The sequence below is a fragment of the Gimesia alba genome (assembly GCF_007744675.1).
GTDB lineage: Bacteria > Planctomycetota > Planctomycetia > Planctomycetales > Planctomycetaceae > Gimesia > Gimesia alba.
Genome location: NZ_CP036269.1, coordinates 7,173,945 through 7,289,287, shown reverse-complemented (window position 1 = coordinate 7,289,287; position 115,343 = coordinate 7,173,945). Strand labels below are relative to the sequence as shown.

Sequence of the window (115,343 nt, the reverse complement as noted above, 5' to 3'; positions counted from 1 at the left end):
ATCAGAACATCGGCAAGCTGATCGGTTGGCTCAAAGCGAATCAGCAGTTTGACAACACGTTGATCCTGTTTCTGTCGGACAACGGCGCGTGTGCCGAGGGTCCTGCACTCGGCCGGGGGCGTTTTATGAATCCGAAAAATCGCGATCAAGAGCACAGCAACAGTTACGGAAAAGCATGGGCCAATGCATCGAACACGCCGTTCCGTCTATTCAAGCATTATGCTCATGAAGGGGGAACCTCAACGCCGTTCCTGATGCACTGGCCGGCGCAAATTCAGCCGCGCAAAGAATGGTACACGGAACCGGCGCAGCTCATCGACATCATGCCGACGCTTGTGGATGTGTCAGGCGCGAAATATCCCAAAACCTATGCCGGTAACAAGATCCACTCTTTAGACGGCGTCTCTCTGCGGCCGGCAATGCAGGGAAAGAGTCTGAATCGTGCCGCGCCCCTGTTCATCGAACATGAAAACAACGCCTTCGTGCGCGCTGGCAACTGGAAACTAGTGGGCCGCGGTGTTTCCCCGGCAAAAGGATTACAGCCACAAAAGTGGGAACTTTACAATGTGAAACAGGACCGCACGGAGTTGAACAATCTCGCAGAGAAAAAACTGAAGATGGTTTCGGACTTGTCAGCCCAATGGCAGGCGTGGGCCAAACGGGTGGGCGTGTATCCTAAGTAATGGCTTTTTTAAACATGGGGTGGTCCCGGATGTAATCCGGGATTGCTGAAAGCAACAGGATGTGGGTAGTAGATGCGCTGGATGGTCTGTTTGTGACCGATGACTGAGAGAGCATTTCGTTCCTCGAACTGTCGGTTTCCTGCTCGCTGCGCTCGGCCCGAATTTTATTCGAGCCCACCCCGGTTCCCTTTTAATTGATTTGAGTAGAGCCAGTTCAATCCTGTGCTTTCATCGGTCGAGGAAATTTTTCTTCCAGCAGTTTGACCGCGGCTTGAAAGGCTTTTTTGTCGGTGGGCTGGTCGGCGATGTTTGTGTTCTCTTCGGGATCGATGGTGTGATCGTAGAGCTCGCGTGCTGCAACCTCACCCGTTTTAAAGTCACGCCATTCCGTATAGCGATAGCGGGGTGTGCGGACAGAAACGCCCATGAACTCGGGGCTCATTTTGTAATAGGCGGGTCGCGGGTGCTGCGTGTAGGCGGCCGGTTTCACCGTTTTAGTGGGATCGTTCAAAATGGGGACCAGGCTCTTACCTTCCAGCTTCGCGGGGGAAGGTAACTCACACAGCTCTACCAGCGTCGGATACATGTCGATCAGTTCGACTAGCGCAGCGGATGTCTTACCCGCCTGTTTCATGTTGGGCATTGAAATCATCAATGGGACGTGCGCGTCGTTTTCAAAATTGGATGTCTTACACCACAGACCATGCTCGCCCAGGTGAAACCCGTGATCGGACCAGAAGACAATGATCGTGTTGTCCCGTAAACTCTGGCGATCCAGTTCTGCGAGCACTTTGCCGATCTGGGCATCGAGATAACTGATGCCCGCCAGATAGCCGGTGCGGAGCTCGATGATTTCCTCTTGCGTCAGTTTCCCCTTCGCGCTGCGCAGCAGTTCCTGACCGTTATGTAGCGCGACAGCCGGCACATTTTTCGGGGGTTCTGGATTCGCGGCGACGGAAATCGGACTATCGTCATACAGATCCCAATACTTTTTCGGTGGGTTAAAAGGCAGATGCGGCTTCCAGAAGCCGACCGCTAAGAAGAACGGTTCCTGTTTCTGTTTCACATCTTTAAGTGCTTGAACCGCCAGATCGGCAATCCGTCCGTCGAAGTATGCCGAGTCGGGAACGTCACGGCACTCGGTTCTCGACATCTTCGAGAAATTCACAGGTAGTTCACGATTATTGTTCAAAACCGGCTTGTCGCTGCCATGCGTGGCGTAATGCATCACCGCGGGCACGCTCCACGAGGTCGGGTCTCCCTGGATGTTCTGACGCCAGTTATGGAAAATTTTGCCAATGTTCTGAGTGAAGTAGCCTTGCTGCTTGAACAGTTGAGGCAGGGTGACGATGCCTGGTTTCACTTCGCGAAAGTGTGTGGGCAGATCCCAGATCTTAAGACTGTCCGGGCGACGGCCCGTCATCAGTGAAGCCCGCGACGGATTGCACAGAGCCTGTTGGCAGTACGCTTTCTTGAAGAGAACGCCTTGTGCTGCCAGTTGATCCAGGTGCGGCGTCTTCACCAGCGGATGACCGTAACAGGCCAGATCGCACCGCAGGTCATCGGCGGCGATGAACAGCACGTTGGGCTTTTCAGCTGCGACAGCCTCGAAGCAAAGGGCAGGGCAGACTGTTTCGAGTAAAACGAGCAGCAACAATAAGAAACATCTGCCAGAGTGTTGCATGAGACAAGACTTTCTATAAGCAATGATTGCAGGAAGAGTTAGCGTTTCTTTCATTCTGAAGACTCGCGGGCGTCGTTGCAACAGCAGAGATGTCTGGCAGGCAGGTCCTTGCCGGATTTTCAAAAAAATGATTGACAGTAAAATTTAATTGTATTACTGTGTTGATACAGTTTGTTGTGAGGACATATGATGCAAATTCAATTATCAGAAGCGGATGGCACGCCTTATTACCTGCAGGTAGCGAACCAGGTCAAGTTCCTGGTAGCGTCCGGGCGGCTGGAGCCGCATGAGCAACTCCCCTCGGTGCGCGGTCTCGCGCAGCAGTTGACGATCACGCCCAATACGGTGGCTCGTGCGTACCGCGAGCTGGAAGCCGAAGGAGTGGTGATCTCGAAACGCGGCGCCGGCGTTTTTATCTCGAATGGCGTGTCCCCCTTGTCGAATAAAGAGAAACGCCGCATTCTGAATGAGCGGATGGATGCACTGCTGACCGAATCGCGTCAGTTAGGCGTGGATGAAGAAACCCTGTTGAAGTTACTACGTCAGCGAAGCCAGAAGTTTGATTTATATAAAGAGGTCGAAAAATGAGCGAGCATGTGATTGAGATCAGTGATTTAAGTCGTCGCTTCGGGAAAAAACAGGCGTTGGACAACGTCAGTCTCTCCGTGCCGGAGGGGGCTGTATTTGGTCTGGTCGGTGAAAACGGAGCCGGCAAGACAACGTTACTCAAACACGTGCTCGGTTTCCTCAAGCCACAGCAGGGGACGGTGCGTGTGTTTGGCCTCGACCCGGTCGCCGATCCGCCGGGTGTCCTGGGGCGGATTGGCCATCTTTCCGAAACACGTGATCTGCCGACGTGGATGACGATTCGCGAACTGTTTGAATTCACGCGTGCCTTTTATCCCAAGTGGGATCCCGTCTACGCGGAAGAACTGCGGATGATGTTTGAACTCTCCCTCAATCAAAAAGTGCCGACCTTATCGCGGGGGCAGCTGGCACGGGCCGGACTGTTGTTGGCGCTGGCACATCGTCCGCCGCTTTTGGTATTGGATGAACCCTCTTCAGGCCTGGACCCGGTCGTCCGCAAAGACATTCTCGATGCCATCATTCGCACTGTAGTTGATGAGGGCCGCACGGTCCTGTTTTCTTCACATCTGTTAGACGAAGTGCAGCGCGTCTCCGACCGGGTTGCGATCCTCGATCAGGGCAAAATTTTGCTGACGAGCCCGCTGGATGAAGTGCTGGTTTCGCATTATCAGTTGACGGTCAGTTTCCAGGAACCGCAGCCGTTCTTTCCTGAACTGGCGGGGGCACTCACTTGGTCCGGCTCGGGCCGGGAATGGAAAATCATCTGTAACGGCCAGAAGCAGGAGCTAGAAGTTGCCTTGCAAGAACTGAAGGCGGAAATTCTGGAACAGAACTCTCCGACGCTGGAAGAAATATTTGTTGCCCGCATGAAGTCGGCCGCGCGATCGTCTTTTGAGGAATAAGTCCCATGGAAAATTCTTTCTTTATAGTGACAAAAGTGTTTGGAAAACGCGTCTGGTGGCAAGCGTTGCTGGCGGTCGGTTTTCTGATATTGCTGCCGCTCTCTGCTCGTGACGGCTTGAACTTCAATGGGAACCTGTTTTACGAAGGCGAGGGTAATCCATTCGATTATTTCTTTTCCTTTGTCAGTTTTTCCTGGTTGTTGTTTATTGGGATCTGCATCCATGCGTTCCGGGACTGTCGGAAGTTTATTTTTGCACTCCCACTTTCTTCGGCATCCATGGCCAGTTGGCTGATGCTGATCTCGGCAGGGTTTGTCGTGTTTTTAAGCCTGTTAACCAATGGGCTGTACCGGGTTCTCTTTTTTGATCAGAATTGGCTGAGCGAGTATTGGCCTGTGCTGGGCCCCACCTTATTTGTGACAACCCTGGTCATTGTCGGGCATAGTCTCTATTGGAATTTTCAGTCACAGAGTTTCTTAAAATTACTGTTTTCGGCCGCGGTGGTCATCGGACTGGGTTGGTGGTTTGCATCCCGCTTTTTTCCCAATGGAATCCAGAACCCGATCGTTCCCTGGTGCCGGGTCACACTGTCAGAATATGCGACGATGCTGGCTGTAAGTCTGGGGGCCTGGTGGCTGGGAGTCGCTTCCTTTAAACGTGTCCGTTGTGGGGATGCAAAACCGAGTCGGCCGTGGGAGCAGATCTCGCTCTGGTTTAATGGTTCCATCAATGGGGCACAGGCAGCGGATGCTCCTGTTTGTCTGTCAAGAACTGACTCGCTGGGTCAGCTGCACTGGCGTCAATCCTGTTCCGGGGCAGTCAGAATGGTGGGAATCGCGCTCGTCATTTTGCTGAGTGTCACTATTCTTGTCAGTCTGACGCAAAGTGGCCCTGATCTGCAATTATTTCATGAAACCACATCACTGGCGTTGCTTTTGTTTTCGATCATCAGTGCGACCTTGCTCGGGATATTTCTGGGTGAAGGTCTAGTGAATAAGGAAAAAAGAGAACTGATACCCGCTCTGGCGAACGCACCTTTCTCTGATCAGGTTTTAGCTTCTGCGTTACTGTGGAATTTGATGAAGTCGATCGGGGTACTGTTCGCCTTCCTGTTACTCAGTCTGGCATTGGGATATCTGGCTGCTGAGTTTATTTTCAAGCATGATGTTATTCTATGGAATGAGGGGCTACCAGTTCTTCAGAGTGTGGGCTTTAAAGTACTAGTCGCGCTCGCCGTCTATTGGTGTATTGCAGCAAACCTGGTTTCCCTTTTGTGGACCGGTCGGAACTGGTTCATGATTTCGGTCTTTGCGTGCATCACAGTTCTCTCCTTTATCGGCACGCCCCTTTATATATTTGTGGTCCCACGAGATTGGCAACCGCAGGTCGGACAAATGATTCTCTCATTTTTAACGTTGCTGGTCATCAGTGGCAGCGTGACTGCATTTGTGATGGCACTCCGCAAGAACTTGATCCGTTTTAGAACGGTTGTGGGATCTGCTTTGTTTGTTGTGGTGACCACACTGTTGTTCTGGAATGTCTGGAATTCACACCCCCAGGTTCTCAGAGTATTCTGCTCCTCGTTGTTCCTGCTGCTTGTGATACCGTTTGCGACGATTCCGCTGGCGGTGTCGTGGAACCGGCATCGATAAATGATAAAAGGTCTGTCTGATGTCATCTGCCTTCTATGTGACGACTAAGCAATTTCTAAAACGCATCTGGCTCGGGGCGTTACTGGTGATCAGTGCGCTGGTGCTGGCGCCGTTGGCCTTTCGTGCATTGATGTCGCTGAAAGAACTGGGAACGTATGGGGTATCGGTCCAGCCTTTCGATTACCATTTCGCGTTTCTGGGGCTGTCCTGGGTCTTCTTTATTGCACTTTGCGGCTACGCATTACAAGGCTGTGAATCAGTCGTGTTCAGGCTGCCTGTATCTTCAACGGCGATTGTCAGTGGTTTGATTTTGCTCACTGTGGGCACGGTGGTGTTGCTCAATCTGATTACCAATGGTCTCTATCGGATACTGTTTTTCGATCAACGCTGGCTCACTGAGTACTGGCCTTTGCTGGGGCCATTGCTGTTTTTGGTGACATTGATGCTGGTGGGGCATTCCCTTTACTGGAGTCGGTTTAGTCTCAGTTTTACCTACTGCGCCGTCTGGGGCAGTCTGATTGTTGGTCTGTTCTGGTGGTTTCTCTCTCGGTATTTTCCGAATGGGTTTCAGGCAGACATCGTTCCCTGGAGCCATGTCTCGCTCTCTGATTTTATGACCATGTCCACGGTCGGTATAGCAGCCTGGTATCAGGGGACCCGCGCGTTTGGCAAAGTCCGTTCCGGCACTGCAGTCCCCAGTCCAGAGTGGCAAAAAACGATTGCCTGGGGACGCGCCTGGTTATCTGGAGGGATTGCCGATCGTATATCGCTTCCGCTAACACAGCGGGCATCGTTGGCAGAGTTACATTGGCGCGATTCCTGCCGCCGACCCGTGATGGTTGGTGGATTGTACTTTGGAATGACGGCGGTTCTGCTGAGTTTTATCTTCTTTAAGCTGTCGTATACGCCGGGTGGCCAACAAAGTCCTTTCTGGGCTTACATGCAGAGCATCGGAACGATCATCAGTACGATGATCGTGATTTCGGCGCTGTTTGTCGGCTTTTTGCTGGGGGAGGGAATTAATAACGCGGGGCGAACGGAACTCAAGCGGTATTTGAGTATTGCCCCCTTATCGGATCACGGGTTCTCTTTGCTGCTGATTCGGAATGTAGTGAAGTCGGCCAGCCTGGTTTATTTTTGGTTACTGCTGAGTTGCCTGCTTTGTCATCTTACGATGATATTGTATTTTGGCGCTGAAAGTTCCGTCATGTCAGCGAGTATCTGGGAGGGCTATGTTCGTTGTCTGTCGATGCAGTTCTGGCCGTTTCTGTTTTTCTCGTCGACGATTTTCTGGGGCATCGTCGCTACCATGGTCTCGGTGTTCTGGACAGGACGTACCTGGTTTTATCTGGCGATCATTGCAGCCTTCGGCGGGCTGTGTGTCTCGTTTATCTTAATTAGCTCGCTCATTCGCACAGAATTCATCACTCCCTTACTTTATGGCTGCTTGTTGGCGATTTCCGTTTTCATTCTGGCAGGAACCTGTGCCGCTTTTGGAATCGCGTTCAGGAAAAAACTGATCACGGCGTCCTCCATTGGGGGAGCGGTATTCTTCTGTCTGATCGCTGGTTGGTTTGCCAGTTCCCTGTCGGCTGATAATTATGATACGTTGTTTATGAGAATTATCGAATCGAATTTTTTCTTTCGGGAAGTGGGTATCACCGGCATGCGTTATTTTGTGTTTGTGCTCCTGACGCTGCTTATCACCCCCTTCGCGACGATACCCCTGGCGGTGTCGTGGAATCGACATCGTTAAAACTAAAGAGGAATGAAGCCATGACAGATGGTCTGTTACGGGTCACGAAATATTCTTTGAGTACACACTGGCGAAGTGTGTTTGTTCTCACGGCAGTGCTGGTGTTACCGTCATTGGGGTTACGACTTCTGGCATTTTTACGTGAAATGTCGTCTGATCCGCAGTTCATGTTCACTCCCCAATTCCTGTTTTGGGGATTTCATTTCGCCTTTCTGTTCCTCATTGGGGGCGGGATTCTCCTGTTCTGTCTGAATGAATTGCTACACAAACAGAAATTGATGCTTCGGATGCCTGTTGCGACTGCGCAATTCGTCAGCGGCCTGATTCTATCTACGCTGGTCATCTTGCTTATGGTCAGTCTTGTGTCAAACGGAGTTTATCGTCTGTTACTGTTTGACGCAGACGGGTTCAGACAGTTTTGGCCTGTCACTGGGCCGACGCTATTCCTCGTGACTCTGATTGTGGTGGCCCATTGTATTTACTGGAACCTACAGAGACCGGGATTTGCCCGTTTGCTGTTCTGGTTCAGCTTTGTTATCGGAATGTGTTATTGGCTCCAGTCCCGTTACTATCCCGATGGTTTTAATGGATACGCGGCTCCCTGGTCTACAGTGACCTGGCCTGAATTTTTCACGATGTTGACTGTGTCTGTGACAGCCTGGATCGGAGCGATTCGTTCGTGTGCCCTGGTTCGTGGAGGTGTAGCGGTCCCGAGTCAGATGTGGGAGCGTGTCTGGAAAGAGGTTGGCAGATTGGGGCATGTGAACTGGGCGTCAGGTTTCAGGAAGCCCGATTCCGTATCCAGTGCCTTTGCCCGGCTATACTGGCGCGACTGCTGCAGCAGCGTCATGCTCTACTGGGTTTTGCTGGGAAGTGGCTTGTTAGTGATCAGTTTTTTTTCGGGTACAGGTTCCTGGGACTTGGGTGCGATTGTATTTCTCTTTTTGTTTTTTCCCAGTTTCTTCATGTCTCTGATGCTGGGGAGCTCGCTTCAATCCAGCCATCAGATGAAGGGGTATCTGGCAGTCGTTCCTCTTTCAGATCGAGATATCGCATCCATTCTGGTTCGTGCCATCCTGAAGCTGGTTGTGATCTCAGTGACATCCGTGTTGCTTTTTGGACTGGCAGGTGGTTCTCTCGTTTCTCTGTTGTTGCAGGGGTTCGAGACGACCAGAGATTCCGGGCTGTGGACGATCATGGACGAGTGGAGATTCGGGTTGATTTCCCTTGGCTCTCTTCTGCTGCTGTCATTCTGGGCCATGATTTCCAATATGACCGTCCTGCTCTGGATTCCGCGGCGGGCATGTTACTTCATCTTATTCCTTCTTCCCGGAGTGATTGGTTTTTTTATCGCGATTCATGAGAATGTCAATCTGTTTTCTTCCGTCATTGGCGATCTGATTTTTCTAACGATTAGTGTGTTGATCTGGTCTGCTACGTTATTGGCTTATGTGCGGGCGTACCGAACTGAATTGATCCATGCTCGAGCACTCTGGCTGGCGGCTCTGTTTTGTCTGGTCGCACCTGCCCTGTATTGGAATTTCTGGGGGACGAACGAATTGCCTTTCAGAGTGATCTTGTCTTCCTTACTCGTACTCGCAGTCACCCCCTTCGCGACGATACCGCTGGCGGTGTCGTGGAACCGGCATCGTTAATAGTTCAAGGTACTCGAATGTCATCTGCCTTTGTCATGACAACTCGACTCATCTGGAAGCGTGCCTGGCTTGGGGCACTGCTGACGGGGCTGGCCCTCGTGATGGGACCGGTGGTCTTGCCAGCCTTGCTGCACCTATTGCCGGGAGCTGTGAATGAAAACCTCGCACAACTGTTTCGCAGTCAGCTGCTGATCCTGGGCCTGTCTTGGGTGGCCTTTGGTTTTTTGTGTATCAACGCGGCTTATCAAAGCCCGCTGCAACTCACGCGGGGGCTGCCTGTCTCGTCCACCCGTATCGCCAGTTGGGTGATGTGGTCCACGGTGGTGATGGTGGTGGTACCCGCACTGTTGATCAACGGTCTGGTCCGGCTGCTGGTGATGGGCGCCAACTGGCCGGACCGCGACTGCTCTGTGCTGGGGCCGACTCTGTTTATCACAGCATTCATTATGGTCGCCTGGTCGGCTTACTGGAGTCTGCAGGCGAAGGGTTTCTGGCGGCTGCTGTTCTGGGCCAGCGCGGCAGGGGCACTCGTGGCCTGGCTGGTCTCCCGCTATTATCCCGAGGGAAAGCTGGTTCCCTGGAAGGTGGTGACACTGACGGAATGGATCACCGTACTGACGGTGTGTGGGGTAGCCTGGCTGGCAGGGATCCGTGGCTATGCCCGCATTCGTTGCGGTGTCGCAGTAACGAGCCGTCCCTGGTCCCGAATCGAGAACTGGTTGAACGGTGACCGAGGGCAACAGAGCGAGCAAAGTATTCCCGTTGTCGGTTCCCGGGTACAGGCCTTCACCCGGCTGCACTGGCAGGATGGTTGTTCTCCAGTGACTTTGCTGGCGGTGATCTTTGGTGGGCTGACACTAATCTTAAATCTGTATGGTTACCTCTATAAGGCGATCTACGGCTATGTGAACCCACTGATTGGCTCTAATCAGCCATTGGCCACATTTGGAGTCTTTCTGCTCTCATCTTTCGCCATGTTGCTTTTTCTGGGGCAATCACTGTTACTCCGGGATTTCTCCTCGATGAAGGGATATCTCGCGCAACTACCGGTTTCCAATCAAGAGTTATCTCATGCCCTGGTTGTTAATTTATTCAAATCACTTGGACTGCTGCTGTTCTGGGTAGTTATTTTCGGTTTCGGTGTAAGTTACCTGACGATTGTTTGCTATCAGGGATTGGAAGGCTTCTATCGAGACTGGAATTGGTTTTTGAAAGAGAAGTTTTTTCTGGTGCTACTGTTCTCCCTGTTGATGGTCTGGATGCTGATATCCAACGGACTGTCACTGATCTGGACCGGGCATACGAAATTCATGGGGTATGTCTTCGGTGTTGTAATGGTGTTGTTTTATCCCACATTGATTCTGTCGATCGGACCATTGAGAAATCAACGGCCCGATTTATCACTTGTCTGGATACTATTGGTCATTGGTGTGGTCTGTATCGTGACCATGTTGGCTTTCCAGAATGCTCACCGTCTCGGACTGATATCACTCAGGAGCATCTGGCTGGCGACCATCTTCTATCTGGTCATCACCATCGTCTTCTGGAACGTCTGGAAAACGAATCTGTTGATTGACCGCGTTTTGTTTTCATCCTTAATGATCTTCACCGTGCTCCCCTTCGCGACGATCCCCTTGGCGGTCTCGTGGAACCGGCATCGATAATTGTTCAAGGTGCAACCCATGTCATCAGACTTTGTCATGACAACTCGACTGATCTGGAAGCGTGCCTGGCCGCTGGCGCTGGGTGGGGTTGCGGCCTTTGTGCTGTTTCCTTATGTGGTTTTGAAAGTGAAAGCATATACGGAAGGAGCCGGGGGGCGGATTAACGCCGACATCTTCGAGTTTGGCTTCCTCTTTGGCTATTATATGCTCATGTCCAGCATCGTTTTTCTGGGCATCTCTGTGTCCATGACGACAGGCTTTCAGAAGTATTTCCTCAGGCTGCCCATCCCCTCTCGTACGATCGCCAGCGGGATGATGTTCACGGCGGTGACGCTGTTTTTCTCGATGCAGTTGCTGACGAATGGATTCTACCGTCTACTGTACTTCGATCAGAACTGGCTGACGGATTACTGGCCGCTCACGGGAACGCTGTTGTTTCTCGTGACGCTCACACTGGTCGGGTATGCTGTTTTCTGGTTGATGCAGGCACCCAGTCTGACGCGACTGTGTGCCTCGGTCGACTTTATTGGCGGGATGCTGCTCTGGTTTCTTTACCGGTTCTATCCCGACGGTTTCGGCGGAATTATGGTTCCCTGGACCCGGGTGACGCCGGTGGAAGGGGCGGCCATGCTCGGCGTCTCGCTAGGCGCCTGGTACCTGGGAACCGGTGCCTTCGCACAGATCCGTTCGGGCACGGCAGTTCCCGGTCCCGCCTGGGAATTGATGAAACAATGGTGGAACAGACTGGCAGTGGGGGCGCGCTCTGACAGAGAGACCGATCCCAGTTCGCAAACCGCGATCGCCACACTGAAGCAGGTGCACTGGCGGAACTCCTGTCGCAGTGGCGTGCTCATCGGATTTGGTCTGGCGGGGGTGGCATTCTGCTGCAACCTGGCTGCCTTTTTCATCTGGTCGAAACCCGGTGCCAATCCGAGACCTGTTTACATCCTGCCTGTATCGTTTCTGACCTACCTGTTCCTGCAGTTTGCAGTTGTCGTTTTGTTGCTCAAGCAGGCATTCTCAGTTGCACCCCAGCCGAAACAGCAGATGAAGGACTATTGGGCTACCCTCCCTCTCACAGATCGGGAGCTTGCAGCAGCGTTGATGCAGAACATCCTCAAGGCGGGGATGCTGGTGCTGCTGGCGATGATTCCCATCGGCGCGGGAGGGAGTTATCTCCTGTATGCCCTGATCCAGGGGTTGGGAGTGATCAGTTCAGACTGGCAGTGGTTTGTCAAACATGAACTGGTTGCGGCTGGGATCGGTGTAGTCGTCATAACGATATTGTCTTACTGGTCCATCATGCTGAATGGCATTTCACTCTGCTGGTGCCCCCGCCGAAGCGTTAGCTTGTGGGTTTCCGTCTCGCTTGTTGTTTTGCTGATTATTTCCGTTTCCGTGAGTGAACTGCTGCCTGTCTTACGGACGCCAGTGGTTCTGCTGGATGCTTGCCTGATCCTGGGGGGAACAGTTCTCGCTTTTTGGCACGCGTATCGCTCTGCTCTGATCAGCGGGAAGACGATCTGGCGGGTGACCCTGTTTTCTCTGCTGGTCTGCATCGCCTTCTGGAATTTCTCGAGACCAGACTTTTTTTTCATGTATTGCTGTCTGGTATTCGCCGTGCTTCCCTTTGCGACGATCCCCCTGATGATCTCCTGGAACCGGCATCGATGACCCGAGTCATGAAAAATTTGAACCAAACGAACGTTGTTTTATAACAGAAAGAAGTGAGGTGTTGTGATGACAACCGCCTTGTATGTGACGACAAAAGATTTTTGCAAACGTGCCTGGATTGGTGCGCTGCTGGCAGTGGGGACGCTGGTGATGGCGCCGTTGTTGTTTTTGGTGATCACGCGGCTGCAGGGTTTGAACCTGGATTATATGGAGCATGACCTGACCGGTTATCATTTTGCTTACCTCGGGCTTTCCTGGATCGCGTTTCTCGGCGTATCTTTGCATGCACTCTCTGGCTCTGAAAAAATCTGTCGGGCTCTGCCGGTCTCTTCGCGGGCGATCGCCAGTTGGCTGATGTTCTCGATGGTCGGACTGGTGGTAGTTCTGCAACTGTTGACTAACGGCGTCTATCGGATGTTGTTCTTTGACGAACACTGGCTGGCAGATTACTGGCCGTTATTGGGGCCGTTGCTCTTCATTGTGACTTTGATTCTGGTCGGTCATTGGTTTTATTGGAGCCTGCACGCGCCCAGTTTTACGCGCTTGTTTCTGGGAGCGGCACTGGTTCTTGGTATGTTTTTCTGGTTTCTCTCCCGCTATTACCCGAATGGCTTTCACTCAGAGGAAGTGCCCTGGAGCCGCGTCACGCTGGGAGAATTTGTGTTGATGCAATTCGTGAGCATCGCGGCCTGGTATCAGGGAACCCGGGCCTTTGCCCAGGTCCGCGCCGGCACTGCGGTTCCCAGTCCGGCCTGGGAGCAGGTGGAAGTCTGGTGGAAAGGGTTACTGAGCGGCGCAATTCCAGAAAAGCAGCCCGAACCACTCTCGCGGCGATCGGCTCTGACCAAACTGCATTGGCGTGATTCCTGCCGCCGCGCTGTCATACTTGGAGGGTTCCTGTTTGGAGGCATAGTACTGGTAATCACTCTCGGCATTGGGTCTCAGTTGAATTCGGATCAAACCAGTGTTCGCGAAATCGCCGAAGGATATTGGGCCATCACAATGATGGCCAGTTTCGTCGCGTCGATTCTTGTCGCCTTTTTGTTAGGGGATGGAATCTGCAATAAGGGACGCACCGAAATGAAGTGTTTTCTGGCAATCGCGCCCCTTCCCGATCAGGATCTGAATACGTTGCTGTTTCGGAATATGGTGAAATCTTCTGTTTTGACTCTCGCGATGATTTTTAGCGCGCTGTTTCTCAGTCTGGGGATCACCACACTCCTGTGGGGGCCAGAGGTTTTGAATTTCATGTGGGAGGGATTATTTGGGGGTTCCCAGTATTTATTACGTTTTCTGTTGATTGGGATCGGCTTCTGGGTGCTTGCTGCAAATGCCGTTTCGGTGTTCTGGACAGGTCGCACCTGGTTTATCAACACCGTTGTTGGCGTTGGTTTTGGTGGTTTCATTTTATATGTGGTCACCTTCAATCTGCTGGGCGCATTCTTTCGAGGTTCCTGGGTGGCCGCAGCCATCGTGAGCATGATGTTGCTGGCAGTCTATTCACTGATTGTCGGAGGCACATTTACAGCGTATCTCATTGCCTGGCGCAAGGCGTTCATTTCCTGGAAGAAGGCGGTGATGGCGCTGCTGATCTGGTGCAGCCTGGGTGCTATCTTTTCAGTAACGCTATTGAACGAGGCGGCGCGATCTGGCCTGGAGCCTCGGTGGAGTATGTTCTGGATCTATTCCGCGATCAGTGCCTTCGTTCTGGTGCCGTTCGCCACGATTCCGCTGGCTCTGAGTTGGAACCGGCATCGCTAGAAAAATGAAAACGAGGAGTGCAGGATGAATTCGGCCTTCTATACAACGACACGACTGTTTCTGAAACGTGCCTGGGCGGGCGCGCTGCTGGCGGTGGGGACGCTGGTCCTGGGACCTTTGCTGTACCGGATCGTATTCGTGTCTCCGCAGCCTGGCGTTAGTGTCGGCAGCCAGGAGTTACTAAGCTTACATATTTTCTATCTGGTTTGCTCGTGGATCTTTTTTCTCGCCGTTGGATTCTATGCGATTCAGGGATCACAAAAAATCTGTATGGGCCTGCCAGTTCGTTCGACCGCGATCGCCACGTGGATGATGCTGGCGACTGTAAGTCTGGTCGTGTTGTTACAGTTAGTCACGAATGGCGCTTACCGGGTCCTCTTTTTTGATCAACACTGGCTCTCCGAGTATTGGCCTCTGCTCGGGCCGTTGCTGTTTCTGATCACGCTGATTCTGGTCAGTCATGCGATTTACTGGGGACTGTATGCCGTCAGTTTTACGCGAGCATTCTGCTGGACCGTTTCCATCGTGGGACTATTCTGGTGGTTCATTTCCCGATATTTTCCGAATGGATTCCGAGCGGACGCGGTTTCCTGGAAACATGTGACACTCGAAGAATTTTTCACGCTGTTCATAGTCAGCATGGCGGCCTGGTATTGGGGAACCCGGGAATTTGCGAACGTCCGTTCCGGGATTGCTGTCCCCAGCACGCACTGGCAAGCGATGCGCCGCTGGTGGGACTCTCTGATGAGTGGTGCCGTTTCCGAACGCAACGCTGTCCCCGCATCAGTCAGGTCTTCATTGTCACGACTGCACTGGCGCGATTCCTGCAAACGAGCGGTCATCGTATATGGAACCTTATTCGGGATCGTGGTTCTGGTAGTCAATCTGGCGCTGAGGCAGGCCTTTGGGTCGACTCTCCATCAATACCTGGACGGTTTTCTGGCCATCACATTAACGTTTAGTGTGATTGCTGCCGTTCTAGCCGGAATCCAGATCGGGGACGGAATCTGCGCGCCCGGTAGAACCGAAATGAAGCAGTTCCTCGCGACGGCACCGCTGCCCGATCACGATTTCTATCAGCCACTGTTATTGAATCTATTCAAATCAATGATTTCTATTTTCCTGATGATCCAGTCAGGTATGCTGTTTTCGATTGTGATGCTCCCCCTTTTGGATGGGCTCGCGATATTCAATGCGGATTTAGCAGACCTTTCAGGCACCATTCTGAAGTATGCAGTTTATTACTTGTTCTGTTTCTGGATTATCAACGCGAATCTGATTTCTATCTTCTGGACCGGCCGCACCTGGTTTATTTACGGCTTGATCGGGGGAAGCCTGGGCCTCTTTGGGTTGTTCATCGCATTTGGCGCTTTCCTGGAACATTATTCTATCCATCGCCTCGGACCTCGTACTTATTCCCCATTCATGTACTTTTTAATTTTTGTATTTCTGTCAGGGGCGCTCCTGTTATTGGGTAGTACGGTGCTCGCCTATATTACTGCCTGCCGAAAAAAACTAATTCGGGTTTCCACCTGCCTGATTGCTTTTGTGTTGTGGGTGATCGGCGTCTCACTGGCGTTCTATTTTCTCAACTCTCCACCGACGCGGCCTGATCATGTCGTTGATCTCTGCGCGATTCTCTTTTTCGTCTCACTCTGTACGCAGTTTCTAACCCCGTTTGCTTCCATTCCGCTGGCTTTGAGATGGAATCGGCATCGCTAAATACATCGCCAGCAAGTAGATACGGTTTGCTGTCTCCGTCGTAAATCGTGTGAAAATCTCGCTTTCAATCCAAATCCGCCGCCATAGTGACTTGCAGTCCTGAGCCCAGCAACTAAAAATAAGCAGTTAAGGCAGATTTTCAGTTTCAGGCCTGTTGTGTGGAAGTACACAATTTGCAGGAATGTGTATTAACATTCACTTCCACAGCGTCTCTGCCAGACGTGGATCGCAATCGGTGTCAATTTAGTGAGGAGAAATGATGGCGCGGGCAACACATCACATGTGGGGAATTGCTCTGACAGCAGGGGTTGTTTTCACATTCGTCATCAGTGCGGGGTCTTTCACAGTTCAGGCAGAGGAGCCGGTGATTAAGGTTCCAGCTGGTTTGCCGCCCATTGAATTTCCTGAAGATAATCCTCCCACTGCCGAAAAAATTGCACTCGGGAAACAGCTGTTCTTTGACAAACGTCTCTCGCGTGATAACACAATTTCCTGTGCCAGCTGTCATGCACCCGATAAGGGTTACAGCAACGCAGACCAGTTTGCGACCGGCTTCAAGGGACAAAAAGGGGGCCGCAATTCACCAACTGTGATTAACGCCGCTTATAACAAGTTTCATTTCTGGGACGGCCGTGCCGGATCACTGGAAGAACAGGCGTTAGGACCGATTGCGAACCCAATCGAGATGAATCTGACGCTCAAGGAAGCCGTCGATCGTATCAATGCCATCCCTGGCTACAAAAAACAGTTCCAGAAAGTATTCGGTTCGGATGCGACCGAAGAGAATATCGCCAAAGCGATTGCCACCTATGAACGCACCGTTTTGTGTGGCGATGCTCCTTATGACAAGTTCAAAGTGGGTGACAAAAAAGCGCTTTCTGAACCGGCACAGCGGGGTATGAAGCTGTTTTTCGGGAAAGCTGTTTGCAGTGCCTGTCATTCGGGGCCGAATTTCACCGACAATGCCTTTCACAATATTGGCGTGGGTATGGATGCAAAAGAGCCTGATGTGGGCCGTAAAGCTATCAGTAAGCTGGGCGGTGATCAGGGAAGTTTCAAAACCCCTTCACTGCGGGATATCGCCCGATCTGGACCTTATATGCACGATGGCAGCATGCAGACTTTGAAAGAAGTCGTAGAACACTATAATAAGGGAGGTATTCCCAACGAGTTTCTCGACGAAGAAATCTACAAGTTGAATTTAACGCCTCAGGAAGTGGATGATCTGGTAACCTTCATGAAAGAAGGCCTGGCCAGTTCGAATTACCCTGAGCATAAAGCACCCAAGTTGCCTGAATAACGTATCGCTGGTTGCTTCGAAAAGCACATCGTACGAAACGAACAAACCAATTGAAAATCCCCTTTTCAAAGGAAGATGAACACCATGCAGTGGAATTTAAACCTGATTTTTAAAGCAAGCGCATGCTGCCTGACGGCACTATGCTTGACTCTGGGAAGTACTGCTCTGATCGCTGATGAGAAAGGCGATAAAAAAGGCGACGAGAAAAAAGAAGCCGCCAAGAAAGAAGAGCCCAAAAAAGAAGCCCCTAAAAAAGAGGCTCCGAAGAAGGAAGAACCCAAGAAAGAAGCAGCCAAGCCTGCTCCTAAAAAAGAAGCACCAAAAAAGGAAGAGCCTAAAAAACCGGCTGTGACTGTGAAAACTCTGGTGACCAACCTGGAAAATCCCAGTGGTCTCGCCATTCAGGATGGCACCGGCCATGTGTTTGTTGCCAGCCGATACGGCGTGTATCGCTACGATGCCAAAGGCAAAACCGTTGATCTGGAAATCGCCGGGTATCCGACAGACGTTTACGGCAAAGGACCTAAATACAACGTTGGTCCTCTGGGTGTCGCTTTTATGAGTAAAGATCAGCTGGTCGTCGGCGATGGTAGCCGTCCCGATGGTGAAGAACTGGTTCGCATTTACAAAGTCGGCGACAAACCCGTTGCGAAATGGGTCAAAGAAGACACCGCCGTTCAGACTCTGGGCCCCATCAAAGCCGGCGACAAAACCGCCAAGGGTGAAGGTAACTTCTATGGCGTCGCCGTCGGTGGCGGAGACATCTTCATCACCTGTAACGGCGATGATACCAAAGGCTGGGTTGCCAAATCGGTGATCAAAGACGGCAAAGCCGGTCCGCTGGAACTGACCATCGCCACTAAGGCAGCCACCAATGTGGATGCACCGGTCGCCATTACGTTCTCTCCCGATGGAAAAGAACTGGTCATCGGCCAGATGGGGGAAATGAATGTCGCCAACGATGCACTATTGACATTCTACGATCCCAAAACAGGCAAGCTCAAAAAGAGCCTGAAAACTGGTCTGAGCGATATCGCCGGCCTGGCTTACAGTCCCAAAACCAAAAAACTGTACGCGACTGATTTCTCCTGGGTGGATACCACCAAGGGGGGACTGTTCGAGTTGAAAATCGATGGCGACAAAGTGACCGCCGAAAAAATCGTATCTCTCGACAAGCCAGCCGCGATTGCATTTGACAAAGAGGGCAATCTGTATTTGACTGCTTTTGGAACTCAGGGGAAAGATCCTGAAAAATCTCCCGGTTCACTGGCGATCATCAAAGCTGGTCTTTAAAACAGACGCTCATGATGCGGGTTGTCTTCATCAAGAAGCGGCCCGCGTCGTTAACATGAAATCATTTTTTCACCAATATTTTGAAGGTAAGTAAAGACTAATGACAGTTAACGTAATGCAGCCCGCTCCCGATTTTGCTTTGCAGGGATATGACCGTACCAGTGATTCATTCAAGGATTACAAACTGGCCGACTTCAAAGGCAAGTGGGTATGCCTGTTTTTCTATCCTCTGGACTTCACGTTTGTTTGCCCCACTGAATTAGTGGCATTCAACGATGCCCTCGGTCAGTTTGAAGAACGCAACTGCGAAGTTCTGACAGCCAGCACCGACAGCAAGTACTCTCACAAAGGCTGGTGCGACGCTGATCCTCAACTGGCTGACCTGAAATATCCCATGTTGGCCGACGGCACTCACAAGCTGTCAAGCGATTACGGCGTTCTCAAAGAAGAACTCGGTATCTCACTGCGTGGTATCTTCCTGATCGATCCGGAAGGCGTCTGCCAGTGGCTGGCGATCCACCCGCTGAGCGTCGGACGTAATGTGGAAGAAGTTCTGCGTGTCCTCGACGCTCTCCAGACAGGCGAAAATGTTCCCTGTAACTGGAAGAAAGGTGAAAAGACTCTCTAAGTCTTTCCCGCTGAATCAGCATTCAAAGCAGGAGTTTCCCGCATGGGGGCTCCTGCTTTTTTGTGCGCGGTCAGATTTTTCATCGTATTGTAGAATTCTAAGTTACTTCTTGTTTCATCTTGGCCTCGGATAGTATGATTTCTCTGTAAACTTTTTTGTTATATTGCCAGGTAGTGTTTCTTAATTCAAACGGTGGCTACCTAAGACGTTAACCGGGGCTAACGCCCTGCGGCTAGTGGCTTTTTCTGCGGTCATAGTCTAGGAAACAAAGGCAATATCGCACCATCGACTACGGTTTGATCTGACATAGCTCACTCTGTCGACCACAGAATCACGCTCAAATCTATTAAATAAACACTACCTGGAGCTGGCATGATCTCACTGCTTCAATCCAAACGAAAAACGACCAGGTTTGAACGAGTGCTATGGATCAGCGTGGGGTTGATCACGTTTCTACCGTTGTCGGCCGTCCTCATGGAAAATCCCTCCGATGTGTTTTCTGACTCCCGGATGGCATATCTTGTTTTCTTCGGCGGGATCGCAACTTCCGGAATACTTTGTAATTGGGGGCCCATAATTCCCTGTACGATTCTAGGAATGGGATTTCTGATGATATTTACCGATCCAATTTCCAGTACGCACCAGGAGGCGGTATTTAAGGAATATATTGTTCCAATGATGGGCGCTATTTCAGGTGCGATTATTGGGCTCATGATTGATTGGAATTTAACCAGTCCATCAACAATCAAACAAAATCCGAATGACATTCCGGAAGATGTTGCCCAACAGTTCAAAGATGAAAGGGTTTCTGAACCAGATTAGCCGCAGGGCGTTGGCCCCGGTTCCTGATGCCATGTAATATTTTGCGGCAAATTATGCGCGCCTATCGCATAGTGTCGGGTGCGGTATCTGGTATCATCCTTTCATCCGGGGCTACCCAGTACCTCAATCGCTTCGGTCAGATATCGCGTGACTTCAAGGCGTGAGAATGTTATTTTAGTGTCTGATTCCCCACCGCTGCGAACTGATTCCATTTGATGATAGTGTCAATCCATTGAGATAAAGGAGAAATCCATTGAAGTGCTCATACCGTTTTTCCGTGTTGTTGTTGCTGGCGATTTGCTGCAGCCCGCTTTTGTGCCGGGCTGTGGAATCGTCTGATGAAAAACTTTCGGTGCTGCTCATTGACGGGCAGAACAATCATAAATGGCAGCAGACAACGCCGCTGCTGAAAAAGATTCTGGAGAACTCCGGCCGCTTTGATGTGGAAGTTTCAACGACGCCGGAAGGGATCCCGCGCAAACCGCGTGTGATCACGGGCAAGCTTTCCAAAGAGGATGCGAAATATCAGGATCAGCAATTGAGACGCTGGGAAGAAACGGTTGCCCGCATCAAACGGGACGCACCTGCACAATGGAAAGCCTGGCGCCCCGACTTTAAACAGTACGATGTCGTCGTCAGTAACTATAATGGTGAAAGCTGGCCCGAAGAAGTAAAGCAGGCGTTCGACAATTATGTCGCATCCGGCGGCAGTTTTGTCGTTGTGCATGCCGCCGACAATTCATTTTCCGATTGGCCCGCATATAACAAAATGATCGCCGTCGGCGGTTGGGGCGGTCGCGATGAGAAATCGGGTCCCATGTTGCGACTGCGTGATGACAAATGGATCAAAGATACGTCCGCCGGTCGAGGGGGAACCCATGGCACGCGAATTCCCGTTGTCGTCAAAGTTCGTCAGCCCGCACATCCCATCGTAAAAGGGCTACCCGTCGAGTGGATGCATCCCGCCGATGAAGTGTACGGTAAGCTCCGGGGACCCGCGGAAAATGTGAGTGTTCTCGCGACCGCGTATTCCGAACCCAGCGAACGCGGCACCGGCGAACACGAGCCGATTATGATGACCATCAATTATGGAAAAGGCCGTGTGTTCCATACGACGCTGGGACACGATACGACGGCTCTGCAGGGGACCGGTTTTCAGATTACGTTGCAACGCGGCACTGAATGGGCGGCGACCGGCAAAGTGACACAGCCGATTCCCAAAGTCAAATGGAACGACAACGAGCCGACAGTCCAGGCGCCTTGAAGCAGGCGCTAAGGTTGTGATGCGGGAATCGTTCTCAGGGTGATTGACTGGAAAGGGCATTCACCACGGTGGACCCCGTGCGGCTGACCTGGGTGCTGGGAACTCGCCCGCCAGTGTTTCCCATTAGCCGCAGGGCGTTAGCCCCGGTTCCTCACGATTGTCAACGAGTCATTCAATTAAGTAATACGATCTGGTTGCATTCCGTATCTGAACATTTCAGCGAAGAAGGTGAGATCAGCTAACTGGTTTCACCTTCTTCTATTTGTTTACGCAGGCGAACGGCTTCGACATGATTTTTCCGCATTCGCAGGTTGATCATTTCCACGGCGACAGAAAATGCCATCGCGAAATAGATGTAGCCTTTGGGAACGTGAATCCCAAAACCCTCCACCATCAGCGTCACGCCGACCATGATCAGAAACGAGAGGGCCAGAATTTTGATCGTGGGATGCTCATCGACAAAATTGCCGATCGGTTTCGCAGCGAACAGCATCACGGCTACCGAGAGCACGATCGCAATCGCCATGATCGAGACATGGTCCGAAAGACCGACGGCGGTGATCACCGAGTCCAGCGAGAAGACAATGTCGAGTACCCCGATCTGTACCAGCACCGAGCCGAAGGTGGCTTGCGCCGCAGACGCTCCCGTTTCTTCGTGTGCAACCCCTTCCAGACTGTTATGAATTTCATGAGTGGCTTTGGCCAGCAGAAACAGTCCGCCGCCAATCAGGATCAGATCGCGGCCGGAAAAATCATATTCCATCAGGGAAAACCAGGGTTCGGTGAGTCCCATCACCCAGGAGATCGAGAACAGTAGAATCAGCCGCGCGATCATCGCCAGGCTCAGCCCCAGTGTCCGGGCCAGATCTCGTTGTTTTTCCGGCAGCCGCCCGACGAGAATGGAAATGAAGATGATGTTGTCGATACCCAGCACAATTTCTAATGACGTCAATGTCGCCAACGCAATCCAGGCCTCAGGGCTGGCCAACCACTCAAACATGTTTACTCCATTCAGCTCAGGTCAATTTCAACGCGTAGCGGATTATACACATCAGCCGGATTCTGAAAAGAAGGGGAACGGCTGCCAGCGTTTTGCGGCTGATTGAATTTCAAATTTTATTTTGGAATTTGTAGAAATTTGTCTATCAAAATTTGTTAGCTTGAGTGATTCGCCTCGTCTGTTGGGGTACAGATTGTCTATTCAAACGCACAGAACGAGTCATTCGAATCAGATCGAACGATTCTTGGTAAGATCCTGTGTGCAGTACAAGTCCTACAAATTGGGCAAATTGAGAGCAGGCAGTGTACATAAACCTCTTTGTTTAAATGGTTTTCGGCACAAAGTTACGTTGTATTTGATCACTATTCTTGTAGTGTACGAAAGATGGACAGTCCGCTGCTTAGATGAGACTTAAAGATACTTGATAGGGCCACACAAACATGTTTCCATTCCAATGGCTTGCTTCTCTGAAGCAGCAGCTCTGCACTCGTTCCTCCCGAAACATTCGAACGCAGCGCACTCTCGGCGACAGAATCTCGCACCATTTACACGGGCTCTGGTATCCAGAAACGCCATCGAAGTACTCGAAGACCGCACGCTGCTGACAGCTTTCACGGTGGTGAATACCAACGATTCCGGCGAAGGCAGTCTGAGAGAGGCCATCGAAGCGGCGAATGCGAACGCCGGCGCGGATACGATCTCGTTTGATGCATCACTCACTGGCCAGACGATTGTGCTCACAGAGGAGTTGTTGATTTCTGACGACCTGACGATCACAGGTCTGGGCGCTGATCAACTGACCCTCGATGGAAATGCCGACAGCCGCATTTTTAATATTGATGATGGCAGTTTGGAGACGACGATCAATGTTGAGATCAGTGGTCTCACGCTGACGAATGGTTCTGAGTATAAAGGTGGTGCAATCTATAATCGTGAGGTTCTTGTAATTTCAGACAGTCTACTCACAGCTAATCAAGCGGAGTATGGGGGCGCAATTTTTAGCACAGCAGCAGGGCTGACAATCTCAAATAGTACGTTTTCAGGGAACAAAGCAAATTCAGGCGGCGGAATTTTCAGCTTAAATAGTCTCTTATCGGTTACGATGAGCACTTTTTCTACAAATTACAGCGACCTTTTGGGGGGAGGTATTTATTCTGAAAGCTCGAAGAGATTTCTCTTGGATGCTTCCACGATCACTGGCAGCACATTTACTGAAAACAGTTCAGTTGGGGGGGGAGGAATCTATATTAACAGTGGTGATTTAATTGTAACTAACAGTGACTTCTTACGTAATGAAGCAAAGTACGGCGGGGGAATTTACATAACCGGTAACTTGAATGATTCAAGAGTACTCATTCAAAATAGTACATTTGGGGAAAACAACGCGCAGGATACCGGAGGTGGTCTCGTTAATAATGGCAGCATCTTAACAATTGAAGGCTCAACATTTTCGGATAATGAAGCTCATGAAAAGTATAAGCCATCACGGCCTGAAATTGAATCTGGCGGAGGAATCTACAATTATTCCGGATCACTGATAGTGACAGATAGCGTCTTCTCTCGAAACAGAACATTCGGAAAGGGGGGGGCAATCTATAGTTCTTCAAGTGATTCACTTCTTGTATCCAACTCCTTGTTCTTTCAAAATTCTGCCAATCACGGCGGTGGAATCTACAATAAATACACATCCATTGATGTATTAGAAAGTACATTTACCGAAAATACTGCGCTATCGAGTGGAGGCGGGATTGATAGCTTTATCGGAACTCTGACAGTTATAGACAGTGTCTTTAACCAAAATAAAGCCACAACTGACGGTGGAGGCATCAATAATCGAGGGGTACTTTTTGTTCTTGGCTCTACGTTCGGTCAAAATACTTCTGGCATATCAGGTGGGGCTATTTCGAACATACCATTGGGTACCGTTACCATAACCAACAGCACACTTTCAGGAAATCAATCGGGGCGATCGGGGGGCGGTCTTTTCTCATCTAGTGAAATTCCATTGACAGTCATCAACTGCACGATCATCTTGAATTCGTCGACTATCAGTGGTGGTGGAATTTCTAGTAGTACGAGATCAGATTTAATCCTTAACAGCATTGTCGCTGGAAATACCGCACATCACGATAATCAATTAGACCTCACCGTAAACGCTAAGGAATACAACAAGCTCTTCCTGCATAACATTATTCGGTATAACATTGAAGGATTGCTCGACCCCATCCTCACAGATAATGGGGGACCAACTCCAACACATGCATTACTGGCTGGCAGTGTAGCCATTAATCGTGGTAATAATGAGGCTGCTCTTTCCGCAGGACTAATCAATGATCAACGTGGGGTTGGTTATTTTCGGATCACGGATGGAAGGGTTGACGTCGGTGCTTATGAATATTTTGACAACATCCTGGTTGTCGATTCAAATTCGGATCTCGACGATGGTGACTATTCCAGCGGTCAATTATCACTGCGCGAAGCAATCAAGATTGCGAATGAGATACCTGAGGTTGATACAATTTCCTTTAGTTCCAGTCTCACCGGTCTGACAATATTCCTGAATAATCAATTGCGCATCACGGATGACCTGACGATTATCGGCCTGGGTTCGGATCAACTCACGATTGATGCGAATCATACTGGTCGCATTTTCGATGTCTACGACGGAACTCATAGCGCAAATCTGTATGTCTCAATCAGTGGTCTGACACTTGCCAATGGAGATGGCACTGTCCTGCCTGATCTGGAAAATACCACGCCGTCAATCGGTTTAGGGGGGAACATCTCCTATAAACGATACAATACCGGTGGCGCGATTTTTAATTATGAACATCTGAGCGTTTCGGATCTGGTCTTCCAGGACAATCAGGCCAGACTGGGGGGCGCTATTTCTTCCCAGTCGGGGGCCGGGGCAACCATGTCGATTGAAAATTCGGTCTTCCTGCGCAACACAGCCAGCGCGGGAGGGGCTATTTACAGTGGGAGTTCGGTCACGGTCACCGGCAGTTCGTTTGTAGAAAATCAGGCGACCGGTGATGGGGGTGCCATCTATGCGTCTTCATTGACCGTGAGTGGCTCCAGTTTCACCGAGAACAGTGCGCAGGGAAGTGGTGGGGCCATTTATCATCCCTACGGAGAACTGCAGGTTTCTGATTCGACTTTCACTGGTAATGTTGCCGCGATAAACGGGGGCGGTATTTATCACTCCTATCGACAAGGCTGGAGCGTTCAAGGAGTCACAATTCCCGATGGCCCACTGGCCGGGCAGCAATTAGCAACCTTTGTTCTCGGGTATCCTGATCCCACCGAAATCGCGAACTGCACGTTTTACGAAAATTCTGCAACCAGGGGAGGCGGCATCTATTCGGTAGAAATGTCTGCTGCCTCTCATCCGCTTGCCGATGTGCCTTTTAGTCCGAGTTATGCAGTCGCAGCGAGTTTGCCAATCAAGTTCGAAAACAGTTTTGATCCCCAAGTCATTCTCAACGACTGTTCCTTTACTGGGAATACAGCAGAATTGGGAGGAGGCATTCTCAATCGCTCAGGGGAAATGCAGATCTTCGACAGCACATTCAGAGAAAACGTTGCTTCCAGCGCAGGCGGGGGGCTGTATAACGTTGGCAGTTTGGTGATTGAGGCAAGTAGTCTGTCTCAGAACTCTGCGAATACAGGAGGCGGAGTTGATAATGTCGGCAACCTTAAGCTGATCGAAAGTCAGTTTGACCAGAATCAAGCGACATCGAATGGTGGTGGCCTTGCCAGTAATTTGGGCTACATCAGAATCAGCGCAACCAATTTCAACGGAAATTCTGCGGGTGAAGATGGTGGAGGCATTTATCTGGTACAGGGAAGTACAGGCATTATTGTAGATAACATGGGGGAAGTTCAATCCGCTCCTGCACCTCTGATTGAGAATAGTTCGTTCGAAAGTAATTCCGCTGAAAACGGGGGCGGCATTTATGTCATACCCAGGATTACAGATATCGGTTTTCAGACGTTAAACATTCTCAATTCAACTTTCCATACTAACTCGGCAACCGAGTCAGGAGGCGGAATCTTTGTCTGGCGGACGCAGCTCAACGTTTCAGGGAGTGAATTTTCAGACAATCAAGCCGTCGATGGAGCGGGTATCAATAATCTGGCAGGTTCTGTTTTTATCGAGGAGAGCACACTTTTTGAGAATATAGCAACTGGTTCAGGTGGCGCCATTGCTACCCTCGGCCACTTGTCCCTTTATAATTCGACTCTGTCTGGAAACCAGGCCGCACTCGCCGGTGGTGGGATCTACCATCGCAACGGTGCAGAGTTTTCACCTGACGGTACTGAAGTGAATCTCTCTCCGATTGATCCTTCGCAGTTCCCTATTGTTGATCCGGGCCTGCAACTTCTTCCGGCTAACCCACCTCAGATACTCGATTTGATATTTGTAGTGAGTCTGAATGGTGTTATAGACACCACGCTACCGATTAATGATAATGACAGCGATGTTCCAGCCGATTCGGTACCACTCTGGCTGTTGAATAGTTCACTTAATGTGGTTAACAGTTCGCTTGTCGGAAACACGGCAGGGACATCAGGGGGAGGGATATCAACACCGGAGCCGGGGTCCCGTTCGACGACGACGGTTAAGAACAGTATTGTGGCTGGCAATGCAGCAGCTGCGGGTTCCCAGATCGCCGGCGAATTCACGGGGCAGACAAATCTCATCCAAGACAGTATTGAGGGTCTGATCGATCCGGTGCTCAGAGACAACGGCGGCCCGACCAAAACACATGCGTTACTGCCCGGAAGTATCGCCATCAACGCGGGTAGTAATGAGATCGTGGAGAACGCCGATCTGATGACCGACCAGCGCGGAGCCGGTTTTGAGCGGATCATTGATGGGGCCGTGGATATCGGTGTGTTCGAACTGCATTCCATGACGCTTGTCGTAGACACGAATTCAGACATTGATGACGGCGATTATTCAAGCGGCCAACTATCGCTGCGGGAAGCAATCCGGCTGTTGAACGAGTTGACCCCGGATGTCGATATCATCACCTTTGACGCCAGCCTTGCCGGTCAAACGATTATTCTCAGCAGTGAGTTGTTGATTTCGGATGATGTGACGATCATCGGTCTTGGTGCCGATCAACTCACCATTAGCGGCAATCACAACAGCCGGATCTTTAATGTCGATGATGGAGACGCGGAGACCACGATTGAGGTTTTCCTCAGTGGCCTCACCTTGATGGAAGGATATGCCGAGAACGGTGGTGCGATTCTGAATCACGAAATTCTGTCGATCACGGACAGTACTATTTCGGCAAGTACGGCGATGACCGATGGCGGGGGCATTTATCATGCTGCCGGCCTGTTGACGATCAACGGCACTCTGTTTGTCGACAACCGGGCTCTCCAGGCTGGAGGGGGACTGTATAATTCCACACAGGACCTGGAAATTTCAGGGAGTACTTTCTTGCGAAATGTTGCGGATCGATCTGGCGGCGGTATCTATACCCTGCAGGGTGTTGCCAGATACGGCATTAAGAAGCCAGAAGTGATTTTTGAATTCCCAAATGGTGTTCAAATAATATCAGCATTTCCTGAATTGGAGTATCAGTATAATCTGGTGACGATTTCTGATACCCGGTTTATTGAAAATTCAGCACGCAATGGCGGGGGATTATACAGCAGTTATACAAGAGGCCCCTCAAGCAATTATTACTCCGGGTGGTGCGGGACGATCATCTACTCTTTACCTCTCTCCGTGATTGAGGGGGCATCAGAAAGTGTAAATACCGAGCGAAGTCAATCGGAGTTCGTGTTGGCCGACAGCGCCCTTATCGGTAACTCTGCCTTCTCGGGTGGTGGCGTTTATCATGGTTCAGGTCTGCTGACAATGAAACGCAATACGATCCATGAAAACACTGCCGCTTATACCGGGGGAGGGATCGCGAATCATGGGGAACTCATTCTGGAAGCGAGTACCCTTTCAGAAAACCGTGCTTATTTAGGTGGAGGCATGTTGTTGAATGATGGAAATGCAACAATCAGTAACAGCACGTTCTCGAATAACTCAGCCCACTATTCAGGGGGCGGGATTTATCAGGTCGAAGGTTCGGGCATAATCATGCCACCTTTGTTGAGTAATATCGACACTTGGCACCCAACTGGAATAGAGGAGACAGACTCCTCGAGTCTGGTCCATGAGCCACAGGATTGGATATCGCATGCTGAAACGATTAGGGTTTTAAATCCAGGGCCCGTATTCGTTCGATTTCTACCTGTCGGCCCCTCGGGAATGATAGTTCAGCCTGCTCCCAGTAAATTGAATCTCATCAACTGTACCATCACCGGGAACTCAGCAGAGCATTCCGGCGGGGGCATCGCTGTACCGGCTCACTCTAATCAAAATGCCACAACGACCATTACCAACAGCATTGTCGCCGGTAATACTGCTGCGACTGACGCCCAGGTCGAGGGTTCCTTTGTCTTTAATTCGAATCTCATTCAGGACAGTATTGAAGGCTTATTAGATCCCGTCCTCCGTGATAACGGCGGGCCTACGAAAACCCATGCCTTACTGGCGGGAAGTGTTGCGATTAACGGCGGCGATAACGCTGCTGCGGAGTCTGCGGGTTTAACGAACGATCAGCGTGGTGATGGCTCGGCACGCATTGTGGATGGCTCGGTCGATATTGGGGCGTTTGAAGTTCAGACTCTCATTGCGCAGATTGATTTGCGCGTTGTGAAATCCAAAACACCGACGTCCGGAAACGGCGAGAGTGCCTCTCTACCCGAAAACATCACCTGGATTGACGAGTGGGGCAATTACTGGGTCGAGATTTGGCTCAGCACTCCTGACACCACCGATCTTGGTATATTGTCAGCCAACCTCAATTTGACCTACAACACGGAGGTGACAACTGCCACGAGTATTGAGTATGGTGCCGCCTTCACGGAGAACCAGTCAGGGACCATCAATGATCAAACGGGAACGATTGAAAACCTGTCCGCCGAAACCAGCCTGGTCGATGTGGGCGACGATCAACGCGTTCTGTTTGCCCGGATCAAATTTGAGTCCACTGCCGACGACGCCGTCGATCTGGACCTATCAGGACAGGGGCTGAAATCACGCAGTTTGGGGCTTTCCATCAGTCAGCCTGAAATTGTATTTGTGGGAGGCGCTCCGAGTGAAGAGGTTCATGGTCCTGTTCCGACGACACAGATCTGGGTAAACCCCTATGATTTGAATGATGATGACACCGTCAATATCAGGGATCTCTTGATTTTTTTCACAACATATCATTCGAGTCCCAGCGAGTCGAATTCGTCCTATTCCTGGATTACAGATCTGAATCGAAATGATCGTGTCGATTTCAGAGATTTTTCTTTGTTAATCAGAAACTATGGCAAGAGTAAAGCCAATCAGTCTCCGGTCAACTATCCTCAGAATTACCGGGATGCCTGGAACCAGTTATTAACGGTTGACAGTTTAAGTGAACCACAACACCACACAAATATAGTGACACAGTCAGCCGCGGAAACAGTGCTGGAGTCAGTCGTCAAACAAGTCAGCCCGCAGTTGACGTCCAGCCAGTCCGAAACGCTGGAGCAGGTCGATATTGAAGTCGTTGATCTCGCCGGCGATACTCTGGGCCGTGCCGCTGCCGGCACGATTTTTATCGACGTCAACGCCGCGGGTCGAGGCTGGTTTGTGGATGCGAGTCCCGCCGATCACAGCGAGTTTGCTTATGACAGCGAACTGACTCTGATCGCCTTACCCGACAGCGCCGCTGCCAACGGTGTCGATCTCTGGTCGGTCATTCTGCATGAGCTCGGCCATCTGCTGGGTTACAATCACGAAACCGACGGCGTGATGCAGGAGACTCTGGCTCCCAGTGTGCGTCGTCTGCCCGGTTGGGCTGAGGAGACCGATTCGTTTTTCAGTAGTCTTTCTGAAGGCTCAGAACTGGTATTATTTTAAGTATTAGACGCCCTGTATGGTTTGGGGGGAGTGTGGGAACATTTATTCACTTTGATTTACCAGCTTCAAGCTAAAAGTCAGATTGCCTTTGGTTCAGACTCTGGTAGTATACAAAGCTCTAAACGACCACTATCCATCCCTGACCTGCCAGATACCCAACCGGAATATTATCAAATGTTTGCATCGCTGTGGCTTTCTTCTCTGAAGCGCCAACTCCGCCCCTGTTTTTTGCGCAGCGCCCGCGCCCGCCGCAATCATCGACACCAGCTTCCGTCAACCCAGGCACTGGTCACCCGTAATGCTGCCGAGAGGTTGGAAGACCGCACACTGCTGACGACGTTTACGGTCGTGAATACAGACGACTCGGGAGCAGGGAGTTTGCGCGACGCCATCGAACAGGCCAACGCAAGTTCCGGTGCCGATACGATTACGTTTGATGCTGGGCTGGCAGGGCAGACGATTGTTGTTTCCACTGAGATGCAGATCACCAACGACCTGACCATCACCGGCCTGGGCGCTGATCAGTTGACGCTGGATGGAAATGGCGACAGTCGGATATTCAATATCGATGATGGTCACAAAACATCCGCAATCGATGTCTTCCTGGAAGGACTGTCGCTGACGAATGGATATTTTCACTCCGAATCGGGGAGTATTTTTGAAGACAAAGGGGGAGCAATCTATAGTTCGGAAAATCTGACTGTGACACATAGCAGCTTCTCCGGGAACACCGCTCGGGAGGGGGGAGCGATTTTTCACTTAGGGGCCATGCTCACGGTCACACAGTCCGATTTTTTTGAGAACGAAGTCACAGCGTCTGGCGGTGCGATTTTCAATGAAGGAGGGCCGATGACCATCATTGAGTGTCATTTTTCTCTGAATCGGGCACTTGGAAATGGTGGAGGCGCCGTTCATCACGAAAGAACGTTTCCCTGGCAGCCTGAAGAAGAATTAGTTGTCATTTCAAACAGCGAATTCACAGGAAATCATGCCAAGTTTCATGGCGGTGCTTTTTTTATGAGAAATGGTGTGGCATCGGTCTCCGGGAGTCAGTTTACGGAGAATACGGCCGATTTTCCGGGAGGGGCCATCTGTAATATCTTTGGAACGCTGAGCGTTGAAGAGAGTACCTTCCTCCGAAATGCGACCGATTTTAGTGGCGGTGCGATCAATAGCAATGGTGATCTGACTGTGAGGGCGTCTACTTTTTCCAGGAACACGGCAAAAGTGAGTGGCGGCGCCATTTATGTTCAGGGGGCAGGCTTTTCAATATTTAACAGTACGATTTCTCGCAACGTGGCTGCCTCGACGGGAGGAGGGATCTTTTTTGCAGGCCACTCTCCATTCCTGGTGATGAACTCTACGATCATTCTGAACGAGTCCAAGCTTTCTGGAGCGGGCCTTTATCAATCTGGCGCTGAAACGGCAAGCATCACAAACACGATTATTGCAGGCAACAGCACCCCCTTTTTTACGAATACTCAAGTAGCAGGAAATTTTGTTGATAATTCCAACATCATCCAGGAGAGTAGCACAGGCTTACTCGATACGGTATTGAGAGACAACGGTGGACCCACTCAGACACATGCATTGCTTGCCGACAGTCCTGCCATCAATGCGGGTGACAATTCAGCCATCCTCAGTGCCGGGATTTTTACTGATCAGCGGGGGCTCGGTTATCCCAGGATCGTTGGGGGAACCGTTGATGTGGGCGCGTTCGAATATCTGGGATCGCACTTACTCGTCGACTCAGCCACGGATACCGATGACGGTGACTATTCCGTCGGGAATCTCTCGTTGAGGGAAGCGATTAAGCTGTCGAATGACTCAGCGACGACCGAGACCATTACGTTCGACGCCAGCCTGTTTGATCAGACGTTGATGCTGTTTAATGAGCTGGTGATTACCGATGACGTGACCATCATCGGACACGGCGCAGAGCATCTGACCCTCAGCGGCGATGGAACCCGCCGACTCTTTCGCATTGATGACGGCGATGCCGAGACTTCGATCAGTGTGGACTTGAGCGAATTCACGCTCACCAATGGTTTCGCCAACGTCACCAGTGGCGGTGCCATTCATAGTCTGGAAACCTTATCCATCTCTGATGTCCTGTTTACAGATAATCAGGCCAGTGTTTTCAGTGGTCCGATTCACGGCGGTAGCTATGGCGGGGCCATTTATAGTGCCGGCGACCTGACGGTGACGAACAGTACGTTTGTCCGCAACAGTGCAGACTGGTATGGGGGCGCCATTTACAGTACCGAGGGTTTGCTGTCGATTACCGGATGCGATTTCACAGAAAATCAAACGTCCTATTCGGGTGGAGCGATCCTGGTTCAAAATGGCGACCTGACTGTTTCTTCCAGTACGTTTACGGAAAACAGCAGTGATACCCTGGGCGGGGGGATTTACATCAAGGACGGGCTTTTAACCGTCAGCGATACGGTCTTTACAGAAAACAGTTCTGGCACCGGTGGTGCGATCTATCATCAGATCTCTTCGTCGTTCTCTCCGGTATTGACGGAATTGAGCATTACCAATTGTACCTTTCAGGGAAATACCGCTGAGTCACGCGGCGGGGCATTGCACTATTTATCGGATGTTCGATTTTATAGTTCATATCATAATGCCTATATCGAAGATTGTCTCTTTACAGAAAACAGTGCCAGTTCGGGAGGGAGCCTCTCTTTCGATGCCGAAAATGTCTTGGTTACTGGGTCCACATTTTTCAAAAACTCGGCAAGCTCTTACGGAGGAGCCGTCTATAGTGATTGCCGAAATTTAACGATCCAAAACAGTCTGTTCGAAAAGAATTCGACCAATAGTTCGGGTGGTGCGCTCTATATCTTCCGTGGTTCCCTGGTTCTTCAAAACAGTACCCTTTCTGGAAATACTGCGTTGGTCGTCGGTGGAGGCATCACGTTTTATCAAACGAGCGGGGCTTGGGAGATCGTTAATTCCACGTTGACCGGAAACGCGGCCGCCAGGGTTGGGGGGGGCATCTATTCGCTGCCCGGCTCGATGGGCACGATCAGCAATACGATTATTGCCGGAAATTCTGCGTCTTCTACTCCGCAAGTTATACCCTGGTTTACCAGAGTCAACAGCATCATTCAGGACAGTATCGAAGGTTTGCTTGATCCTGTGCTCAGAGACAATGGCGGCCTCACAAAAACGCATGCGTTGCTGCCGGGAAGTGCTGCCATCGATGGCGGCGACGATACCGCTCTTGAGAATGTGAATCTCTCCATTATCAATCGGAGAGAAGCTACCGATGACCAGCGCGGCACTGGGTTTGAACGTTTTGTGGGAGAGTCCATTGATATTGGTGCCTTCGAAGTCCAACATCCGTTCGCTCAGGTCGATTTGCGAATCGTCGACTCAAAGACTTCTACACAGATCAATGGAGAAAGCACTTCCCTCCCGGACAACCTGACCTGGATCGATGAATGGAGTGGTTTTTGGCTGGAAATCTGGATCAGCACACCCTCTACGACAGACCTCGGTCTGTTGTCTGCAGCAATGAATTTGAGTTACAACACAGCGATTACGACCGCCACCAGTATCGAATATGGTGCCGCGTTTACCGTGAATCAGACCGGAACGATCAATGATCTGACGGGCACGATTGAAAACCTGTCAGCAGAATCGAATCTGACCGATGCAGGAGACGATCAACGCGTGCTGTTTGCCCGCATCCGGTTTGAATCTACGACTGATGATGGCATCGATCTGGATCTGGCCGGTCAGATCCAGATCTCACAAAGTCCCGAGTTCAAAATTCACAACACGGAGATTCTGCTGACAGGCGGGGTTACCAGTGAAGAGGTCCATGGAGCTTCACCTGATACGCGGGTCTGGGCGAATCCTTATGATCTGGACGATAACGATGCGGTCAACATCCGCGATCTGGTTCTGTTTATCAACGTCTATAATTCAGATCCCCGAGTGTCGAATTCAGACTACTCCTGGTTCGCAGACCTGGATCAAAATAACAGCGTTAATTTCCGCGATCTGGTTTCTTTCATCGGGAACTATGGTAAGAGTAAAGCCCGTCAATCTACGATCAATTATCCTCAAAATTTCCCCAATGCCTGGAACAAACACCTGACTGTTGATCCTGTGCTGTTACCACAGGTGGATGCCAGACCCGTTGATCAGGCAGATGCAGAGTCAGTATTAGATGGTGTGGTTGAGTATCTCGAACCGCAACTGTCGACAGAGGACAATGAAAAACTGGCGCAGGTCAACATTGAAGTTGTTGATCTGGAAGATGGCGTTTTAAGTAATACCGTTCACGGCACAATCTATGTCGACGTCAATGCCGCCGGGTATGGCTGGTTTGTTGATGACACCCCCGGTGATAATAGTGAATTTTATTCTTCTGGTTTGCTTTCATTAACCTCTTTTCCTTTTAGCGACGCTCTCGGGAAGATCGATCTCTGGACCGTCATCATGCACGAACTCGGTCATCTGCTGGGTCATGAACACGAAACCGACGGCGTGATGCAGGATACTCTGGCGCCCAGTGTGCGTCGTCTGCCTGATTGGGCCGATGAGGCTGATTCCTTTTTCAGCGACCTGACAGAGGATACTGATCTCATCGCGTTTTAGAACGAAACTGGTGTTGAGATGATTTTTCTGCGAGATTCGTCGTCGATGTCGCTTGTCACTTGGGCTTCGGTTAGAATGGAGCTTTGACATCACGGCCCCTTGATCAACAGGAATCTGAATCTCATGCAAACCTCAACCGCCGCTCGCTCCGTTCTCCGAAATCTGTTTCCTGAATCACGCCTGTTGTTGTCGGCGATGCTAATGGTTGTCTGCTGTTGCATTTTATCCTCCCCGGTGCATGCAGCCGATGATTCTGCAATTAAGCATTCGTTTCTGGGTGTGGGCAAAGCCAATCGGGCGGTGATTGTCGGCGAGGACGGGAACGTGGAATGGAAATTCGACATGCCGGCCAGTGACGGCTGGGTTTTACCAAATGGCAATGTCCTGCTGGCGTTGTATGGTACTAAAGAATTTCCTAACGGCGGCGTGGTCGAAGTCGACCGGAAAACGAAACAGATTCTGTTCCAGTACAAAGGCCGCCAGAAAGAGATCAGCACCGTGCAATCTTTATCAGATGGTACCTTTCTGGTTGCCGAACTGGGGCCGGAACCGCGTGCGATCATCATCAATCGTAAAGGCAAGATTCTGAAGTCGACTCCCTTGCAGTGCCAGAAACAAAATGCGCATATGCAAACCCGTATGCTGCGTCTGTTGCCTAATGGCAATTATATCGCTCCGCATCTGCTCGACTTTGCTGTGAAAGAATACAAGCCGGATACCGGTGAAGTAGTGCAGGTGATCGCAACCGATGAACGGGGGCGCGAGAAACGGGACTGGCCTTTCACCGCCATTCGTTTAAAAAACGGCAACACATTAATCGCCTGCACGAACGGGAACCGCATCATCGAGACAGACGCCGCTGGCAAGATCGTGTGGAGCGTGACGAATGCAGATCTGGGAGAGCCGCTCTTCCAGGATGCCTGCGGTGCGCAGAGATTGCCGAACGGCAACACCGTGATCGCCAGCTATCGCGCCAAGGGAGATCAGGTAAAGTTATTCGAAGTCACTCCAGAAAAGAAAGTGGTCTGGCGTTACTCGGGGATGAAATCCGGGTTTCACCACTTTCAAATTCTGACCACCAACGGCAAACCAGTCAAAGAAAATACCTGGAAATAACTGCGGACCAGTCGCCGGGGCTAACGCCCTGCGGCTAATGGGTCTTTTCTGCGGTCATTGTTCAGAACGATTCAATTAACGTTACCTGTCGGATGTTCGCGTCAGGGGAACATTCCTCTGAGAGCGCCGGGCTGATTCCACGAACCGGCTTGCACGCGTTCTCGTTCGCAGGTGTAGTTGTGAACTGAGTGCGTCTGTGGTCATTCAGTACGTGGTGGCCGATCTTCAGCTCTGTGAAAACAGTACGATCTGTTAGAATGCGTGGTGGTGTAATGGTTTCGAAAAAATATGCGCAGCGAGAGTGCCAAACCTGGTTCAAGCTGAGCAGCACCGTGTGATGCCAATTGAACGTCTTGTGATCCGCTATGAACCTTCAGGGAGAGTTTCTGAAGTCAATCGATTGCGTAACGAAAACCGGGGGGAGTTTGAGCACTGCTTAAGAATGTTTGTGTCGTTACCAGCAAAAATAAGGGGGTTTTATAGTGCAGAAATCAGTAGAGGATCGGGACAGGCAGTGCTTATCGAGGGGCTGTCTCGCGCGCGCGACGCTAAGTCCGCAAGTATCGGGGGCGGCGAGTCGCAGTCAAGGGGAGTTTGTGCCCCTTTTCAGGGAAATCTGACGGGCATTGATGCGTGTTGTTCACGCGTTGTGGACTGAGAAATGGAGCCGTTTTTGCGCGTGTATCAGGAGAACGTGTGAGATTTTGCCGTTAAAATAGACAAACCGGATACCGGCAAGGTGATGCAGGTGCAGTAATTCGAAGTCACTCCGGACAAGAAAGTGGTCTGGCGTTACTCAGGAATGAAGTCCGGCTTCCATCACTTTCAAATCCTGACGACCGACGGCAAGCCGATCAAAGAGAACACTTGGAAATAACCGACGCGCGGTTTATTTCTTCATGTCAATGCAGACCAGTTGCTGATTACTGCGCACATAGAGTCTGCCATTGGCCAGTGCAGGGGCGGTATAGCACGTCCCTTTAAGGACCCGGGCTTGGGATGCGGGGTGAAAACCATCGGAAGAGACTGGTGCCAAAACCAGTTCTCCGGTTTCAGTAATGATGATCATCTGCCCGTCCGCGATAATCAATTTTCCTTTACCCGGTGAGCGAGAAGACCATTTCTCTTTTCCAGTGTGAAACGCGACACATTTAAAGATGCCGGGGCGATCATGGAACCCAAACAAGTGTCCTTCGAATAAAACAGCGGTCGCGTGATGTGTTGCCAGCTCTTTATTCTGATAGACCTGTGTTGCAGAGTTGCCAGTGAGTTTGACCAGTTGGCTACCAAACCCGTAAGCGGCGGCAGTAAAAACCTGATTGTCGGGGCCCACAACCGGGGATGCGCAATTCACAGCCTGTTGCGGGTGACGCCAGAATTCCTCGCCGGTTTGAGGATCAAGGCTGATGAGATTTTCTGCCGTCAAAACCAGCAGTTGGGAGCGTCTTTCCATGTATGCCACTCGAGGTGTGGTGTGATTCATCTTCTCCCGACACGCGCGCCAGATCAGTTCCCCATTTTGTTTATCAAATGCAAAAGCAGAATTACCCGCGAGAAGAATCAGCTTGTTCTCCAAAATCACTGGCGAACAGGAGAGCCCTTCTTCATGCACAAACTGCTGCATTGCAAACTGGTCGTAAATATTAAAAGACCAGATTTTATTCCCGGTGGCTACTTCAAGACAAAAAATCATACCGGAGGCACCGACAACGTAGACCCGATCGCCGTCAATCCAGGGAGTCGCCCGTGGTCCAAAGCTGCGCCCTTGCGCGAAATCGGCATCGGAATCTACGGTCCAGATTTTGCGACCCGAGTTTGCATCAAAGCAGACAATTATTTCCCGCCCACTTTCACCGAACAAGGTAATGAGACGTCCATCGGCGATACTCAGTCCTGAGAAACCTGTTCCCAGTTTTGCCTGCCAGAGAATGGTCGGCCCTGATTCAGGAAACACGTGTAACAGCCCGGTTTCACGGGAAATGCCGGTTCCGTCCGGACCACGCCAACACGGCCAATTATAGACGGCGTTAGTTGTGGAAATCTCCGTTGCAGGCGTGGCTGTTGTCTCTTCCTTCACGCCGCTGATTGCCCGATCCATTTCCAGTGGCTTTGGTTGAGGAGTATCATCGTTCAACGCGACAACCGAGGAATCAGAGCAGCCCGTCAAGACGGACAGAACTGAAACAGATACAAGCCAGGTGAAAATGCTGACGGATTTCATAGGAGACTCAACGAATGAGGAACGAATTGTGAGAAGCGTTTTTTATGGACGACTCTGCCGGCGCGGCCCAGCATCAGACGCCGGGCTATCGGAGTGGAGTTGAAGATCACCTGCACTCATATCATTTAACTTGGGATCTCGCCCATACGTGCCGCCGGTTTCCTGTGTTGGTAAGCGTACCAGCCGTTGTGTTTTCTCTGGCCGGTTCAGGCAGTACCACCAGTTGTCTGCGAACTGGAACGTATCCGGCGCTGTCCGGGGGCCGATGTTGATGACTTCACCAATTTCGTCTGAACGCAGTACAACGAGATTGTTTGTAAATCGTCCTTTGCGAGAAGGGACGAATGAGTCGTTCTTGTTTTCTTGAAGAATCCGTAAGACCCAGCGGGTTGGGCGATAAATGGTATTGTGATGCACGTGGGCGCCATCCACGCCGACAAAGGCCACGGCGGCCATGGAACCGATGAACGTGCAATCTGCTACAGTAATATCTTTGGCTTCAAATCCAGCGGGCCGAGGGCGAAAATATTCAAGTCCCGTGCTTCCACCAATATTAATGGCGCGGCCGCCGGCATTTTCAAAGCGGCAGTGGCTGACTCTAATATTTCGGCTTCCCCCTTTCATTTGCACGCCGTTACCATAGATTTTGTCACCATCGCGGAACGTGCATTCGGAAACCGTGCCACGTTGACAGCCGACCATGTCAATGCCCGACCCATTTTTGCCCCAACGTTTGACCGTGCAATTCTGAATGAGAAAATCATTCAATCCAGAGAGCTTGATGCCATCATGGTTGCGGTTAGAACCGATGTCTTGAATGGTCAAGCCGCGTAACACAACATGATGGGCGGGGGTTTCTTTCGAGCCGCCATCGTCAATATTCAGGCCATTCGAGCGAGCACCTTTGAGAATGAGGTGTTGTAGTTCTACATACGCTGGATTGATGAGATGCAGGCAGGTATTCCCACCTTCGATGATCGGCCGCTGATCGGGGTCAGCAGCAGAAATGCGAATCGGCAGCTTCGCTGTTCCCTGCAGGTTGTTTAGACTCAGGCCTCCCTGATACTTGCCTGGCGCGAGGAGAATTGTTGTTCCCGGTTTCGCGTTATTGAGGGCACGATGCAATTCCTCTGTGCTACTCACCCGAATTTCTTTTGAGCTGACTGTCGCGGTGTGAGAATCTTTGTCTGGCGGTGCAGCATGCGCAGCTCGAATTGTCGTCGTTACAAACAGGAGTGTTGCGGAGAGACAGAACACAGCCACACTTGAAAGACTCCCTAGATTCATATGGATTTCATTTGTTTGCTGATTGTCTAGCAAGCGAGTCACTCGCGTTTTCAGCCCGTCACTCTGCTCCAGCAGACCGATGGTTACCGGCAGCCTGCTGGGGAGTGCGATGCGGCTGGCCAGTGCTACTAACGCGCGTGCATATTCGAGACGGTTTTCTTGTTGCTGAATGACATGGTTATCACACAAGACTTCTCGTACTGAAGAGAGCTGTGAATTTAAACGGTACAGCAGTGGCTGCCACCAAAATAGAATCGTTACCACACGCTGCAACAAGCCAATCCACTGGTCACGTCGTGCAATATGTGCGAGTTCATGGATCAGCATGGCTCTGAGTTGCATGCTGTTGACGCACTCATCGATTCCAGCAGGCAGCACAACCATCGGTTTGCATAAACCCATTATCAGCGGCGTTGGCACATATGTGGATTCAAAACACTGTGGAGTATTCCGCAAATCAAATTGCCGAGCGAGTTCATTGACGTGTTGTTGTGTTTCTGCTGACACTGATCGTAAGCTAGGACGCAAGCGGAAAACGAGGAAATAACCTCGGACGAAACGGGACACTGCAAGTAGAGTTCCCACAAGCCAGATGGATAGAACAGCAAGAATGAAAAGAGACCACCATTGAGAAAAAGGAGAGTTGGACAAAAACGTGCCAGGTTTCTCCCCAACCCTTGTTGAAACATCGTTTGATTTCCAGGCGGAGTCAGTCTCTATATTCGGTGTTGTCTGAGCAGAGAACCGCAGTTCGGTTGTTTCTGTTTGAGAAGCGACATCAATCGCTGAAATGTCTGCTGGTTCTGCTGAGAAGTTGATTGGCATTGGCATGTCCTTGTTCAACCAACCGACGTTCCACCCCAGTCCGCTGTGCGTCACGACTCCAACGAAAAGTGGAGATAGCAGAATTACTACCAGCGAAGATAAAAGGATCCCGTGTTGAATTACGGAAGATCGAACTACACAAGAGACGATCAGACCGAGGGCGCATGTCAGCGTTGTTGTAATGGCAATGCTCAGCAGGCCGAACAAAAATGAGGGGGCGAGGAACCAGATATCAACGATCATTCCGGGGGGCCTTTCTCTCGTTTTGTTCCGGCGATTTTGCCTGGGATGTGTAGTCTTCAATCAGTCGTTCCAATTGCTGGATCTCATCAGGCTTGAGTCGCTTCGAACCCAATAGACTCATGACGAGTTCGCTGGCTGATCCTCCAAAGAAGTCGTCTACGAAATCACCCGTGAGTAGGGAAGCGGTCTTGTCGCGACTTAACGTTCCAACAAAGCGATTGACTCCTTGTCCCTCTCGCCGTTTTAACCAGCCGCGTTTTTCTAACCGGTCAACTAAATTCAGGATTGTGGTCCGAGACACCTCGCGCGATTCCGAGATTTCCCGCCAGATCTCAGCGACTGTCGCACCTTGTCGCGCATGATTCCAGACCACGTTCATGATTTCAAATTGCGCGGGAGTTAGAGTACCTTCGGGAGCCATGAGCGTCTTTCAATTACAGTGAATGAGGACAAGCAGTCTAGTCTGTTCGTTGTTGAGATTTATAAGACGACGCTCGTCGTCAGCCAGAGTATAAACTGACGACAGATGTTGTCAACAAAAATCTGGACGTCGATGAAAGCAGGCTAGAAGAATGAATCCGCGATATGCTCTTTTCAGCTTTGCGCATAAGAAAACCCCGGATCGGCAAAATTTGCGATTCCGGGGTTAAATAAGTGGCGGGGACAGGATTCGAACCTGCGACCTCGAGGTTATGAGCCTCGCGAGCTACCGGGCTGCTCCACCCCGCGTTATGGGTCCTGTGAGAGGACGATTTAAGAGCAGTTTAAGCTTGAAGTAACATCTTATACAGACGTCACTTATTTGTTTAAAGCCCTAAATACAGTAAGCAAATACTGTTACTGTATCTCGCGATTATAGACACGTCCCCCGCATTCGTCGAGTAACTTTCTCTAAATTCCCTGAATTCGGTCCCAATATCGCCAGATCAGGCGTTAATCTGGGGCTAATCATTCATATTCCCACTTCAGGAACCAAGGATCTTTGGTCTTTTGCTGCCAGGCTTTCAGTTTTTCCTGCATTTTCTTCAGAGTCTCCTGATGCTCCGGCTCAAATGCCAGGTTCTTCGCTTCATACGGATCGACTTTCAAATCATACAGTTCGTGTTTGGGCCGATGCAGATACGAGTAAACCGTTCGCTGGCCGAACATTTTATCACCCCGTTTCAAAACGCCCTGCCAGGTGGGAGACCGATATAAATCGGATGCGAAGGGGTAGGGGAGTTCATGGGCAATGTTGAAAATGTACTTATAGTTGCCGCTGAGAATGACCCGCATCGGATAATACATGGTGATTTCATGGAATGTATGGGATGCGTAACTTTCGTCAAATTCGGGGGCCTGTTCTTTTCCGAGGGCACTTAAGAAGGAACGGCCGTGGAATTTCCAGGGGACTGGTTTGCCTCGTCCTTCAACGCGTTTGCCATTGTTTTCGACTGTTCGCAGGGGAGGCACTGGTTTGGGGGTCACATCACAATAATCCAGGATCGTGGGTGTCAGGTCGGCCCAAGTGACCAGCGCGTCGGTCGTGATGCCCTGTTTTTTCTGGCTCGGATCACGGACGATTAAAGGCAGATTCATGCCTGGCTGATAGAGGTTGGTTTTTGCGCCCGGAAACGGGGGGCCATTATCGCTGAGGAACATGACCAGTGTGTCTTCCCAATGGCCGGTCTCTTTTAAAGTATTAATCAGAGAGACCACGCCCTGATCGAGTCGAGAGATGGCCTGATAGTATTCCGCCAGTTCTTCCTGAACTTCTCGGTGATTGGGAAGCCACGGCGGAACCTGGATCTGTTCCGGTTTGTATTTGATGGGAGTCACGCCGGGATAGTGATCGGGGTCGTCATTGAAATTGGAATAGCCGTCGGGGCCGCCCCCTCGATGGGGGTCGCTGCTGCAGTAATATAGGAAGAAAGGCCGATCGTCGTCTTCGGTAATCCATTCTTTGGCGTTGGCAGCCATGCGGATTGAATTTCGGTTTCCCTGAACTCCTTTATTGCGGTATTCCTGAAACTGATAGACGTATTCGGGAGCCAGATGATATTTTCCAATCGAACAGGTTCGATAGCCGGCTTCTTCCAGAATGATCGGCAGTGATTTCACCGTGGCGTAGGTACTGAAATGGTTGTAACCATGTGCGTGACCATAATGGCCGGTGGCATGGTTATACAGGCCTGTCATAATCACCGAGCGGCTGGCAGAGCAACTGGCGGTGGTGCAATGGGCGCGCGTGAAGCGGGTTCCTGATTCAGCCAGCATATCGATGCCGGGGGTTTTGATGACCTTGTTGCCGTAACAGCCAGCTTGAAAGCCCTGGTCGTCGACAACAATCACCAGAACATTTTTCTGCTTTGCAGCAGCAGACGCTGGTTCGACGGAAACAAACAGCAGCAGGCAGAGCATTCCGTAGAGACATCGATACATGGTGTTGCTTTCTCAATGGAAGTAAAAGGCGGGAATCGGATGAATGAATTACTGTATGTCTTAGAATTGATTCTAATCGCCGCGAGGACCAATCGCAAATCGGCAACTGGGAAAGCGGGGGAGTTTATGCGAAACGTGCGAATTCGGTCAGGACTGGCTTGCGACAGGGGGGATTCCTTTCGATAATTAAGTAATTCTTGATGAGTTCGCTCTTCCTGCCCGAGTCGAGAATCTGGTGGCCAGGGAGCTCCTAATACTGATATCAGAACGAAAGCAATGACTATGAGATCTATGAAACGCGTCGCAACAATGTGTGCTGTGCTGCTGGCTGTTTCCGCCTTGAATTTTGCAGCAGCGGGAGAAGGTAAGTTGAATCAGCCTCCGAAAGGGTATAAGGCTTTGTTCAACGGTAAGGATTTAAGTGGCTGGAAAGGTCTCGTGGGCAACCCCAAGACTCGCGCGAAAATGAGCCCTGAAGAACTGGCGAAAGCACAAAAAAAAGCAGACCAGGAGATGCGCGATCACTGGAACGTCGTTGATGGTGTTCTTGTATTTGATGGCAAAGGAAAAAGTTTGTGTACTGCGAAGGACTACAAAAACTTTGATATGCTGGTAGACTGGAAAATCAAGAAAGACGGAGATAGTGGAATCTATCTGCGTGGATCACCCCAGGTGCAGATCTGGGATCCCGCGGTGAAGGCAGCCAACGGAGTCGGTTCCGGCGGACTGTACAATAATAAGAAGAATCCTGATAAGCCTCTGTTGACAGCAGACAACCCTGTGGGGGAATGGAATACGTTCCGGATTAAAATGGTCGGGGAGAAGGTCAGTGTCTGGTTAAATGGAAAATTGGTCGTCGATAATACGACACTGGAAAACTACTGGGAACGCGATAAACCCATTTATGAAACTGGCCAGATTGAATTACAGAATCACGGGAATACACTCTATTTTCGCAACGTGTTTATTAAAGAGCTGGATTAACTTTGAATAATCTGACTTTGATTGATATGAAAGCGTAGAGAGCCACCTCTCTGCGCTTTCTGTTTTATAAGTGCTGAATTTTTAACGAAACTTCACTTTATGCTCTCCTCTGATGCACCACTGTCTGACCCGACTGCGCTGGCTCGCTTTGGCAAGCTGGAAGTGGTCACGCGGTTGATCGTCGAAGGCTTTATGATGGGGCAGCACAAAAGCCCTTATAAGGGGGCAAGTGTCGAATTCGTAGAGCATCGGCAGTATTATCCCGGCGATGAAATTAGACACATCGACTGGCGAGCCTATGGCAAGACCGGAAAGTATTACGTCAAAGAGTTTGAAGAAGAGACCAATTTACGCTGCTATTTGCTACTCGATTGTTCCGGCAGCATGGCGTACGCGGGTAAGACGCTCAGTAAGTTTGATTACGCTCGTCAGTTAGCGGCGGCGCTGGGATATTTATTGTTGAGCCAGCGTGACGCGGTCGGTCTGATTACGTTTGATAAGGCGCGGCGTGATTTTATTGAACCCTCGGCGAATCCGAAGAACTTTGGTCAGATGCTGGAAATTCTGGAGAATGCCAAGCCGCGGCATGAAACGGCCATCTCCACTGTCTTGAATGAAGTTCAGCCTTTGATCAAACGCCGCAGTCTGGTAGTGTTGATTTCTGATTGTTTTGATGAGCCGGAAGCATTAACGACTACGTTAAAACAGTTACGACATGACCGCCATGAAGTACTTCTGTTTCAAGTGGTGACGCCGGAAGAAGAAGAGTTCCCATTCAGCAAACCGACGCAGTTCCGCAGCCTGGAACGAAGCGGCCATCATCAACTGGTTGATCCCCACCAGCTCAGGGCACGCTATCTGGAGCAGTATCAGGAATTTTGTGATACGTTGTCCCGGCAGTGTGGCTCAGTTAAAGTGGATTATCTCAAGTACCGGACGACTGATCCGTACCACCTGGCGTTGGGGGCCTTTCTGAATCAGCGAACGCGACCCGGACGAAAGTGATTGATTGAAATCATGTCAGGCGAAAAAATTCCTATAAACCGCACGATGGTCGGTGTGATCTCACTTGCCTGCCTGCTCACAGCCGGTTACCTGCATCAGTTCGTGACCGTCGAGCAGTTCGCTCAGAAAGTGGCAGCCACCGGAGCGTTCATGCGCGTCGGGCTGCTGATGTTTGCGTTCTGGCTGGCACTGCCGGGTAAGAATCGGGAGGCAGCCTGGGCCAACGTCTCTCCCTGGTTTTTTGTGGGGTTGATTTTAGCGATATTTGGTGTCGCCTATCGTCCCAAAATTGCGGTGCCCCTGATTATCATCTTTGCCGTGATTGGCTTTGTCCTGCGGCCTCGCAAGAAGAAACGTTCTCCACGACGCTGAAGACAAACAAAGCAATCGAGCCCGCTCTGATTACATCGGGCTTTGAGCACGGCTCACTGGCTGCACTCGGATATTGGTGGGCAGTTTCCGTGGTGCTTCGTCGCTGGTTTGCGTAATCACATCAATCGGCTGCGGTGGTTGCAGACGATTTGGAGCCATTTTGTTCTGGCGTGCTTTCCCATCAATGTAAACACGGGCGGCGACTTTGAGCAGCTGAGGTCGACGAATGGGTAGCACCCCTTTCAGACGACCCGCGATACGTTCGACCCAGCCCGGCTGGCGTTCCATGGCTAACGACATCATGTGCATGAAGATCGAGACTTCTTTGAAATTGCGATCCAGAATTACATTGCTGACGGGGGCCAGAATCTTAGCCGCCATCTCGACTGTCTGAGAAGGAAATGAAACGTACATTGTGACCTGATGCGATACCGAGTCCATTTTTTTATCATCGCCGGAATAATATTCCGTCTGCAGATGCAGCAGTGCTTTGGCAGATATCGGTTTTGCAATCAGCGGGCTTTTATAAACGCCCGAGCAGAGTACGATTGTTTCTTTCGGTGTCTGATGAATGACTTCCAGCGTGCCCAGGGTTCCATCGCCGGCATCCACTTCATAAGAGTAGGGGCCAGTCTGCCACATCTGGAATTCCGAAAGTTTCATCTCTCTCCAGATGCTCACGACGACATCAGGGTGTGCGATGAAAAATGCATAGGCACTGTGGTTCACGTCAAATTGAATCTTCGGCAGTGCCCGAAACATGCTCAGATCTTTCAGTACATGTTCGGCATTCGTACGGTTCGCGGGAGTCATCTGGTCTAAAGGCAGTTGTGCCAGACCGGCTTTCCTTGACGCACGTGTGGAGGATCCTTTTGAGTGTATTGAAATCAGATCTTCTTCGTCAGGAACTCTGATTTGCTTGTCTGCGGGTTTTTGTTGTTGTTGGAATTCTGTCAGCTGCCGATCAGTGTCTTTAAGAAGATATTGATCGGCAGCCGACTTCGTCAGGGCCGGGCTCTGGCCATCGCGCTCATTGATTTGTGCTTGTTGTGCTGATGTTGTGAGAACAGGAATCGTAATGGTGCTTGTGACAGTAATTACCAGGATCGTCAGTCGCTGAGTCAATCGTGTCTTATCCATTTTAATCATGTGAAGACCTGTTTCTTTCCGCTGTCAACTTATGTTGTCTTGGTGATGTACCTGTTCTGACCGTATCTGGTTACTAGGACGAGGGCTCTGAGGCGGAAGGGGCAAGTGCCGGACCTTCCTCCAGAGTAGGCTCTGTTTTCGCTTCGTTCGGAAACGGATCAGGCGGCACAAAAGTCGAAGGTTCGGGAAGAGGGATCAGGTCATCATGAGCTTCACTGTTACTGTTCTGCTCATGCTGGCTGCTGTAGTCGGTAATCGGTGCAGCGCTGATATAGTGTGGACGGCAGTCACTACAACAGTTACACCACCAGCGGTTAAATCGAGATTGACACCAGTCTGGTTTGCCAATGCGCGTCAGGTCCCAGGTGGGACGATAGAAGCGGTCTGCATAGATTTGTGTGTCGCTGACATCATCGATCAGATTATAATAGAGATTGCTGGCCTTAAAGCACTGGCAGCCGGAGCTCACTATTAATGGCTGGATCATGACTATGCAGACAAATGCTGCGCGCATTCGCGGTTTCCTCCCCCATTTGAATGTGACAATCCTTTGTCACAGTAGTTCCAATGCTGACCTGCATCATGCTGGTCACCATCAGTTGTACAATCGCCTGTACCTAAGGATGATCGGCTATCGTTGACGGGAAACTTTATCGATTATTCTGAATGATCCGGTTATCAGGCTGTTCCGGAAACGGAAGTGTTTTTTGACTTGGAAAAGTGAAGAAAACCCTTAATTTACTAAGGAAATCTACTGTCAAGAAGGCCATTGATGACTGTCTAAAATTACTTGCGACACGAAGCAACATTGCGATTTTGTCCTAGTCAATGGATACTGGATCAGCGGATAAAAATATGAACTTTTACCTGAGGGTTTCAAAATGCGCAGTGATTTAAAATACAAGGGAGGGCTTTGCCTGTTGTTGAGTACGCTGCTCATGGCGAATGGGCTGGCAGAGGAAACAGAACGGGGAACGCCTTGGGAAATTCATATCATCGATCAATCTTCCCGAGGCGCTGATGGGGCCAAACTGGCTGATGTCGACGGAGATGGTTTGCAGGACATAGCCACCGGTTGGGAAGAAGGCGGTCGGACTCGCATTTATCACAATCCGGGGCCGGACCACGTCAAACAGCTTTGGCCAGCGATTACTGTTGGGGATACTCCTCAGGTGGAAGATGCTGCCTGGATTGATCTTGACCGTGATGGTCGACTGGAAGTGGTCAGTTGTTGCGAAGGAAAAAGCCAGACGGTGTTTGTGCATTGGCCACCTGCAACCAAGCCGTTTCAAAACGAATGGCGTCAGGAATTCCTGCCAAGCTCCCAGCGCAAAATGATGTGGATGTTTGCAACACCTGCCCAGTTGGATCAGCAACCAGGGATGGAGTTAGTCGCCGCCGGGAAAGGGAAAGGAGCACAAATCGGCTGGTTTCAGCCTGGAGAGAATCCGCGTGAACTTGCGAATTATCAATGGAAGTCTCTCTCTCCGGCTGGTTGGATCATGTCGCTGTTTGCGATTGATATGGACGGCGACGGAGATCAGGATCTGTTAACGACAGACCGCAAAGGAAAGCTACGTGGTTGTCGCTGGCTGGAAAATCCGGGAGATCTCGCTACTTCGACAACATCTCCCTGGAAAAATCATTGGGTGGGCGGCCGAGATCGGGAAGTGATGTTCGCGCACGTGGCGGATCTCGATCAGGATGGCTTACGTGACATTCTGGTGGTGACTCGTATCCCGGATGAATTGCTCTGGTTCCGTCGTCTGGATGCGAGTGGTCTGAAGTGGGAGAAGCAGGTGATCCCCTTTCCGAATAATACCGAGCACGGCAAAGGGGTAGCGGTCGGCGATATCGATTTAGATGGACAGCCCGACGTGGTCTTCAGTTGTGGAAATGCGAACCCACCCAAATCAGGAATGTTCTGGATGAGTTATTCTCAACAGGGATCAAAGGAGACCTGGCAGACGCATGAAATCAGCGGCCCACGCGGAATCAAGTTTGATCGGATTGAGCTGTTGGATCTTGATGCCGACGGTGATCTGGATGTGCTTTCGTGCGAAGAGCGAGATCAGAAAAAAGGATTGGGTGTGTTCTGGTACGAAAATCCGGTGAAATCGAATCGACGTTAAAAGGCAAAGACTTCGCGTTGCACCGTTTCGAATAGACGTCTGAGCCAGACGTAACCCAGTGCACGTTTCCCGCAGTCAATCTGGGGAAGTACCGAGGCACCGGGACGCAGTCCTTTGATCGATTCGTGATCCAGTTTCACCGTAATCTGTACCGTGGGAATGCCATCCTTGTCTGGTTCAGCGGTGGCGGCAATCGTTTCAATCGTGCCCTGATAGGTTTGATCCGGGTCAGTTAACAGGAGAAACGAAACGCTAAGCGGGCCTTTGTTCTGCCGTTGTGCTTCGAGCACATGACCAATTTCGGAATCGGGAACCTGCATTTTCAGGATCCAGGGGCCTTTCAGGTCGGCAACGGTTAATAATCGCTGCCCGCGCTGTACGGGCCGGGCCAGTAATTTCTCCTGTAAATCCCAGGTCAGGACTTCACCGGGAAGTGGGCTTTTGAGAGTCAACGCATCTTGTTGCTGTTTGAGTAAGGCCCGTTGATTGTGCAGACTTTTCAGGCGTTCATTCAGTTCTTCCTGTTCGGCGGTCAGACGGTTGGCCTGTTGTAAGGCGTTCGCATCAGTCGGATTCAGTTCCAGTCGCGCTGCCTGAATGACCGCCAGGCGTTTTTGCGCCGTCTGAATTTCCCCGCGAACACGACTGAATTCCAGTTCCAGATCGGAATCGCGCAAGACAACCAAAGTTGTGCCAGTTTGAACCTGCTCCCCCTGGTGGACGAGAATCTGGTCGACAATGCCATCCGCTGTCGCAAAGATGTTTTGCTGCTCGACTGGTTGCAGTGCACCGGTGCCTTCGATGGTAAAGTCAGCGGGGGTAAAAACCAAAATTACACAGATCAGTGCCAGTGCCAGGCCGGTGGCAATCAGGTTGCGCCACGTCATCTTTTTTTTACGGAGTGGCGAATGTGACCAGTGTTTCAGAATCGGGAAGAAAGGATAGCTTTCGAACTGCAGCGCATTATGCAGGGCGGTTCCCCCGTGTCGCGAAACCGCTATCGCCCGATCCAGCACGGTGTTGCCCGGTGTGACTTCATGAAACTGTTCGATTACGATCGCACCAATTGTGAGTTGCTGCGCGTCTGATCGATTTTGTTGTCGGGATTCGGGAGTGCTGTCTGCTGTTTCAGCGGTAATGTGCTGCAGGGGGAAGATCATCAATGAGCGTGAAGAGGCCAGGTCGAGATAGGCGTGTAATGGCTCGGTAATCTGTGGTGGATATTTTTCCTCTGCTTCCATGATCCAGTAAGGACGATTCAGCGATTGGATGCAGCCGACCAGCGTTTCCAGTCGTTGTACCGATTCAGACCGACGTTCTATGGCGTCAACACCGCTGGCGGCGATCAGGCGGTATGTGGACCCAGTCCGCTGCAGGACTGAAAGCCGATCGCAGTTGATTAAAATTCTGCCTTCATTGGCGATGATATACGCGGTTTGCTCTGAGTCTAAATGTAAATGGACGTGCTCCGAAAAACGTTCGAACTCTTCCCACAGCGATTCGAGTTCCTGCAGTTTCTGTAATTGTTTGTGCTGACAGTAGTCTTGAGAGATTTCACATAAGGCGCTAATGAAACGGAGATAGCCATCCTGGGCAGCAAAGGATTGAGGTGGTTGGTGTACGATTTCCAGAAGGCCCGTGCGTGGGTCTGGATGATGTTCAATAATAGCGACCGGGCACAGGATGAGATTTTCATCCAGCGGATTTTTACCCTGAAGTTGATCGGACAGTCCGGCATGCGCTGTGATCGTTGCCGGACGGTTTTCCTGTAATGCTTCGTTAAGCAGCCGACGATGCTGTTCGATTTCCTTTGAATTGAGTGGCGACTTGGGATTCGTTTCCGGGTTCACACCGGCAGAGTGCAGAATTTCCCAATTTCCGCGCGCATCGGGAATCCACAACGTCCCCCCCAGAGCAGACATACCTCGCACAGCGCGCGAGAGTAACTCCGAGTAAAACGTTTGGCTTGCTATCTCGGTGCGGGAGAGTTGAGCCAGCCCCAGGACCAGCTCTTCAATTTCCTGCCAGAGATTCTCTATGGAGGAGGATTCATCGGTCGTCATGTGATTCAAATGAATGAGGGTTTCAGAAAGACGATTCCTGGATTAACTGGAGCAATATTTCGGTTGAAATCTAATTCTATTGCATCCTATCACAGTAGTGGGAAATGTACGCGGATGGAGTCCCGAAAACAGTCAGGCTTACGAAAGTAATTAGTGTACAACTTTAACTTATTGCGCAGTTTCTCTGATCGAATCTCCGTTCCAAAATACGAATTCGCAAATCAGATCGGTTGAACAGGGTGAGTAAGGTGTTTGGGGTACCCTGGGTGTGCGTACCGGTTGTCCGATTATGCTGAATATTACGATTGTATGGAAAATTCACTTTGGAGGAAGGTGTTCGAATGCCGATGAGTTCAGAGAGTATCTCTCTTTTAGTGTCAATGGTCCAATCTGACCAAGGTTAACTGATGAATTCTTTCATAGCCCGAGTGAAGCTTCTGTTAGCAGCAGTCGTCATGCTGGGCCCAGGGTGCAGCCATTTCCTGGATCAGAATTCGCTGCAAGATGAATTCGTGGAAAACGAAGAAATCTATCAGCGCGCTCTGACGGAGATTGAATATCCGAATGTGGAAGAAGTCGATGAAGGTGATACGATTGGCACACAGGCTCCTGCCATGCTTTCCAGTTCAGCAACGCCCGACTATTGGGACCTGACGCTCGAACAGGCCATGCATCTGGCATTGCAGCATTCAAAAGTTCTGGGTGATGTAGGCGGAGTTTCCTTAAACACGCCAGCTGCCCTGCATACAAAATATGATCCTGCAATTACAGAAGCGGATCCGCGCTATGGTGTCGAAGGTGCTTTAAGTGCCTACGATACGACGCTGTCTGCCAGTACGTTTTTTGAGAAAAATGACAAAGCGTTAAACAACGTCTTCTTCGGCGGGGGAACACGTTTGTTACGACAGGATGCGATGGTGATTCAGGCGCAATTAACGAAACGCGCCATGACCGGGACCGAATTTACGCTACGTGATTACATTGACTACGACGCGAACAATTCTCCTGGTAACCAGTTTCCGCATGCGTATCAGAACAACATCGAAATGGAATTTCGTCATCCCCTGTTACGTGGTGGTGGCATTGATTTTAATCAACTGGCAGGCCCGAGTAACACACCCGGTGTGGTTAACGGGGTGATCATTGCCCGCATTAATACTGATATCAGTCTGGGAGAGTTTGAAATCTCTGTCCGTGATCTGGTGAGTGATGTTGAGAATGCCTACTGGGATCTATACTACGGTTATCGTGATCTGGATGCCAAGATCATGGCCCGCGATTCTGCCTTAGAAACCTGGCGGAGAATTCGTGCGTTATATGAAAACGGGCGGCGTGGCGGAGAAGCTGAGAAAGAAGCACAGGCTCGCGAACAATACTTCCGTTATCAGGCTGAAGTAGAAAACGCCTTGAGTGGCCGGTTGTTAAATGGAACACACACCAACAATGGTAGTCAGGGCGGCACATTCCAAAGTAATCACGGCGTGTATGTCGCTGAACGTCGCTTGCGAATGCTGTTGGGAATTCCCATCAATGATGGTCGATTAATTCGTCCCGCCGACGAACCTTCACTGGCACGGGTTGAATTTGACTGGGAAGAAACCTTGGTCGAAGCGCTGGATCGTCGACCGGAAATTCGCCGTCAACGCTGGCAAATCAAAAAAAGAGAACTGGAACTGCAAGCGAATAAGAACTTCCTGTTGCCCGAACTGGATTTGATTGGCCGATATCGTTGGCGTGGCTTCGGTCGCAATTATCTGGCCGAAGGAAATGACACCGGACGGTTTGATGGTGCCCTGAATAACCTGTTTGATGGCGATTTTCAGGAATGGCAATTGGGGTTAGAACTATCGGTACCTTTGGGAAAACGCCAGGCACACGCAGCCATGCGTCATGCCGAATTACAATTGGCCCGCGATCGCGCCATTCTGCATGAACAGGAACGAACTATCGTACAAAGCTTAAGTAATGCCATCGCCGATGTGGATCGTGCGTATTCCGTTTTGCAAACAACTTTTAATCGTCGTCATGCTGCCAGACAGGAAGTGGCAGCAGTACAGGCGGCTTACGAATCGGATAACGCGACACTGGATCTGCTGCTAGAATCACAACGCCGTCAGGCTGAAGCGGATGGAAGCTATTATCGGTCGTTGGTCGAATACTCGCTGGCCGTCAAGAATGTCCAGTTTGAAAAAGGCTCTTTGCTCGCATACAACAGCATTTATCTGGAAGAGGGGCGTTGGCCTGAGAAAGCGTATGCTGATGCTGCCGAGCGGGAGCGTTTACGAGGACGTGTCCGAACAATGGCTCAGGCGCCGTCCTATACCGGCAACCTGGATCAGGGTGTCTTTCCACAACTGCTTGTTCCAGGCGATATTCCTGCGGAACAGCCGCAACCAACACCCGAACCAATGCCAGAAAATTTTGTCCCTCCGGTGCCTGGCGTGAACAGTGAAGCCGCCGTGCAATCATTTGATGAGAAAATTCAATCGATCGATTTCAATGTGCCACCGGAACCGCAGAATCCGATTCAGAATCTGGAAGGAACACAGAACAGCAACGAGCCCGCGCAGCGATTTGAATCTGAGCTCCCTTTGGCTCCGGGACCGAAACCGAATTTCCAGCCCGACTTGCAGGATGCCTTTTTGGGTGCGGATGTGTCGACTCCGGTCGCCTCTCCTCCTGCAATCCAGCAGGCAGAACAAAATTTTCAGCCTGATATGAGAGCTGATGAACCTCCGAGTTTGAGGACAGCACGCCAGAACCAAGTACTGGAGTTTCCCGTCAGAAGCGGTTCAGGTGCGCAGGACCCATTCGAAGGAGTTAGGAGTACGGGGCCTCGCTGGGAGCCAGTACCCATTCCTGCAACAAAACGGCGGAATTTGAGGGACTTTTCTGATCAGGTACGGCGTTTTCCTTTAAAAGAGACTGACTAGGCCCCCCTTTAGAGGGCTCCTGCTCCCACTGAATCTGGGCGATAACGGCATGGGAGCGGCTGGAAATCCTCGTCAATCCTCAGATTTTCGCTAAAATTACTGTGTCGGTGTTACTTGCCCCGCTTTCAGGATTGATATAACTTAAGAAGTATCAGTATAGTTTAGCCAATTGAATCTTCCGGATTCTGGTGTGAAGCAGCAAGCATCTCGATTGAGATGTTCTTTTTTTCATAGAGACGGTAATAATACACAAGTGTGTCTTGCTGACTGGTTGTTTTCACGCAAGGCACGAAACCTATTTCTTTTTTCCATTACAAGGAGAAACAAGCAATCGAAACAACGCAGAGACTTAATGACCAGATTCGGATCAGTCCGGTACGGGTCATTGATCAAGACGGGGAGCAATTAGGAGTGATTCCTACCGCAGAAGCTTTAAAGTTAGCTATGGAGGCAAACCTCGATCTGGTTGAAGTTGCCTCTGACGCAAAACCCCCGGTCTGTCGGATTATGGACTATGGCAAGCTGAAGTACGAGCGTAAAAAAAAGACCAGCAAAAACACCAAGCAGCATCAGGTCCAACTGAAAGAAATTCGGATGCGTCCGAAAATCGGGAAGCACGACATCGAGTTCAAGTTGAAAAGTGCCCGCAAATTTCTGGAGCAGAAAGACAAGGTTAAATTCAATATCATGTTCCGTGGTCGTGAAAATGCACACCATGAACTTGGTCGAACGATCCTGGGAGACATTCAGGAACAGCTTTCCGAGATCGCTAAAGTGGAACAGGCTCCCACAATGGCCAGCGGTCGAAATATGATTATGGTGCTGGCGCCTCGTTAATCGGCAGCTTCTTTTAACGCGATAAATGGATCAGAAGTGGATCTCGAATAAGAGGATCATCCCCCCTGGTTCGCTTTGCGCGCGGTTCAGGCTGACGAATTGTAGCAGCAATGGAGCCGCTTAAAACGCAACCCAATTTCCACTCCGATCGCTTTCTACAATCGCCTCAATCACTCGCATGTTTCCGATGGCATCGTTTAGCGGTGTCGGAACAGGGGTGTTATTCAGAATGGCCTGTGACATCAGGTCTCCCTGAATCGTATACTGATTGCAGAGTTCCAGTTCGATCTCTTCAATCTCACCATCTGTCTGCAGCCAGATCTTGCAGGGGCGATCGATGGGCGCGTTAAACGGGATTTCGATTTCGATGCGACCCGTGGTTCCATGGATGTGGACACGTTGATAAGGATTGAGCTGAGTCGAACTAGTGAAAGTCGAAGTTCCGTTACCAAAATCGAGTGTGGCAGAAGCCAGGTAATCTGTACCCAGGTTTTTATCGTATTCAGCGATTCCGAAAACACGCTGGGGCTCGGCACCGAAAATAAATCGAGACAATGAAATGGGATAACAGCCAATATCCATTAAACCGCCACCGCCGATGTCACTTTGATTACGAATGTTCTGAGGGTCGTTGTTAAAGTAGGAGAAAAATGACTGGATGGTGCGCAGGGTTCCAATTTTTCCTTCCTGCACCATTTTTTGGGCCAGTTGCCATTGGGGGTGATGGCGGTACATGAAGGCCTCCATGACCTTCAGCTCCGGATGAGCAGCAGCACAGTCGAAAAGCTGTTGACCTTCTGCTGCAGACAATCCAATGGGCTTCTCGCACAGCACATGTTTGCCTGCTTCAATGGCTTTGATCGACCAGGGAACATGCATGTGGTTGGGCAGAGGGTTATAGATCGCATCAATCTCAGGATCTGCCAGTAATTCTTCATAAGAACCGTAGGCATGGGGAATTCCCAATTCTGCAGCAACCTGTTTTGCCCGATCCAGATTGCGTGATGCGATTGCAGTCACATCACAGAAATGGCCTTGTTGCATCGCAGGAATCACCTGCACTGTTCCAATTTTTGCTGTACTCAGAATACCCCAGCGGATTTTGTCGCTCATGTGATGCCTGTTATCGATCGATGGAAGATGGGATTCAAAAAGAAAGCCGGTAGATCAGCGCAAAAGAATCGCCGATTTACCGCGTTCATGTCTTGGGAAGGCATGAACGCCGCGTTGTTTTTTATGATGAGCAGAGTATAGACAAATCGAACCCTGCAATACAGGGTAGACGCGGAATTTAATTGCCGGCTGGCGTCCTGTCGATGTGAAGACAATACGTATCGACTGCTCTCTGGAGATGATTTATTTTTGGGGTTGCGGAGGATCTCCCTCCAGCGTGAAGTCGGCGCTGTCAGCTCCCCCTTCATTAATTGCAATCTCAAGCGTCGATTCAGAATTGTATTTTGTGGGAACAATCTGCTCACGCACATTGACCACTTCGCCCGGATTGTCTTCAGTGGTCTTGCCGGGAACATCCCGCATGGATTTGATTTCGACTTTCTTTTTTCCGACTTCTGTTTCTATGGAATACGTTCCAGCTTGGATTTTGCCTGCATAGGCGTGTCCCTGCCCATCTGCGGGGCGAAAAATGATATCCCCTTCAGGCAGAGGCTCGCCGTTTAGGGTGATTTTTCCGGAAACAGTGATCAGCTTGGGGCCATCGGCGTTTTTTCCACAGCCTGCCAACACAGAGAAGAGGAAAAATGCAATTGCGCAAAAAAAGATATGAGTGGTAGATCGATTCATCGAAGTCTTCTTTCAATCAATGTAAATTCAATTATGAAATAGAGCAGGCGTTGGTTCGCTTAAGCCTGCGATCACGTGTGCCTGATCCAGATATATTGAATCAGGCCACGTCATCTTCAACTCAAGCCGACAGGGATGATTTTCGGCTTGAGTTCCGATAAAGAGTTAATCCGATCGGGAAGGGATCAGAGTTTTGGGTTTACCATTCTCCGAGGACCTCATTGCCGTTTCGGGTACCCAGGTTCTGGAATAGGGTACGATCAATGTTAGAACTGACAAATCGTGTTGAAGCATCAGCCAGTGCAACGTGTACGCCTCCGGTGTGGTAGCTTCTGGCGAAGTTGCGAGGGGAGTTATAGTTGCTTTGACTTGTACACGGGGAATTCGGGAACGTCTGGCTCTTGCAGGAGTAGACTTCATCGGGGAGTGAAGTGTTGGGAGGCTCCAGTGTGGTGAAACCGAATCCACCCCCTTTGCCACCTCCCCAGTATCCTCCTGCGGCACCCCAGCCACCACCGGTCGTGCCGCGAATTAATGTTTCACTGATAAAGAGCGTGTTGGTGGTGCCGTCAACAATATCTCGCATTTTGTGTCGGGAAAGTGAGTAGAAGATCCCTCCAGAATCGGTACCATAGGTGATTGGCTTATTGCCGGCACAGACAACATAACTTCCCTGGAATCCACGTCCACCAGAACGTGTCCCTCCCCCTCCTCCAAAGGCAGGGTGCGATGCTTCTGAGGGGCACATTAAAACGGCAATGGGTTGGTCTTTAATTTCTACGGGTGTGTCCATCACCCACTGCCCCTGCCAGCTCATGTATTTATTGTACATGGGAGCCTGCTCGATAAAGGGCAGGATCTGCTGCATCCAGGTATCGCGTAAGTGGAAAGTGCCTGTTTCCATAACGCCGTAGGGAAACACGCTATGTGTCCCATGGTAATTGTGTAGAGCCAGCGCCACTTGCTTGAAGTTGTTTTTACAGGACGACCGGCGTGCTGCTTCTCGGGCCTGTTGAACTGCCGGCAGTAGCAGTGCAATGAGGATGGCGATGATGGCAATCACCACCAATAATTCGATTAGTGTGAAACCGTGGTTTCTTTGAATAGATTTTGTTTTCATACTCCTGGCCCTTAAATAAAGAAAAGTTAAGACAGAGCAATGTAGATATTGGAAACAATGAAAATCGCCGCCGAAGCACATCAGCGAGCAAAAAGAAATTGTTAGAGGGTATGGATTTATGGAGATCTGAACCTCAGTGTTCAAGACAAATTCGCTCTCAGGGGTAATTAGGATGTACGGGTATTTAAGTCTTTGAAAATAAGTAAATACAAGAATGTAACTATACATATAAATATTAATATTAATTAATCCAGTATAAAATTCCGTGAAAAGGAATAAATGGTGAGATCTCTGGATGGGCTCCGCTAGTTTTGGCAGGAATCACAAGAATGTGTAGCAGTTTTCCTGGTTTACAAGCAAAGGCCATTCTGGGGAGGAATTCGTTTTCAATTTTCAAATCGACGGTGACCACAGATGTCAGAGTGAGATCAGGTGTGATGGAGTCGGTATTTCGGATGAACGTGTCCAGGATCTTACCGGCTGGTTGCGGTAAGGCTTGTGGATCTGCTTGTCTGCGAGTGAGTGAGGTTTTGTCTGCTTAACGCGCCATCAGTAATTGCGCAGCAGTTCTCATGGAGGGAGTTACTTGCATTGGTGAAGCGCGTTTTCACAGTGTTTTGAGGCTGTCCCCATTATTGAGAATATCTATTCGTGTGACTCCCGACTCCAAGAATCTTGTGGCTAGTGCTCTGGGAATGGATTGCTTAGTTTTCTGCTTACTTCTATTCTTGCTACTGATGATGGGGTTTCTTCTCTGGAACTCAGGTGAAAAGTCCGCTTTGACCGTCGATTGCCACATCAATCCCAGAGGCAATTCCTGCTTTTTGGGGGTGGTCTTGCTCGAAAGGTCTTATCAGGTATATCAAAATGGATCGTTTTCAGTTTCCGAAATGGACAAATGCAATTGTTCCAGTGCTGGGTGCGCTGGGCGGGATCGGTATGTTGTACGTAATTGGGATGGTTGCTTATGGGGCCAGTCCTGAAACAACAGACGTCGGCTATCAGCCCGAGCAGCCATTGCCCTTCAGTCATGCATTGCATGCTGGCAAGCTCAAGTTGGATTGTCGCTATTGTCATAACACGGTCGAAGTTGCCGGGCACGCTGCTATTCCCCCGACCTCGACTTGTTTGAATTGTCACAGTGGCGCTGATGCTAACGGCGTTGTAAATACAGTTGCCGTTCATTCTACCAGTACTAAACTGGCTCCCATTCGTGAGAGTCAGGCGACAGGAAAGTCGATGCAGTGGCGGCGTGTGCATGACTTGCCTGATTATGTTTATTTCAATCATAGTGCTCACGTGCGTCGTGGTGTGAGTTGTGTTGCCTGTCATGGTCGAGTCGACAAGATGGAGAAGGTGACTCAGGTGAAACCATTGAGTATGAGCTGGTGTCTGGAATGTCATCGCAATCCTGAGCCAAATCTTCGTCCACCAGAGTTTGTGACAAAGCTTGATTGGGTGCCCGAAGGAGATCCGCACGAAGTGGGTGAAATGGTTCGTGAGGAACTGAATTTGAATCCTTCTACTAATTGTTCTACGTGTCACCGCTAAGGGGTTCGGTTGTGGATAAAAAGTATTGGCGAAGTCTGGGTGAGTTGCATTCCACGCCGGAGTTTGAAGAGATCTTGCATCGTGAGTTTCCAGTCGCTGCGTCCGAATATCCGGAAGGGGTTTCGCGTCGTCGCTGGATGCAGTTAATGGGGGCGTCTGTTGCCTTGGCTAGTGTTTCAGGCTGCCGCTGGGAAGACGAAAAAATTTCTCCCAGTGTTTCACGTCCAGAAGGCATGATTCCCGGCAAGCCGCAAAAATATGCGACACTGATGGAGCTGGGAGGGATGGCCGAGAGTCTGTTGGTCACCTGTTTCGATGGTCGGCCGATCAAGGTAGAAGGGAATCCCGACTCGCCGCAGAGCAAGGGGTCTTCCACTGTTTTTGCTCAATCGGAAACGCTGTCATTGTACGATCCCGACCGGGCTGTCGGTGTCGTTGAACGTAAGGGTGGGACGCGTTACGTTCGGGATTGGCAGACTTTTATTGAATATTCAGATACTGTGCTGGGTCAGGCACAAAAGGACGGCGGCGCCAAGTTGCGTGTGCTGGCTGATGTGAGTTCTTCGGCTGCCAGAAAGCATCTTCAGGAGAAGTTTTCTGCTCTGTATCCGAAGGCTCGCTGGTATGATTACACAGCCAACTCACGTGACAATGTTTACGAAGGTGCCAAAATTGCCTTCGGGGAAGTGGTTCGTCCGCACTTCGATTTAACCAAGGCAAATGTGGTTGTCTGTCTGGATGAGGATCTGCTGTCCGAGCATCCTGCATCGCTTCTGCATACACGTGACTGGGCTTCCCGCCGCGATCCAGCTGCGGGGCCGATGAATCGTCTGTATTCCGTGGAAAGTCGGTTTACGACAACCGGGGCTGCCGCCGATCATCGTTTGCCAACCCGCTCGGTTGATCTTGGTTATTTTCTGACCAAGCTGGAAGAGCAGGTTCAACAGCGTCTGTCAGAAAAGCATGCTGAGGCTGAAGGCGATGATTATGCTGCGAAGGTGTTGGCGGCAATGTCCGAAGATCTAGTCGCCAATCAGGGGTCTGGTTTGATTGCCATCGGTGCCAATCAACCGGCTGAGCTGCACGCCCGCGTGCATAAGTTAAACGAACAGCTGGGTAATGTAGGCGAAGCCATTCGTTATTCTAAGGAGCCACTGGCGCGTGATTTGTCTGCTGTTGAAGCATTGCGAACATTGACGGAAGAAATGCAGTCCGGTGCCGTTGAGACGCTGGTGATTCTGGGGGGTAACCCTGCTTACAATGCTCCCGGCGATATTGACTTCGTTTCCGCACTTGGCAAGGTGCCTAACTCGATGCACCTTGGCGCATATGAAGATGAGACTTCGCTGTTATGTCAATGGCATCTGCCTCAAACACATCCGTTTGAGCAGTGGGGTGACTCTCGTGCTTATGACGGAACATTGTGTGTGGCACAGCCTTTGATTGAACCATTGCACGACGGGAAATCAGAAGTCGAGTTGCTGGCGATTCTCTGTGGCGATAAACACCCGGTCGCATTGGACCTGATCAAAGAAGCCGTCAAAGGCTCACTGGATTCCATGACCGTCAATGCTTCCTGGCGTCGACTCGTTCATGATGGCCTGCTGAAGGGGAGTTCGCTCGAAGCCGTCTCGCCGAAAGTCAAATCTCTGCCTGCTGCGAAAATTGTCGAAGCGGCCAGTGAAGAGATGGAGCTGGTGTTTTATCTCAGTCCCCAACTCTATGACGGCCGATTTGCCAATAGCGGCTGGTTGCAGGAAACGCCTGATAATCTGACAAAAATCACCTGGGATAACGCTGCTTTGATCGCTCCCAAAACAGCTAAAGATCTCGGGGTGGGGTTTGGCTCTGTTGTGAAGCTGATTCTAGACGGCAAGTCGCTCGAGCTGCCTGTATATGTTCTGCCCGGACAGGCACCGAATTCGATCGCGGTTGCTCTGGGGTACGGTCGCACCGCAGCAGGTATGGTCGGGGGTGATGTTGCCCGGGATGTGAAGCCCGTTGGTGAAAACGTGGCAGCGTTACAGTCTAAAGCATCGATGAACTTTGCCGGCGGTCTGAAAGTCGAAAAGACAGGCAAGGAATACGAACTGGCCATTACACAGGACCATCACGCCATTGATGCCGTTGGTGCAAGCGAAGTTCAGGGACGTGTTGGTCAGTTGGTGCGTGAAGGGGATCTCAGCGAATATGAGTCGAATCCTGGTTTCGCGAAAGGTCGTACCCATCATCCGGACCTGGTATCCTTGTGGGACAAAAATAAAGAGGGAAAGCCAAACTATCAAGAGCTGTCCTATGAAGGTCAAGCTTGGGGTATGTCGATCGATTTGACCAAGTGTATTGGCTGTAATGCTTGTATGGTTTCCTGTCAGGCGGAAAATAACGTACCCGTCGTTGGTCGCGAACAGGTGATTAACAGTCGTGAAATGCACTGGTTACGCGTCGATCGTTACTTCACGGGTGACGACGAAAATAATCCGGGTGTTGCCGTGCAGCCGATGTTATGTCAGCAGTGTGAGTTGGCTCCCTGTGAGCAGGTTTGCCCCGTTGCTGCAACCGTGCATACCGATGAAGGTTTGAACGACATGGTGTATAACCGCTGTGTCGGAACCCGGTATTGTGCCAACAACTGTCCTTATAAGGTGCGACGTTTTAACTACTTCAACTTCAATAAAGTTTATGAGCAACCTCGTGGAAAACTGCAGGCTCTGGTACTGAATCCGGAAGTGACCGTCCGTCATCGCGGGGTTATGGAAAAATGTACTTATTGTGTGCAGCGTATTAAAGCGGTCCAGATCGAAGCCAAAAACGACCAGCGTCCGATTGAAGATGGAGAAATTGTAACAGCCTGTCAGCAAGCCTGTTCCGCGAAGGCCATTGAGTTTGGCGATTTGACGAAAGAAAACAGTAAAGTCGCACAGGCCCATGCAAATCCGCGTTCGTATGCTGCTTTGTCGGAGTTGAATATCAAACCTCGAACGGCGTATCTGGCTCGCATTACCAATCCGCATCCTTCACTGGCGAAACCCGCTACGGAAGGGCATGGCCATGGGCATGACGAACAGCACGCAGAAGCGGACACTGAGAAAAAGACAGAGAAGCATTAGTAGAGACAAATTGTGACAGAAGGAATTTCTGTCATGAGACGATAAGAGTGACTAACCAATCCTTTTGAATTTATTGAGCAAAGATATCAAAAGCTATGGCTTCAGTAACAGCAGAGCCTATTGACACAACAATCGAAGTTCCCGGTAAGCGAACTCCGCTCGTGACTGGTGCTCACGACTATGGGACTGTCACCGACGCCGTCTGTCGACTGGCTGAATGTAAGACTCCCAAAGCCTGGTATCTGGCATTAGGCGTTTCCGCCTGCTTGATGGGAATGTTGTTTGGTCTGATTGGGTATTTGATTATTACCGGTGTTGGTGTCTGGGGTAACCGTAGTCCTGTCTTCTGGGGCTGGCCGATTGTGAACTTCGTGTTCTGGGTCGGTATTGGTCACGCTGGTACTTTGATTTCCGCGATTTTATTCCTGTTCCGTCAGGACTGGCGAACCGGGATCAACCGTGCTGCTGAAGCAATGACGATTTTCGCTGTGGTTTGTGCGGGTGTCTTCCCAGGGATTCACATTGGTCGTGTCTGGTTGGCTTACTGGCTCTTCCCCATTCCCAACCAGATGGCAATGTGGCCCAACTTCCGTAGTCCACTGCTGTGGGACGTGTTCGCTGTTTCGACTTATGCAACTGTGTCACTGTTGTTTTGGTATATGGGCATGATTCCTGACCTCGCGACACTCCGCGATCGGGCTACTGGAAAAATTCAGCAGTTTGCCTACGGTCTGTTTTCACTGGGGTGGAATGGGTCTTCGCGGCACTGGCATCGCTATGAGCGAGCTTACCTGTTGTTAGCAGCTCTGGCAGCGCCTTTGGTGCTTAGTGTGCATACAATCGTTAGTTTTGACTTTGCTGTTTCTCAGTTACCAGGTTGGCATACCACAATCTTTCCTCCGTACTTCGTCGCAGGGGCCGTCTTCAGTGGTTTTGCGATGGTGCTGACACTGATGATTCCTGCCAGAAAAATTTGCGGGATTGAGGATTTGTTAACGGATCGCCACTTGGAAAATATGACCAAAGTGATTATTGCCACTGGTACGATGGTGGGTTATGCCTATGCGATGGAGTTTTTCATTGCCTGGTATGGTGGAAACCGCTACGAAACCTTTGCCTTTATTAACCGTGCCTTCGGTCCTTATGCCTGGGCTTACTGGATCATGGTATCGTGTAACGTCATCAGCCCACAGTTGTTCTGGATCAAAAAGATCCGTACGACTCCCTGGATGATTTTTGTTGTGTGTGTGTTTGTGAATATCGGTATGTGGTTTGAGCGTTTTGTGATTACAGTAACCTCCTTGAGCCGGGATTTTCTGCCTTCCAGCTGGGGGTATTTCAAGCCAACCATCGTCGATGTTTTAATGTTAATCGGTAGTTTCGGTCTGTTTATGACTTTGTTCCTGCTCTTCTGCAAGTTCCTGCCGATGGTGGCGATGGCAGAAGTCAAAAGTGTGATGCCTCGACCAGGCGGTCATGGCGATCATTAAAAACGTGTCTGCAGGATAGCGGTCAGGTACAACTTACCTTCTTAGTTTGAATAAAAAGATTATGGCGACCACAATCGAACAACCAGTAAAAACGAAAGCAGAACCTGAATTACTCGGGTTCCTTGCCGAGTTCGATGATCCCAATGCGTTGATCGAAGCATCAAAGAAAGTTCGCGATGCCGGCTACCGCAACTGGGACACGCATACTCCTTTCCCGCTACACGGGATTGATGAAGCAATGGGAATCAAATGGACGATTCTGCCTTGGATCGTCGCCTGCTGTGGACTGATGGGGGGCACGATTGCAATCAGTATGCAATGGTATATGAACGCATACGATTACCCGTTTTTAATTAGTGGCAAACCGCTATTTAGTATTCCCGCCTGTATTCCGATTGTATTCGAACTGTCTGTTTTATTAGCCGCCTTTGGCGCATTTTTCGGGATGCTGGGACTGAACCAGTTGCCCAAACTATATAATCCCATGTTTAAGTCTGAAGCGTTTCGTCGTGTGACCAACGATCGCTTCTTTATTAGTATGGACGCAAAAGACGCGAAATTTTCCGAGATCGATACAGGTGAATTTCTTAAGTCATTAAATCCTACCAATGTGGAAGAATTCTGGTCTGACGTCGAATCTCCCAAACTGCCTAGAAATCTGAAATTGGGTCTGAGCATTGTGGGTGTGTTGATGATCATGCCTCCTGCTCTGGTAGCGTATAAGCGTTCGACAACGACAAATACGCCGCGCGTCCATATCGTTCCCGACATGGACTTCCAGCCAAGTTTGAAAGCACAGAATACGACGAACGTGTTCTCTGATGGCCGCGAAATACGCCCGAATATCAAAGGCACGATTCCCCGTGGGCAATTTAAAGATGACAACATTCCCTTCTACTATGGGTTGAAATATCTCCCTGAAGATCAGGATGTCGTTACAATCGCAGTGCAGGATGAAAAGAAAGCGGATGCAAAACCCGCAGAAGACAAGAAAGCGGATGCTGAAAAAGCACCAGCGACAAAGCCGGCTGCCGCTGATCCTGCCGCTGCAGCAGCAGCTGAAGCGAAAAAGCTGGATGAGCTTCCCTGGGTCACCGAGTTCCCGATGCCGGTAACAGCAAAAATGATGGCTCGCGGAAAAGAACGCTATCGGATTTATTGTTCTGCCTGTCACGGTCTGGGCGGTGAAGGTGATGGGCTTGTCACCTTAAGGGCCATGGATCTGCAGCAGGGAACCTGGGTGAAACCAGCTTCTTATCATACGGAAAACGTGCGAAAGCTACCCGTTGGTCGCCTGTATCACACAATCACGAACGGGGTTCGCAAGATGCCCGCATACGGACCACAGATTCCACCAGAAGATCGCTGGTCGATTGTGTTGTATCTGAAAGCACTGCAGAAGAGTCAACAGATTGATGCAAATACGCTTCCTGAAGATGTAAAGCGAAAACTTCGGGACACCAAGTAATAGAGTTATTTCCATAGGCAACTTGTTAAATTTCATCTCGTTGTAATACAAGAAACGTTATGCAAACTTCACCTGACACAGATAAAAAGATTACCGTTCAAACACTGGCTGAGCTGGGGCCGCTCCCAATGAAGGTGGCACTGGGCTGTGCTGTCCTGCTGCCGGTGGCCTTTTTATTAGGGTGGTTCAGCGAAAACGGGATGACAAAGTTTGCCTTCTCTTATCTGCAGAGCACATTCTTCTTTTTGAGCATCTCGCTGGGCGCGTTGTTCTTTGTAATGATTCAACAACTGACGCGTGCTGGTTGGAGTGTTGTTTTACGCCGTTTATCTGAATTTATTGCGATGGGCGTGATTCCCTTGGCTGTACTGGTACTGCCAATCGTGCTCGTCACATTAGCCGGAAACGATATTTTATATCAATGGGCCAGTGCGAAGAATGTGGCAGAAGACCACCTTCTACAGGCAAAAGCACCCTATCTGAACAGTGGCTTTTTCGCGATTCGTTATTTGATTTATTTCGGTTCCTGGATTTTCCTGGCCCGGTTCTTCCTGAATAAGTCAGTCGCTCAGGATGCAAACGGCGATCCCGAATTGACACTATTAATGGAACGACGTAGTGGACCGGCACTGTTGCTCTTTTCCTTCACCTTAACGTTTGCTGCCTTTGACTTTATCATGTCATTGGACGCACACTGGTTTAGTACGATTTTTGGTGTCTACTATTTTGCCGCTGGTCTGGTGGGCTTCTTCAGCTTTCTGGCGATCAGTTTGGTTTACCTGCGCAGCAAAGGCTTGCTGCAGGAACCGGTTACCGTAGAACATTTACATGATGTGGGCAAACTGTTATTTGCCTTTAACTGCTTCTGGGCTTATATCGCCATTTCACAGTATCTGTTGATCTGGTATTCCAATATTCCTGAAGAAACAGTCTTCTATCTGCACCGCCAGGATCATGGCTGGGGAACGATCTCACTAATTCTGGTGATTGGTCATTTCGCGATTCCATTTGTGTTCTTCATGTCGCGCTGGATGAAGCGGAATCCCAAGACGCTGTTTTTCTGGGCCTTTTATCTGCTGGTCATGAACTGGATCGATATCTTCTGGCTGGTGATGCCGAATGCTAACGTGGGGGGCGTCTCCTTTGGAATGATCCTGGTCGATGTCTGTTGTACGATCGGAGTTGGCGGGATTTATGTCGCTGGTTTACTGAAATTTGCCGGTCAGACGTCCGTCATGCCGGTCAGAGATCCGCGTCTGGAAGAGTCACTGAAGTTTCACAATATTTAATCACAGTTTGATCAAACTCGATCAGCGCCTTTTAATATAAGAGAATAAACTATGTCCGGTCCTAAAGCAGCCTATGATGATCTCGATACGACGATGATCGCTTATGTTGGTTTCGTCGGAACTGTCGTTACCTTTTTTCTGGTCTTCGCGATTGCCGCATTGGATATGTCGTTCGAAAAATCAGAAAACGTAGAGAAGGTGATTCTGGTGCCGGAGAAAAATGCAGAAAGTATTCTGGCTAATCAGGCGGCTGCGTTAACCGAATATCGTTGGATTGACCAAGACAAAAATATTGTAGCTGTGCCCATTGATCGGGCTATGGAAATTGTTGTTCAGGAGGAACAAGCAAAACAGAAACAAGCTAAAACCAAGAACCCATGAAACTTTTTCAGTTCTTTATTCTGACGCTCCTGATCTGGTCATCCAGCATGATGACAGTGCAGGCTCAGCGTATGGAAAAAGCACCAAAAAGTATCGAGTCTTTGGATGTGATTGAGCATCTGGAGAGTGAGTTGCCTTTGGAGTTGGCGTTTCAGGACAGTTCCGGAGAACAGGTCAAGCTGGGAGATTACTTTCAAAAAGATCGCCCTGTGATCCTGTCTCTAAACTATTCAAATTGTCCGATGCTGTGTTCATTACAACTCACAGCATTGGTGAGAGGTTTAAAAGAATTAGAGTGGTCTGCGGGACAGCAATATGAATTTCTGTCGGTGAGTATTGATCCGAAAGAGACTTATCAGCGGGCCAATTTAACAAAGCAGAAATACTTTAAAGAATATAACCGTGCAGGAACGGCCAACGGCTGGCATTTTCTGTGCGGTAAACAGGCGGCAATTACAAAATTAGCAGAGGCAATGGGGGTTCAATACAAGTACGTGGAAGAACGCCAGGAATATGCTCACCCGGCTGTTCTGTTAGTGTGTACTCCCGATGGGAAGATTTCCCGCTACTTATATGGAGTGAATTTTCCGGAACAGACATTGAAACTGGCATTGGTGGAAGCGTCTGAAGGAAAAATTGGAACAACCATTGATCGTTTTTTACTGTTCTGTTTTCACTACGATGCAGACAGTGGTCGGTATGCACCGACCGCGCGGAATATTATGAAAATTGGTGGGTTTGCCACCGTCTTTATCTTAACGGTCGTTTTGATTCCCTATTGGCGGGGACGTAAAGGCCGGCAGGTTATAGAATCGACGGCAAGCCAGACTATGGAAACGACAGAGGGGTCCTGAATCAGGAGTCTTCTAAGAAGCGGATTTGTGTTTTAATCAGATTTGGTTAATACCTTAAATATTTTAACACTCAACAGTTGATTGTGTGAATGCAGATGAAACTATTCATCCCTAATTTATTAGCGAATGGCGAAGCCGGGTTTTGGTTCCCGTCTCAAGGTTCTACGGTGGCAGAGAGCGTTGACTCTGTCTACTTCTTTATCCTGTATGTCTGCACGTTCTTTTTCGTGTTGATTGTCGGTTTAATGGTCCTGTTTATGATCAAATACCGTCATCGCCCAGGTGTGGAAGCAGAAAAAACAGTCACTCATAACCTGACATTGGAATTATCGTGGTCAGTCATTCCGACTCTGCTGACAATCGTCATGTTCTGGATCGGATTTACTTCCTATCTGGATATGCGAACGCCTCCTGCTTCTTCGTATGAAATCGATGTCGTCGCCAAGAAGTGGTCCTGGGCATTCAAATATCCGAATGGCTGGATTGAAAGCGAACTGCATATTCCCAAAGGGGAAGACGTGACTTTGACGATGGCCTCGGACGATGTGATTCACAGCCTGTGGATTCCTGCCTTCCGAACCAAGATGGATGTCGTGCCTGGCCGTTACACACAGGAGTGGTTTAATGCCACCAAAGCGGGAACTTATCCACTGATGTGTGCCGAGTACTGCGGTCAGAAACACTCGGAAATGGTCACTAATGTGGTCGTGCATGAGACTCGTGGTGACTTTGATAAATGGCTGCAGGTGGCGTCCGACATTCATAAAAACAAGACTCCTGTGGAAGCCGGTGAATATTTTTACAAAAGCCGTGGCTGCATTCAGTGCCATTCACTGGATGGGGTACCTAAGAATGGACCATCGTTCAAAGAACTGTTTGGCAAAGAGCGAAAATTCACAGATGGGACATCCACGATTGCAGATGCAAACTATATTCGTCAGTCGATTCTGGAGCCACAATCCAAAATTGTGGATGGTTTCCGACCGATTATGCCGACCTTCAAAGGGCAGTTAACGGATCAGGATATTTCCGCGATCATTGCTTTCATCAAGAGTCAAAAGTAACGAACGTGATTCTGTCACGAGATAAATAAGTGAGAACCTGTTTCTCGATTGTGTTTCCGGATTTTTTAATCCGACCCTATTTGAAATTATTCAGGAGGCTGGAAGATGGCAACAGTAGTTGACTCCTCCAATCCAAAATCGAATTTCCCGATTCAATACCGCGAATTGAATTATTTGAATTGCTCGAAGGGCTGGAAAAGCTGGTTTTTCACCCTCGACCATAAACGCATCGGTATTATGTACCTGATCGGCGTGACCTGTTCCTTTTTCTTAGGCGGAATTTTTGCGGTCCTGCTGAGAACGGAATTGTTATCACCATCAAAAGTCTTGATGGGGCCTGATGCGTACAATCAGATGTTTACCCTGCATGGTGCGATCATGACCTTCCTGGTGATTATTCCCGGGGTCCCGGCGGCGATTGGAAATATTATTCTACCGGTGATGCTGGGGGCCAAGGATGTGGCGTTTCCGCGAATGAACCTGGGTAGTTTTTATCTGTGGATGTTCGGTGCCGCATTCTTCCTGGCAGCGATTGTTTTAGGCGGTCTGGATACCGGTTGGACATTCTATACGCCTTACAGTATTACCACCAGCACGGCTGTGATTACCGCACTGTTGGGGGTCTTTATTCTGGGCTTCAGCTCGATTTTTACCGGGTTGAATTTCATTGTAACCATTCACACCATGCGACCACCGGGGATGACCTGGTTTAAAATGCCTTTGTTCCTGTGGGCACTGTATGCGACCGCTTTAATTCAGATTCTCGCAACTCCCGTTCTGGGGATTACTGGTCTACTGCTGGTTGTTGAGCGGGCATTTCACATTGGGATTTTTGATCCGACATTAGGCGGCGATCCTGTGCTGTTCCAGCACTTCTTCTGGTTCTATTCTCACCCAGCTGTATATGTCATGATTCTGCCGGCAATGGGTGTGATCAGCGAAGTGATTGCCGTTCACAGTCGAAAACACATTTTTGGATACCGCTTCATTGCCTACAGTAGTATTGCGATTGCTGTATTTGGCTTTTTGGTCTGGGGGCACCACATGTTTGTCTCTGGTCAGTCGCGGATGGTGGCAGTGATCTTCAGTGCGATCACTTTCAGTGTGTCGATCCCGTCAGCCATTAAAGTGTTTAACTGGCTGACCACCATGTATAAAGGCTCGATTCGTTTCACAACAGCCATGTGTTATGGTCTGGCCTTCATCTTTATTTTCTCGATCGGTGGATTGACCGGGCTATTCCTGGCGACACTGGCCACTGACGTGCACTTGCACGATACCTATTTTGTGGTGGCTCACTTCCACTATGTGATGATGGGCTCATCTCTGGTCGGTTTGTTTGCAGCCATCCATCACTGGTGGCCTAAAATTTCCGGTAAAATGTTTAACGAGTTCTGGGGAAGGATTGCCTGCCTGGGTGTTTTCCTTGGATTCAATCTGACGTTCTTTCCGCAGTTCATTTTAGGTACCCGCGGTATGCCACGTCGGTATTACACATACCTGCCAGAGTTCCAGGGTCTACATATTATGTCGACCATGGGGGCTTATTTATTAGGATTGAGCTCGGCTCTGATGGCTGGCGTATTGATCTATTCGGTTTATCGCGGCAAGAAGGCGCCTGCTAATCCCTGGGGTGGTGCTTCACTGGAATGGCAATGTTCTTCACCACCACCACATAATAACTTCGATCATCCTCCTTTGGCCGGCGATCCATATGTCATGGAATCGGTTGTCTACAATGAGGAAGTCGGAGGCTTCGTTCCCGTTGAATGTCAGGGGGATAACAAGGAATCTGTGACCGCATCAGGAGATAAAGAAGTTTAATGAATACCGCGGCCACCACGACTACAGACGAACATACCGACGGCCACGATCATGAGCACCATGATCCCCGGCTGGCACATCACTTCGATTCGCACCAGCAACAATTCGATACTGGTAAACTGGGGATCTGGCTGTTCCTGGTAACAGAAGTCCTGTTCTTCAGCGGTTTATTCGGGTTTTATGCCGTCTATCGCTCATTGCACCCCGAAGTCTTTCTGTATGCCAGCCAGTTTTTGGATACGACATTAGGCGCAGCCAATACCGTCGTTCTGCTTTTCAGCAGTTTGACAATGGCGTGGGGTGTGCGTTGTGCTCAATTAGGGCAAACAAAAGGCCTCTTGGTCTGTCTGGTAACGACGCTCGCTTGTGCTGCCATCTTCCTGGGTGTGAAATCATTTGAATATACGGAAAAAGCACACCACGGTTTATTATGGGCCGGTATGTACCACAGCCCGGAACATCACGAGGCTGAAGCCGCAGCACCTGCTGCGGCAGGTGGCGAAGCGTCAGAGCATGCACACGATGAATCGGCAGCCGCACACGATGATCACAGTGATGATTCCTTATTCGAAAAAACCAAACACACTCTCTCTTATATGACAACTGTGTTATGGGCCGTGATAGTACTCTCCGGTGTCGCTTTGGGAGTACTGATCAAGAATCCAAACAAGAAAACACTGTCAACTATCGCTGGTTGTTTTCTGGTATCAGCGCTCGGCATGCAAGTCGGTGCTTATGCCAGTATTGGCTATCACCATCTGGGACATGCAGAAAAGCCAACCGATGAAGAAATTCAGATGGCGGAAACCGTTCCAGCAGAATATGCCAAGCAGAAAGAAAAAGTTCCAGAGCCTGAACTGGCGGGGACCTTCTTCAGTGTTTATTTCTGTATGACTGGCTTACACGCAATTCACATTATTGGCGGGATGATCGCCATCAGTTGGTTGATCGTGCGAACCGTGCATGGTGCTTTCACCACATACTATTTCGGAGCCGTAGATTTTGTCGGTCTGTACTGGCACTTGGTTGACTTGATCTGGATCTATCTGTTCCCGTTGTTATATCTGATCAACTAGCCGGTATAAATTCGACTTCCATCAATTTGCGAGGCCTTTGAGCTTCCAGCAGTTTTAAAATAAAGAGACGAAAGAATTCATCATGTCAGATCATGCTGAAAGTGATGTTCACGCAGAAAACCCACAAAGCTGCCATGTGCATATCGTGCCGGTAAAAGTTCTGATCGGCGTTTTTATCGCTCTGGTTATCCTGACTGTCGTGACTGTTGAAGCCGCGAAATATGATACCGGTGCGCTTGATGTGATTGTCTCAATGGCAATTGCCACAGCAAAAGCATCTCTGGTTGTTTTTATCTTTATGCACCTCTGGTACGATAAACCGTTGAACCGGATTGCCTTCTTTTTCTCAATTGTCTTCGCTGCTTTTTTTCTGTGTATGATTCTTTTGGACTCGCATGCGTACGACGATTATGTGCAGGGGTTCCAACAGGATAAAACGCCAACAGTTGCACCGGCTCCTGCACCGGCAGCAGCTCCTGCTAAGAAATAATGTTGATTCTGATGGCGTGTTCCGCGAAAATAGAATAGTCGGCTTGATTGCCTGATTCGATATTTCTCAGTATATGTTTTTGCGCTTAGTACGTTGGCAGGTTAATATGTCTACCTTCCGGAGCCGCACAATTCGAGATCGACTTGCGATGTTATTTACGTCTCGGGATCGGCTTAGTCAGAGAGATTTTGGTCTGGCGATTTTTCTGTTTACGGTCTCGGTCCTGTTTGTTGGCGGCCTGATTGCCTATGTCATCGTACGCTCAAATCTGGCGAAGACGTATGAGCCAACAGCGCTGGTGATTCCTTCTGCACTCTGGTTAAGTACAGTGCTGCTGGTTTTAGGGAGCTTCTCCATTCATCGGGCTTTATTCTTTGTCCGCCAGGAGAAACAGCAGCAGTTCAGGAATTGCCTGAATCTCACATTTCTTTTGGGTGGCGCATTTTTTGTCATTCAGACACTGGGACTGATTCACGTGCTACGCCAGCATTCCGAAGTGCTGCTTGTGCTGGATCAGGCCAAAAATGTGTATCACTATCCCAGCAGTTATGGTGTGCTGTTCTCCTTTGTGTTGCTACATGCTCTGCACTTTGTCGTTGCCTTCGGGATTTTGGGCTTCGTGATCTACAAAGCGTATCTTTATCAGTACGATCATGAATATCATTGGGGCGTGCATGCCTGTTCGATCGTCTGGCATTTTCTCGGTGTGGTTTGGGTTGGCATGTTATTGCTCTTCTGTTTAGTGGGATAAGTTGTTTCCCAAAACAGTGTTACGCTCCGACGTTTCCCCAGAAGGACTGCGATGCTTTGGCCAATTCTGATCTGGTGGGCGATTCTCTATTTCCTCAGGTTACCGGGATTTATTAAAATGAAGAGCTGAGCTTTTTGCTTTCTGAAAAATCAATTCAGGAAAACTTCCGTTACTTCTTTTGTTTGTTGTGATGCACCACTCTCCCCGTCAATTCGAATCCCAGGCAGAAGAGGTGGAACATCGCTCCAGCCTGTTCCGTATGGTGCTGGAATCTGTGGTTTCGCTGGCAATTGCCGTGATTCTATTCAGGACCTTTCAGGCGGAAGGCTACATGATCTCAACAGGCTCTATGGCGCCTTCTCTATTGGGATATCACAAGCAGGTGAAGTGTCCTCGCTGCGAATTTTCCTTTACCTACGGCGTGGCCTATGATGATTCTGTCTCCGCAAATCGGTTTCAGACGCACGAACATTCCCATGGTGAAGTCCTCCATCAATCCGGGCAGTATGCCACCTGCCCAAACTGTAATACTCACTCCATTGATTTGACGAATGTGCCTCGCAACGAAGGCGACCAGCTCCTGGTTTTTAAACACGCATATTACCTGAAAGGTCCCCAACGATGGGATGTCGCCGTATTTCAGAATCCCATTAAACCGACTCAGGCATATGTAAAACGCGTCGTGGGATTGCCCGGTGAAGCTGTGCAGGTCAAGCAGGGAGACCTGTATATCGATGGTAAGATTCAGCGCAAGGATTTGAAAACACAAAATGCGGTGCGATTGCTTGTCCACGATCATCACTATCAGCCGAAAAATGATGATTTCTTTCAACCGCGTTTTGTTCCAGTTGAAGTGGATGAGGAACGTAGCAGTCATCCATCCTGGGTATCGGAACCTGAGGGATTTTCATTTGATAGCAGCGATAGTGATCCACTGAATTCTGCGGTCTCATTGGAATGGGCGTGGGTCAAGTATCAACATTGGATCAGACAGGGAGGCCATTATCTTACAGTGACGCCGTTAGAAGCGTGGCCTGAAGAGATAGAACAACCGGAACCGGTTCTGGGCCCCGTTCAGTTTGATCCGAAGAAAAAACAATTGAGTTGTCGAGGCGCTATGACATCGGAGGACTGCCATCGATTGCTGGATCGGACCGAAAACGATGACTTTCGTTATGCCGTTGCACTGCTGTATGAGAAATCTCACGTGGCGCCGGTACTCGATCAATATGCTTATAATTCAGGAGTGGAAAATCAGGAATCAATTCCCGTTCATGACTTTCTATTTGAGTGCAATTTGAAAGTTCATTCCGGAGAGGGAGAGTTTGCGATCGAAATGTTCGATGGCCATCATCGATTTCGGAACCTGATCGATTTCAAAGCACGACAGGTGACTCTGTTTGTAGATGATCAGAATAAACCTGTGCGCACCGGACATCTGAGTAAAACGTCGCAACAGAAATCAATGCAGCTTGAGATGTCGATTATGGATCGTCAGGTTTTGTTTGCCATCAATGGTCAATTAATCTATCAGCCGCTGCTATTCAGCGAGACGACAGAGCCACGGGAGCCGATTCGGGAACCCGTTCAATTCGGTGCAAATGGCGGACATTTCGAAGTGACAGAATTGAAACTCTTTCGTGATATTCATTATACGCGCGGGAAAGGCCTGCACGGCGTGGAAGAGCCTTATCGGCTTGATCAACAGAGCTATTTTGTACTGGGGGACAATAGCCCGGTTTCCCTGGATAGTCGGAGCTGGGCGGATGGAAAAGTCGAACGTAAATACTTACTGGGAAAGCCTTTTCTCGTGCATTTACCATCGCGGCAGGGGGAAGTGAAAATCGGCAGCCATGTAGGTCACATACGCATTCCAGATTTCTCCCGGATTCGCTATATTCATTAATGTCAAATTAAAGTATTTGCAGAAGATCTTTCTTTTTTTGAGGAAAGAATTTCATAAACCAACTCCAGCAGCGAATCACCAGAACCGACTGACATTGATCAGCACTGGTTTTCTAGCTGGCTACGAATTATTGGCAGGTTATTTGTAATGACAAAAAAAACAGATAAGTCTAAAAGTAAAAAAGACCTGACTAAACAGGCCGAACCTGCCCAGGCGGAGAAAGAGAAGATTCCGGGAAGGCACAATGAACTGCGTGATACGATCGAGTCGATCATCATCGCACTGGTCTTTGCATTTGTCTTTCGTGCCTATTCCGCCGAAGCCTTTGTGATTCCAACAGGGTCGATGGCGCCTACTTTGTATGGCCGTCATAAAGAATTGAATTGTGCTGAGTGCGGCGTGAAATACGCCGTAGGTGCCAGTGATGAACTGGTGGAAAAAACAGAATATTATATTCCATCCAATAAAGTAACAGGTGCTTATTGCCCGAACTGTCGCTACTACAGTGATCTGCAGGATGCGATGCCATTCACTGGTGATCGGATTATTGTTAATAAGTTCCCCTTTGATTTTGGAGATCCGAATCGCTGGGATGTGATTGTTTTCAAATACCCCGAAGCATCACAAACGAATTACATTAAACGACTGGTTGGTTTGCCCGGCGAAGAGATTCAGATTTCCCGGGGTGACGTGTATGCCCGAAAAAATGAGAAAGATCCGTTTGTCATTCTCCGTAAGGATAACCTGCAGAAACAACTGGCAGTCCAGCAGTTGGTTTACGATGATGACTATCCGCCACGCGAAATCCTTCAGTTTGACTGGCCGGAACGTTGGTCTCCCATGCGTCAGGTTGCTCCGAATGAGACAAAGTTCGAGGGTTTGAAAGAATCAGCCTGGGAAATTGATCAGGAGTCGCGTGCTTATCAGTATCGGGGGAGCGCTGCGACTGCAGATGAGCAAAATCTGGAGTGGTTGCGCTATCAGCATTTCGTTCCCCGTCAGTCGGAATGGACATTGTTACAGGAGAATCCGGAATTATTCAAACAGACGATGGCATCTTCGCCACCGCAACCGCGTTTGATCAGCGATTACACCGCCTACAATAATTACTCGGGCGGCTCGTCATCGGGGGCGTTTATGTATGACGCTGCTTTTTGGGTTGGTGATTTAACACTTAATTTCGATGTCGAGATTCAGTCTGAGGGGGGCGAATTCTTTGTCGAGCTGATGCGGGGCGATCGTCATTATCGAGTTCGCTTTGATCTGAAGACGGGGGTAGCAAAACTCTATTACGTGGAAGACTTTCCCAACCCGGAGCCGGTAGAAACCGAATTGGCATCGATTCAGACGGAAGTCAAAGGCAAAGGTTCCTATTCCCTGATGTTTGCGAATGTGGATCAGAGGCTCTGTCTCTGGGTCAACGGGACGGCCCTTGATCTGGGAAACATGACACAATACCAGCCACCTGTTTCTCCCGCTCCCCGAGAAGGGGATCTGGCTCCTGCCGGCGTTGCAGGTCGGGGGGCTGATTTTGTGATTTCTCATCTATATCTGCAGCGTGATATTTATTACCGCGCGGATGAGTATTATCAGAACCAGGAGTATTCTGGGGATCGGCGGCATTTGTGGGAATTACTATGGGATCCGGCTGCCTGGAGTCGTCAGTACGAAGATCATCGTCAACAGGTTCGATTCGCAAAAATGTCGGATGAGGAATTTTTTGTGCTGGGAGATAACTCTGCTCGCAGTGCTGACAGTCGTTTGTGGGGAAATGACCGTGAAGCCGAACGACGGCATGCAGTGCCCCGGTCTGCGCTGGTCGGAAAAGCATTCATGATTTACTGGCCTCATGGAATTCCGTTTATGAATGATGGCCGTGGTTATTCACCCAATGTGGGGCCTTTAAAGAAGTTTTTCTACCACCAGACTTCACCAGGTCACTATCCCACCAAGGATCCGTATGCCAAACTTTCGGTTCCCTTTTATCCTAATTTTTCCAGGATGAAACGCATTCGATAGCGGCCTGCTCTGCTGGAAAGTGTTGGTAAATCGATCTTAAGCAGATTCAATGTTTTTGCTAGACTGTGTCCAGTTTTACTGTAGCGTTTTCAAGGCCATTTGGACCGAGTATATTAGATTGAATTCGATATGGTAAAATGTGATGCGCTCTAGAATGCGCACAATGAGTCTTAAAGCAAACGGATTCGTCAAGGAGGACGTGTACGATGGCATTGTTGGAATGTGTGGGGCTGGTCAAAGATTATCCCGGGAAACGCGCCGTGGATGGCGTCGATTTTTACGTGGAACGTGGTGAAATCGTAGGCCTTTTGGGGCCCAATGGCGCCGGCAAGACAACCACTTTTCGCATGGCATGTGGTATGATTGCGCCTACCAAGGGACGTGTCTATCTCGAAGGAAAAGATGTTACTTCCTGGCCGATGTATAAACGGGCGCGACAAGGGATGGGCTACCTGCCTCAGGATGAAAGTGTGTTTGTCAAACTTTCGATTGAGCAGAACATCTATGCCATCCTCGAGTTTCTTGACTTGAACCGCCGACAAAGACACGAGACCGTTTATCACTTGCTGGACCAATTTGGCTTGACGGCAAAGCGCAAGCAGATTGCCTCGACACTCTCTGGGGGAGAACGCCGGCGGTTGGAGATAGCCCGTTGCCTGGCCAGTTCTCCGGAACTGATTTTGCTGGATGAACCCTTTACGGGAATTGACCCAGTCACGATTCACGATATCCAGGATATCATTGCTGATTTGCGTGATAGCGGAATTTCAATTTTGCTAACAGACCACCGCGAACGTGAGACGTTAACGATTACTGACCGCAGTTACATCATCAGTGCTGGTCAGGTACTCGTCAGCGGCGATGCAGAGACGGTGCTCAGTGATGAATCGGCTCAGGCATTATACTTTGGTAAGCGGTTTGACAAAGGATCGATTATCGAAGGACGAGAAGCTTTTGGGTCCCGTGCATTTGAACGGGACGCTGCTTAGGATTCGTTTCGATAACGTCCTGGTTGCCATTTGAGAGCTGCTCTTCCGATACACATCGAATCGGTCAGGCGATCCATGCAGATGCCAGCTGCAGGTAATAGAATCAGGGCGCCTTCATTCACAGGGGCATAACCGTTTTCTTCCACAACTTCTTCCAGACGCGCCAGAATTGTGGGAATTGTTGATGAAATGGAGTTACCGTAATTCGGCAGATTATTGAGAAAATCAGCCTGAATTGGAATCTGCCGTGCTGCGGCAATCATGGCTTTTAACAATTTGCCACTTGGTTGATGCGGGGCAATCAAAATCCGGTCCGCAGCATCAGAAAGCTGCTTATAAGATTTGAGGCACGCTTCGAGCATCAGGTCCACGCCATTCAGGAAAACGGATTCGCCATCCATGTGCATGACCAGTTTGTGCTCGGGTTGACCGCGGAAGTCGTACATGTCTCCCTGTTCGGTCCAAAATAGTGGTAAATCTTCTTTGCGGCGTTCGGGGGGAATATATTCGGTCGCTGTTTCAACATGCAGCAGGGAATGCCCCGGGCCTCGCCAGAGCGTTGTGCCGGTGGCACCTGCTGAGACAATCCCACAGAAAGCCTTGTCGGAAGAGTCATGCCAGTGCTCGGGGGTTTCGACAGTGAGCAGAGGGATGTGCACACCCTCTGGCTGATCTTCCAGGAGTTGTGTGGCACGGCTCAGAAGCTCGATGAAGCCGACACATCCATAGTTTAAGGCGATGAACCTTTCCGGCGGGATATCCAGTTTCTCGGCGAGCTGGTCACATAACTGGCGAGCCGACTGGTTATTTGTATGAGAATGACAGAGCAGAATCGCCGGGCATTCAGCCCAGTCAAAGCCAACCGTTAACTGCAGCTTCTCAGCGATGGCAGTCGCGATATCTATGGGTGAGAGATCTAGCTGTAGCAGTCGACGTGTCTCAATCCCGGTAGAACGGCTAATCGCTTTGACGCTTGAGAAGCCCGCAGAGACACCCTGATGAGATAGTGCGTAAACACTTTCATTATCCAATAGCTCAAACAGGTCAGTATGATCCGCCAGATCTACTAACTCCGTCAGTGCAAATCCATTATTCTGCATAAAGTAATCCCAACCTAACTATTGCAGAAAGGGAATCCATAACCCCGCAATCGTCTGAGTATGTGCAACATTTACCTAAAGTGCAATTGAATAGAAATAAATGAGAATAAAATTTTAAGAAGTCAAAAAAAGTGACACGGTCAGATAGTTTGTCGTATCATTAACCGTATTGCAGTGTGTTAAAGTGTTCACAGGTTCCAGGAGAGTAACGCCAATACTGTCATGAGCCCACCCATGATAATGATCGCCGTGAAGAAAAAACGGATCGAACGCTGAATAATCACCTGTGGAATTTCATATCGCGTGGCATTATAGACTAGACTGATCACCGCCAGGAGCGGAATCAGGTAGACTACGGCATTTACCTGGTTCGCTAATAGTAGTGAATTCGACATGCTGCAGGGGCCTTTAATTGATCAATGGGGGGATGAATATGGTGTACTTCAAAGGATTTCAGTTTACTTAAGTTTTTGAATCTGAACTCTGTTTTTTTTGAGAGGCGGCTTGTTCTTCATCACCTCTTCCGTAGGCGGGACCTTCAAAGGCATCCCAGATCACAAGCAGATTTAATAGTCCGGCAATCCAGGTGAAGACGACAGCAAATTCGTACCGTTTTCCAAGTTTTTTATTGATATCATCAAGCTCTCGATTGCTTAATGGCATTTCAAACCAGTTCAAAAAGGGTCTGGGAATCGAACCTTCAATATGCCCTGTGTCTGTTTGCCTCCCATCGAGGTCCCGCACGACGGCACATTCCAGAGCTCGCTCTTTGTCTCCGCCCAGTGGTAGACCAAGGCCTACTGGATCGGAAAGATTCAGAGGGGAGATAGGCTTGTTATCCAGCGTCCCTTCAAACGTTCCGGTAATTGCGGTACCGAAATCACTGGGAACAGTTTTGAGTTTGATATAGCCTTCTAACTGGCCACTGATATTTTTACCATCATCGCCTCGATCCAGAAGGGTGCCTTTGAAGGGTGCTTCCAAAGGCATTTCCATGCGGTAAGGGTGCGATTCAAAATAGTTGGAATCAACGTCATTTCTTGCAAGATTCGAGGGGGAGACCAGTTTGTTATAGCGAGATGTCTGGACTAATGCCGGCAGAGCAGGTAAGCCCACACCGACTTGTGCGAAATAACCGAGTGTCCGTTTCCCCGGCTGCGATTGGTAATAGACGGTTTTCCAGTCGCCGAGTGCCATGCCGCAAAAAAAGGTGCTCAGAATACAGAAGCAGTAGATGGCTGCTTTGAAAGTTCGGCCTTGATAAAGGTGGCCGGCACCGGGAATCAGAAACGCCAAAATCGCGGCGATGACCGGATTTTTCAAGTCAATTTTATTGTGACTGTCAGTCATTTCAGGATCCTCAGGCACTTCCTCGGTAAAGGATGAATCAATGTAATTCGTTTTCCAGTGATGAATCTTAGTCGTAAAGTTACCAAATCAGAAGCGCACTCTTAAGCAACCTGAATCCTGGTAGCAGTTTCACAGGAAATAGTAGTGTATCTCATCAAGAACGAAAGGGCTAGGCCAACCTGAAGTCTATGATATATAAAGAGTTGTGCCCATTGTGCTAACTCAGGGACAGGTTGGGGATCAGCCCGATCTTTCCTCTGGAATTATTGTGCCCCTTCTGCTCGATTTGACCACCAGGGAAGACTGATTCCACCATCGATCGTGGTAGTACCTCCGGTCATATAATCTGCATCAGAACTGGAGAGAAATGCCACAAGCTTGCCAACTTCGTTGGGGCTTCCCAGACGTTTCCAGGGAATATTTTCTGCTCCCGCCTGTAGTTGCTCATCGGTAAAGAATTTTCGCTCTCCTGGAGTATCAATCCAGCCGGGATGCACGGTATTCACACGAATTTTATGTTGTGCAAGTTCGATGGCCGCCGTTCGTGCCATGTGATCAATTGCCGCTTTGGCCATGTTGTAGGCTGCGGATGTGGGAATTGCAATGACGGCGTGGGGAGAACTGATGACAACGATCGAACCACCTTTTCCCTGTTTGGTCATTTGACCGGCTGCCGCACGAACGCCAAAGAAAGCACCCCACATTGTGACATCAATGGTTCTTTTGAAGCCTTCCATATCAGCTTCCAGAATCAGTTCACGGTCGCTGTAGGCAGAATTGGAAACAAACAGATCAAGGCTGCCGAATTCTTCCGCGACTTTCGCAACAGCTGCCTCGACAGATTCCTGGTCAGAAACATCAGCCTGGATTGTGATTGCTTTCACACCAAAGGAGCGTGCTTCTTCTGCTGCTGCTTCTGCTTCTTCAGGATGAGATCGATAGTTGATGGCAACATTCGCCCCTTCTCTTGCCATTTCAATTGCACATCCACGACCAATTCCCCGGGAGGCGCCTGTTACGAGCGCATTTCGCCCTTCCAGCTTCATTGTTTTTACTTCCTTCATTTTTTCGTTGATAGTGTATGCGATTCATGACGAATCAGAACCACTACAGGCTTTGTTCTTGTTATAGCGATCTGATTACCTTTGTGGTAGTCGCAGGGCCGACAGGAAACATCAGATATGTCTGCGGAGAGCGCTTTTCCAGGCTTTGGCGAATCAAACGCACTTGCAGTCCTGATTGAGTTGGTAGCATCTCGATCTGGGAGCGCGTTTCAATCCAGAATCTCGGAAACTGGATGAACCAGAGATAAACTGTAAACAACTGCCGCCTGAAAACAAAGAAAACCGAGGAGCATTCTCTGCTCCTCGGCAAAATCTTCGGAAAGTTCGATTGTTCTCGAATCGATTTGATTCAGACGTTGATTGCTGAATCAGACAGAGAAACTACTGCCGCATCCACAGGACTTGACTGCATTGGGGTTCTCGAACGTAAATCCGCGTTTTTCAAGGCTTTCGTAGAAATCAACGGTCGTCCCATCGAGATAAAGATTGCTCTTTTTATCGACGACGATTTTGACACCATGTTGCTCGGAAATCGTGTCATTGTCTGCGTCAATTTCAGCTTCTTGAACAAAACGGAAATCGTACTCGAATCCACTGCAACCACCCGACAGGATGCCGATTCTTAACACAGAAGCTTCACCATTGCCCCCATCCTCCAGAAATCGCTTGAGCTCTTTGGAAGCATTTTCAGTTATTGTGACAGCCATGGAAAAAAATCTCCGCTTTAAAATGTAGTTAAGTTTCTTAACCTGAAATCAGGTTCATATGGCAAGAATAGACCCAAAATTGAGTTACAACTTCAGGGGAACACGAGCTTATGACGGACTTGGCTCGCTTTTAATATTATAGCAGGCTCTTCCTATTTTCCGAGATAGTTTTTACAGAGTTCTCTCTAAACAGGCCGTTTTTATTAAGTTGTTTAACTGTGGTGCCTTATCGATATTTTCAGGTTTGGAGACGGCAAATTTCAGCTTGAATTTTACAGGGATTTAGAATTTTTATTTTCAAGCAGGCAGTATTAAAAAAGCGAGCCTAAAATGGATTCAATTGTCTTGAATAGGAGCAGGCTGGTGAAAACAGTCTGGATTGGCGAGGATGGCAATTCGATTTGGGGTGCGCTGTTTCACGGTCATGTAAGTCAAACCAGAGTAGTCAGTCCAAATAATGGTGGAGACGCTACAATAAACCTGGGTACAGGTTAGAATGGGATAATATTTTCGATTTCTGTTTTGAACGGCTGAGGCGGGTCTGATGAATGCACCTCGACAATTGATGTTATTAAGCGAAATGGAACCGGGGCAGTTCGCGGACAGTTTTGTGCTGTTGGTTTCTAAAGAGAAAGCCAACACGCGTGATGGGAAACCATATTTTCGCGTTCTGTTCCGTGATCATACCATTACTGCAACCGCGATGATCTGGAGTGATACACCCTGGTTTGAAGATTGCGAGTCTCAGTGGACAGAGGGAGAATTTTATAAAGTCCGAGCTCGCTATGATGAAAATAAATATGGTCCTCAACTGGACATCGATCGCATTCGCGCAGTGATCGACGATGATGCTGCTGATGGATTTGATTCCAGCCTGTATTTTAAACGCTCTCGCTTTTCGAGTGAGGAAATGCTTCAGGAACTGAACGAAATCGCCAGCGAGCAAATCGAAGAAGTACCCTTGCGAAATCTGGTGCTGGATATACTGGAAACGTATGCAGACCAGATCAAAACGATCGCCGCTGCCAGTAAGAATCATCATGCATTTACAGGCGGTTTTCTGGAGCATGTGCTGTCAGTGACCAGGACCGCCGACTATTTAGCGGATAAATATGCGGTCTATTATCAGAACATGCAACCTCCTTTAAATAAATCACTGGTGATTGCAGGAGCCATCTTGCATGACATTGGGAAGCTAACCGAGCTGGAGTACAAACCACATGCCTCCAGTTATACACCGGCGGGACGACTGATTGGCCATATTCTGCTGGGACGGGATCTGGTACGGGAACATGCTCAAAAGTTTGATGATCTCGAACCGGAAACCTTATTGCGACTGGAACATATGATTGTTTCGCATCAGAATTTACCGGAGTGGGGTTCTCCGATTGCGCCGCACACGCCGGAAGCATTACTGGTCCATTATGCGGATGATATTGATGCCAAGTTCCATATGGTGGCGACAACACTGGAAAATATTCTGCCCAGCAACGAAGATGAGTTTTCCAGTCGGGATAATGCCTTACGCAGAAGTATTTTTCTGGGATTGAAATCGTCCGAATGAACTTTTCGTGGTCCCTTTATTACAACCTTTAACCAATTGACGATCTAGAAACACAACGATGAAATTTACCAAGATGCACGGCGCAGGCAATGATTATGTCTACGTCAACTGTTTTGAAGAGACACTGCCTCAAGATATTGCCAGCCTGGCGATTCAGGTCAGTGACCGCCATAAAGGCATCGGCTCGGATGGCCTGATTTTAATTTGCCCTTCGGAAACAGCCGATGCGCAGATGCGTATGTTTAACGCAGACGGCAGCGAATCGGAAATGTGTGGCAATGGAATTCGCTGTGTGGCCAAATATGTTTACGACCATGGGATTGCGCAGCAGGATCATTTGAAGATCGAAACAGGAGCCGGCATTCTGAAGCTGGATCTCGAACTCACCGGTCAGAAAGTCAGTCAGGTGCGTGTGAATATGGGAAAACCAATCTTAACCAGTGCGGAGATTCCCACCTTACTTCCCGGCGATCCTCCTGTGAATGCAGAGCTGGATCTGGGTGAACAGAAGCTGGAGGTGACTTGCGTTTCCATGGGGAACCCGCACTGCATCACGTTTGTCGAAGAAGTCAATGATCATTGGGTGCATGTGGTTGGGCCTCAGGTCGAAGTGCATGCCATGTTCCCCAATCGAGTGAACGCCGAATTCATTGAGGTCATCTCTCCTGCCGAGCTCAAGATGCGTGTCTGGGAGCGGGGTTCGGGGGAAACACAAGCCTGTGGAACGGGCGCTTGTGCCTCTGCGGTCGCTGGTGTATTGACAGGTCGTTCTGAACGAAATGTGCTTATCCACCTGCCAGGTGGCGACTTACGTCTGGAATGGGCTGGCTCGGATGAAGTCTTTATGACAGGACCCGCCGTAGAAGTGTATGAGGGTATCTGGACGGGACCACAGTGATCGGAGAGAATATCGACTGACGGGACATTTTTTTGAAATGGTCTTGCAGTAAAATAATAGAACTGATAAACAACGGCTTCTCTCATTCTCAAAATGAATTTCAATTCCAAACCAACAACCAATTCGACAGACAACGACCTGTTTTCAGCACTGCTTCCTTCCAATCCGGGACATCCCATTGGCTGGAAATTGCAATTGCTGTTAATCAGTTGGAGTCTGTTTCTAATTGCCGGGTTTAGTGTTGCGATTCAAACAAAACCGGATCCACGTGGATTTGGTACCCATCAACGACTTGGTTTTGCACCTTGCGTTATACGAAATCAACTATCCATTCCCTGTCCCAGTTGTGGGATGACAACTTCCTTTTCACATTTTGTTCGAGGTCAGATCCGTCAGTCTGCTCAGGCCAATACCTCTGGTTTGGTCCTGGCAATCGTCTGTCTTGTGATGATTCCCTGGTCCTGGATCAGCGTGTATCGCAAGCGACTCTGGCTGGTCTCCAATCCTGAAGTCTGTCTACTCTGGCTCATGTGTGGTCTGGTCATGATCACGGTGGCAGAGTGGGCACTGCGGTTGACCTTTTAATATTAGAGACACTCCGGTTCATCCGGAAAACATACCAATCCCATCTATCAAATCATTTCCTCACAAAATCTATTATTTCGGTTCATGCCAAGGATGGCAGACAATATGCGAAATGCAATCCACATCCAAGTCGCCCGTTTTTTCAACCAGCACTGTTTTGCAGTGGTGTTGTTAACGCTGGTCTGTTTGAGTGCCAGTGGATGCTCATTGTACGTCATGGCTGGCAAGATGTTTTTTGGTGATCCGCTCATTACCTGTGAATTCACCAAACGCACCAAGGTTGACTTAACTGAGGATAAGAAAAAAGTGCTGGTGATCTGTTCGACGCCGGAATCGATTCGTTCCGATTACCCTTCGTTGAATTATGATTTGTTGGAACAGATTACCTATCGTTTGAAGCGTCAGGATATCGAAGTCATGGACACCGGAGAAGTAGCGACCTGGTTAGATGACAATGGCGGAGTCTGGAACGATGTCGATGAACTGGCTGAAAATTTCGAAGTGGATTATATCATTCATGTCGATATCGACGAGTTCGATTATCGCGAACCCAACAGTCCCAATCTGCTGCGAGGAAAAGCATTCGGAAATGTTTCGGCCTATGAAGTGATGGAAGCAGATGGGATGAGGCGGGCACTGGAAGTCTTTTCCAGTGAATATACGTCAGAGTACCCGAGTCATTTACCGGTTTCTATCGAGCAGGAATCCCCCAAAGTCTTCAGGAAAAAATATCTGGATCGCATCGCCGATCAGATTGGTCGCTTCTTCTACAATTATCATGCAGGTGACGGAATTTAGTTCTTCCGTTTTACATACAGAAGTAGCACCAGAATTTAATTCGGAGTTGTGAAGGATCACACGATGACAATTTTTTCGTTCGGACAATGTGTTCATAAAGGTTTCTTTAATGTCGTCACAAAACTGGCGCTGGTGCTGGTGTTGTGTACTACGATGTCGGGCTGCAATTACTTTATTCTGTTAGGGTATCTGATTGGTGGTCCCCCTTCCATTGAACCGGATTTCGACTCGCAAACTCAGAAATCAATGACGGACAAAGATGTGACGGTTGCGATTGTCTGCTATGCCCCACTGGAGTTGCAGTATAATTTCGATGGCATTCATAACGATCTGGCAAAGTACACGACGTTCCAACTACACCAGCATGGTGTGAAAGTTGTGAACCCGGATCAAATTCGTGCCTGGCTGGATGAAAATCCCGATTGGGACAAGCCGGAAGAAATTGGTGAAGCATTCGACGTAACGTATGTGATTCATGTCGAGTTGCATGAATACAGTTTGTATGAGGAAAACAGTTCCGATCTTTACCGTGGCCGTGCGGAAGGTATGGTGACGGTTTATGAAATGGATGAGAACGGCGAAGGCGAAAAACTTTACAGCAAAGAAATTACTTCGTTCTATCCACTGCGTGCACCCCGTGCGACATCGGAAGTCACGTTCTCCAAATTCAAGAAAGAGTATCTTTCGCGGTTGAGCGATGAAATAGGCCGCCTGTTTTACGAATATTATCGTGGCGACGATTTCACACATTCGATTTAATTATCGCGATTGTTCGAATTGTCTCACGGTTGTTTTCATTCTGGACTCTTGCAAGTCACCTTTCCAGCAGTTACTTTTCAAGTGCAGAAGCAACGAATTGCGTTGCAGAGCGTCAAAACAATTACTGTTGAATTTCAGAGTGCTGACCAAAGATGACTTACAGCAAACAGGAAGCCGTTGAGCGCAGTCAGATTATTTTATCGCATGCGTGGATGGTGCGGACCTTCATTAAGCACAGTGATGAGGTCGAGGATTTTCCGGAGTTGATGCATATCGCGCGTGCCGTGTTTGATACATCGCGGGCATTGGAAACTCGCGTCGATGATCCCGATGCGTATCTGAAAATGCTGCGAAAGAAAATCAGCAAACTACGCAAGGCCACCGATCAATTTGCCCTTGATGCGCCGGAAGCATCGCTGCATATGAATTTTCAGCAGGCCGTGATTTCCATGAAGGCCTGCACGAAAGCGCTGGAAGAATTGCTGGAGCAGGTTGAATAATCGCGGGAGATGGAACATGTCCCGCTGGTTTTATGCTACTCGTCTTTGGTCGCATCCAGGACCGCCAGAAATGCTTTCTGAGGGATTTCGACTTGGCCAAATTGTTTGAGCCGTTTTTTACCCTCTTTCTGTTTTTCCCACAGCTTGCGTTTGCGGGTGATGTCGCCGCCGTAACATTTCGCGGTCACATTTTTGCGCAGTGCTTTGATGGTTTCACGGGCGATGATCTTACCACCAATCGCCGCTTGCACAGGAATTTCAAACTGATGCTTCGAGATCTCTTCTTTCAGACGCTTAACCAGCGCGCGGCCCCGGCGTTCGGACTGCGAACGATGGACGATAGTCGAGAGTGCGTCGACTTTTTCGCCTTTGACGAGGATGTCCATTTTTACCAGATCAGCGGCGCGGAAGCCGATGATGTCGTAGTCCATGGTACCATACCCGCGAGTCGCACTCTTCAGGCGGTCATACATGTCGTACACGATTTCTGCTAATGGCAGTTCATAAATCAGTTGCGCCCGATTCGTACCCAGATACTCGGTGTTCTTGTAGATCCCTCGCCGATCCGCACATAATTGCATCATCGTGCCAATATTTTCTGCCGGCAGAATGAACGTCACCAGAGCAATCGGTTCCCGGAATTCCTCAATGCGGCTGGCATCTGGAACATCCTGTGGATTGTCAATATGCAGGATGTTTCCGTTTCGTTCCAGGATTTCATAGGTTACGTTAGGGGCGGTCTGCAGCAGGTCGATATTGAATTCCTGCTCCAGGCGCTGCTGAATAATTTCCATATGCAGCATGCCTAGAAAACCGCAACGGAAACCAAAACCGAGGGCATCGCTGGTTTCGGGAACAAAGCTGAAGCTGGCATCGTTTAAACTCAGCTTCTGTAACTCATCCCGTAGTTTTTCGAAGTCGGTTGCTTCAATCGGATACATGCCGCAGAACACCATCTGTTGTGGTGTCTGATAACCGGGCAGGGGCGCGGGGGGCAGGTTTTTAGGATTGGCAATCGTATCCCCTACGTGAACCTGATCCAGCTCTTTCGCGCCGCTGACCAGGTAGCCCACCTGGCCTGGTCCGAGGGATTTGGTCGGTTTCATATGCGGGGTGAACTGGCCAATTTCGATGATATCCAGTTTGGCGCCGCCGCGCATCAGGACAACCGATTGCCCCTTTTCTATGGTTCCCTGAATCACACGCACATATGTGACAACGCCGCGGTAGTGGTCGTATTTGCTGTCAAAGACCAGTGCCTGCAACGGAGCGTCGGCTTTTCCTTCTGGGGGGGGAATCCGTTCCACAATCGCATCCAGAGTTTCTTCGATGCCGATTCCGCTTTTGGCGCTCACCATTAAAGCGTCTTCCGGGTCCAGGCCAATCACCGTTTCCACCTCTTCCAGAACTTCATCAATGCGGGTTACCGGCAGGTCAATTTTATTGACGACCGGGATGATCGACAGGTCGGCATTGATGCTGGCGTATGCATTTGCGACGGTCTGTGCCTGCACACCCTGAAATGCGTCGACGAGTAACAGGGCTCCTTCACAGGCTGCCAGACTGCGAGAAACTTCGTAGTGAAAGTCAACGTGTCCGGGGGTATCAATCAGGTTCAGCTCATAGGTTTCGCCTTTGTACTGATGATAGATGACCACCGTCCGTGCTTTGACGGTAATGCCGCGTTCCTGTTCAATTTGCAAGTCGTCCAGAATCTGGTTTTTAAATTCCCGCTCCGTGATGGCGCCGGTTTTGAGCAGTAATTGATCGGCGAGAGTACTCTTTCCATGGTCGATGTGTGCGACGATCGAAAAGTTTCTAATCAAACGGGTCTCTGTTGCCATTGAATGGATCTCATTTTGTTATTTAAGAAAACCAGGGCAAAAGCTGGCCTGGTCTGATAATTATTTTTTCTCGGCTTTGAGGCACGCCAGTCGGGCACAGCCGGCGACGCCGATGTAGCCGGCATCCGAGCCAAGTTCGGCAAAGTCGATAATGGTATTCTCATAAGGGACTTTAAATGCCCGCGTTTTTGCTTCCTGACGAATTCGATTCATAAACCGCTGACCCAGTTCAGAGTCTTTGCCTCCAAACGTCACGGCCCCTCCAAACAAAATTATGTCCGGATCAATGGTATGCATCAGAGTCGTGGTGCCGACTCCCAGACACATGGCAGATTCCATGATCAATTCGTTTGATAACTCGTCCCCTCGTTCTGCTGCCTGGGCGATTAAGAGAGGACTCAGCTTGTTCCCTTCCTGTAACATTTCCTTTAATATCGATGGGCGACCTGCGTCCAAAAGCTCCTGGCAGTGGCGGACCAGTGATTTACCACCCGAATAAGCTTCGAGTGTGCCATACTGCCCTGAATCACACAATCGCCCATTTGTCATTTGGATGACGATGTGACCACATTCACCCCCGTGAGAATGGCGGCCTTCAATAATCATCTCATCTATAATAATACCACATCCAATGCCCGTGCCCAGCGTCCAGAGTACCAGACTATGCGCTTCACGTGCGCCTCCAACCCAATATTCTCCGTAAGCGGCTGCATTCGCGTCATTCTGATAGATCGTCTTTTTTCCCGAATAATGATCACAGACCACCTGGCGGATGGGAAATCCCTTCCAGGTAGGAAGATTGGGAGGGTCTACCAGTTTTCCGCCGGGGATGTCCATGGTACCCGGTGTGGCAATTCCGATGGCTTTTATGTCGTCCATCGTAAAATGACAGTCAGATAAGGCATCGTCAATTGCCTGATAAATATTCTTTAAGCCGGCGTCAACGCCTTTGGCGACTTCTGTCTTTGTCTTGGTGAAAGCCAGTGTCTGCCCCGCGTCATTGACGATGCCAACTTTGACATTCGTACCACCAATATCAACGCCGACAAAATAGGGCCCGGAATCTTTTGTCGGTTTCATGTTGCGAGTTGTTCCTCGTGTTCTTTTCAGTGGGGGTTGGAGATCGAAAATTATCTGACCAAAATCACTCGATGCAATTCCTCGAATTTACCTGCAAACGCAGCGTGATCTCTAATTAGGTGTGTGTTGATCGACGTCAGTTCAGAGGAAGGCCAGGGGCACAGGTCGAAGTATAGCCGAGCAGGCGGGAGCGATGCAATCAAGAACCAGGCAAAACAACCTGTGAATCAGGGCGAGTGGCACTGGTATCACACTATTCAGGCCCAAATAACTTTCCGGAAAATCCGCACTGATGTGGTGAAAATCCTTGGCGCCCTACTTCATTTGAGGCAGGATAAAACGATTCAGGCATTCCGTTTCTCCCAGCCGCTATCGTACAACCCCGAGGCATGAAATGATTATTGACTATCGACTTGTTGCTGTTTTACTGGCCTTTTGTTGTGTCAGCTTCACACCTTCTTTATTGAGTGCCGTAGAGAAGCAGTCTCCTCGTCCGAACATTATTCTCTGCATGACTGACGACCAGGGTTGGGGGGAAACCAGCTTTAATGGGCACCCCATTCTGAAAACGCCGCACCTGGATGATATGGCCGCAAGCGGACTGCGTTTTGATCGCTTTTATGCGGCGGCCCCTGTCTGCTCACCGACGCGAGGCAGTTTTCTGACAGGGCGACATCCAAATCGATTTGCCTGTTTCAGTTGGGGCCATACATTAAGGCCACAGGAAGTGACCGTGGCAGAAGCTGTCAAATCGGTTGGATATACGACTGGCCATTTCGGGAAATGGCATTTGGGATCGGTTCAGGAAAACAGCCCGGTTTCTCCCGGAAACAGCGGCTTTGACGAATGGGTATCGAGCCCTAACTTTTATGAGAATGATCCCTGGATGAGCCACAATGGAGTGGTGGAGCAGTTGAAAGGTGAGAGCTCGCGGGTCACCGTGGATGCTGCTCTCGATTTCATCAAAAAGGCAGATAAGAACGAAAAGCCGTTCCTGGCTGTGATCTGGTTTGGAAATCCGCATACACCCCATGAGGCGGTTCCGGAACTGAAATCCCTCTATTCAAAACAGGATGCCAGCTTTCAAAACTATTTCGGCGAAATCACTGGTGTCGATCGCGCCATGGGGCATTTGCGACAACAGTTGAGAGATCTGGGCATCGCTGAAAACACATTGCTCTGGTTTACCAGCGATAATGGACCTCGTCCTCCCAGGTTCAAAACAGAAGCAGCACGCTCTCAGGCAACCGGTGGTCTGGCAGGTTGGAAAGGCAATCTCTGGGAAGGGGGCATTCGTGTGCCCTCTATCGTTGAGTGGCCGGCTGTCATTAAAAAACCGGAAACAACCAATGTGCCTTGCGGGACGATTGATATTTATCCCACCGTCTTGCAGATTACTGGCGCCAAAGTTTCACATCAGCCTCACCTGGATGGCGTCAGTCTCTTACCGTTGATGGAAGGGCAGAAAATGGCACGTTCCAAGCCAATGGGATTCTGGACCTATCCGACAAAAGGGCACCCAAAACGCAGTACAGACATCTTACTCGATCTCAAAAGTCGGCAGACACCCGGGCAGCCCAACCCTAAAGGACCAGTTCCCGATGCGGACGCCGCCAGTTTGGCAACGCATTATTCGAAAGAGGACCTGCCGGGAGCAGCTGCCTGGATTGACGGTGATTTTAAGCTACTGAAGTCAGTACCCAAAAAAGGAGCACCGAAATTTGCTCTATACCACCTGTCACAAGATAAAGCGGAACAGCAGGACCTGTCCAAAAAAGATCCCGAGCGACTCAAGAAAATGAAAGCGGGATTGCAGGGTTGGCAGGAATCTGTGGTCGACAGTCTGAACGGGAAAGATTACGCCGATTGATCGATTACTTTTGCTGGTCACAAAGCCCTTGGAAATTGAAAACGCGAAAATTCAGACTCGAGCGGATTGTTTGATTGCATTTCGTGCGTTGAGTTTGCAATAATCGAATTTATAAACATTCATTAGGAAATCGAAGGCTGTTTCTGACTATATAAATAACAGGCAGCTTTACCTGCCAGTTTCCCCCATTGCTTACCTGTCACACTTGATTTGAGGAACATTATGAACTCGGGACCTTTAAAACGGCTATTTTGTCAGGCGACACTTTTGCTATTTGTACTGACGGTGGCACTCACCGGCCCCTTGATGGCTTGGGAATCAAAGCAGGAATTGCGGGCAGGGATTATCGGGCTGGATACTTCGCACGCAATTGCCTTCACCAAAATGCTTAATACGGGAAAACCCGAGGGCGATCTGGCTGGCATTCGAGTTGTCGCCGCTTATCCCCAGGGGAGTAAGGATATTGAATCCAGCGTTTCCCGCGTGCCCGGTTATACAAAGCAAGTCAAAGAGATGGGCGTCGAGATTGTCGATTCAATTGACGAGTTGCTGAAAAAAGTCGATGTGGTTTTTCTGGAAACCAACGACGGACGGCCTCACCTCGAGCAGGCCATTCCCGTGTTTCAGGCTGGTAAGCCCGTTTTTATTGACAAGCCGATTGCGGGTTCGCTGACCGATGCCGTCGCGCTCTTCGAGTTGTCACGCAAATACAATACACCGATGTTTTCTTCCTCTTCGTTGCGGTTTTCAAAAGGCGCGCAGCGTTTGAGAAATGGTGAAGAAGGAAAGATTACCAAATGCAGCACGCACAGCCCCTGTTCGCTGGAACCAACACACCCTGATCTGTTCTGGTACGGTATTCATGGCGTCGAAACGTTGTTCACTGTGATGGGGCCAGGCTGTCAGACTGCCAAGCGAACTGTCAGTAATGCCGACCGGGATGAAGTGGTTGGTAAATGGTCGGGTGGTCGAGAAGGACAATTCTCTGGCGTTCGTAAAGGGACTCCCAAAGGTTATGGCGGAACGGCAGTTGGTAAAAATGGTGAAGTAGCCGTGGGAGGATATGATGGTTATAAGCCACTCTTGGTAGAGATCGCGAAGTTCTTCCGTACCGGAAAGGCGCCTGTCAGCGAAGAGGAAACACTGGAAATCTACAGCTTCATGGAAGCCGCCGATGAGAGTAAGCGACAGGGTGGTGCTGAAGTATCTCTGGCCAGTGTGCTCAAGAAAGCAAAGAAAGCAGCTCACGAGAAACTGGCGAAACTCGATCTGGCCGACAGCGGATCTGCTGCCGATGAGAATAAGTTGACCGCTGCCGAGAAAGCCGCTGGCTGGAAACTGCTGTTTAACGGCAAGAATTATCAGGGCTGGAAGTGCAGTAACGGCAAATCAATCGCCGCTCCCATCGAAGATGGTGCTCTGGTGCCTTATAAGTCGGGCGGTTACTTGATTGTCTATGACAAACCGTTTAGCGATTTCGAATTCAAATGTGATGTCAAAATGCCGGAAGAGTGTAACTCTGGGATTTTCTTTCGTGTCGGTGATCTGAAGGATCCGGTTCAGACTGGCTTTGAGGCACAGGTGCTCAGCGGTAAAGGGACCGGCATGCATGATTTTGGTGCCATTTACGATCTGGTGGCTCCTGCAGCTAACCAGGCCAGTGCACCGGGAGAGTGGACGAATATCGAGATTACTTGCAAAGGTCCGCATGTTAGTGTCGCCGTGAATGGCAAGGTGGTTGCCAAGCTCAACGCGGATGAATGGACCGAACCTGGTAAGCGGCTGGATGGTTCTAAGCATAAGTTCAAAGCCGCCGTTAAGGATTTCCCAAGAAAGGGATACATTGGTTTTCAAGACCACGGACACAAAGTCTGGTATAAGAATGTAAAGTTGCTGGAGCTTTAAGCCGAAACTTAAAATAACTCCGAATTACTTAAAGATACCCGCCATCTGAGAGTCTTAATGCTTTCAGGTGGCTTTTTTTATAGATGGAAACAAGGATCGCGAGTCAGGCTGGCTCGCGAATCACGTTCCCGTCTTTTTAATTGTGAGGGAATACTTGCTTGAAGCAGGCAAGTGGTTTTTTTGCGTCAGGAAATTTTGAAATCATGGTGGGATGCGGCAGCGAAACCAGCTTTTCTGAAACAGAATGGAAAATGATTCAATTTGTTCCTTGCTTTCACTACAAAAAGAGGTGGATGTGTGTAAAATAGCCGCGAAATATTGGGCATAAGTGCTCTTGCGCCTATAAAGAAGTCAAAGCACAGCGGGAATGTGTCTGTCGGTTTTGTACAGCATTCAGATGGTTTTTTAAACCACATCAGGCGAGTCAGTAAGTAAAACTCGTTGTTTTCAGGTTCATAATTCAATGATTACAATTAAAAAAGGGCTGGATCTGCCGATTGCAGGCGAGCCTTCTGCTTTGATCGAAAACGGGCCGGAAGTTCGATCGGTTGCTCTGATTGGCCCTGATTATGTCGGCATGAAGCCGACTCTGGCTGTTGAAGTTGGCGATACCGTCAAAAAAGGCCAACTGCTTTTCAGTGATAAAAAGACCGAAGGTGTCATCTATACGGCTCCTGCAGCCGGGAAAGTCACCGAAATCAATCGTGGAGCAAAGCGAGCCTTTCAGTCGATGGTGATTGAGCTGCAGGGAGATGACGAGGAAACATTCACTTCCTATGGCGAAGGGGATCTCTCCAATCTGACACGCGAGCAGGTTCAAGAGAATCTGCTCCAATCCGGCTTGTGGACCAGTTTGCGAACACGCCCTTATAGTCGTGTGCCTGCTCCCGGTTCAGAACCGCATTCCATTTTTGTGACGGCGATCGATACGAATCCCTTAGCACCGCCTCCGGAAGTAGTTCTCAGTGAAGAACCCCGTGCGTTTACTCAAGGGTTGCAGGTATTGCATACTCTGACTTCAGGTAAACTCTTTCTCTGTAAAGCACCGGGAACGAACTTGCCCGGTTGCGATCTGGATTTTGTGTCTGTCGAAGAATTTGGTGGGCCGCATCCTGCTGGTTTGCCTGGGACTCATATTCATTTTCTGGATCCGGTCAGTGAAAAGAAAACAGTCTGGACCATCAATTACCAGGATGTGATTGCCATCGGGAAATTATTTGCGACAGGCAAACTGTGTTCTGAACGCGTCGTTTCCATTGCTGGCCCTGTCGTGAAAAATCCGAAAGTGGTCAGAACGATTATGGGAGCCAGCCTGCTGGATTTGACAGATGGGAATCTGGAAGAAGGCGATGATCGCATCATTTCTGGTTCTGCACTGTCCGGTCGTGCTGCAGAAGGCCCCTTTGCTTATCTCGGCCGCTACGCATTACAGGTGACAGTTCTGAAAGAAGGACATCATCGCGACTTTCTAGGTTGGATGGGACCAGGGTTCGAAAAATTCTCAATCGTTCCGGTGTTTGCCTCTTCCTGGTTGGGCGCAGGGAAAAAGTTTCCTTTCACCACATCTACCGAAGGTAGTAAGCGGGCGATGATTCCGATTGGGACTTACGAAAAAGTCATGCCTCTGGATATTCTGCCAACGTTTTTGTTACGGGCTTTGATTACCGAAGACACCGAGCAGGCAAAAGAACTGGGGTGCCTGGAATTAGATGAAGAAGATTTGTCGTTATGCACCTTTGTCTGCCCAGGAAAATATAACTATGGCTCGTTACTGCGTCATAGTTTGACAAAAATTGAAATTGAAGGTTAATGCGAGTCGTGCCCGGGAAGGGTTAATGCTTGTATAAGAGTGCTGTCTGCGAGTGTGTGATTGTTAGCCTTAAAAAAATATATTGTTGAAAGTCGTTAACCCTTGTTGTCAGTGGAAGCCGATTGGTTTTTGCTGACAAACGATAGAAGTAGTCAAAGTCGGTGGTGGCCTGATTGACTATGTTTCGGGGGTCATCAAACAAGAAAGATAAACCACGAAATGAAGCCGTTACGAAATCTTCTTGATAAGTTACACCCCATGTTTGATAAAGGGGGAAAGTTCGAGAAGCTTTACCCGCTCTATGAAGCACAAGATACGTTTCTCTATACTCCGGGTGAAGTGACACACGAAGCGTCTCATGTGCGTGATTCCATCGATTTAAAACGCATGATGAGTATGGTGATTGTCGCTCTGATCCCGTGTGTTTTCATGGCACTCTACAATACGGGTTATCAGGCTAATGCCGCCATGGGTTCGTTGGGAGTTGAATCAGTGCCCGGTTGGCGCGGTTCCGTGATGGCATCTTTGGGTGTCGCTCCTGATGCCAACAGCATGCTTTCCAACCTGGTGCATGGCGGTCTCTATTTCTTCCCGGTCTACCTTGTGTGTATGGCTGTCGGGGGGATCTGGGAAGCTCTGTTCTGTATCATTCGTCGACATGAAATTAACGAAGGCTTTCTGGTCACCGGGATGCTGTTTCCTTTAACTCTGCCTCCCACGATTCCGCTCTGGCAGGTCGCTTTGGGAATCAGTTTTGGTGTGGTCGTCGGAAAAGAAATCTTCGGGGGAACCGGAAAGAACTTCCTGAACCCCGCTTTGACTGCACGTGCTTTTCTGTATTTTGCTTACCCCGCTCAAATCGTGGGTGATACTGTCTGGACTGCCGTTGACGGCTTCAGTGGTGCGACTTCACTCGGTCAGTTGGCAGTCGCCAACCCGGAAGTCGGCATGAAAGCGATTACCAACCCGATCGCCGATGGTGGTTTAGGGATTTCCTGGATGCAGGCTTTCATGGGACAGATTCAAGGCTCCATGGGGGAAACATCTACCTTCGCCTGTCTGTTGGGCGCTGTCTTCCTGATTTTCGCCGGCATCGGTTCCTGGCGGGTGATGGCCGGCGTACTCGCTGGCTCCATGGGCTTTTCGCTGTTTCTCTGGTTGGCTGGCAGCAATACAAATGCGATGTTCGCTATGCCGCCGCAATGGCATCTGGTTGTGGGGGGACTGGCTTTTGGTCTGGTCTTCATGGCGACCGATCCGGTTTCTGCGGCAATGACTGATACAGGACGATGGATTTACGGAATATTGATTGGTGGAATGACGATCCTGATTCGGGTCATCAATCCGGCGTATCCAGAGGGAATTATGTTGGCCATTCTGTTCGGGAATGTCTTCGCGCCTCTGATTGACTACTACGTTGTTCAAGCAAACATTAAAAGAAGGTTGGCGCGAAATGTCGCGTGATTCAATTGGATTCACATTTATGGTATCGGCCGCCTTGTGTGTGGCCTGCTCAATTCTCGTTTCCGGGGCTGCGGTCGGTTTACGTGGTCGCCAGGAACTGAATAAAGAGAACGAGCGTAAAAAAAACATCCTCTCGGTTGCCGGTTTGATCAAACCTGGTGAGTCTGCTGATGTCAGACAGATTTACGAAGAGCGGGTGAAAGGCATCATTGTCGATCTGAATACGGGAAAGGTCGTCACTGACGATAAAGAGCTGTTCCCAGAACCCGATCAATATGATCAGAAGGCAGCGATCGACAATCCCAAAATGAGCATGGAGATCAAGCCTGAAGATGACATCGCCGGGATCGGACGCCGCGAAAATTATTCGTGGGTCTATCTGATCAACGATGAGAACGGCAAGCTTACCCAATATGTTCTGCCCGTCAGAGGAAAAGGGCTCTGGTCCACGATGTGGGGGTTCATTGCACTGGAAACAGATTTAACGACAGTTGCCGGTTTGACGTTCTATGAACAGGGTGAAACTCCCGGTTTGGGGGGCGAGGTCGATAATCCCAAATGGAAAGCACAGTGGAAAGGCAAAGAAGTCTATAACAAAGAATTCGAGCCTGATATTGAAGTCATCAAAGGATCGGTGAATCCAGAATCTCCTAAAGCGATCCATGAAGTGGATGGACTCTCAGGGGCAACGATTACATCACGCGGCGTCACTCATCTGCTGGATTTCTGGCTGGGTGATTTAGGATTTAGACCTTATCTCGAAAACATTCGAGAAAAGGGGGAAAAGAAATAATGAATTCAAGACAAAAAGAGGTCCTGACCGGGCCGATTTTGAATAACAATCCGATTGCTCTGCAGATTCTTGGAATTTGCTCAGCACTGGCGGTGACTACCAAGATGGAAACCGCACTCGTGATGAGTATCGCGGTGACGCTAGTGACCGCCTGCTCGAATGCTGCGGTCGCTTCGATTCGACTGCAGATTCCCAGCAGTATCCGTATCATTGTGCAAATGACGATTATTGCCTCACTGGTAATTCTGGTCGATCAGTTCCTGAAAGCATTTGCCTTCGGAATCAGTAAACAGCTCTCCGTATTCGTGGGACTGATCATCACGAACTGTATCGTGATGGGCCGGGCGGAAGGCTTCGCCATGAAAAACGAACCTGGAATCAGTTTCCTTGATGGGATTGGTAACGGACTGGGATATAGTGCGATTTTGATGCTGGTCGCTTTCTTCCGTGAACTGTTCGGATCAGGAAGCCTGTTCGGCGTACAACTCTTGAAACTAAGTCGTGACGGTGGCTGGTATGAAGCAAACGGTTTGATGCTATTGCCGCCCAGCGCATTTTTTATCATTGGCTTTGCCATCTGGGCATTGAGATCGTGGAAGACCGATCAACTGGAGGAGGCATAACATGTTTGAACATTATCTGAGCCTGTTTATTAAATGTCTCTTTGTTGAAAACCTGGCGCTGGCTTTCTTCCTGGGAATGTGTACCTTTCTGGCGGTTTCCAAAAATGTGAAAACAGCCTTTGGTTTGGGGATTGCGGTTGTCGTGATTCAAACGATTACCGTTCCCGTGAATAATATCATCTATCAGCACCTGTTGAAAAAAGGAGCGCTGGCCTGGGCCGGTTATCCGAATGTCGATTTGACCTTCGTGGGACTGATCTGTTACATCGGCGTGATTGCGGCGATGGTTCAGATTCTGGAAATGACCCTCGATCGTTATTTCCCCGCACTCTATAACACTCTGGGGATTTTCCTCCCGCTAATTACTGTGAACTGTGCGATCCTTGGGGGAACCCTGTTTATGGTCGAGCGCGATTATAACTTTGCTGAAAGCTGTGTCTTCGGTTTCGGATCCGGGGTCGGTTGGGCTCTGGCAATTGTCGCCTTGGCAGGTGTTCGTGAAAAAATGAAATACAGTGATGTTCCGCCCGGATTACGCGGTCTGGGAATCACCTTTATCACCGTTGGTTTAATGGCGATGGCCTTTATGGCGTTCTCCGGAATTCAACTATAAGACGTTTACATATTACTGGTTTTTTAGAGCGGTCAACGTTTAATCATGATTATAGAAATTCTGTTCGGCGTGTTGATGTTCACGGGCATTGTATTAGCCCTGGTCGCCATCATTCTGATTGCAAAGTCGAAACTGGTTGCCTCTGGTAACGTGACGATCACTGTTAACGAACAGAAAAAGATCGAAGTTCCGGTGGGAGGCAAGTTGCTGGGGGCACTCGCCGAAAATCAGATCTTTGTTTCCTCTGCCTGTGGTGGTGGTGGAACCTGTGCTCAATGTGAAGTAAAGGTTCTGGAAGGGGGCGGAGACATTCTGCCTACCGAACGTTCACACTTTAATAACCGTGAGGTCAAAGAGGGTTGCCGCCTGTCTTGTCAGGTACCCGTTAAAGCAGATATGGATATCGAAGTTCCGCCGGAAGTCTTCGAAACCAAAAAGTGGGTCTGTAAAGTCCGGTCGAATGACAACGTGGCGACGTTCATTAAAGAACTGGTGCTGGAGCTTCCTGAAGGGGAAGATGTTGCCTTTAAGGCCGGTGGTTTCATCCAGATCGAAGCCCCCCCGCATCATCTGAAATACAGCGAATTTGATATTCCCGAAGAGTACAAGGAAGACTGGGATAAGTTCAACTTATGGCGTTTTGAATCGAAAGTTGAAGAAGAAACGATTCGCGCCTACTCGATGGCCAACTATCCGGGTGAAAAAGGAATCATCATGCTGAATGTGCGTGTTGCTTCACCGCCACCCCGTTCGCCTGAAGGGACGCCTCCCGGTAAGATGTCTTCCTACATTTTCAATCTAAAACCGGGAGACGAAGTGACGATCTCCGGTCCTTATGGAGAATTCTTTATCGCCGATACCGATGCAGAAATGATCTACATTGGTGGTGGTGCCGGTATGGCTCCGCTACGATCACATATCTACGAATTGTTTAAAGAACGTAAAACCGACCGGAAAGTTTCTTACTGGTATGGTGCTCGCAGCTTGCGGGAAATGTTCTACGAAGATGAGTTTCGGGCAATTGAAGAACAGTTTCCGAATTTCAAAATGCATATCGCCTTGTCGGACCCGATGCCGGAAGATAACTGGGACGGATTGCAAGGTTTCATCCACCAGGTATTACTGGATGAGTATCTAAGTAAGCATCCAGCGCCCGAAGACTGCGAATATTATATTTGTGGTCCGCCAATGATGCTCTCTGCAGTGCGAAACATGTTAGATGATCTGGGTGTAGAACCTGAGAACATCAGGTACGATGATTTCGGTTAAGCAATACCAGGCTCAGTTGTGTCGAGCAGCAGTCTTATTGCTGCTCGGTTTAACGCTGACTGCGTGTGAATCAAATCCGAGTGCTTCTGTTGCAGACAAGTTTCGTAAACAGCAGATAGAAGGCCCTACGATGGGGACTTCGTATCATATTACGATCTGCACCAGGCCTGATGATGCGATCAAAAAACAAGAACTCCAGCAGGAAGTCGATCGCCTTCTGCAAGAGATCAATCAGCAGATGTCGACGTACATCAAAACGTCGGAGCTCTCACGATTCAATCAGGCCGAGCCAGATCAATGGATCGAAGTATCTCCTGAGGTGGTGACGGTGGTCGATGCCGGTCTCGCTCTCAGTAAGGAGAGTGACGGAGCCTTTGATATGACGGTAGGGCCCTTGGTGAATCTATGGCACTTTGGTCCCGATCCAGGCAAAAAAAGATTACCCGCTGTTGATAAGATAGTAGCGGCTCGGAAGAAGGTGGGTTATCATCACATTGAAGTGCAGCATGAGCCACCTGCGCTGAAGAAGCTGATTCCCGATGTGTATCTGGATTTGTCTGCCATTGCCAAAGGATATGCCGTCGATATGGTGGCGGAGCTGCTTGAGTCTCACTCGATTGAAAACTATCTGGTGGAAATCGGAGGGGAGATGCGGGCACGAGGTCACAATGAGCGAGGGCTGCCCTGGAATGTCGGAATCGAAAAGCCAGTCAGTGAAACGCGGGTTGTCCAAAGAGTCGTGCCGCTTTCCAACCTGTCGATGGCGACATCCGGAAATTACCGCAATTTTTTTGAAGTGGATGGTGTCAGCTATTCGCATACCATTGATCCCCGTACAGGCCAGCCTGTGAAGCATACGCTGGCGTCTGTCACTGTGGTGGGAGAAACTTGCATGAACTGTGACGCGACGGCAACTTGCCTGATGGTATTAGGCCCTGAAGAGGGGTATAATTGGGCGAAGGAGCGGAAGATCGCCGCTTATTTCATTGTGAAAACAGAGAATGGTTTTCAAGAGCGTTATTCCCCACGCTGGCATCAATTATTGGGAGAGGAAAACAAACTATGATGACAACCGTCTTGTTCGCTCTCGGTATTTTTGTCCTCGCTTTTGCAGGAATGGCCGTCGGAGTGATCTTCAGTAATCGCTGTATCAAAGGTTCCTGTGGCGGCCTCTCGAACTTGGAAGGCGTTGATGGCTGCTCACAATGTGGTGGCTGTTCCGTTTCCGAGCAGAAACAAAAAAACGATCAGGTAGCCGCTGCCAATTCCTGTGCTGCTGAAGATGAAGAGTAAATCCACAGAGTTCATTGAATTAGGGAGATCTGTCGTTTCAAAGAAAACGTACAGAGAAAATTTCAATGTTTTTCTTGGTAGTACGAATCAGATGTGAGACAATAAGAGAAATGCCGAATGTTACATCTGAAATTAATTGAGACGAGATGCTCAAATCGATCTCGAGAGGAGGTTGCCATGTCAACAGCGGAAAATAATCAAACTGATCCTGAACCCGTTCATGTTTCAACGGAAGAAGAAGCCAGCGAACAACCCCAGGCTGAACAAAGTAGTCAAAGCGAAACTTCGGGTTCGGGGGCACAGAAATCGATCGATCGATTACGAACGGAATTCGATAAGCTATTAGGCATTGCCGTTGAGCAGGGCGAGCGTGCGTTGGACAAACTGGGCCTGTTTGGGAATGAAGCGGTTTGGATACCACGAGTCGATTTACTGGAACAGGAAGATCAGGTTCAGGTTTATCTTGATTTGCCCGGCGTCACTGCTGAGGAGATTAATATTACCCTGGCCGGAAATATGCTGACGGTAACCGGCACGCGCAGTACCGGAATAACAACCACTGCCGGTCAGACCGTGCGGATGAGTGAGCGACCTTCCGGCGAATTCCGCCGTTCGGTTCCCATGCCGGTCGCCGTCGATCCCGATAAGGTCACCGCATCGGTGCAGAACGGAATTCTGAGTGTTGTGCTGGAAAAATCATCTACAGAGAAGCCACGCCAGATTCCGATTAACAGTGCATCCGGAGCCGGCTTTTCATCCTAGCTGAGTGGAATTCAGCACAGTCAGTCTCAAAGATTTTTGATGACGTGAGCTTCAACGGATTGTCCCGGCGTAAGGTTCATGCTGGGCGCAACAATCAGTTGATCTCCCGCTTTGATTCCCGTTTGGATTTCGGCTTCAAAATCGTTCATTACCCCCGGTTCCACGTCCACCAGAACGGTTTTCTTATTTCTTACGAGAAAGGCCTGCCATTGACCGGAGCCGTTGCGAAACAGTGTTGACCGGGGAACCTTGACGACGTTTTCTTTAATCTCGGTATAGATTTTGACCCGCACACGAAAATCCGTTCCCAGGTTCCGTTTCTGCTTTTGCAACTCTTTCCAGATATTGTTTTCGAAGCCGATAATCACTTTAACTCGTTGCTGTTCGACGCCGAGAGACGAGATTTTGGTGAACCCCTTGGGATAGATGCGTTTGACTTTTCCGTGCACAATCTGGTTTCCAATCGCGGGTCCTTCAATGTCAACAGGCGAACCAATCCGAATATTGCCCACATATTGAGACAGCACATCAACTTCTACTTCGAGGTCTTCCAGTTGGCCGATTTCCAGTAATATTTCGCCGGCCGGCAGCGTCCGTTCATTTTCAAAGTTTCTGGTTAAGATCGTCCCGTCGATTGGGCTGTGCATTATGGCCCGCTTGCGGTCACGCTGCAGTTGGTCAAATTGAGACATCGCCTCTTTCTGTTCTTCCTTTAACACCGCTTCGGAAAGTACTTTTTTCTCTTTGTATTTCAGAATCGAAATTTTCCCGATCTGCATCGCACTCTGAACTGCCTGCAGAGACCGCCAGGTCAAAATGTCTTTCTGGTAATCAATTTCGCTTTGTTTCTTAAACAGATCTGCTTCATTGAGTTCGCTTTCCGAAATTGCATTCCGCTTGGAGAGTTGATACTTGCGATCGAACTCTGAGCGGGCAAACTCCCATTTGGCTTTACTGGCTTCCTGCTGCTTACTGGCGGCTTCCACTGTCAGGTCCATCGATTTTAGAAACTCGTCAAACTGGTCCAGGGAGTTATCTTCCAGACGGTTGTCTGCTTGCTCAATGATTTTTTTTGCAAACTGTTCGACCCGGTACTTGGCTTTGGCGACCTCTGCATCCAGATCGGACGTATCCATCTGAGCCACGACTTGTCCTTTGGTAACTTTCTGATCTTCATTAACAGTGATCGGCAAGATACGGCCATTCAAAGGCATTGCAATGCGATAGATGCGAGGTAGTGTCGTTTTCGCACGTTCTTCCACAAAGGCTTTGACCTCGCCGGTCTCTGCAACCGTCACGTCGACGGGGAGCGACGTGCCCGAGAGGAAGTAGGCGACTCCCAATCCGCAAAACAAGATCACCATGATGATAATGGATTTTCGGGACATGGTTATTCCTTTACATTTAATGCCGTTAGCCAGTCCATCTTCTGGATGGCTTTTTGCACCGGCCAATGTGAAATCAGTGTAAATAATATTCCCAATAGAACGGTGTAGACCCAGCTCATCGTTCCAATGGTGAAAGGCATGCGAAATAACTCGGTATCATAGGCGATATTGATGCCCTTTGATGCCCAGTAACCGGCTGGTAATCCGAGCAGGATCCCCGGCAGATTGACGCAGAAACTTTCTCTCAGAAAGATCGAACCGACTTCAGACGGAGTATAACCCAATACGCGAAGTGTGGAGATTTCCTGTTGCCGCTCAGAGAGTGAAATTAGCGAAGCATTCAAAATGCTGCCGAAAAATATCAGGCAGGAAAAGATGATGACGACAACGATCATCACAACCATCTGTTCAACGAGGACTTCCTGCAACTTGTCTTTCTGATCTCGAATTGAATTGACGGATTGAATTGCAGGAACCTGTTTGAGCTCTCGGTAAATTTGCCGCGTGATGACCGGGCGGGGATTCGTTTTGAGCTGAACGCTGGTGAGCGAACTTGACTCGCCCATCAACCGATTCAGATATTGAAAGTCGGCATACACGGTTAATCCCAGGTAACTATCAATGATTTTCATCACCGGGACCTGTCTGGGGATACGGTCTCCAGAAACCGGAATCATTTTGATCGAGTCGCCCGCCTGAATCTGCAGAATGTCGGCCAGTTTGCGCGTTACGAGAATACCGGTCTGAGGCACTTCCACGCGGTTTCCGGCGGTATCGCGGGGAATCGTCAGCCGCGCATCGCTGAGAATGCCCGTAATGCCGACCTTCTTTTCGTGAATTCCATTTTTCAAGGTGCAACCGACCTGAAACAGCGGCTCCGCATAATCTACGCCCGGGATCTGCTGCGATTCGTAAAAGGCAGAATAATCATGGTCGTCTTTGAAGCCGATATCGATATCGCTTAAAAGCAACTTATCATATTGAAAATTGAGCAGCGCAAAGGCGCTGTCATACATGGAGAAGGTCACCAAAAGCAGCATCGCGCCGACGGTGGCGGAGAGAAGTCCTCCCAATGTGCGCGTCCGATTACGAAAAATGTCCCGTAGAACCAGTTGCCAGCGGAAATCGAGTGCATTCCAGAATGCCTGGATTTTTTCCAGCAGAATCCGCCTGGCACGCAGTGGCGGTTTGGGACGCATGGCTTCAGCCGGTGATAGACGCACGACCGAGCGTACGCCGCGAAACGTTCCTAATACAGCAAAAAATACACTGATCAACATTCCCAGAATGATGACGCGCGGGTACATCTGGTTTGTGAGAGAGGGAAATTCGAAGAAATTACGGTATTGTGCTGTCATTGCTCCGGCCAGCGAATAACCGATGAGCGTTCCAAAGAGCCCCCCTGCGATGCCGATCAAAAGGCCGAATTGAATGAAATGTAAGAACATTTCCTGGTTTGAATAACCGAGTGCCTTGAAGGTTCCGACGACCGTTCGTTGTTGTTCAGCCATCCGCGACATGAGCAGGTTGAGAGCGAGCGCAGCGACGATCAGAAAGATGGTGGGTAGAATCGTGGCACTGACTTTCAGTCCGTCGATTTCACTTTTTAAGAACCAGTGCGAAGATTGTTGTTCCAGTGGTGTGGTGGAAAATACGCCAAAATCGTCGAGGTTGAGTTCGAGTTGATCGAGTACCTGTCGCACCCGATTTGCGCTTTGAAATTCGGGTGCCAGCTGTCCCAGGATTTGATTGGCGGCTCCTTCGAAGCCAAAGACGTCTTCCGCGTACTTGTGTTTCAGATAAAACACCCCGTAGCTTTCCGGTTCCGGTACGAGGCCTCCCGGGCCGATCAGATAGACGAACTCCGAACTGATGGCGGTGCCGACGATCAGGAGATCCTGCAGGCGATTGTTCAGGATTAACTGAATATGATCGCCGGGACGGAGGTTGTGAGCGCGCGCGAAGGCATCGTTCACGATTACCTCCTCCTGCCTCTGATCGGTAAAGTAGCTTCCCTGTTTAATAACGATGCTGTTGATCGGAGCATTTTCATGCGCGGGCAGAGAAACCACTTTTCCGGAAAGCGGTTTTTCAACACCCTCCAGCGACGCGGTCACTTCGAATGTGATCCTGGGGAAAATATTAATCACGCCGGGAACTTCAGTGAGTGTGGCGAGATCACCAATGGGGACTTTTTTGAGTTCAACCGAAAAATCAGCCATATGGCACAGCCGATAGTAGTTTTGCCGCGAGTATTCCAGGTTGTCGTAAGTTGATGACATGGCAATGAAACAACCGATGCCAACGGCAATGATGCTGATGATGGCTGCCAGAACCCCTTTGGCGGCGAACAGCTCACGCACTAATTTTCGGTGCAGAACTTTCATTACCAGGTCACCTGTTGTGCGGCGATGGGGTGCGGGTTGGCTTGCGTTTCAGCAATCGTGCCGGAACCAATCCGCACAATTCTCTGTGCCATTTGTCCAATGGCGGAATTATGCGTAATGATGACCACTGTTTTTCCCAGTTCCCGATTCAGATTTCCCAGCACTTCCAGAATCATACGACCGGTCGTTAAGTCGAGGGCGCCAGTCGGTTCATCACAGAGGAGCAGTTCCGGGTTTTTCACCAGTGCGCGGGCGATGGCAACCCGCTGTTGTTCACCGCCCGAAAGCTGGGAAGGAAAATGGTCGACTCGCGATGACAGGCCGACGAGCTCTAACGCATCTTCAGGTGACATCGGGGAATCACTGATATCCGCAGCGACGATCACGTTTTCGCGGGCAGTGAGCGTGGGGACCAGATTATAAAACTGAAACACAAAGCCGATATTCTCGCGACGGTAGCGGGTGAGTTGCTGTTCGTTGAATTGCGATATATTCTGATTTTGAAAAAAGACGCTGCCTTCCGTCGGCAGATCAATTCCGCCCACGATATTCAGCAGGGTGCTTTTTCCCGACCCGGACGGGCCTACGATGACCAGGAACTCACCATCATAAATATCCAGATCAACGTGATGCAGCACAGGGACGGAAACATCTCCGGTGATGTATGTTTTCGAAATGGATTTCAGAGACAGCAGGATAGGGCTCTCGCCGGGGGGATGAGGTTGAAGTGCGTCAGCATCGGGAGCAGGCATGGTCGTCGTCTCTGAGCAGATTGTCGTTGGTTGCTGGGATCAAGCAGGCGGAGTCCCTTTGCCACTTTGAATGTACTTGTCTCGCTGCCGGGCATATTCTTCGGCGGAGATGGTCTCGTCTTCTGTTTTTGCTGACTCGCCCGAATCGGAAACGCCGATTTTCTCGAACTCAGAGAAGTATCGCTTTAAGTAAGGCACACACCACCCGCAACCAGTGCCGGCCCCACCACATTCACTCAGCTGGCTGGCGCGCCTTGGGCGATGAATGCGAAGATGATTGATGATTTTCCGCTTACTGATATGAAAACAGTAACACACTTTATCGTCGAGTTTCACGGTGAATTCAAATTTCGTCTGGAATCAGTTAAGTAATGAAGATCGGTTCTCGCTGAGTTCAAGGAGCCGTCGTTCTCTGAATGTGGATCTTATTTGATTTTACTGAATATGTCAGGGCACCTTTGCTTAATATTAGTGTTAATAATTTTTCCAGAGTCGTGTTTTTGCGCGAGACAGAGACAGCCGTTTGCATTAACTTCGGGTCATTTTTGATGTTATCTGCGAATAGAAATTCCGTGTCCAGCATTTCTTCAAACTGTGTGATGAGTGTCTTCAGGGGGATTGCATCAGGCTGTCGGAACTCCACGATCGGAATTTTCAATGCGACAGTGATGTCTGTTGCTGGTGCCGAAAGAGGGGCAGGCGGGAGCGGCTTCTGCGCCATCAGGGGAGGAATCTGTTCCGGTTTGGCAGCGATTAGCTCTTGGTCGTTCTCGTCGGGAACCGCTTTTAAGGGTTGCGCTTCAGCCACGGGGAGCGGAAGTTCTGCAACAGGCTGCGGATTTGGTATGGGATCTACGTTCTCAGCAGGGGGCTGTAGTGTATCAACTTCTGTGTTGGTAGATGTTTCTGTTGGATCGGACGAGGCGATTTCTGAGACGGTGGCGACCGGTTCCTCCGTTTGGACTGTTGCAGAAGGGGATCGATCAAGCAGCATCATAAGTAGGATCAGGAACGCGCCGGTGCCTGCGACAAACCAGGACATCAAGACGGGGCTGGCAATTAAAAACGCACCGCAGCGCTGTAACGAATTCCAGCCAGCCCGTGCTTTGTGGGAAAATCGTAGTGAATTTTGATGGATCGGGGGCGTGGAAATCAGGTGAATCGTCCATTGCCCGTCGGGTGTCTGCGTCAATTGAAGCGGATGTTCGCAGTCGGGGCAGTCAAATGCGGAATCACCCACCTGTCTGCTGCGCATTCTGAGCAGAGCCTGACAGTGAGGACATTGAAAGGTGGTGATATTCATCAGCGATCACCTTTAGATTGAATCCGACGTGGAACGTTATTTTTTGGGCGGAAACTCAAATTGTTTCAAATTATTTTGCTTTGCATAAGGTTTGCTGGTGATTGTTGCTGTTTTCTTAGCTTCATCAATGACCAGACACATTTGCCCCTGATCTTTGACGTTGAAAATGGCTTGAATCGTATCCAGTCCGGAAACCATGCCCATGTTCATCGTCTGCGGCATGTTTTTGGTATATCCTACCAGTTTGAGGGCTTCCCCTTCGAGGATGATATTGGTTTTGGTTTCATCAGCGATATAAGCAAATACTTCCTGGAGCGGCATACGACGAAAATCAACGTCAATCTTTTTCTTCAGACGATCGACCACCTTATCAGGCAACTTGGGACCAGCAGAAGGCTTGGGTTTTGCTTTGGCGGAAAAATCGGTTCGCGTTGATTCATCCCAAGTGAGTAAGCTGGCTAGCGCCAGGTTGGGTGCCGCACGCTCCGGCAATGTACTGGTTAATTGGGCGTAGCGTTCTCCTGACTGCTGCTGGTTGGCCATGCTGAACGCTTTGAGCATCGCAGGGAATCGGCCAATGACTTTTCGACTGCCTACGGTTCCCGGATTCATTTTCTCAACCCCAGTCAGCATTTCGTGTGGAAGTTGATCCAGTCGTTCCTTTAAATTGGAAGCTAGTTTGGGAGGGCGAATCATTGTGGTATTGCGGAATGTCATTTCGGAATAAAAATCATCTTGCCCCAGATGCATACTCCAGGCAACTGTTTCGACGTCATCACCAATCCAGTCCAGCAGCTGGTTTAAAAAGGGATGTGCTTTTTCTGGAATCAGCACATCCTGCTGACGGCGCACTTCATCAGGATCGAAGACGATGGTCAGGTGCCGGTCGCGGTCGGTCTGCTTCAGAATCGATTCGATGCCGGGCGATGTACTGCTTTCGTACTCGCGTGCTTCCGCCATTTCTGTCGCGCGATCTTCTCCCGGTGGGCCAATGACGTAGAGATTTTCATCCACGATCATGTAGGAATGTTTGTCACCGGAATAAACGGGGAAATTATAACCATCCAGCCGTTGTCCATCGAATTGAGTGATTAGTTCTGAGCGTTTCACTGGTTCGGTTGGACGAACGACGACTGCATATTCCGGCGGTGCACCGGGACTTCCCAGCATCAGGCAGAGGGTGAGCTCTTTGATTTGCGAAGGGTCGCGGAGACAGATTTCTTTGATCTTCTGCTCGGCCCAGATTCCAATCGGACCCAGGCAGGCGCGAAATTCCTCGCCTTGAGAACCAGGAGCCCAGAGTTCGGCGGGACGTAAGTGAAACAAAACCCGCGTACCAGCGGGGACGTATAACAGCCGCACTGGTTCTCCCGATGTAGGGCTGGGAATTTTTTCCTGAGTCTGGCTGACCAGAGTGGGAGGCAGTACTGGTTTTGCAGGCGCACCTTTCGTAGCCGCGGGAGTCGGTGGTTTGGTTGTAAGAGTTTGTTCGACCCGAGGCCAGGCAAAATAAGCACCGACGCCGATCACAAGGATCAATGTCAGACCGATGAGTATCGACACATTACGCCGTTTGGCATTTTTTCGCCGCAGTTCACGGAGACGGGCCACACCCGCATGCTCTGTTGATTCTAAGTCAATTTTAGGTACGACAGGGCCGGGGGCATCTGTGTTAATAACGGGAGCCGATGTTTCTACTGATTTTGAACTGCCCGCTGAAGTATCAATTTGTGGGAACGCACCTGGTTTCTCAACGGGAGGCGTGAAAGCTGTGGGTTGAGGCAAATCCACTGGTTCATCGGGAACCCACTTGGCAGAGGTCCCGACGACTGGTGTGGCAGGTTGTGCTAACTCGATTTTGACTTCTTCGTTTTGCTGAGACTCTGCAGGAGACGCAGGCTCGATTTGAATTTGTTCAGGTGCAGTTTCCGGGACCGTAGGGGAACTGACCGGAAGTTTTAGGACGAATGCATGTTTGCAGTTGGGGCAGCGCGCTTTCTTGCCGAGCAGACTTTTATCCCGGAGTTTGAGCTTTTTTTTACATTGTGGACAAGGGACAGCAATGCTTGTCATGAATCCGCCTGTTAGTGTGTTGTTTTCGTAAGGTGAATCGTGGTAAGGAGTAAAGCGACAACAGATCACTGCGCGCAAAAGCCGCCTTTTCCTTTATCATACGTTTTGTTGAGGAGTGCTGCCAAGTCTTTTTGAGTCTTGTTTTGGATTAAGGACGGTTTCCCATGTGGTGTCAGTTCCTATGAAAGTCACTCAAGCGCGCAAGGAGAGCGAAAAACAATAGCTAAAGTTCAGAGATGATTTGTTATCAGCCTGAGGACTGGCAACGGTTTGGGGTAATCAGCGGAAGAGGCCGTTAATTACGGTGCCGCTTTCGACCAGCTTAACGGGACGTCCGATGGGGGTGTGTAATTCCATGTCAGCGTTGATTTTCATGGCATGGCACATGGATCGGAAGAGATCATCCACTTCGACCGGGGAATCGACGATTTCCTGACCGTTTTCATCCGTTTTGCCGATGACTTGTCCCCCTTTGATGCCTGCTCCTGCCATCAGAAGGTTGAAGTTTTTGACCCAATGGTCACGTCCGGGAACAGGGGGACGAGCATTGATTTTAGGAGTGCGTCCGAATTCACCCATACAGAGCACCAGCGTTTTATCCAGCAAGCCACGCTGTTTCAGATCGATCAACAACTGAGATAAGCCTTGATCGACTTCAGGAGCACGTCGTTCCATTCCTTTAAAGACGTTGTTGTGCATGTCCCAGCCTCCGCTGCGCACTTCAACAAAGGGGACGCCTACTTCCACGAGCCTGCGTGCTACCAGCAGTCCCTGTCCGAGTTGCGATTTCCCGTAGGCCTCTTTCATGGCCGTCGGTTCGTCATCGAATTGAAATGCTTTCAGGCGGGGTGACAGCATCATCAGGTTCGCTTTCTGATACAGCTTGCTTTGCTCTTTGACGAGAGCTGCAGCACCGGCGTCAGCAAAGTCACTTTCCTGTTGGCTTAATAACGCGAGTCTGCGTTGCTGCCGTGAGGTGGGTGTGTCATTAAAAACATTATCCGGTAGCTGACCGGGGCGATCGATAATAAACGGTGCTACCTGAACTCCCAGAAAGCCCGAGCTCAGTGTCTGGCCGATGCTGACAAAGTTGGGGATATCCGATTGGGGGTCACCGATCTCTTTGGCGACGACCGAACCGAAATGGGGGAACTTTTCAATCCCCAGCATGCGGTGACCGGTATGCAGGTGGTAGGTGCCGCGTTCGTGGGCGGCTTCTTTGCCGGTCATGGAACGAATGACGGCAATGTCGTTCATGACAGAAGCGATCTTGGGCCAATAATGAGCAATTTCAATTCCCGGTGTCTGGGTTGCAATTTTTTTTGTTTCGCCCCCATTGGGCGTCCCCGGTTTGGGGTCCCAGGTTTCCATCTGGCTCGGTGCACCAGCCAGCCAGACCAGGATACAGGAGCGGCCTTCCTTTTTCAGTTCGGCTGCGTTTAAGCGGAACTGGCTTAACAGTGCAGAGCCGGAGATTCCCAGCGAAGCAGACTGTAAAAATTTTCTTCGGGAGATCCCGCCGCGACGGTTCAAATTCAGATGTAAGAGCGCATCTGCCTGCATGTGATGATTCCTCTGATTCAAAATAACTAGCGTTTTGTTCGAAACTCTGTGGAATTGATAAGGACCCAGACTAGGTCTTCGATGGCCTCTTCGCGGTTTTCTGACTCGTTCAAATATTCGCTATTCCGTTGTATTTCCTGCTCAGTTGCATGTCTGGCCAGCACGTTCAGATACAGTTTCTGTACCAAATCTTCGTTTGAGTTGATCTTAACGAGTTGTTGTTTGAGTTCACTTTGAGAGAGTCTGGACTGCAGGGTGGCGCTGTTCATCAGCAGCAGCGCCTGTTGGATTGATCCTTCTAACGCCCCTTGAGGCAGAGAGGGGTTCATATCGAAGACCTGCATAATTTCCTGGTGTAGTTTTTTGTCATATCCTGCTAATTTTTCAACCGCAGATGCGACAACATCCGGGCGCAATCGGGAAGGTCGGACTGCGGTAAACAGTTCTGATGTCGAAGACATGGTCCGCATTTCTCGCTGATAGATTTTTGAGTTCATAATCAATCGAAAGACCCACTTGGGATCAAAGTTTTTATAGCGGAAATTGGCGGCGATCCGGTTGACGACCGGCTTGTGAATCACATCGCTGTCAGGCCCCAGGCTGTCGACATCATAGAATCCGTCGCCAATCAGTTCGCTCCAGATGCGGTTCACATAGGCGCGAGCAAACCAGTAATTTTGCGGGTTGTATGCCAGGTAGGCGGCTATGGAAACTCGCCGGGCGTCGGATTTCATTTTCTCGTGTGGTTTTTCTCCCAGCAGAAAGCGGGGTTTGACTACCGTTTTGACTGTTGGGTCATCTGCGTCAGGCATTTTGTAGGTGTAGGGATGGAAAAAGGCGGCGAGTTCATGAAATTGCTCGCGTTTCCAGTTATCAAACGGATGGTCGTGGCATTCGGCGCATTTGATGCTGATACCCATAAAGATACGAGCCGTCTGAGACGCGAGTTCAGTCGATTTATTTTCGCATGCCAGCACAAAATTGTTCGGCCCGTATTTCTGGCCAAAGTCGTTTCGGACCGCTTTGTTGCGCTGGGGAGTCGCCGAAATCAGCATTACGGTAATGTAATCCCAAGGAGCTCCTTTGCTGAATTGCTCTGCCAGCCAGTCCTCCAGTGCCTGTGGACTGACTCGGTTTTTGTTGGCGACACTATCGTAAAAAATGACCGAGGACCAGTACCGAGCCCATTTGCGCGCGTACTCTTTGGTTTCCAGCAATTCGTCAATCAACGCGGCTCGTTTGCCTCTCTGTTGACTGGCAAGAAATGAATCGATTTTTTGTGGTGTGGGTAGTGTCCCTGTCAGATCGAGATAGACGCGTCGAATAAAAGTTTCGTCATCAATTGTTTTTGCGAGGGCTGCCTGCGACGTTGGACCTAGTTCCTGTTCCAGAGCCTGATCCAGGTCGGCGGAGCTGAAGCTGACGCTACGGGCAATTCGACGTGTCGGCATCGTTGACCGGATATATCCCAGTAGCTGCATCTTCTGTTCTTGTGTTTTGAGAGGAGGGAGATTGAGCGGAGGGGCTTTCTTCTTCGCATTTTTTCTGGGCGCAGCCGCTAAAGTTGTCGGAAGAAACAGACAAATCAATGTGATGAAAACGATCCATTGATAGGGCCTGAATAAAGAACTTTGACCACGCTTCAACATAATGCTACCTGCTGCTGAAAGAGAGATTCGGAGGTCCGAATTGAAATGCGTCAAATGAAGCAATTGTATTTGTCGTATTGTATTTAAGAAATGAGCTGTTGAGACGGTGACTTCAAGTCCAAACAGAGAGTCTTAGCTTTCTTTCCTTAAATGGTATCTCTACTGGGACAAAGGTAAATAGACTTCGGTGGATTCGAATCAGGACAGGCTGGAATTTATATTCATTTAGACATGAATGTTCACGTAATTGGGATCAGTTTGGATGCCAATTCTGAATAGTGTACGTACGGTTTGACAGGGTGTGTTTATATTTGTATACTGGTTGCGGGCAGGTGCTGGGATTGGGAAATGTGAGCTATTTCACACAATTTTATTTCTAAGAATAGAGGTCTGGGGCCGAATCATAGTTAGTTTTGCGGGTTTAATCGGGAGAGAGCTTCGAGTTCTTATATTAATAAGTAGAGTTGTAAGTTTAATTATATTATTGGTTTATGTTCATTGATATCAGTGGTTATGCCGCGCCATTTTCAACGTTTTGCTGGAAATATGAGATGTTTGACTAAAATTATTTACGTGTGAACTTTTTCTTCTCATATTCGTCTAATAATACGTACTAATGACAGAACCTGGAGACGACGCATGTGATGGACACTGTGGTTACTGGGAAGAGTCAAAAAAAGAGGGTGGGAATTCATGATCAGTTCAAAATATAACAATCCGGCGATGAAACAGTTAGCGGAGCAGCAGGTGAAGTACGCACCGCGCGAGGTGAAGCTTGAGCAAATCAGCCGCGCGGAGCAATTTCTCTCTAATATCGAGCAGGAGCAGGATTATCCCTATCCGGACCTCTGTAAGGAAATCACAACATACCGATCGGAAATTTACCCGGATCTGGTGATTTCCGGCGCGGATGTTCTGCATGATTTACGTTGCTTTATTGAGGACCTGTCTGACAGCGCAGAGATTAACGTAGACGATGTCGATGAGGAGGTTCTGACGGTCCAGGATCTCAGTAAAAAGTTCAATATTTCCACGAAGACCGTTGATCGTTGGAGAGATAAAGGTTTGGTCAGTCGTCGTTTTCGGTTTAACGGCCGGAAACGGGTTGGTTTCCTGAAGTCGTCAGTGGATCGTTTTCTACAGAAGAATCGCGGTCATATCACACGCAGCATGAATTTCAGTCAGCTGAGTGATGAAGATCGTGAAGAGATTCTGCGTCGGGCGCGGCGTCTGGCTCGGTATGGAGGGTGTCCTGCTGAGATCAGCCGGCGGATTGCGCGGCACATGAATCGTTCGCCGGAAACCATTCGCTACACTTTGAAAAATTTTGATCGGGAGAACCCGGAGTTGGCTATATTTCCGAATGCTCCAGAAAAAATTACAGAGCAACAGAAGCGTGATATTTACAACACGTTTCGACGTGGAATTCCCGTCGAAAAGCTGGCGCGTCGTTACTGTCGCACTAAGGCCAGTATTTATCGCATCATTTCCGAAGCCCGGGCTGCACGTCTGCATGCCCAGACGATCGACTACATGCATAGTGATGAATTTGAACAACCAAATGCAGACAAAGTGATTCTGGGGCCACCTCCGGAAGTCGATAAATCGAATGAAAAAGTTCGCACTCCGCCCGGATTGCCCCCGTATCTGGCAAGCTTGTATTCAATTCCATTGCTGACGCGAGAAGAGGAAGCCTACTATTTCCGAAAACTGAATTACCTGAAATACAGGGCATTTCAGATTCAGGAAAATCTGGATCCTAATCGACCCAAAGCGCGAGACATGGATCAGATCGAAAAGTTGCTTGATGAGAGTACCGATGTGAAAAACTTTTTGATCCGGAGTAACCTGCGACTGGTGGTTTCAATTGCCAAGCGTCATATCAGGCCAGGAAACAACTTCTTTGAAATGGTTAGTGACGGCAATATGTCGCTGATTCGTGCAATCGAGAAATTTGATTACACAAAAGGGAACAAGTTTTCTACGTATGCCAGCTGGGCGATTATGAAGAATTACGCACGTTCGATTCCCGCCGAGTACAAGGTGCTCGATCGGTTCCGAACGGGTAATGAAGAATTATTCTTTCAATCGACTGATGAGCGGGAAAGCCAGTACCGTGAGGAACTGATCAACCAGAAACAGCATGCTGTGATCATGAGTATTCTGGATCAGTTGG

The 115,343-nt window shown here is 49.6% G+C and carries 84 protein-coding genes, 1 tRNA gene and 1 pseudogene (2 of these 86 cut by a window edge); 58 read left to right on the top strand and 28 right to left on the bottom strand.

The genetic code is table 11. From position 1 onward, the window contains the following. Positions 1-683, top strand: partial view of an arylsulfatase gene (locus tag Pan241w_RS27255; protein WP_198000184.1) — the final stretch only. It extends 943 nt beyond the left edge of the window; the window shows 683 of its 1,626 coding nt (coding positions 944-1,626); its start codon lies beyond the left edge, outside the window; its stop codon occupies positions 681-683. 214 nt (positions 684-897) lie between these two features. On the opposite strand, the gene Pan241w_RS27250 is transcribed toward Pan241w_RS27255, so the two are convergent. Then, entirely contained in the window at positions 898-2,340 is a 1,443-nt protein-coding gene (locus tag Pan241w_RS27250) for a sulfatase (protein WP_232107292.1), read from the bottom strand. Between the two features lie 213 nt (positions 2,341-2,553). Here Pan241w_RS27250 and Pan241w_RS27245 point away from each other — a divergent pair, with 213 nt between their 5' ends. The 14 genes from Pan241w_RS27245 (at position 2,554) to Pan241w_RS27180 (ending at position 21,048) form a co-directional block, all read left to right on the top strand. Further along, positions 2,554-2,955 (top strand): GntR family transcriptional regulator, encoded by a 402-nt coding sequence (locus Pan241w_RS27245; protein ID WP_232100874.1) that lies wholly within the window; start codon positions 2,554-2,556, stop codon positions 2,953-2,955. Beyond that, entirely contained in the window at positions 2,952-3,857 is a 906-nt protein-coding gene (locus Pan241w_RS27240; protein WP_145222349.1) for an ABC transporter ATP-binding protein, read from the top strand. The genes Pan241w_RS27245 and Pan241w_RS27240 overlap by 4 nt, the downstream gene beginning before the upstream one ends. A gap of 5 nt (positions 3,858-3,862) precedes the next feature. After that, a complete protein-coding gene (locus tag Pan241w_RS27235) occupies positions 3,863-5,509 on the top strand; it encodes a hypothetical protein (protein WP_145222346.1) in 1,647 nt (548 codons plus the stop codon). A 19-nt stretch (positions 5,510-5,528) separates the two neighbouring features. Continuing rightward, positions 5,529-7,265, top strand: a complete 1,737-nt coding sequence (locus Pan241w_RS27230; protein ID WP_145222343.1) for a hypothetical protein — start codon at positions 5,529-5,531, stop codon at positions 7,263-7,265. Positions 7,266-7,285: 20 nt separating this feature from the next. Next, the gene (locus Pan241w_RS27225) at positions 7,286-8,920 is read left to right on the top strand and encodes a hypothetical protein (protein ID WP_145222340.1); all 1,635 of its coding nucleotides are present in this window, start codon (positions 7,286-7,288) and stop codon (positions 8,918-8,920) included. Between the two features lie 17 nt (positions 8,921-8,937). After that, the gene (locus tag Pan241w_RS27220; RefSeq protein WP_145222338.1) at positions 8,938-10,584 is read left to right on the top strand and encodes a hypothetical protein; all 1,647 of its coding nucleotides are present in this window, start codon (positions 8,938-8,940) and stop codon (positions 10,582-10,584) included. Positions 10,585-10,602: 18 nt separating this feature from the next. Next, the gene (locus Pan241w_RS27215) at positions 10,603-12,258 is read left to right on the top strand and encodes a hypothetical protein (RefSeq protein ID WP_145222336.1); all 1,656 of its coding nucleotides are present in this window, start codon (positions 10,603-10,605) and stop codon (positions 12,256-12,258) included. 66 nt (positions 12,259-12,324) lie between these two features. Next, positions 12,325-14,019 (top strand): hypothetical protein, encoded by a 1,695-nt coding sequence (locus tag Pan241w_RS27210; protein WP_145222334.1) that lies wholly within the window; start codon positions 12,325-12,327, stop codon positions 14,017-14,019. A 24-nt stretch (positions 14,020-14,043) separates the two neighbouring features. Next, the gene (locus tag Pan241w_RS27205; RefSeq protein WP_145222331.1) at positions 14,044-15,741 is read left to right on the top strand and encodes a hypothetical protein; all 1,698 of its coding nucleotides are present in this window, start codon (positions 14,044-14,046) and stop codon (positions 15,739-15,741) included. 256 nt (positions 15,742-15,997) lie between these two features. Beyond that, complete coding sequence (locus Pan241w_RS27200) at positions 15,998-17,041, top strand: cytochrome-c peroxidase (protein WP_232107291.1); 1,044 nt, start codon at positions 15,998-16,000, stop codon at positions 17,039-17,041. Positions 17,042-17,125: 84 nt separating this feature from the next. After that, positions 17,126-18,334, top strand: a complete 1,209-nt coding sequence (locus Pan241w_RS27195; protein WP_145222328.1) for an NHL repeat-containing protein — start codon at positions 17,126-17,128, stop codon at positions 18,332-18,334. A 100-nt stretch (positions 18,335-18,434) separates the two neighbouring features. After that, positions 18,435-18,962: a peroxiredoxin gene (locus tag Pan241w_RS27190; protein ID WP_145222325.1), complete on the top strand. Its 528-nt coding sequence runs from the start codon at positions 18,435-18,437 to the stop codon at positions 18,960-18,962. A 372-nt stretch (positions 18,963-19,334) separates the two neighbouring features. Continuing rightward, on the top strand, positions 19,335-19,784 hold the full coding sequence (locus Pan241w_RS27185; RefSeq protein ID WP_145222323.1) for a hypothetical protein: 450 nt from the start codon (positions 19,335-19,337) through the stop codon (positions 19,782-19,784). A 253-nt stretch (positions 19,785-20,037) separates the two neighbouring features. Continuing rightward, positions 20,038-21,048, top strand: a complete 1,011-nt coding sequence (locus Pan241w_RS27180) for a ThuA domain-containing protein (RefSeq protein WP_232107290.1) — start codon at positions 20,038-20,040, stop codon at positions 21,046-21,048. Positions 21,049-21,286: 238 nt separating this feature from the next. On the opposite strand, the gene Pan241w_RS27175 is transcribed toward Pan241w_RS27180, so the two are convergent. Next, positions 21,287-22,048: a TerC family protein gene (locus tag Pan241w_RS27175; protein WP_145222320.1), complete on the bottom strand. Its 762-nt coding sequence runs from the start codon at positions 22,046-22,048 to the stop codon at positions 21,287-21,289. A gap of 454 nt (positions 22,049-22,502) precedes the next feature. On the opposite strand from Pan241w_RS27175, the gene Pan241w_RS27170 reads away from it, so the two are divergent. The 3 genes from Pan241w_RS27170 to Pan241w_RS27160 all read left to right on the top strand — a co-directional run bounded on the left by Pan241w_RS27170 (position 22,503) and on the right by Pan241w_RS27160 (position 35,750). After that, positions 22,503-30,017: a choice-of-anchor Q domain-containing protein gene (locus Pan241w_RS27170; protein ID WP_145222317.1), complete on the top strand. Its 7,515-nt coding sequence runs from the start codon at positions 22,503-22,505 to the stop codon at positions 30,015-30,017. 174 nt (positions 30,018-30,191) lie between these two features. After that, on the top strand, positions 30,192-34,634 hold the full coding sequence (locus Pan241w_RS27165) for a right-handed parallel beta-helix repeat-containing protein (protein ID WP_145222314.1): 4,443 nt from the start codon (positions 30,192-30,194) through the stop codon (positions 34,632-34,634). A gap of 123 nt (positions 34,635-34,757) precedes the next feature. Further along, entirely contained in the window at positions 34,758-35,750 is a 993-nt protein-coding gene (locus Pan241w_RS27160) for a beta-propeller domain-containing protein (protein ID WP_198000183.1), read from the top strand. 889 nt (positions 35,751-36,639) lie between these two features. Here Pan241w_RS27160 and Pan241w_RS27155 read toward each other — a convergent pair. The 5 genes from Pan241w_RS27155 to Pan241w_RS27135 form a co-directional block, all read right to left on the bottom strand. Continuing rightward, positions 36,640-37,971: an outer membrane protein assembly factor BamB family protein gene (locus Pan241w_RS27155; protein ID WP_145222311.1), complete on the bottom strand. Its 1,332-nt coding sequence runs from the start codon at positions 37,969-37,971 to the stop codon at positions 36,640-36,642. A gap of 42 nt (positions 37,972-38,013) precedes the next feature. Then, a complete protein-coding gene (locus tag Pan241w_RS27150) occupies positions 38,014-40,083 on the bottom strand; it encodes a M56 family metallopeptidase (protein WP_198000182.1) in 2,070 nt (689 codons plus the stop codon). A gap of 232 nt (positions 40,084-40,315) precedes the next feature. After that, positions 40,316-40,747, bottom strand: a complete 432-nt coding sequence (locus Pan241w_RS27145) for a BlaI/MecI/CopY family transcriptional regulator (RefSeq protein WP_145222305.1) — start codon at positions 40,745-40,747, stop codon at positions 40,316-40,318. Positions 40,748-40,981: 234 nt separating this feature from the next. Then, positions 40,982-41,055 (bottom strand) — tRNA-Met (locus tag Pan241w_RS27140). A gap of 219 nt (positions 41,056-41,274) precedes the next feature. Beyond that, positions 41,275-42,747, bottom strand: a complete 1,473-nt coding sequence (locus Pan241w_RS27135) for a sulfatase family protein (protein WP_145222302.1) — start codon at positions 42,745-42,747, stop codon at positions 41,275-41,277. Positions 42,748-43,023: 276 nt separating this feature from the next. On the opposite strand from Pan241w_RS27135, the gene Pan241w_RS27130 reads away from it, so the two are divergent. The 3 genes from Pan241w_RS27130 to Pan241w_RS27120 all read left to right on the top strand — a co-directional run bounded on the left by Pan241w_RS27130 (position 43,024) and on the right by Pan241w_RS27120 (position 45,108). Then, positions 43,024-43,731 (top strand): 3-keto-disaccharide hydrolase, encoded by a 708-nt coding sequence (locus Pan241w_RS27130; RefSeq protein ID WP_145222299.1) that lies wholly within the window; start codon positions 43,024-43,026, stop codon positions 43,729-43,731. A gap of 99 nt (positions 43,732-43,830) precedes the next feature. Beyond that, positions 43,831-44,736 carry a DUF58 domain-containing protein gene (locus Pan241w_RS27125; protein WP_232107289.1) on the top strand — a complete coding sequence of 302 codons (906 nt, stop codon included), beginning with the start codon at positions 43,831-43,833 and terminating at the stop codon, positions 44,734-44,736. A 12-nt stretch (positions 44,737-44,748) separates the two neighbouring features. Beyond that, a complete protein-coding gene (locus tag Pan241w_RS27120; RefSeq protein ID WP_145222294.1) occupies positions 44,749-45,108 on the top strand; it encodes a hypothetical protein in 360 nt (119 codons plus the stop codon). A 30-nt stretch (positions 45,109-45,138) separates the two neighbouring features. On the opposite strand, the gene Pan241w_RS27115 is transcribed toward Pan241w_RS27120, so the two are convergent. Together Pan241w_RS27115 and Pan241w_RS27110 are read right to left on the bottom strand one after the other, a co-directional pair. After that, positions 45,139-46,257 (bottom strand): hypothetical protein, encoded by a 1,119-nt coding sequence (locus tag Pan241w_RS27115; protein WP_145222291.1) that lies wholly within the window; start codon positions 46,255-46,257, stop codon positions 45,139-45,141. Positions 46,258-46,330: 73 nt separating this feature from the next. Then, a complete protein-coding gene (locus Pan241w_RS27110; protein ID WP_145222289.1) occupies positions 46,331-46,771 on the bottom strand; it encodes a hypothetical protein in 441 nt (146 codons plus the stop codon). 367 nt (positions 46,772-47,138) lie between these two features. Here Pan241w_RS27110 and Pan241w_RS27105 point away from each other — a divergent pair, with 367 nt between their 5' ends. After that, the gene (locus Pan241w_RS27105) at positions 47,139-48,389 is read left to right on the top strand and encodes an FG-GAP repeat domain-containing protein (protein WP_145222286.1); all 1,251 of its coding nucleotides are present in this window, start codon (positions 47,139-47,141) and stop codon (positions 48,387-48,389) included. On the opposite strand, the gene Pan241w_RS27100 is transcribed toward Pan241w_RS27105, so the two are convergent. Then, the gene (locus Pan241w_RS27100; RefSeq protein WP_145222284.1) at positions 48,386-50,452 is read right to left on the bottom strand and encodes an efflux RND transporter periplasmic adaptor subunit; all 2,067 of its coding nucleotides are present in this window, start codon (positions 50,450-50,452) and stop codon (positions 48,386-48,388) included. The genes Pan241w_RS27105 and Pan241w_RS27100 overlap by 4 nt on opposite strands. 407 nt (positions 50,453-50,859) lie before the next feature. Between Pan241w_RS27100 and Pan241w_RS27095 the strand changes: the two genes are divergently transcribed. Both Pan241w_RS27095 and infC read left to right on the top strand, forming a co-directional pair. Continuing rightward, positions 50,860-53,385, top strand: coding sequence for a TolC family protein (locus Pan241w_RS27095; protein WP_232107288.1), 2,526 nt, complete (start codon positions 50,860-50,862; stop codon positions 53,383-53,385). Between the two features lie 297 nt (positions 53,386-53,682). Beyond that, positions 53,683-54,222 carry a translation initiation factor IF-3 gene (gene infC / locus Pan241w_RS27090; RefSeq protein ID WP_145222281.1) on the top strand — a complete coding sequence of 180 codons (540 nt, stop codon included), beginning with the start codon at positions 53,683-53,685 and terminating at the stop codon, positions 54,220-54,222. Positions 54,223-54,342: 120 nt separating this feature from the next. Here infC and Pan241w_RS27085 read toward each other — a convergent pair whose 3' ends face one another. The 3 genes from Pan241w_RS27085 to Pan241w_RS27075 all read right to left on the bottom strand — a co-directional run bounded on the left by Pan241w_RS27085 (position 54,343) and on the right by Pan241w_RS27075 (position 57,142). After that, positions 54,343-55,335 (bottom strand): Gfo/Idh/MocA family protein, encoded by a 993-nt coding sequence (locus Pan241w_RS27085; RefSeq protein WP_145222279.1) that lies wholly within the window; start codon positions 55,333-55,335, stop codon positions 54,343-54,345. Between the two features lie 243 nt (positions 55,336-55,578). Beyond that, on the bottom strand, positions 55,579-56,022 hold the full coding sequence (locus Pan241w_RS27080; RefSeq protein ID WP_145222276.1) for a hypothetical protein: 444 nt from the start codon (positions 56,020-56,022) through the stop codon (positions 55,579-55,581). A gap of 199 nt (positions 56,023-56,221) precedes the next feature. Further along, positions 56,222-57,142 carry a DUF1559 family PulG-like putative transporter gene (locus tag Pan241w_RS27075; RefSeq protein WP_145222273.1) on the bottom strand — a complete coding sequence of 307 codons (921 nt, stop codon included), beginning with the start codon at positions 57,140-57,142 and terminating at the stop codon, positions 56,222-56,224. 867 nt (positions 57,143-58,009) lie between these two features. Between Pan241w_RS27075 and Pan241w_RS27070 the strand changes: the two genes are divergently transcribed. From Pan241w_RS27070 to lptB, 15 genes are all read left to right on the top strand, one after another. Beyond that, positions 58,010-58,693 carry a cytochrome c3 family protein gene (locus Pan241w_RS27070; protein ID WP_145222270.1) on the top strand — a complete coding sequence of 228 codons (684 nt, stop codon included), beginning with the start codon at positions 58,010-58,012 and terminating at the stop codon, positions 58,691-58,693. An 11-nt stretch (positions 58,694-58,704) separates the two neighbouring features. Beyond that, positions 58,705-61,800 carry a TAT-variant-translocated molybdopterin oxidoreductase gene (locus Pan241w_RS27065; protein WP_145222267.1) on the top strand — a complete coding sequence of 1,032 codons (3,096 nt, stop codon included), beginning with the start codon at positions 58,705-58,707 and terminating at the stop codon, positions 61,798-61,800. A gap of 95 nt (positions 61,801-61,895) precedes the next feature. Beyond that, positions 61,896-63,290 (top strand): NrfD/PsrC family molybdoenzyme membrane anchor subunit, encoded by a 1,395-nt coding sequence (gene nrfD / locus Pan241w_RS27060; protein WP_145222265.1) that lies wholly within the window; start codon positions 61,896-61,898, stop codon positions 63,288-63,290. A gap of 61 nt (positions 63,291-63,351) precedes the next feature. Next, complete coding sequence (locus Pan241w_RS27055) at positions 63,352-64,758, top strand: quinol:electron acceptor oxidoreductase subunit ActD (RefSeq protein ID WP_145222262.1); 1,407 nt, start codon at positions 63,352-63,354, stop codon at positions 64,756-64,758. A gap of 59 nt (positions 64,759-64,817) precedes the next feature. Beyond that, complete coding sequence (locus tag Pan241w_RS27050) at positions 64,818-66,047, top strand: quinol:cytochrome C oxidoreductase (protein WP_145222260.1); 1,230 nt, start codon at positions 64,818-64,820, stop codon at positions 66,045-66,047. Positions 66,048-66,098: 51 nt separating this feature from the next. Further along, a complete protein-coding gene (locus Pan241w_RS27045) occupies positions 66,099-66,428 on the top strand; it encodes a hypothetical protein (protein WP_145222257.1) in 330 nt (109 codons plus the stop codon). Next, entirely contained in the window at positions 66,425-67,282 is an 858-nt protein-coding gene (locus Pan241w_RS27040; protein WP_145222254.1) for an SCO family protein, read from the top strand. Before Pan241w_RS27045 ends, Pan241w_RS27040 begins: the two co-directional genes overlap by 4 nt. Positions 67,283-67,377: 95 nt before the next feature. Beyond that, positions 67,378-68,346 (top strand): cytochrome c oxidase subunit II, encoded by a 969-nt coding sequence (coxB, locus tag Pan241w_RS27035; protein WP_232107287.1) that lies wholly within the window; start codon positions 67,378-67,380, stop codon positions 68,344-68,346. A 105-nt stretch (positions 68,347-68,451) separates the two neighbouring features. Next, positions 68,452-70,170, top strand: a complete 1,719-nt coding sequence (locus tag Pan241w_RS27030; RefSeq protein WP_145222248.1) for a cytochrome c oxidase subunit I — start codon at positions 68,452-68,454, stop codon at positions 70,168-70,170. Continuing rightward, complete coding sequence (locus Pan241w_RS29860; protein ID WP_145222246.1) at positions 70,170-71,246, top strand: cytochrome c oxidase subunit 3; 1,077 nt, start codon at positions 70,170-70,172, stop codon at positions 71,244-71,246. Before Pan241w_RS27030 ends, Pan241w_RS29860 begins: the two co-directional genes overlap by 1 nt. Positions 71,247-71,328: 82 nt before the next feature. Beyond that, the gene (locus Pan241w_RS27020; protein ID WP_145222243.1) at positions 71,329-71,736 is read left to right on the top strand and encodes a cytochrome C oxidase subunit IV family protein; all 408 of its coding nucleotides are present in this window, start codon (positions 71,329-71,331) and stop codon (positions 71,734-71,736) included. A 148-nt stretch (positions 71,737-71,884) separates the two neighbouring features. Then, positions 71,885-72,487 carry a cytochrome c oxidase subunit 3 gene (locus tag Pan241w_RS27015; RefSeq protein WP_145222240.1) on the top strand — a complete coding sequence of 201 codons (603 nt, stop codon included), beginning with the start codon at positions 71,885-71,887 and terminating at the stop codon, positions 72,485-72,487. Between the two features lie 232 nt (positions 72,488-72,719). After that, positions 72,720-74,393, top strand: coding sequence for a signal peptidase I (gene lepB, locus Pan241w_RS27010; protein WP_232107286.1), 1,674 nt, complete (start codon positions 72,720-72,722; stop codon positions 74,391-74,393). Positions 74,394-74,540: 147 nt separating this feature from the next. Continuing rightward, entirely contained in the window at positions 74,541-76,412 is a 1,872-nt protein-coding gene (lepB, locus tag Pan241w_RS27005; protein WP_145222234.1) for a signal peptidase I, read from the top strand. Between the two features lie 206 nt (positions 76,413-76,618). Continuing rightward, positions 76,619-77,401 carry an LPS export ABC transporter ATP-binding protein gene (gene lptB, locus Pan241w_RS27000; RefSeq protein ID WP_145222232.1) on the top strand — a complete coding sequence of 261 codons (783 nt, stop codon included), beginning with the start codon at positions 76,619-76,621 and terminating at the stop codon, positions 77,399-77,401. On the opposite strand, the gene Pan241w_RS26995 is transcribed toward lptB, so the two are convergent. The 5 genes from Pan241w_RS26995 to Pan241w_RS26975 all read right to left on the bottom strand — a co-directional run bounded on the left by Pan241w_RS26995 (position 77,398) and on the right by Pan241w_RS26975 (position 81,622). After that, positions 77,398-78,501: a beta-ketoacyl-[acyl-carrier-protein] synthase family protein gene (locus Pan241w_RS26995; protein WP_145222229.1), complete on the bottom strand. Its 1,104-nt coding sequence runs from the start codon at positions 78,499-78,501 to the stop codon at positions 77,398-77,400. The genes lptB and Pan241w_RS26995 overlap by 4 nt on opposite strands. A gap of 188 nt (positions 78,502-78,689) precedes the next feature. Beyond that, positions 78,690-78,896 carry a hypothetical protein gene (locus tag Pan241w_RS26990; protein WP_145222226.1) on the bottom strand — a complete coding sequence of 69 codons (207 nt, stop codon included), beginning with the start codon at positions 78,894-78,896 and terminating at the stop codon, positions 78,690-78,692. A 67-nt stretch (positions 78,897-78,963) separates the two neighbouring features. Further along, complete coding sequence (locus Pan241w_RS26985; protein ID WP_145222223.1) at positions 78,964-79,851, bottom strand: DUF6677 family protein; 888 nt, start codon at positions 79,849-79,851, stop codon at positions 78,964-78,966. A gap of 263 nt (positions 79,852-80,114) precedes the next feature. Further along, a complete protein-coding gene (locus tag Pan241w_RS26980) occupies positions 80,115-80,897 on the bottom strand; it encodes an SDR family NAD(P)-dependent oxidoreductase (protein ID WP_145222220.1) in 783 nt (260 codons plus the stop codon). A gap of 386 nt (positions 80,898-81,283) precedes the next feature. Beyond that, positions 81,284-81,622, bottom strand: a complete 339-nt coding sequence (locus tag Pan241w_RS26975; protein ID WP_145222218.1) for a HesB/IscA family protein — start codon at positions 81,620-81,622, stop codon at positions 81,284-81,286. A gap of 544 nt (positions 81,623-82,166) precedes the next feature. Between Pan241w_RS26975 and Pan241w_RS26970 the strand changes: the two genes are divergently transcribed. The 6 genes from Pan241w_RS26970 to Pan241w_RS26945 all read left to right on the top strand — a co-directional run bounded on the left by Pan241w_RS26970 (position 82,167) and on the right by Pan241w_RS26945 (position 86,726). Continuing rightward, entirely contained in the window at positions 82,167-83,186 is a 1,020-nt protein-coding gene (locus Pan241w_RS26970; RefSeq protein WP_145222215.1) for a 3'-5' exoribonuclease YhaM family protein, read from the top strand. Positions 83,187-83,244: 58 nt separating this feature from the next. Further along, a complete protein-coding gene (dapF, locus tag Pan241w_RS26965) occupies positions 83,245-84,084 on the top strand; it encodes a diaminopimelate epimerase (protein WP_145222211.1) in 840 nt (279 codons plus the stop codon). 93 nt (positions 84,085-84,177) lie between these two features. Next, a complete protein-coding gene (locus Pan241w_RS26960; protein ID WP_145222208.1) occupies positions 84,178-84,669 on the top strand; it encodes a DUF2752 domain-containing protein in 492 nt (163 codons plus the stop codon). 105 nt (positions 84,670-84,774) lie between these two features. Further along, a complete protein-coding gene (locus tag Pan241w_RS26955) occupies positions 84,775-85,467 on the top strand; it encodes a hypothetical protein (RefSeq protein WP_145222205.1) in 693 nt (230 codons plus the stop codon). Positions 85,468-85,530: 63 nt separating this feature from the next. Then, positions 85,531-86,226, top strand: coding sequence for a hypothetical protein (locus tag Pan241w_RS26950; RefSeq protein WP_145222202.1), 696 nt, complete (start codon positions 85,531-85,533; stop codon positions 86,224-86,226). A gap of 152 nt (positions 86,227-86,378) precedes the next feature. Further along, entirely contained in the window at positions 86,379-86,726 is a 348-nt protein-coding gene (locus Pan241w_RS26945; protein WP_145222199.1) for an amidohydrolase, read from the top strand. Positions 86,727-86,761: 35 nt separating this feature from the next. Here Pan241w_RS26945 and lepA read toward each other — a convergent pair whose 3' ends face one another. Both lepA and Pan241w_RS26935 read right to left on the bottom strand, forming a co-directional pair. Next, positions 86,762-88,570, bottom strand: coding sequence for a translation elongation factor 4 (lepA, locus tag Pan241w_RS26940; protein ID WP_145222196.1), 1,809 nt, complete (start codon positions 88,568-88,570; stop codon positions 86,762-86,764). 60 nt (positions 88,571-88,630) lie between these two features. Continuing rightward, positions 88,631-89,650 carry an ROK family protein gene (locus Pan241w_RS26935; protein ID WP_145222193.1) on the bottom strand — a complete coding sequence of 340 codons (1,020 nt, stop codon included), beginning with the start codon at positions 89,648-89,650 and terminating at the stop codon, positions 88,631-88,633. A 394-nt stretch (positions 89,651-90,044) separates the two neighbouring features. On the opposite strand from Pan241w_RS26935, the gene Pan241w_RS26930 reads away from it, so the two are divergent. The 12 genes and pseudogenes from Pan241w_RS26930 (at position 90,045) to Pan241w_RS26880 (ending at position 102,052) form a co-directional block, all read left to right on the top strand. Next, entirely contained in the window at positions 90,045-91,520 is a 1,476-nt protein-coding gene (locus Pan241w_RS26930; protein WP_145222190.1) for a sulfatase-like hydrolase/transferase, read from the top strand. Positions 91,521-91,826: 306 nt separating this feature from the next. Then, positions 91,827-92,756, top strand: a pseudogene (locus Pan241w_RS30095) (Gfo/Idh/MocA family protein); the annotation flags it as partial. After that, entirely contained in the window at positions 92,739-93,425 is a 687-nt protein-coding gene (locus Pan241w_RS30090) for a 3-keto-disaccharide hydrolase (RefSeq protein ID WP_449267337.1), read from the top strand. The pseudogene Pan241w_RS30095 and the gene Pan241w_RS30090, both read left to right, overlap by 18 nt. Before the next feature lie 463 nt (positions 93,426-93,888). Next, complete coding sequence (locus tag Pan241w_RS26920; RefSeq protein ID WP_145222184.1) at positions 93,889-95,235, top strand: Na(+)-translocating NADH-quinone reductase subunit A; 1,347 nt, start codon at positions 93,889-93,891, stop codon at positions 95,233-95,235. Positions 95,236-95,454: 219 nt separating this feature from the next. Continuing rightward, positions 95,455-96,699 carry an NADH:ubiquinone reductase (Na(+)-transporting) subunit B gene (locus Pan241w_RS26915; RefSeq protein WP_145222181.1) on the top strand — a complete coding sequence of 415 codons (1,245 nt, stop codon included), beginning with the start codon at positions 95,455-95,457 and terminating at the stop codon, positions 96,697-96,699. Further along, entirely contained in the window at positions 96,689-97,492 is an 804-nt protein-coding gene (locus tag Pan241w_RS26910) for a Na(+)-translocating NADH-quinone reductase subunit C (RefSeq protein WP_145222179.1), read from the top strand. The genes Pan241w_RS26915 and Pan241w_RS26910 overlap by 11 nt, the downstream gene beginning before the upstream one ends. Continuing rightward, on the top strand, positions 97,492-98,115 hold the full coding sequence (locus tag Pan241w_RS26905) for an NADH:ubiquinone reductase (Na(+)-transporting) subunit D (RefSeq protein WP_145222176.1): 624 nt from the start codon (positions 97,492-97,494) through the stop codon (positions 98,113-98,115). The genes Pan241w_RS26910 and Pan241w_RS26905 overlap by 1 nt, the downstream gene beginning before the upstream one ends. 1 nt (position 98,116) lies before the next feature. Continuing rightward, positions 98,117-98,728, top strand: coding sequence for an NADH:ubiquinone reductase (Na(+)-transporting) subunit E (nqrE, locus tag Pan241w_RS26900; RefSeq protein ID WP_145222173.1), 612 nt, complete (start codon positions 98,117-98,119; stop codon positions 98,726-98,728). Between the two features lie 45 nt (positions 98,729-98,773). Further along, positions 98,774-99,997 (top strand): NADH:ubiquinone reductase (Na(+)-transporting) subunit F, encoded by a 1,224-nt coding sequence (gene nqrF / locus Pan241w_RS26895; RefSeq protein WP_145222171.1) that lies wholly within the window; start codon positions 98,774-98,776, stop codon positions 99,995-99,997. Further along, complete coding sequence (locus Pan241w_RS26890) at positions 99,984-101,063, top strand: FAD:protein FMN transferase (protein WP_232107285.1); 1,080 nt, start codon at positions 99,984-99,986, stop codon at positions 101,061-101,063. The genes nqrF and Pan241w_RS26890 overlap by 14 nt, the downstream gene beginning before the upstream one ends. Then, positions 101,060-101,290: a (Na+)-NQR maturation NqrM gene (nqrM, locus tag Pan241w_RS26885; protein ID WP_198000180.1), complete on the top strand. Its 231-nt coding sequence runs from the start codon at positions 101,060-101,062 to the stop codon at positions 101,288-101,290. The genes Pan241w_RS26890 and nqrM overlap by 4 nt, the downstream gene beginning before the upstream one ends. Positions 101,291-101,467: 177 nt before the next feature. Next, the gene (locus Pan241w_RS26880; RefSeq protein ID WP_198000179.1) at positions 101,468-102,052 is read left to right on the top strand and encodes an Hsp20/alpha crystallin family protein; all 585 of its coding nucleotides are present in this window, start codon (positions 101,468-101,470) and stop codon (positions 102,050-102,052) included. Positions 102,053-102,078: 26 nt separating this feature from the next. Here the strand turns inward: Pan241w_RS26880 and Pan241w_RS26875 are convergent, their stop codons facing one another. From Pan241w_RS26875 to Pan241w_RS26840, 8 genes are all read right to left on the bottom strand, one after another. Beyond that, positions 102,079-103,440: an efflux RND transporter periplasmic adaptor subunit gene (locus Pan241w_RS26875; protein ID WP_145222165.1), complete on the bottom strand. Its 1,362-nt coding sequence runs from the start codon at positions 103,438-103,440 to the stop codon at positions 102,079-102,081. Positions 103,441-103,442: 2 nt separating this feature from the next. Further along, complete coding sequence (locus Pan241w_RS26870; protein WP_145222161.1) at positions 103,443-105,827, bottom strand: ABC transporter permease; 2,385 nt, start codon at positions 105,825-105,827, stop codon at positions 103,443-103,445. Then, complete coding sequence (locus Pan241w_RS26865) at positions 105,827-106,579, bottom strand: ABC transporter ATP-binding protein (RefSeq protein WP_145222158.1); 753 nt, start codon at positions 106,577-106,579, stop codon at positions 105,827-105,829. The genes Pan241w_RS26870 and Pan241w_RS26865 overlap by 1 nt, the downstream gene beginning before the upstream one ends. 39 nt (positions 106,580-106,618) lie before the next feature. After that, positions 106,619-106,915 (bottom strand): (2Fe-2S)-binding protein, encoded by a 297-nt coding sequence (locus tag Pan241w_RS26860; protein WP_145222155.1) that lies wholly within the window; start codon positions 106,913-106,915, stop codon positions 106,619-106,621. A gap of 58 nt (positions 106,916-106,973) precedes the next feature. After that, positions 106,974-107,882: a hypothetical protein gene (locus Pan241w_RS26855; protein WP_145222152.1), complete on the bottom strand. Its 909-nt coding sequence runs from the start codon at positions 107,880-107,882 to the stop codon at positions 106,974-106,976. Positions 107,883-107,918: 36 nt separating this feature from the next. Continuing rightward, positions 107,919-109,955 (bottom strand): zinc ribbon domain-containing protein, encoded by a 2,037-nt coding sequence (locus tag Pan241w_RS26850; protein WP_145222149.1) that lies wholly within the window; start codon positions 109,953-109,955, stop codon positions 107,919-107,921. A 279-nt stretch (positions 109,956-110,234) separates the two neighbouring features. Beyond that, complete coding sequence (locus Pan241w_RS26845) at positions 110,235-111,518, bottom strand: DUF1501 domain-containing protein (protein ID WP_145222146.1); 1,284 nt, start codon at positions 111,516-111,518, stop codon at positions 110,235-110,237. A 26-nt stretch (positions 111,519-111,544) separates the two neighbouring features. Then, positions 111,545-113,167, bottom strand: a complete 1,623-nt coding sequence (locus Pan241w_RS26840) for a DUF1549 domain-containing protein (RefSeq protein ID WP_145222143.1) — start codon at positions 113,165-113,167, stop codon at positions 111,545-111,547. A gap of 693 nt (positions 113,168-113,860) precedes the next feature. Here Pan241w_RS26840 and Pan241w_RS26835 point away from each other — a divergent pair. Then, positions 113,861-115,343: the 5' portion of a sigma-70 family RNA polymerase sigma factor gene (locus tag Pan241w_RS26835; protein ID WP_145222141.1), read on the top strand. It continues 188 nt past the right edge of the window; 1,483 of the gene's 1,671 nt are visible here — the first part of the coding sequence; it begins with the start codon at positions 113,861-113,863; its stop codon lies beyond the right edge, outside the window.

Coding starts and splice junctions, on each gene's coding strand:
- Pan241w_RS26955 (WP_145222205.1), top strand. CDS start 84,775: ATGCGAAATGCAATCCACATCCAAGTCGCCCGTTTTTTCAACCAGCAC.
- Pan241w_RS27050 (WP_145222260.1), top strand. CDS start 64,818: ATGCAAACTTCACCTGACACAGATAAAAAGATTACCGTTCAAACACTG.
- Pan241w_RS27070 (WP_145222270.1), top strand. CDS start 58,010: ATGGATCGTTTTCAGTTTCCGAAATGGACAAATGCAATTGTTCCAGTG.
- Pan241w_RS26855 (WP_145222152.1), bottom strand. CDS start 107,882: ATGAATATCACCACCTTTCAATGTCCTCACTGTCAGGCTCTGCTCAGA.
- Pan241w_RS26880 (WP_198000179.1), top strand. CDS start 101,468: ATGTCAACAGCGGAAAATAATCAAACTGATCCTGAACCCGTTCATGTT.
- Pan241w_RS27075 (WP_145222273.1), bottom strand. CDS start 57,142: ATGAAAACAAAATCTATTCAAAGAAACCACGGTTTCACACTAATCGAA.
- Pan241w_RS26990 (WP_145222226.1), bottom strand. CDS start 78,896: ATGTCGAATTCACTACTATTAGCGAACCAGGTAAATGCCGTAGTCTAC.
- Pan241w_RS27160 (WP_198000183.1), top strand. CDS start 34,758: ATGCAAACCTCAACCGCCGCTCGCTCCGTTCTCCGAAATCTGTTTCCT.
- Pan241w_RS26840 (WP_145222143.1), bottom strand. CDS start 113,167: ATGTTGAAGCGTGGTCAAAGTTCTTTATTCAGGCCCTATCAATGGATC.
- Pan241w_RS27185 (WP_145222323.1), top strand. CDS start 19,335: ATGATCTCACTGCTTCAATCCAAACGAAAAACGACCAGGTTTGAACGA.
- Pan241w_RS26960 (WP_145222208.1), top strand. CDS start 84,178: ATGAATTTCAATTCCAAACCAACAACCAATTCGACAGACAACGACCTG.
- Pan241w_RS27170 (WP_145222317.1), top strand. CDS start 22,503: ATGGCTTGCTTCTCTGAAGCAGCAGCTCTGCACTCGTTCCTCCCGAAA.
- Pan241w_RS26970 (WP_145222215.1), top strand. CDS start 82,167: ATGAATGCACCTCGACAATTGATGTTATTAAGCGAAATGGAACCGGGG.
- Pan241w_RS26935 (WP_145222193.1), bottom strand. CDS start 89,650: ATGAAACCGACAAAAGATTCCGGGCCCTATTTTGTCGGCGTTGATATT.
- Pan241w_RS26910 (WP_145222179.1), top strand. CDS start 96,689: ATGTCGCGTGATTCAATTGGATTCACATTTATGGTATCGGCCGCCTTG.
- Pan241w_RS26985 (WP_145222223.1), bottom strand. CDS start 79,851: ATGACTGACAGTCACAATAAAATTGACTTGAAAAATCCGGTCATCGCC.
- Pan241w_RS26845 (WP_145222146.1), bottom strand. CDS start 111,518: ATGCAGGCAGATGCGCTCTTACATCTGAATTTGAACCGTCGCGGCGGG.
- Pan241w_RS27085 (WP_145222279.1), bottom strand. CDS start 55,335: ATGAGCGACAAAATCCGCTGGGGTATTCTGAGTACAGCAAAAATTGGA.
- lepB (WP_145222234.1), top strand. CDS start 74,541: ATGACAAAAAAAACAGATAAGTCTAAAAGTAAAAAAGACCTGACTAAA.
- Pan241w_RS27045 (WP_145222257.1), top strand. CDS start 66,099: ATGTCCGGTCCTAAAGCAGCCTATGATGATCTCGATACGACGATGATC.
- Pan241w_RS26890 (WP_232107285.1), top strand. CDS start 99,984: ATGATTTCGGTTAAGCAATACCAGGCTCAGTTGTGTCGAGCAGCAGTC.
- Pan241w_RS27195 (WP_145222328.1), top strand. CDS start 17,126: ATGCAGTGGAATTTAAACCTGATTTTTAAAGCAAGCGCATGCTGCCTG.
- Pan241w_RS27115 (WP_145222291.1), bottom strand. CDS start 46,257: ATGATTAAAATGGATAAGACACGATTGACTCAGCGACTGACGATCCTG.
- Pan241w_RS27165 (WP_145222314.1), top strand. CDS start 30,192: ATGTTTGCATCGCTGTGGCTTTCTTCTCTGAAGCGCCAACTCCGCCCC.
- Pan241w_RS26945 (WP_145222199.1), top strand. CDS start 86,379: ATGACTTACAGCAAACAGGAAGCCGTTGAGCGCAGTCAGATTATTTTA.
- Pan241w_RS27215 (WP_145222336.1), top strand. CDS start 10,603: ATGTCATCAGACTTTGTCATGACAACTCGACTGATCTGGAAGCGTGCC.
- lptB (WP_145222232.1), top strand. CDS start 76,619: ATGGCATTGTTGGAATGTGTGGGGCTGGTCAAAGATTATCCCGGGAAA.
- Pan241w_RS27120 (WP_145222294.1), top strand. CDS start 44,749: ATGTCAGGCGAAAAAATTCCTATAAACCGCACGATGGTCGGTGTGATC.
- Pan241w_RS26915 (WP_145222181.1), top strand. CDS start 95,455: ATGAAGCCGTTACGAAATCTTCTTGATAAGTTACACCCCATGTTTGAT.
- Pan241w_RS27110 (WP_145222289.1), bottom strand. CDS start 46,771: ATGCGCGCAGCATTTGTCTGCATAGTCATGATCCAGCCATTAATAGTG.
- Pan241w_RS27200 (WP_232107291.1), top strand. CDS start 15,998: ATGATGGCGCGGGCAACACATCACATGTGGGGAATTGCTCTGACAGCA.
- Pan241w_RS27145 (WP_145222305.1), bottom strand. CDS start 40,747: ATGGCTCCCGAAGGTACTCTAACTCCCGCGCAATTTGAAATCATGAAC.
- nrfD (WP_145222265.1), top strand. CDS start 61,896: ATGGCTTCAGTAACAGCAGAGCCTATTGACACAACAATCGAAGTTCCC.
- Pan241w_RS27055 (WP_145222262.1), top strand. CDS start 63,352: ATGGCGACCACAATCGAACAACCAGTAAAAACGAAAGCAGAACCTGAA.
- Pan241w_RS26975 (WP_145222218.1), bottom strand. CDS start 81,622: ATGGCTGTCACAATAACTGAAAATGCTTCCAAAGAGCTCAAGCGATTT.
- nqrE (WP_145222173.1), top strand. CDS start 98,117: ATGTTTGAACATTATCTGAGCCTGTTTATTAAATGTCTCTTTGTTGAA.
- Pan241w_RS27175 (WP_145222320.1), bottom strand. CDS start 22,048: ATGTTTGAGTGGTTGGCCAGCCCTGAGGCCTGGATTGCGTTGGCGACA.
- nqrF (WP_145222171.1), top strand. CDS start 98,774: ATGATTATAGAAATTCTGTTCGGCGTGTTGATGTTCACGGGCATTGTA.
- coxB (WP_232107287.1), top strand. CDS start 67,378: ATGAAACTATTCATCCCTAATTTATTAGCGAATGGCGAAGCCGGGTTT.
- Pan241w_RS27015 (WP_145222240.1), top strand. CDS start 71,885: ATGTTATTTACGTCTCGGGATCGGCTTAGTCAGAGAGATTTTGGTCTG.
- Pan241w_RS26980 (WP_145222220.1), bottom strand. CDS start 80,897: ATGAAGCTGGAAGGGCGAAATGCGCTCGTAACAGGCGCCTCCCGGGGA.
- Pan241w_RS27230 (WP_145222343.1), top strand. CDS start 5,529: ATGTCATCTGCCTTCTATGTGACGACTAAGCAATTTCTAAAACGCATC.
- Pan241w_RS27225 (WP_145222340.1), top strand. CDS start 7,286: ATGACAGATGGTCTGTTACGGGTCACGAAATATTCTTTGAGTACACAC.
- Pan241w_RS26920 (WP_145222184.1), top strand. CDS start 93,889: ATGATTACAATTAAAAAAGGGCTGGATCTGCCGATTGCAGGCGAGCCT.
- Pan241w_RS29860 (WP_145222246.1), top strand. CDS start 70,170: ATGAATACCGCGGCCACCACGACTACAGACGAACATACCGACGGCCAC.
- Pan241w_RS27210 (WP_145222334.1), top strand. CDS start 12,325: ATGACAACCGCCTTGTATGTGACGACAAAAGATTTTTGCAAACGTGCC.
- Pan241w_RS26850 (WP_145222149.1), bottom strand. CDS start 109,955: ATGACAAGCATTGCTGTCCCTTGTCCACAATGTAAAAAAAAGCTCAAA.
- lepA (WP_145222196.1), bottom strand. CDS start 88,570: ATGGCAACAGAGACCCGTTTGATTAGAAACTTTTCGATCGTCGCACAC.
- Pan241w_RS26875 (WP_145222165.1), bottom strand. CDS start 103,440: ATGTCCCGAAAATCCATTATCATCATGGTGATCTTGTTTTGCGGATTG.
- dapF (WP_145222211.1), top strand. CDS start 83,245: ATGAAATTTACCAAGATGCACGGCGCAGGCAATGATTATGTCTACGTC.
- Pan241w_RS27040 (WP_145222254.1), top strand. CDS start 66,425: ATGAAACTTTTTCAGTTCTTTATTCTGACGCTCCTGATCTGGTCATCC.
- nqrM (WP_198000180.1), top strand. CDS start 101,060: ATGATGACAACCGTCTTGTTCGCTCTCGGTATTTTTGTCCTCGCTTTT.
- Pan241w_RS27220 (WP_145222338.1), top strand. CDS start 8,938: ATGTCATCTGCCTTTGTCATGACAACTCGACTCATCTGGAAGCGTGCC.
- Pan241w_RS27235 (WP_145222346.1), top strand. CDS start 3,863: ATGGAAAATTCTTTCTTTATAGTGACAAAAGTGTTTGGAAAACGCGTC.
- Pan241w_RS27095 (WP_232107288.1), top strand. CDS start 50,860: ATGAATTCTTTCATAGCCCGAGTGAAGCTTCTGTTAGCAGCAGTCGTC.
- Pan241w_RS27240 (WP_145222349.1), top strand. CDS start 2,952: ATGAGCGAGCATGTGATTGAGATCAGTGATTTAAGTCGTCGCTTCGGG.
- Pan241w_RS27130 (WP_145222299.1), top strand. CDS start 43,024: ATGACTATGAGATCTATGAAACGCGTCGCAACAATGTGTGCTGTGCTG.
- Pan241w_RS27020 (WP_145222243.1), top strand. CDS start 71,329: ATGTCAGATCATGCTGAAAGTGATGTTCACGCAGAAAACCCACAAAGC.
- Pan241w_RS27190 (WP_145222325.1), top strand. CDS start 18,435: ATGACAGTTAACGTAATGCAGCCCGCTCCCGATTTTGCTTTGCAGGGA.
- Pan241w_RS27080 (WP_145222276.1), bottom strand. CDS start 56,022: ATGAATCGATCTACCACTCATATCTTTTTTTGCGCAATTGCATTTTTC.
- Pan241w_RS26865 (WP_145222158.1), bottom strand. CDS start 106,579: ATGCCTGCTCCCGATGCTGACGCACTTCAACCTCATCCCCCCGGCGAG.
- Pan241w_RS27125 (WP_232107289.1), top strand. CDS start 43,831: ATGCTCTCCTCTGATGCACCACTGTCTGACCCGACTGCGCTGGCTCGC.
- Pan241w_RS26905 (WP_145222176.1), top strand. CDS start 97,492: ATGAATTCAAGACAAAAAGAGGTCCTGACCGGGCCGATTTTGAATAAC.
- Pan241w_RS27150 (WP_198000182.1), bottom strand. CDS start 40,083: ATGCCAATCAACTTCTCAGCAGAACCAGCAGACATTTCAGCGATTGAT.
- Pan241w_RS27245 (WP_232100874.1), top strand. CDS start 2,554: ATGATGCAAATTCAATTATCAGAAGCGGATGGCACGCCTTATTACCTG.
- Pan241w_RS26870 (WP_145222161.1), bottom strand. CDS start 105,827: ATGAAAGTTCTGCACCGAAAATTAGTGCGTGAGCTGTTCGCCGCCAAA.
- Pan241w_RS27030 (WP_145222248.1), top strand. CDS start 68,452: ATGGCAACAGTAGTTGACTCCTCCAATCCAAAATCGAATTTCCCGATT.
- Pan241w_RS27135 (WP_145222302.1), bottom strand. CDS start 42,747: ATGTATCGATGTCTCTACGGAATGCTCTGCCTGCTGCTGTTTGTTTCC.
- Pan241w_RS27155 (WP_145222311.1), bottom strand. CDS start 37,971: ATGAAATCCGTCAGCATTTTCACCTGGCTTGTATCTGTTTCAGTTCTG.
- Pan241w_RS26995 (WP_145222229.1), bottom strand. CDS start 78,501: ATGCAGAATAATGGATTTGCACTGACGGAGTTAGTAGATCTGGCGGAT.
- Pan241w_RS27105 (WP_145222286.1), top strand. CDS start 47,139: ATGCGCAGTGATTTAAAATACAAGGGAGGGCTTTGCCTGTTGTTGAGT.
- Pan241w_RS27100 (WP_145222284.1), bottom strand. CDS start 50,452: ATGACGACCGATGAATCCTCCTCCATAGAGAATCTCTGGCAGGAAATT.
- Pan241w_RS26950 (WP_145222202.1), top strand. CDS start 85,531: ATGACAATTTTTTCGTTCGGACAATGTGTTCATAAAGGTTTCTTTAAT.
- Pan241w_RS27205 (WP_145222331.1), top strand. CDS start 14,044: ATGAATTCGGCCTTCTATACAACGACACGACTGTTTCTGAAACGTGCC.
- Pan241w_RS26930 (WP_145222190.1), top strand. CDS start 90,045: ATGATTATTGACTATCGACTTGTTGCTGTTTTACTGGCCTTTTGTTGT.